The organism is Undibacterium sp. GrIS 1.8 (assembly GCF_040544445.1).
Taxonomy (GTDB): domain Bacteria; phylum Pseudomonadota; class Gammaproteobacteria; order Burkholderiales; family Burkholderiaceae_D; genus Undibacterium.
Genome location: NZ_JBEONQ010000010.1, coordinates 1 through 115343 on the forward strand (window position 1 = coordinate 1; position 115343 = coordinate 115343).

Below are 115343 nucleotides of genomic sequence, written 5' to 3' on the forward strand. Positions count from 1 at the left end.
GACGGTTATAAATCGTTTGTTCGGCAATGCCTAGTGCTGCTGCTAAGGTTTTAGGGGAAAGAAGTGCTTCCATGGGAATGGTTTCGTTGTTAGCAATCACATGACTGCTAAACGTATAGGCACCAGTTACCAGGATTTACTTTGATCTGACGGGCGGCGGAATTTCTGCTGCAAATTTGCTGCACTTGAGTGGGTAAATTCCGGTATAATGCGGTAAGTCAGGGTATGGCATGCCATTGATTTTATTGAATATTTTGGTTTTAAGCCCCTCTAGTTTTGGGCTCACAACCCGAAGGTCGTAGGTTCAAATCCTGCCCCCGCAACCAATCAATTTCAAGTCCTTGACTCTTCAGACTCAAGGACTTTTTTGTTTTCTGCACATTAATTCTCCCTTGGGATGTGTAATCATCCTTAGGACGAGCAACTTAGCTCTCTCCGCCGCGCTATCGTGTCGTATCGTGTTGTCTCCCGCAGTACGATAAAAATGATGGGGATGTTAGACTGCGTTGCCGCTGTACTATCTGATCGTTTTCTGGAAATACCTCCCATGACAAATCCTAGCCTATTCAATACCCTGCCCTTGTCAGCACCATTGCTGGCCAATCTGGAAAGTCTCGGTTATTTAGAGATGACGCCGATCCAGGCAGCGAGCTTGCCCTTGATTCTGGAGCAACGTGACGTGATTGCGCAGGCAAAAACGGGGAGCGGTAAAACGGCGGCGTTCAGTCTGGGCATCCTTGCCAAGCTCAATCCACTCTATTTTGCGGTGCAGGGCTTGGTGATCTGCCCGACGCGTGAACTGGCGGATCAGGTATCGAATGAATTACGTCGCCTGGCGCGCTCGGTAGAAAATATCAAAGTCTTGACCTTGTGTGGTGGTGCGCCGATGCGTCCGCAAATCGCCTCGCTGGAACATGGCGCGCATATCGTGGTGGGAACACCGGGACGGATTCTGGATCATATCGGTCGCGGCAGTATCAATTTAAATACCGTACAGACGCTGGTGCTCGATGAAGCAGATCGTATGGTCGACATGGGATTTTATGAAGATATCTACGGCATTGTTGCGGCGTGTTCACCACGCCGTCAGACGCTATTATTTTCTGCTACTTACCCTGACGACATCCGCAAAGCCAGCGCGCAATTTTTGCGCGATCCAGCAGAAATCAAAGTGGAATCGCAACACACCGGCAGCCATATTGAACAACTGTTTTATCTGGTCACGCCAGAAGAACGCAATGCGGCGGTAGCACGCTTGTTATCGCATTACAAGCCGGTTTCGACGATCGCTTTTTGTAATACTAAGATCCATTGCCGCGAACTGGCAGATGAATTGCAAGCGCAGGGCATCAATGCGCTGGCGCTTTACGGCGACCTGGAGCAGCGCGAGCGTGATGAAATCTTGGTCCGTTTTGCTAATCAAAGTTGTTCAGTACTGGTCGCCACCGACGTTGCAGCACGGGGTCTGGATATCCAGACTCTGGGCGCAGTCATCAATGTTGATGTCTCCAAAGATACTGAAGTCCATATTCATCGCATAGGACGTACAGGTCGTGCTGGCGAAAAAGGTTTAGCGCTCAGTCTGGCAACGCCAAGCGAGAAAAAATGGGTCAAGCTCATCGAAGAATACCAGGGTCAATCAGTGCAATGGCATGAACTGGCTGAACTGGATGCGACCTCCAACACTACCCTGCAAGCACCGATGGTCAGCATCTGCATCATGGGCGGCAAAAAAGACAAACTGCGTCCCGGTGATTTGCTCGGCGCCCTGACCGGCGATGTGGGATTGAGCAAAGAGCAAGTAGGCAAGATCAATGTGTTTGAATTTATGACCTATGTCGCGCTAGACAGACAGATCGCTGAACAGGCTCTGGATAAATTAAGCCGCTGCAATATCAAAGGACGTCAATTCAGGATGCGGGCAATTTACTAATGCGAGCGTGACGCCAGCATAACCATCGATGCGAAGGTAATATCTAAAGAACACTATTTTGTGTTCTTTTTTTATATTCAAATATCATCCAGAGAATATACTCCCCCATTTTTTTATAGAAACAGCCTTATCGTCCAATTATTATATGGACATCTTTAATATACCCATGACAGTATATTCATCACTCCGTTTTCAAGCGTCATCTACATTGCTCAATAACGCAACAGCAACGTGAGCGGCATATCAGCAGCACATCAGCAGAACCCCTCACTTTTCTGCAAGAACCCTAATTTAATTATAAAAAGTATATTTCTATCCTTCATGTGAAGGATGTTAATTCGCTCAAATTCAATCATTATTTAGATGTCGAATTGAATAGAAATTTTAATAATTAATAAAGTTCGAAAAGTCATCTCTATTCAGTCGTCAGCACCGGTTTCTTGCCAGCGGCCACCACTGCTCACGATGCAGAATCATCGCTTGTAAGACATCTATTGACTTAATTTACTTACGATAGAAGGTACTTAAAATGGCACTCGATACAAACCTATTACAACAGGCGATCAGCCAAGCAGGCCTGAGCTGGCGTGTTCTTACGCCACCGGCTGGTCAACTGCCACGCGGACTGGGCTGGGAACCCTCGGACGCAGCTAGCATCCAACGCTCTTCTTTAGTTGCCCAATCGGTCACGCGCCTGCGCTTTCCGACGATGATGAGCGCTTTCTTCCCAACCAATGTGGTCGGCACGCTGAGTGCTCCTGCGGTTGCCAGCGCGCCTGCCGGATCACCCGGCGGTGCACATCCGGCATCCTTTGATTGGCGCGACCGCGGTGTAATTGGTCCGGTAACAGATCAAATGTATTGCGGCTCTTGTGTCTCTTTTGCTACCACGGGCATGACCGCAGCGATGGCAGCGATAGAACACGGGGCATTAAATCTAAATCTGTCGGAAGCAGATCAACATTTTGCCTCATCGCATGGTCCTAATTGTGGCGGCTGGAATAATGATGCTGCACTTGGTCAAATCAAAGGTCGCGGCATTGCGACCGAGGCGACTTTTCCGTACATGTCTGCATTTGACAATCCTCCAAAGCTGGCAAATCCTTCTGACCCCAATAGCTTATGGGCGGCGTACAACCGGGCTGAGGCAGATCGCGCTTTCCGTACCTATTCCATCAGCGATTACAGCGCATGGACTGGTGACTCCCGCAAAACTTACCTGTCTACCGTCGGTCCTATGGTGTGCGGTTTTGCTGTATATGAAGATTTTGATAGCTATGGCGGTGGTGTATATAAACATGTCACTGGCAAATATCGCGGTGGTCATGCCGTCATGGTCGTTGGTTATTCCGATATCGATCAGTGCTGGATTTGCCGTAACTCCTGGGGTACTGGCTTTGGTGGCGCGGCGCATGCTGACGGCACTGGCGGCGGCTTCTTCAAAATGGGCTACGGTCAATGCAATATCGATAGCGAACCCTTCTACGGCTGTCATGGTGTAATCCAACCGGCAACAGTACCGATGGTCACTGGTGTCTCGCGCAGTTTAAACAAACTGGATGTATTTACCCCCGGCACCAACCGCGGCACATATACCGCGGCAATGGAAGGTAGCGAAACCGCTTACCGTGGATGGTGGTCAGTACAAAACGGCGTTACTGCACCAAACACATTTATGCATGCGGTATCACGCAGTGCTGATAAGCTGGATTTATTTTGCATTGGTACAGATCACGGCACTTACACTGCTGCATGGCAACCCGGCAATGCGCATTGGGGTGGCTGGTGGCGTATTCAGGGCGGTGTTGCTGCACCTGGCACATCGATTCATGCAGTCTCACGCTGTCCGGATCAATTGGATGCATTCTGCGTAGGCACCGATGGTCATGTCTACACTGCCGCATGGAATCCAAGCAATACGTCATGGGGTGGCTGGTGGAAAATTGGCGACCTTAAAGTGGCACCGAATACGTCAGTATTTGCGGTCTCACGCAGCGCGAACAAACTGGACATTTTTGCAGTCGGTGCTGATATGGGGATTTATACCGCAGCATGGGAACCCGGCTTTACGTCATGGCATGGCTGGTGGCGTGTGCAAGGCGGCGTGGCAGCGCCAAATACGTCCGTCTACGCGGTCTCTCGCAGCGCAGATAAACTGGATATTTTCTGCGTTGGCACGGATCACGGCGTCTACACCGCAGCATGGGAACCTGGCTTTACTTCATGGCATGGCTGGTGGCGTGTGCAGGGCGGCGTGGCGGCACCAAATACCTCTGTGTTTGGCGTCTCTCGCAGTGCGAATAAGCTCGATATTTTCTGCGTTGGCACGGATCATGGCGTCTATACTGCAGCGTGGGAACCTGGCTTTACTTCGTGGCATGGCTGGTGGCGTGTTGCCAACGGTACTGCAGCGGCAGACACCTCCGTGTTTGCGGTAAGCAAAGGCCCGGATCAATTGGATATTTATGCGATTGGTACCGACCACAATGTCATCAGTTCACATTGGCAGCCAGGACAATCCGCATGGAAACCATGGATGCCCGTTGCAGGCGGCATAGCAGAAGGTGGCTAAGCCAATAGATAAGCAGGAGGCTGACAGTATGAACCCAGAGGCAAATCCAACACAAAACCACACCGCGCAACTTGTGGCCGGTGTGGCCGGTGCGGCGATTTGCCTGCCACTGAGTAACAGCGGCACCACCGGTTTTAACTGGGAACTTGAATTACCATCCGGTGTGACGCGCGTTGCAGATGTCGCAAGCAACGTATTGGGGGATATGCCGAGTAATGCGTCCAAAGGCATTTCTGAGGTGACGGGACAAACCAAACAGCTAGGTGATGGCCCGAACTACCAGTTATACGTGCAAGCGGATGCCGGTAGTTATCTCATTACTGCCAGACTGGTGCGCGCCTGGGATAAAGCGCATCCGATTAGCGTAATGCAGATTCAGTTGGAAGTGAAGTAAGCCTGTTGCAAATCTTGTTAAATTGAATGCGTATTTCAGACAACTGGAATACGCATTTTTTTTGGTAGATCGGAAGAAGATGGCGTTCTGACTGGTGGTGCCGATCCTAATAACAAGATTAATTCCTGCTGACGCGTCGTACCTGTTTTGGCATAGACCGATGATAACTGGCTGCGGATAGTAGAAATTTTTAAACCCAAAATGTCTGCCATTTCAGTCGGCGTACGACTGTCAAATAGTAGCGGCAAAATCTTCGCTTCCGCCGGACTGAGTTTAAAACTGCGCACCATAAAATCTACCGCCGCGCCGGGCTGTTTTTGCTGATCCACCAGCATTAACATCACTGCAGAACGCGCCAGCTTGCTATTGACGGTCGTCTCTTCTACATGGGCGATGGGCAATGCAAATGCTAGCAAGCGATTTTTAAAACCACATAAAGTCAGCGGACCGCCCTCACCTGCAGCGGTCTTTTGTACCAGACCGTCCAACATACCGCCAGCGGGAACGACCTGAGGCAGCGAAGTAAAAAATTGTCGATAATCGGTATCAACAATCATTTCTTTCGCACTGGTATTAAGTCTAAGTATACGTCCAGTAGCATCAAAAAAAATCACGCCAAAATCAAGACCATCTAAACTGCGCTGAAATACCGATAACTGCACTTGGTTGCTACGCCATTGCCAATGCAACTTAAACGCCCGCTGAATATGCGGCGTCAAGCGGCATAAATGTTCGACCTCCGCGTCGGAAAAATCTGCCATATCCGGCGCCCGCAACAAACTAAGAATCGCGGGTGGAGAACCAAGGCTCTCATCACTATTTTTATCCGTCATCACACTCAGTAGCAAATGTTCCACCGGGATACGCAATAAAAACTCTTTATAAAAACGCGTCTGACGTAAATCACGCAAGCTGACTAAGTCGCTACCGCGCCCGGTCATCCTCACACGAAAATCTTCACTTTTAAACGCGGCAGGCGTCCAGGGATCATGCGGCCACCAATAATCAGCATAAGCACGTGACACAGAATCCGATAAGTTATAAGACAGATAGTAGCTATGCGCACACTGCCGCCTGTCTGCAGCGCGCAACATGGCAACGCTGGCACCAAAATACTCAGCCAGAGCCCGCAGCACGTCAGCCCAACGAGCCTCATGCCCGACCGCACGATAAAGCGTCGTCAGTAGTGCATCGTCGTTCGAGCAGGGAACAAGCGTCGTAGACATGCTGAGTCTCTTTTATATTGACGATATAAATATTACAACACCAGATGTAATTTTACAAATCTATTTAGGCCAGAAAATTAGCGGATTTTAGTGACTGGCATCAAGCTTATTTTGATCGTCTGTGTCCGATACTAATGATCAGTCTGAGTCTGAATATTCATATACTCCCCCTATAAAAATAAAAAATAAGGTTATTGTCCATACTTTCATTGGACAATTAAAATATACTAATATGGAGTATATTAATCATTAAGAATTTAAAACCTCTGGCTAGCGACGTGTTTTAAGTAGTCTAGTGTCGTGATAGGCCTAAAACCCGATCTGATCAAAAACAAAACGCCACCACTACAAAAGTAGTGATGGCGCTGAGCATTAAATCAAGCGTATTGCCTTAAAGCATAGACTAATTAATTAGCGTCAAACGTTGGCTGATCTGCAACTGTTAGTAGAAATTTATTGAGCCTGCTTCAACTGCTCCAAAATTGCAGGATTTTCTAATGTAGAAATATCTTGCGTAATTTCTTCGCCTTTTGCCAACACGCGCAGCAAACGACGCATGATTTTTCCTGAACGGGTTTTAGGTAAATTATCGCCGAAGCGGATTTCTTTTGGCTTGGCGATAGGGCCGATTTCTTTGGCAACCCAGTTACGCAACTCAGTCGCAATTTGTTTGGCTTCATCACCAATCGGACGAGTACGTTTTAAGACTACAAAGGCACAAATTGCTTCGCCAGTAGTATCGTCTGGCTTGCCTACGACTGCGGCTTCTGCCACCAGAGGATGTGCGACCAGAGCTGATTCAATCTCCATCGTCCCCATGCGATGTCCGGAGACATTCAGCACATCGTCAATCCGGCCGGTAATCGTAAAATATCCCGTATCTTTATTACGAATCGCACCGTCGCCTGCCAGATACATGGTGCCGCCAAACTCTTCTGGGAAATAACTTTTCTTAAACCGCTCAGGGTCGCCCCAGATGGTACGGATCATCGACGGCCACGGGCGTTTTACTACCAAAATACCGCCCTGCCCGTTCGGCAAATCATGCCCTGTTTCATCTACAATCGCCGCCATAATCCCCGGCAAAGGCAAGGTGCAAGAACCTGGCACCAAGGGTGTTGCACCAGGCAATGGTGACATCATATGGCCACCAGTTTCGGTCTGCCAGAAAGTATCAACGATAGGACATTTTTCATTGCCGATATGCTTGTAATACCACATCCAGGCTTCTGGATTAATTGGCTCACCCACCGATCCCAACAAGCGTAGTGAAGACAAATCATATTGTTTAGGATGGATTTTTTCATCGCCATCGGCTGCTTTAATCAAGGAACGGATCGCTGTCGGCGCGGTATAAAAAATCGTCGTCTTGTGTTTTTGTATGGTGTCCCAAAACCGGCCGGCATTAGGGAAAGTCGGGATACCTTCAAACACGATTTCAGTCGCACCCGCGGCTAATGGACCGTAAGTAATGTAAGTATGGCCAGTGACCCAGCCGATGTCGGCAGTACACCAGAAGACATCGTCCGGCTTTAGATCAAAGGTCCATTTCATCGTCAGGATTGCCCATAGCAAGTAGCCACCGGATGAATGCTGTACACCTTTTGGTTTGCCCGTTGAGCCAGACGTGTAGAGAATAAATAAAGGATGCTCCGCACTAACCCACTCTGGCTCGCACACATCGGATTGAATCGCCACCAGATCATGCATCCACAGATCGCGCCCCTCCACTACCGGCACATTGCCACCAGTGCGTTTGTAGATCACGACATTACGCACCTTCTCGCAACCACCTAAGGATAAAGCCTCATCCACGATTATTTTTAATGGCAAATGTTTGCCGCCGCGCACTTGCTCATCTGCGGTAATGACCAAAACTGCACCCACGTCCACAATCCGCTCTTGCAGCGACTTGGCAGAGAATCCGCCAAACACTACCGAATGCGTCGCACCTATCCGGGCGCAAGCTTGCATGGCAACGACGCCTTCCACCGACATTGGCATATAGATGACAACGCGATCGCCTTTGCTGATGCCGAGCGACCTCAATCCATTGGCAAATTGACAGACCTTTTGATGTAATTCTTTATAGGTCACCTTGGTCACGTCACCATCGTCTGACTCAAAAATCACGGCGACTTTATCGGCGTTACCGTTTTGCAGATTAACGTCTAGGCAGTTATAGGACACATTCAATAACCCGTCTTCAAACCATTTATAAAATGGTGCTTCAGATTCATCTAACACTTTATTGAATGGTGTGTGCCAGTGCAGATTTTCTCGCGCCAATCTGGCCCAAAAACCTTCATAATCCTGCGCAGCTTCTGCACAGAGAACCTGATAGGCATCCATCCCAGAAATAGTGGCATTGGCAGCAAACGCAGCAGGTGGGGGGAAAACGCGGGTTTCGGCTTTGACAGCGTCGAGGTCAGGCATGATTATCTCCAGCTTATTGTAATTAGTTGAGTATCGTTCTGGCTCAGTGTAAATTCAATTTACACTCACTGAGCTTGTTGCTATTGCCATAAATTACCATCAATCAACAGACTCACACATCAATGTCGATTGCAATATCTATTGAGGTGTTAACTAGTTTTATGATCGTAATGGATGCAGTCTCAAGCAGCACATTTGGTATATGAACAAGCAGTAACAGCACGAGACAATTAAGCATAGCAACTCTTTATGAAACAAGCCTTTGCAGCCAATGTTAGCGTAACTACTACAGCCATGACGATAGCCCATACCATAGGCGCAGAGACTTACTGAAGCCTTACGCTCGTACAATTTGCCTGTATCAACACTCACCATCCACGCTGTCGCCGTGTAAAATACGGGCTAATTTAGTTTTTTCCCCACCTGTGATTCTGACTATGTCAACACCTGACGCACCACGTAAACTTTCCCCTATTGCTGGCATCATTTTTTTCAGCCGTTGGTTACAACTGCCGCTGTATTTAGGTTTGATACTCGCACAAGCAGTGTATGTATTTCATTTCTGGGTAGAACTTAGCGACTTAATCGGCGCTGCTTTGGGCAATCAATCTGCGCTTGATCATATTTTGGATGCTGTCAGCGTTACCAATGCGACGCGCCCAACCAAACTTAATGAAACCACAATCATGTTGGTTGTACTTGGCCTGATCGACGTTGTAATGATTTCTAACTTGCTGATTATGGTCATCATCGGCGGATATGAAACCTTTGTCTCGCGTCTTGGCATTGAGGGTCATCGTGACCAACCGGAGTGGCTATCCCATGTCAATGCGACCGTGCTTAAAGTCAAATTGGCGATGGCAATTATTGGTATCTCTTCTATCCATTTGCTGAAAACGTTTATTAACGCCTCGGCCTATGATGCAAAGACATTGATCGCACAAACGGTAATACATATTGCCTTTTTATTGTCAGCACTGGCGATTGCTTACTGCGACAATCTGCTGACCAGAACTCAGAACGAAACGCATAAAAAACTCAGTCATTAAGTATAAAAATGCCTCAGTCATTATTTTCTGTCGTGTACATGGCGATCACCAAGCTGCCATGCGTGCGACACAAATGCGATACCAATAAAACATAATTACGACTTCACATTTTTACCTAACAACACCGATTTTCTTACTTAGCCAAGAGCCATATCATGACAGTCATTAAACAAGACGACCTGATCGAATCCGTTGCCGCTGCTTTGCAATACATCAGCTATTACCATCCTGCCGATTACATTGCCCATCTGGGACGTGCATATGAAGCGGAACAAAGTCCTGCGGCCAAAGATGCCATTGCACAAATCCTGACCAACTCGCGTATGTGCGCGGAAGGCCACCGTCCGATTTGCCAAGATACCGGCATCGTCAACGTATTTATGAAAATTGGTATGGGTGTGCGCCTGGAAGGCTTCACCAGCTCCATCACCGATGCAGTGAATGAAGGTGTACGTCAAGGCTATGCCAATGCAGATAACGTCTTACGCGCATCGATCGTCGCTGATCCGTTGTTCGACCGTAAAAACACCAAAGACAACACCCCTGCTGTAATCCATATGGAACTAGTACCAGGCAATACGATTGATATTCAGGTCGCAGCCAAAGGCGGTGGTTCTGAAAATAAATCCAAATTTGTCATGCTCAATCCGTCCGATTCTCTGATTGACTGGGTGATGAAAACCGTCCCGACCATGGGTGCAGGCTGGTGTCCGCCGGGCATGCTCGGTATCGGTATTGGTGGTACTGCAGAAAAAGCTATGTTGATGGCAAAAGAATCCTTGATGCAAGACATCGACATGTATGAATTAAAGCTGCGTGGCCCACAAAACAAAACGGAAGAACTGCGCATAGAACTCTGCGACAAGATCAATGCTCTGGGCATTGGCGCACAAGGTCTCGGCGGATTGACTACCGTGCTGGACGTCAAGATCAATATGTATCCGACTCACGCAGCATCGAAGCCAGTCGCAATGATCCCTAACTGCGCAGCGACACGCCATGCGCATTTTGTAATGGATGGTTCTGGTCCTGTCTATATGGATCCGCCATCGCTCTCTACCTGGCCAAAAGTACAGTGGACAGCGGATACCGAAAAATCCAAACGCGTTGACCTCAACACCCTGACCAAAGAAGAAGTCGCCTCCTGGACGCCGGGTCAGACATTGCTGCTCAACGGCAAAATGTTAACCGGTCGCGATGCTGCCCATAAGCGGATTCAAGACATGTTGGCCAAAGGCGAGAGCTTGCCAGTCGATTTCACGAACCGCGTCATTTATTACGTTGGTCCGGTCGATCCGGTACGCGACGAGGCCGTTGGCCCCGCAGGTCCTACCACCGCGACACGGATGGACAAATTCACCGACATGATGCTGGAAAAAACAGGCTTGATCTCGATGATCGGTAAAGCAGAGCGTGGCCCGGCCGCAATCGAATCCATCAAAAACCACAAGTCAGCCTATCTGATGGCGGTGGGCGGAGCGGCTTACCTCGTCTCTAAAGCAATCAAAACTGCAACCGTGGTCGGCTTTGCCGATTTGGGCATGGAAGCGATTTATGAGTTTGACGTAGTTGATATGCCAGTGACGGTTGCGGTCGATTCTAACGGTACCTCAGTGCACAACACTGGTCCTAAAGAATGGCAAGCCAAGATTGGCATTATCCCGGTCACAAATTCTTAATCTCGTTAACAAAATACGCCTATGAATGTAAAAATTGACGCAGCCATAGGCGTGTTTGATTCTGGTATCGGCGGTCTGTCGGTACTTCAGCATATCCGTAAAGACCTTCCCAACGAACATCTGATCTACTTCGCCGATTCTGGATTTGCGCCCTATGGCGACAAACCGGAATCGCTGATTGTAGAACGCAGTCTAGCCGCCGCACAGTTCTTGACAGAACAAGGCTGTAAAGCGCTGGTAGTCGCCTGCAATACCGCCACTGCCGCGGCGATTAAAGCATTACGCCACACTTATCCCGATCTGATACTGGTTGGGGTAGAACCAGGCTTAAAGCCTGCTGCACAACAAAGTCAGAACGGCATCGTCGGCGTATTGGCGACACAAGCAACACTGCAAAGTGAAAAGTTCATCGCCCTAAGAGATCAGTTAACGGCAGAAACCGGAACACGCTTTTTTTCACAAGCCTGCGTAGGCTTAGTCAATCAGATTGAAAAAGCCGAACTGCATTCAGCAGAGACCGTCCGCCTGCTGCACCAATACCTAACTCCGTTATTGCAGCAAGGTGCAGATACGATCGTACTTGGCTGTACCCACTACCCGTTTGTCGCTGAGCTGATTTTAAAAATCATTGCTGAATTCAACACCAGTAATCCACAAACTAGCGTGAAATTAATCGATACTGGCAAAGCAGTCAGCAAACAATTAACGCGCTTGTTAGCGAGCAATGTTGAACACGCGACTAGGGCCGTATCAGATTCAAAAGCAGCACCAGATTCGAACTCACACTCCATTATCGACACAGCAAACAAGTTAATTGTCTACACCACAGGCAGCTCAACGACATTGGCATATGCACTTGACCGACTACTTCACATCAAAGAAAAAGACCGAGAAATTATGCATTTATCGGTCTCTTCCAAACTCGCTAACTAGCGAAACTCCTTACGCCAGCAGCGCAGCTACGGCTTTGCCATACTTAATCGTGGTTTCTGCCGGCAGCCAATTACCCGTAGATTCCTGGCGACCTTGTAATACAAAGCGAGGATGTACCTGAGCTAAATTGTCAGCAGCCTGTTTAGACAATTCTCCGATCTTGCCTTTTTTAAGCCGGTTCACCACCAGACTCAATTCGGTCTCTGAAAAATCGCGCAGCATATCGTAGTCACCGTCGCTATCGCCAGCAACAAAGATCGGACCATAGCCCTTCTTCGCGACCAGTTCCCGCTTGATCACTTCGGATTTTCCTGGCCCCCAATTAATCGGCCAATCCTTGCGATAGACATTTTTAAAAATCTCGCCGTCCTTCTCTAAACGTAATCCCAATACGTTCTGACGTTCGACATGAAAACCATATTTGGGCTGAGTCGCAAAGACGGCAACCACGTCTTCCAAAGACGCTGTGCTGACATATACATCAATACCGTGGCTGCGGAACGCGCTCATCAGACTGGCGATCTCGGTCGCCAAACGTATTCCATGAAAATGGCTGGTAGTGATCACACCGGCCTTGCCAGACAAAGCAAGGGGGCTCGTATATTTAGTCTTGGTCAGACTCATGCCAAGGTTAGCGTCGTTGGACGCCTCAGCCAATTTGCTCAGATCGGCGACACTCATATTGGTGAAGAAATAGATAATCCATGGATAACCGACCGCAACTCCGTGGGTATCATTAATTGCCTCATATAAGAAATACAGCTTGGCGCGAAAATCCTGGAACTGTTCTGTCTGGGTAATTTCTTCCAGCGATTTATTGCCGTTCATGAGTTTGAAATTCGCATTCAAAAATGCGTAATCAGCATCCAGATCGCTGCAAATAGATTCTAAATCTACGACATTACCTGCGGCATTTTTATAGTCCGCCATAAATTTTCCGGCGGGGACATTTTGGCGAATAATCGCAGAGAATTCTGTCGGTGTCAGCTTGAAGGACAAGGTGTTGATCTGATACATCAACAAAGCCTCTTCACAATCATTCATGATGCTAGTGTTATCCCAATCAAATACGGCGTAGGGACGGCGTTTGGCAGAGTATTTTTTTGAGGTATTGCCATGTTTAGCAATCAACGCTTCGATCAACTCTCTGTTACGCGGTGACCATTTAGCGCTATCGATACTGACTTCAAAGACTGCACGCAACGGTTTGGTTTGCGCTTCTGCGCTAGCAACCATACCTACACTTGCCGCACCGGCCAAAATACCTTGCAGCAGATGACGGCGTTGAATGGATGGCTTAGCCACTGCTGCTGAAGTATGCTGCGTTATGGACTTAGTGATGTCTGGCGTTACCGATTCAGCGCTCGATTGGTTGACTAATAATTTCGCTAGTTGACTTGGGCGCTTGAGCATGACGGTTCTCCACAGAAAATAAATAGCCCAAGTGTAAGAATGATTTATGACCGGCTTACGACAATCGAAGCTCATTCTCGTACTTGCTCTCTTTCTACGCACCTAAATCTGAGCCGTCCTAGCATCTGTGCAAATCAAAGGAAGTACCTCAGCTTAGCAAGCACAAGCTTAAAGAAATCATATACTCCCCTTTATTTTTCTGATTTATGCCTTATTGTCCAATGATTATATGGACACTCTATATTTACTAGATAGGAGTATATTTAATGACACTCGTAGAATGACTGATCAAATAGTTCTGCGAAGGTAGTGATTGAGTGTGAAACTTTATCGTCATCAAGGACAGATCACTGGATTTTAGCCTGCGCTGGAATGACACATGGGGGAATTTTTAGCTCAATTTAACAAGCTATCCAGCTTATGTTAAACGGCGACCTACCTTGATATCTAATACGACTATTGAGTCAGTATTACTTTGATAGCCAATCAGCAATTTGCTGCATTACCCATCCTGCATCATCCAAAGGCAAATCATGCCCGGCGCTTGGATGCAATCGAATTTCACAATCCCACAATTGCGCTAATGTGCGCGAACATGCAGGATTGACCAAGTCATCACCCAAGCCTGCGAGCAATAAGGTTGGCATTTGTGGCGCGGCATAAGGTGCACGATACGACAGCGCCGCCGATAATTGCCGCAAGATATTTTTACGGCTAATCGGACATTCCTCTGCATAGCTAACCCATCGCTTCAACAATGCCGGAGCTTGCTGCGTGTCAGTTTGCTTGCTGGTAATCCGCATAATCAGTGCCTCGCGCTGCTCGACCGAGCCACGTAGTAAAGCACCAAGTAAAGCAGGATAATTTTGAGGACGCAGGCGATGATAAAACGGATTATGCGGCGCCAGACTGGTGTTGATTAGTACCATCCTCTCGACTTCGCCCGGATACAAACGACTCCATGCCACCGCTGCCATTGCACCGAGCGACAAGGCAACTATTTGATAAGGAGGCGGATAAGCCAATGCCAGCAGTTGTGCGCGCACAGATTCGACCATTGCGTCTACGCTGGTCGCACTGGCTTGCTGATACAAGCGACCATTACCAGGAAAATCTAAAGTCACGATGGCGGCATCGCCAACTACAGATTGAAACGCTTGAGGGAAATCACCCCAATGACGCGCCTCTCGCATCAAGCCGCGTAACAGTACCCAGCTTGTCATCTCGAGGATCGCTTCATGTGCCGCATCATGGCCGATACCAGCGCGCTACAGCACGCTCTTGCACACGGCAACGGGTTGGCCCCTTGGTCAGCCAATGCTCATGCCCACAAGTCGCCCGCATTAAAAAATCCAACCAGACTGTATGGCGACGCAATACCCTTTGCAGGCGATGCTCGGCCACCGGATTAAACATGCCATGCCGCGAAAATAATTGGCGCGGATTTTTCTTCACCCATAACCATGACCCCATTTCCAGAGTAAATGGTAAAAAAGTTTTGGACGGATCTTGCTGCGCCTGCAGATACAGATAATCCCAGATATCACCGTGGGTTTGGTATTGCAGACTTTGCGGCTCAAACAGATAACGGTGATTGGGATAAGTTTGCTGAAACAATTCTTCCAGTGAGAGAATATCGGCGATGTGCTCAATCGGATGCACGCTATGCGCATGCGGAAACCATACCCGGTCACGCAAACCAAAACCCGAATGACAATCAACCGCAATACTAAACTGGCGGCTTAACAATTCATCCTGCACAATTTTGCATAAAGCTTGATTCTCTAGTTCCATCTCCGCGCCAGCAACTCCACGATACCAAGGCAAATGGCGGCTAATACGATGTCCGCCCAACAAAAACGGCACTTTATCTGCCGCCTCCACTGGGGAGTTACGCATCAGATCCACACCCTGCGGATTGCAACGCGTTGCCTGCCACATTCCACCCGGATTAATCAAAGGCATAAACACCAAGCGCACGTCTTGCAACATATGATGCAGACTTTTATCCCACGCCAGCCGCGAGATCAGAACACGCAAAAAACTCAGCAAGACCTGAGTACCAATCCGCTCCAAACCATGAATACCACCGAAAAATCCTATCGCCGGCACACCAGGATCAGGATTACCCAAACAAAGTTTGTAGACAGGAAAACGCTTATGTTTGACACTCACCTCGCAAGCAACAGACGCCTCCAGATGCCCTCGCCCAAGGGTAAGGATGCGTTCCAATTCTTGCATTTCAGGCAGAGCAGGCATGATAGTAGCGGCAGCGATGGCGGTAGAAATAGAATTTGCGATGCTAGTAGACAACTGCAAGGAAAGCAAGGCGAACACAGAAATTGCCACTTTCCAGTGAAAAATACGGACCATCTCTAAAGATGCATAGAGAAGTTTTACTTAATTTATCAATTAGGACTTACGCAAAATTGTCCCGGCAAGGCGTAGCGACGAAGATAGTACTTGAGTACAGCTAGAACCTACAACACAGCCGGGGCGGTTTTGCGTAAGTCCTATCTATAAACTCTTCTTAGTCAATCTCACCTTCAACGGTTGGTAATCAGCTTGTCTCAGTTTTGATCCGGAGCATTTTTAACGCCCTCTTTAAGCTGCTTCGTCATTTTTTTATTTTGATTCTCGAAGTCTTTAACCAGCTTATTACAAATAGTTTTCTTCGCCTCGCACAACACGCCCATCTCGACGTAAAGATCGCCGTTCGACCGATTCTTTAATGTCCGCTTTACTACTGCGGGATAAGCCGGATAAGTTGGTGGAGTGAACGACCAGATCGTCATCCCATCAGCCTCGGTAATGATAGTCCATGCGTCAGGCGTGGTATTGACCGATACATCAGGCTTTGCATTGACCGCCTCCAACGCTGAAGCGACGGTCTTAAATCCGGTGCCAGATACTTTAGACGGAACAGCTTTGGCTGCCGTTTTTTCAGCCTGCGCGAAAGCACTTGAAGCACAAACGGACAAGCTCATCAGCAATGCAGCACGAGCGAATAGTGGGGTCATTCGTTGGGCCATTAGTAGCTCCTTAAAAATAACGGGGATAAGTATGAACAAGCTTTTACATCAAAAAAAGTGTGTCTATATTATCCAGCATCATAATACGAATGTTGACGGACACTCCAATTCCTAACTTGGAAAAATCTTAAACTAACTACGTAAAAAAATTAGCTCATTTAGTTTATGTGGGATAAATAAACTTAGATCACTCATCCACCTGGAGCAATACATCCGTATGATGGTGTCCAGAGATTGCAGAGAAGAGCGACCCACTAAGCTGGATCTGTGTGCCCAGTTTAGGACGTAATTTTTTATATTGCGACTGGTTCAGCACTAACTGAATTTCTTTGACTGAGGCAAATGCTGTTTGCTCGCTGCCGGGAGTAGTCACAGTACAAATCGCATGCGTCAACGTCAGATAAAACCCCGTCTCAGCGGTATCGCCATCTTTAATACTTTCAAAATTAGGTGCGCCGGGAAAGGTCGCACGATGTAGCTTACCAGCAAGTTTGACCTTCACTGGTTCATAAGACAGGCAATCCGTGGCAGCGAAAGCCGGTGTGTTCAGCAATACAGTTATAAAAAGAAATAGCTTTAAAAGTGTTCTCATTGAACAAAACTCCTCGATACATTAGACCAATTAAATAGTTTTCTCACACCCTACAAAAATCGCTTTCATAGGCAGTTGAGTAAACAGGTTTTTGCCATCTGCTCTGCCAGTCTAAATAGACGACCTGAATATAGCTATTTTAAATACAAAATTTTTACAGCGCAGCGATCCGGCATCGCTATACTCTGCAAGATATGATCAAAAGAAATGGTAGCGTCCACCTTGCCAAAACAATTCGATACAAGATCAGATAAGGTCAGAGTGCAGACTGTTAATCGAGCTAGCGCTCTTTTTGCGGTATGTGTCGTCTGGATGTCACTACAATCATCCAATGCTGAAAGCTGTGAGAAAACTGTCCGCTGGGATAACGACAAACCATATTCATCCTTGAACGCAGATGGCGTCCTGGTTGGCTATTATGTAGACACAGTAAAAACTGTACTACAAAGAATGGGATGCACAGCCAAGTTTGTTGAACTACCCTGGGCGCGTGCCTTGGCAGAACTGGAAGCAGGACGGCTAGATATTCTGCCGGGTGCTTTAAAGACCGAGCAACGCGATCGCTTTGCACTCTTTTCAAGAGTCATCAATCGATCTCCCAACGTCTTGTTTGTTGCGAAATCGTCTCTTAAAAAATACCCGTTAAAGAGCCTTGAAGACATCATGGCAACTGACTTTAAGCTTGGCACTCAGATTGACGTTTCTTACGGTAAGCAATTTGCTACGTTATCAAAAAATCCGGCGTTCTTAACCCACTTAAATCCGATTTATAGTCGTACCAATGGTTGGAAGATGTTACAACTCGGACGCATCAATGGACTGATCGCCGATGAAGCAACCGGACTGGTCGAACTACAACAGCTCAATTTAAGTAATGACATCATCAAAAGCGCTATCATCGTTTCTGATGATCCCGCCATGATCGCGTTTAGTAAAAAAACGATCGATACCGCATTTGTCAGCCGCTTCAATGCAGCGTTTGAGAGCATCATAAAGGATGGAGAATATGTGCGGATCAGAGACCGCTATATTCCTTGCAAAACATTGGTACAGACGCTTGGGTGTCAGTAATTTGAGGATTGAATCGTGTATTGCTATCTCTAATACTCTTTTACTGGCCGGGCTATTTAAACGCTAACGGTTGCTTGCTCAAAAACCGTTTGACTGCATCGCGGTGATAGCTGGTGGAACGCGCCAGACCTTGGCCTGTTGCTTCCATTTCTAACATCGTCGTCAAGTTACTTCCTAGTGATGCGTTCATCGCTCGTTTGGTCAGGCTAATAGCTGTTTGTGATCCCTGGGTAAAACTCAGTGCCATTTCATGCGCACGTGCGGCTAATTTTTCTTCTGGCTGAATCTCAAAAACGATGCCCATTTGTTGTGCTTCTTCCGCATTGATTTCTCTGGCAGAAAACGCCAGTTCTTTTGCTCTTTGTAGTCCGACGATACGTGGTAAAGTATAAAAAACGCCGCAATCAGGTATCAGACCTAAACGTAAAAAGGCGAGGCAAAATCGGGCTCTTGGAGTCGCTATAATAAAATCTGCTGCCAGTGCCAGACCAAAACCAGCGCCGTAGGCAGGGCCATCTACCGCCGCAATTACGGGACGATCTAATGTGATTAATTCTTCTAGCCAGAGGTGCAGTTCTGCCATCCGGTCGCGTCCATCTTCTGCCGAGCCACTAGCATCCATCGTGCGGATGTCACCGCCAGAGCAAAATGCGCCCCCTGCTCCGGTAATAATTAAGGACTTGATCTGACGATCATGACAAATATCGGATATGACATCAGCGATCTCGTTTCGCATTACCATATCAAGCGCATTTTTTTGTGCAGGCCGGTTCAAAGTCAGAGTTGCGATTCCGTTATCGACGGTATAAATGATGGCCTGAGTAGCACTAGTAGTACGCTGCATTTAAATCCCCTTTACTTTTCTATATTGACACCAAGCTCCAGCGATAAAACCTTATCCTAATTCAGCATGAATCTGATATTGATCGCGTAGTTCTCGCTTCAGTATTTTTCCAATCGGACTTCGCGGTAAGGCATCCACGATTTCGACTGCAGACAGACGCTGCATTTTCCCGAGCCTGGCATTTGTCCATGACAAAATATCGGATGCTGTGAGTACGCCACTATTTACAACCACAAACGCAATGGGCGTCTCTCCCCATTGATTTGACCGTACGCCTACCACTGCTAGATCGACCACACCTGTATGCTGAGACAAGATTGCCTCAATATCACTTGGATAAATATTGAATCCGCCAGAAATAATCATGTCTTTCTTGCGATCTATCAAGGTTAAGAAACCGTCTTCATCAAACCGGCCTACGTCACCGGTGCGGATAAAACGCGCCCCATTTGCGTCATACCATTCTGCCTCTGTCGTTTTCTCGGGTAATTTGTGATAACCGGACATCATACCCGGAGAGCGTCCGACAATTTCACCTTGTTGTCCTACGGGCAGTGTTTGACCTTGCTCATCAATAATACGAAACTCACTACCGGGGGCTGGCTGTCCTACCGTATGTAATTTTGCACGATGCTGATGCGCCAGTAACATACAAGTGCCACCGCCCTCTGTCATACCATATAACTCAGTCAAGCCGCCAGGCCAGCGATCTAGGACTTCTTTTTTCAGCGCAGCGGAAAACGGCGCGCTGGTTGAAAACTTAAACCGGTAAGACGATAAATCGTACTGATCAAAATCAGGATACGCCATCAAACGCTGATACTGCACTGGCACGAGCATAGTGTGCGTAACACGATGTTGTCGCGCCAAAGACAGATAAGTTTTTACGTCAAACTTTGCCATCAAAATAGTCGTTCCACCCATTGCGACTGTGGCAAAGAAACTGACTAGCGTGGTGTTGGAATAAAGTGGTGTCGATAGTAACGTGACTGCATCTATGCCATAGCCACTAAACTGGCCGCGCTGCACATGCGCCCACCGCATCGCATGAGGTTGAACGATGCCTTTAGGCTTACCTGTAGTGCCAGATGAGTAAATAATATTGAATACGGAATCTGGGCGAATGTCTGGAATTCTAAGGTCACTAACCTGACCAGTTAAAGGCGCGAGCCAGTTGTCCAAAGAATTATTTGTAGCAGAACCGAGAGAAATTACAGGTGTATCGACCTGATCAATTACGGATGCCATATTCGCGATCATATCCCTATCAAGAAAAACGATGCGAGCATCAGCATCAGTAATCATCGACAGTAAACCGTCTGCAGTGTTGGATGGCGCCAATGGCGCAACAGCAACGCCCGCGCGGATAGCACCCAAAAATACGATGACATACTCTAATGAAGTTGCAGCACAAATCGCAACCGCGTCGCCAGCACGTACATCGTCGCGCTGCAAAGATGTTACGACTAAGTCCATCATATGATCCAGCTCTTGATATGTCAGCGTTTGTCCATCCTGAACATATGCCAAATGCTGAGGTCGATGCGCTGCATGTAACTGAATCAGTTCTGAAATTGTCGCAAAATCTTTCTGCAATAGCGTAGCAACTGCACTTTGATACAGATCCATTAGAGGTCTCCCGTTTTTATTATCTGGACTAAAAAACTGTGTAGCTAAGATGGATTGATAAATTACAGTCACTACTACCCTACCAGCTTTTTCAAGGCAGCATTTTTTCAAACTCAGCATCGGTCAATCGACTAAATGTAAAACCCTCCGCCTGCAAAGTAGCGACGATCTTATCTAATTGTCTGATGGTATTAGGATGAATCTCATGCATCAGAATAATACCGCCATCATGGTTACGAACTGATGATAGTACATGCTCTAAAAAGTTTTCTCGGTTTTGCGGGAGAACGCCGCAACTCAGTGCCTCTTTTAAATCTACAACGCCTTTGTGATCAAAAGCCCAGTCACAGGAATCAACATGCCAGCCTACGATTTTATAATCCAGCGATTTGACCAGTTGGTTGGCATCGCACGTTGAATTGCCATAGGGGTAGCGAAAGAATTTTAGTGGCGTCGTTTTGGCGAATAAAGCGGTGCTCTTCTCTACCTCTGTAGTTTGCTCTGCGACAGAGATATCGTGAAAATTGGGATGACTCCATGAATGCACGCCGATCATTGCATGCGTCGATGCTTGCACCAGACTGACTAGATCAGGATGCGCCTGCGCTTTTTCTCCGATCATGAAGAAGCTGCCGGGCACATTGTATTTTTCCAACACAGAAAGTATGTATTTGGTTTGCTCTGGATCAGGGCCATCATCAAACGTCAGCACGACTGTTTTATGTGGAGGCGTAGCGGCGATCTCGGACTCATAACGGCACTGACGATGCAAGGTATCGCTATCGATCGACAGGTGCTCTATCAACTTTTTCAAGCGATGTTTGCGTATTGTTTTAGATTCCTCTGCGACAGAGTGCTCTTGGGCTGTCGGGACGCTTTCTTGTGCTTTCGCTAAAGAACAATTTAAAAAGATCAACGTCACGAAAATACAGAGAATGAAATTACGCATAAAGTTCTTTTATTGGGCGATTCGTGATGCAGGGCAAAACTGCGAGGCAAAAAAATTGGTCAATAAGAGCAACAGACTAGCTCCCGATTGACCATTTTGACTTTCTAAGAAGTATTCAATGTTGGCAGATGACGACCGGGCGCGAACTACACCTCAACATCTCAACATCAATGCGACTCAATTAAAGCGAGGTAAAACCACCTAATTGTGCCAGTTTATGTTCTTGACCATCATGCGTTACCGAAACCAGATCAATCTGGTAAGGCGCATTCAATTCATGACGCAAGCCAGCGCCTTTATTGACAGCGGCCAGATAATCGTCACCTGCTTCTACGGTTTTAGTCGGTTCATCTTTTTCATTTTTGCAGATTAAACGGTAATGCATTTGTAGATTCCCTATCGAGTTTGGTTTTAAAAATATTGGAGGCTAAACGCCTGCTCTAACCATAAGTGTAAACAAAAACCCGCCAATAGCGGGTTTTAAGAACAAGAAATAATATTTTGAAACAATTTATCCGCTATTTCAGTTTCTCATCAGCGCTGACTCATAAAATATACTCACTATAAGTATATTTTTATGTGCAATAATAATATGGGGAATACCTTATATTTATCCACATACTCCCCATTTTTTCACTCAAATAACAGTTTTAGCTGCCAGAATCCCCTGCTCAACCGTCCGATAACGCAAACGCATGCCCAGTTCTGCTTTGATACGCTGATTTAACATGCGACGCGACTCTGACATAAACGATAGCAACATCGGTGTCACCTGTTGCGCCACCTCAGAGCGTGGCAAGCGCGGCGGATGCGGCAAATCAAAAGCGTCTGCGACCAGATCAAAGTAATCAGCCATCTTCATATCGCTGTCGTCGACGGTGTGATAAACACGATTAGAACTTGCACGAAATAAGGCCAGCTTGATCAGCATCGCCAGATCGTCGGCATGGATATGGTTGGTGTACACATCATCCGATGCTTGCAGGGCTGGCGTGCCTTTTTTTAGGCGATCAAGCGGCAGGCGATCTGCTGCATAAATCCCTGGTACCCGCAAAATAGATAAGCTGGATTGGCTGCGCCTGGCCCACTGTCTTAAACACTGCTCTGCCGCTACACGACGACGGGCACGGGCGTTTTGTGGTGCGACTGAACGGGTTTCATCAAACTGTGCACCTTGACAATCGCCATACACGCCGGTCGTACTTACATAAACAAGGCGACTCTTGTCGGGTAAAATGGCGGTCAAATTTCGGGTTCGGATATCAGCTTCACCTTCTGAGCGCGGCGGTGCCAAATGGACAACCATCTGCGCCAGCCCTTTCAGACGTGCCAAGGTATGCGGCTGATCCAGGTTTGCGGTGATCGGAATGGCACCGGCGGCGCGTAATTCGGCCTGTCTTGCAGGCTGACTGGTCACAGCAAAAATACGGAAACGGTCACGCAATAAGGGCAAGAGACGCATACCAACATCGCCGCAGCCAAAAATCAGTAACCGCGGCTTGCCTAGTTGCTTGTGATTCACTGTCATAGATTCATTGCCATAGATTTATCGTTATAGATTCATTATTTAAAATTGCACGCCATGAAATGACCCGCTAAGTTCATCGCATCAAGTTCGCCACACAAAATTCGTTTTTTAATTCACTTTTTTGCTTCATTTTATTTGTCCGGAACTGTATGACTTTTCAAGTAACTGTAAATCCAAGCGGCAGCCAGTTCAGCTGCGATGAAGGCGAAACCATCCTGGCGGCAGCGCTGCGCGCCGGCGTTGGCTTACCCTATGGCTGTAAAAATGGCGCCTGCGGCTCCTGTAAAGGCAAAATCAGCAGCGGTAGTGTAACCCACGGCAACCATCAGCAAAGAGCCTTGTCGGATGCGGAAGAAACGGAAGGCATGTCGTTATTTTGCTGCGCCCGCCCTGATTCTGATGTCATTATCGAAGCACGGGTTATTGCCTCTAGCGGTGACTATCCGCTGAAAAAAATGCCAAGCCGCGTTGCGAAGCTAGAAAAATTATCCGACGATGTGATGTTAATTGCACTGCAATTGCCAGCCAATGAACGCCTGCAATATCGTGCTGGCCAATATATTGAATTTTTGCTGCGCGATGGCAAACGCCGCAGCTACAGCATGGCAAACGCGCCACATCTGGATGAGCAAATCACCTTGCATGTGCGTCATATGCCCGGCGGATTATTTACTGATCAGGTATTTGGCACCTTGAAAGAGCGCGACATTCTGCGCTTTGAAGGTCCGCAAGGCACTTTCTTCCTACGTGAGGATTCAGACAAGCCCATCGTGTTACTGGCTTCTGGCACCGGTTTCGCACCGATCAAAGCGCTGGTCGAACACATGATTTACAGCAAATCCACTCGTCCGGTGACGCTGTACTGGGGTGGCCGTCGTCCACAGGATTTGTACATGAACAGATTGTGCGAGGAATGGGCAAGCACCATCCCTAACTTCACTTATGTACCAGTGGTATCAGACGCCTTGCCAGAAGACAGCTGGACAGGCCGTACCGGCTTTGTGCATCAGGCAGTTATCGCAGATCACACGGACTTGTCTGGCTACCAGGTGTACGCCTGCGGTGCACCGATAGTGGTGGATTCTGCGAAACGCGATTTTGTACAGTTGTGTCAGTTGCCGGAAGATGAATTCTATGCGGATTCGTTCACGTCGGAAGCCGATTTGGCGAGCTGAGGAGAATGCGGAGAAATGTGCTGCCTCATAAGCTGATCTATAAGCTGATCTATAAGCTGATCTATAAGCTGAAAAATATTTTGACGCAGTGCGCAAAACGTCCTACTATCCGTTTTATGAAAAATTTTCCTAACATGTCTTCACCAAATATCGCGCGACGTCGATTCTCGCTCTGCGAGCCTGGGCAGATGTGTTAGTGAACGTGCGCGTCCGATAAAGCGCACCACCAACCAAAGCCACAGGCTCTTACCTGTGGCTTTTTTTTCGATTTATTTTTTTCGCTTTTTCCTTCTCTGTCTTATTTTTTATCTACTCGATCAACGCCCTGCCCTCTACCATCATCAGGAGTTTTAACATGGAATTCAGTCAGTACAACGTCAATGCCCTCATGTACATCACACCGCGCCCGGAGCTGGTTTTTACCGAAGGCAGCGGTATGTGGCTGACGGATCACAAGGGCAAACGTTATCTGGATTATCTGCAAGGCTGGGCGGTTAACTGTCTTGGTCATTCACCACAATGCATACAAGATGCGCTGGTCGCACAATCCAAAAAACTGTTGAATCCATCACCGGCTTTTTACAATGCGCCGATGATAGAACTGGCCACGCTGCTGACGGCAAGCTCATGCTTCGACCGCGTCTTCTTCGCCAACAGCGGCGCAGAAGCAAATGAAGGCGCGATCAAACTGGCGCGCAAATGGGGCAAAAATAATAAAAATGGCGCCTTCGAAATCATCACCTTTGATCATGGCTTCCACGGTCGCACTTTGGCCACGATGTCGGCCTCTGGCAAGCCGGGTTGGGACACCATGTTCGCACCACAAGTCACTGGCTTTCCAAAAGCCGATTTAAACGATATCGCCTCGGTAGAAAAACTCATCACCGACAAAACAGTCGCTGTGATGCTAGAGCCCGTGCAAGGCGAAGGCGGCGTCATCCCTGCCAGCCGCGAGTTTATGCAAGCGTTGCGTGCTTTAACCAAGCAGCACAATATTTTGCTGATCGTTGATGAAGTGCAATCAGGGATGGGGCGTACTGGAAAATTATTCGGCTATCAGTTATCGAATATTGAACCGGACATCATGACCTTGGGTAAAGGTATCGGCGGTGGCGTGCCATTAGCTGCTTTATTATGCCGCGAAGAAGTCGCTTGTTTTGTACCAGGTGATCAAGGCGGCACGTACAACGGCAATCCACTGATGACCGCTGTCGGCGTTGCAGTCATCAAAGAATTATTAGCGCCAGGCTTTATGGAATCGGTCAATGAAAAAGCGGCTTATCTTAGTACAGCGTTGCTCAAATTATCAGAACAGTTTGGCATGCAAGGCGAACGAGGTGAAGGCTTGTTGCGCGCGCTAAAATTGGGTTCTGATATCGGACCAAAAATCGTCGAAATCGCACGCAATATGGAGCCCGTCGGCTTACTGCTAAACTCGCCGCGCCCGGATTTACTACGTTTTATGCCTGCGCTCAATGTCAGCATTGCAGAGTTGGATCAGATGATCGCCATGCTGACCGAAGTGCTGGTTCAGTTGAAAAAATAAGCCGTAAAAAAGATATCCGTAGCGAGTAAAAAAAGAGACTACCAAGGGTTTGATCGGGAGCGTTGAGGGGATAAATTAAGCTAAATTGAACTAGATTTTAGCGATCATTCCCCCTCAATGCTTTTTGTATTTTTACCTGCGAATAAAAATATACTCACCATTAGTATATTTTAATTGTTCATATACTCTCTGGACAATTAAGCATTTTTTTAAAATAAATTGGGGAGTATATTGATATTTAGCTAAATCTAGCTGAATAACTATGATCAACGGAGGCAACGTTGATCCCCCCAAAAAAATTAGAATCATCATAGAAAGCGGACCATGTATCTGCCAACCCACTTCCAGCAAAACGATCCGGCTTTGTTACTAGAAGTCATGCGCCTCTATAACTTTGTCAGTCTGGTCTGCAATGTAGATGGCGTACCGTTTGCCAGCCATGTGCCTGTGCTGGCGGAAGAACATCAGGGACAAATCGTCATCGACGGTCATCTTGCGCTACCAAATCCACAATGGAAAGCCATCGAAGCTGGTACGGCTATGCTAGCGATTTTTCATGGTCCGCACACCTACGTTTCCCCTTCTTTATACCAACCCGGCAATCGGGTACCGACTTGGGATTACATCGCGGTACATGCCACTGGCACTGCGCAGACAATGCATGATACTGATAGCAAATTAGCGGTACTTGGCAAATTAATTCAGCATCACGAACCAGACTTCCAAACTCGCTTTGATGATATGCCTACGGCCGCAAGAGACGGCCTGTTAAAAGGCATCGTCGCATTCCGTATCAAGGTAGAAAAGCTGGAAGGAAAATTTAAACTCGGTCAACACAGAATCAAAGACGAAATCAAAGATGCGAAGCAATCCTTATATCAAACCGGCGACGATAATCAGCAAGATATCGCTGCCTGGATGCAGCGTTTGGGGTATTGGGACCGGGACTGATTTTTTCTCTCGCTAGAAAAATTCTCCTTGGATTCTTTACGCTTTGATGGAGTTTTTTTGCAGCTTATTGGTCTGTGTTTTTGTAAATCTAATTTAAGTAAATTCCTCTAATTATTTCCAAAAAATGTAACGAACTGGCAATCTTGACTACGTATAATGTTTTTCTTTTAGTTAATCGAAAGTCATTATGCAAGAAGTCATCAAGCTGCATTTTTGGAAAATCCTGTTTGCCATCATCGCCCTGACCTGCGGCATGACGAGCACCGCGGCACCAGCAGAAACCAAGACGATTCCGATCGAGAATTTCTTTAAAAATTCTCAGTTTAGCTATGCCCAGCTTGCCCCAGATGGCAAATCGATTGCCATGCTAATGACCAATAAGGAAGACAGGATCGTCTTAGGTGTATTAGAAATCGGTCAGCTACAACCTAGGATCATTGCCGCTTATGACATCAGGGATATCACTAATTTTCATTGGGTAAATAGTGAACGTCTGGTGTACAGCTTAAAGAATACTAAATTAGCTCAGGGTGAAACGTTTTACGGACCTGGTCTATATGCGGTAAATAAAGACGGGACCAAGCGCCTGCATCTGGTCAGCCATACCGAGTCAACTATACGAGTTAAAAAGGCAGATGAACTGCTGCCATGGAATACTTTTTTTCTCGATACGGCTCATAGCAGTAACTCCGCCGATATCTTTGTGATCCAAGGTAATGATATCTATTCTAGTAAAAATGACAGCTATGACTTGTACCGTTTAAATACGGTGACAGGCAATACTGTTTTAATTCCGCGTCCAGAAAAAACCGGAAAAGTAAGTCAATGGCTGATCGATAAAACAGGTGTGCCACGGATTGCCAAAATGATTGATGGGCCAACTGTCCACCTGTTTTACAAAGATGCAAAAACAGAAGAATGGCGTAAATTACTGTCCTATTCATGGGCGACTTCAGCAGGCGTATCGCCACTATTTTTTAGCCCTGACGGCGATCTGTATGTAAAAGCGAATCTAGGCAAAGACACGGCGTCGGTATATCGTTTTGATTTACAGAAAAATCAAGTCGACCCAGAGCCGGTTGTTTCACTTAAGGGCTATGATTTTAACGGTAGCTTTGTGTACAGCGCAAACCAAAAGAAAATCCTGGGAATGCACTACGAGATGAGTATGGCAGGTAGCGTCTGGTTTGATGATGTAATGGTTCAACATCAAAAGAAAATAGATGAATTACTGCCATACACCATCAATCAAATGTCAGTTGCTACGGATGGCACATCGAATACCGTTTTGGTTCATTCATTCTCAGACATCAATCCTGGCATCTGGCAATTATATGATTTTGATACGGATAAATTTACCCGTCTTGGTTACGCCCAGCCAGGCATCAATCCAGATCAGATGTCACCTAAAGAGATGGTGCATTACAAGGCCAGAGATGGCATGGATATTCCGGCATCGCTAACATTGCCTGTCAATAGATCAGGTAAAAATTTACCCTTGATTATGCTAGTGCATGGTGGTCCCTATGTGCGTGGCAACCATTGGGATTGGAGTGCTGATGCGCAGTTTTTAGCCTCGCGTGGCTATGCTGTTTTAGAACCGGATTATCGCGGTAGCACTGGTTATGGATATAAGCACTTCAATGCCGGTATGAAGCAATGGGGCTTAGCAATGCAGGACGATATTGCCGATGGCGCTAAATGGGCAATTGCACAGGGTTATACGGACCCTCAGAGAATTTGTATTGCAGGTGCCAGCTACGGCGGCTATGCAACATTGATGGGATTGATCAAAGATCCCGACTTATATCGTTGTGGTGTGGACTGGGTTGGCGTTACCGATATCAACCTGTTATATGACAGCCATTGGAGCGATGCATCTGACGAGTGGAAATTTTATGGCATGCCGGTTTTGGTTGGCGATCAAATAAAAGATGCTGAGCAGCTGAAAGCAACCTCACCTTTAGAAAACGCAGCCAGTATCAAGCAGCCATTGTTGCTGGCTTACGGCGGCGCTGATCGTCGTGTGCCAATTGCACATGGTACCAAGTTTTATAACGCCGTCAAAAAAACCAACCCGAATGTGGAGTGGGTAGAATATTCAGAAGAAGGTCACGGTTTTTATTTACTCAAAAACAAAGTCGATTTCTGGACTAGAGTAGAAAAATTCCTGGATCAGAATATCGGAAAAAAATAAGCAAAACCGCATGGTCGGGTGGCCAAGATACGCAAGTTGTGCCCGACCAAATTATCCGATCCGCACTCAAGGTGTCAATACAAAATGCATCACCGAGCTGGCTGGCAAACGGTAGCTGAATTTATTTGAAGCGATATTGCTCACGCCAGTCCGGGCGGTGATTGCGGTGCTGGTGCCACTGACACCCCACACTTGTGCTGTCTTGAAACTCGTCGGATTAGTAATCTGAAAACTGCTACTCAAGCTCGTCACCAAACGATTGATGGCGATAATATGCAAGGTATTTGGATCTGCTGCGCTGACTGCTGCATATACTGCGCCATTGGCGTTATTGCTAGAAATCGCCTGTACTGAGATTTCTGGGAAAACCGATTTATTGCCGTCGTAATTACGGAAAATTTTAAATCCCGATGCAATAAATCCTTCCGCATCACCAAAATAAGTCGCCAGATATAAGCCTTGTTTACCAAATATCCCAAGTGCATCTGCTTGTGCAATCGCGCCGCTGATATCGTCCCGTCCACCAAAATCATATTCGGTAATCGCTAATTTAGTATCAGGATAAAAATCAGCAATTGCTTGTTTAAGTTTGGGTACGATTTGCAAACCGCGTCCGTCGGTAAAACCATTACCGGTTTGGGTAATCCAGGTTGGCTCTACATAATTAGCATCCCACAAACTACGCGCTGCTTGTACCCGGTCTATCGGGGTATACGAGGCTTGTGGGTAGTAGTGAAAAGAGAATACATCCAGCAAGCGTTGATTAGCTGTCTGCGATGCCTGCTTCATGCTGGACAGGTAGGCATTTGCTAAAGTCATGCCGTTATAACGGTAACGATCGCCCGTATTGTTGGTCGCAAACGGCTCTACGTTGTAGTTGGCCCAATCGGCTGGCTGATGTGATTGCACCCCGTCCCACACTGCCCATAAGCTGAATAATCCTAAATAACCACTAAGCGCCGGGCCATAGGTTTGTGCTGTTGCATCCATACGTTTAACCGTCGTGGCAAGTGCAATGTTTCGTTGAAAAACATCGCCTACCGTCGTCAAATTAGGATACAGATTGTAGTGCGTACCGCTACCATTATTGACGTCGGCCCAGTGGTGCCAGAGGTCTGGCTCATTATCCAACTCATAGCCTTTGATACCGCGACTATTCGCCGCATTGCCGTATTGCTGGATTAAAAAATTCAATTCTTCGTCGATATACACCACGTTATCTGCAAGACTGGGCGATGTAGATAAAGCGTCGACCGTTGTCGGTTTGTCGTTGACGATATCCAACCAGCGCGCGGTATCGATATTTGAAGGTCCTGCTGCACTTTGCCACAGATCAGATCCCTTGCAAGTCGCAGGTGGATACAAATTGATGATGTCTTTCGGCAGTTTGCCAGCGGCAGGTAACTGCAAAAGTGAATAGGTATTTAATGTCAGCGATTGATCATGGAAGTTAATCAGCCCTGCACCCGGGGTGTAATAGGCTAAGCCTGATGTTTGCGAAGGATCACCTGCTCCGGTCGCTGCACTTACAGCTGCATTGGATGAGTTGCACCAGTCGTCGCCAGAATTAGTGACGCCGTTTTCCCAGTTAAAGCTGGTCATCGAATTACCACCTAAGCGACGTGATGCTAAATTCAAACTTTGTAATGCTGCCAGCCCGCCTTGATTATTCCAGCCTGTTCGATTGGTACCGTCAGCATAAGCGTTATAGCCATAAATCAGCGGACTGATCGACTTTTTCTCTAAGCTGGTATTGATTTTAAAAGTGGCACTTTGTGCGTATAACAAAGGCATTTGCAAAGTCACACTGATGAGTATCAGAGCTTTGATGGCGTTATGTAATCGCATGGCATCCTCATTTCTATCTGACATCCGGGATCAGATTTCCATCACGATGCAAGGCCTTATGCGCTGCAATTAGTTGCCGTATGGAATTTAATTGAAATGATTATGCGCCTGTTTTTTTGAAAAAAACTTGCCGTACGCCAATTATTTACACGTATTTATGAAATTTATTGGCTATTTAGATAAGAAATGATTGGATAGAAAAGAAAATATTACAAATAATGCTGTCTTTATAATCATTTAATTTCTTTTTATACAAAATAAATCTGTTTATCAGTTTTGATGATGAATTATTTTGATATGTGAGACCAAGTGAAGGCCGACAGAAGCTAAGAGCTTACTGATAACGGCTGCAAAGACAGCGTGCTGAACTAAAGACACAGCATGAGTCGCTGGCGAGAATATGTAATATCAATGCATAAAACTCGCTTGAACAACTTCTGAAAAATACATTTTTCACTATCACGAATAAAAAAATGGACGACAAAAAAGTCATCCATTTTCCCTAAATTTTTTTCTATATTCGTCAGTCTTACCAGTTCAAACAAGACTACAAATCTTCATCCGCCGGCGTATCCAAAGCGGCATTTAAACGCACCGGCCACATCTCAGAAAGACGTTGTGTGTCGTCAATCAGCTCCTGAGTTGATCCTTCACTGACCAGATCACGACTGTCCATTTCTTTTTTCCCAAAATCAATACTGGCTAGCAGCATTAACTTATATCCCTCTAGTGTATTTTGAGAAACCCCTTCACCATTTAGATATTTCAGACCTAGATTAAATCGCGCGCTTGCTAATCCTTGTTCTGCGGCTTTGCCATACCAGTACACAGCACGCTTATCGTCATGCGAGACACCGGTTCCATTCGCGTACATCATCCCCAGACGATACTGTGCGTGCGGGTTGCCTTGATAAGCAGCTTTTTTGTAGGATTCCAGCGCTTTATTGAAATCTTGTTTGACACCATCATCAGTGTCATCATTTTCAGAATACAAAATGCCGAGATTAAGATAAGCCGCGGTATAACCTTGCGCCGCAGCTTTTTGATACCAGTACGCGGCAGTTTGTTGATTTTGCGGCAGGCCAAGAGCGTTGCTATACATCAAACCCAGATTGGTCTGTGCACCAGCATGGCCGCGGGCAGCCGCTTGCGCAAACCAGTAAGAAGCTTGCTGATAATTTTGCTCAACGCCTTTACCTTGGAAATAAATAATGCCGAGCTTGGTTTGAGCACGCGGATCACCTTTCTGGGCAGATTGCGACAAGGCGCCGATATCTATGATCTCATCTCCTGAGAACCCATTTTGCAACTTGTCCGTAGCATCATCACCAACGGCTGTGGTGAATGACACCAAGCCCATGAGAAATAAGAGTCCTTTTTTAATTCGCGTCATCTTCGCTTCCCATCAAGTCCAAACTGATCGTACGGGCATCCTTGTGGATGAATTACTTGTACAAATCATGCGCTAAAAGATACTCGGAAGATGTTTCCTAACTATATTAAAAAGTAACGAAATGTAATGACAAGATGGGAAGGAATTAAGTGGCTGAAGAAGTGACTGAAGCGCAGAAAGAAGCGAGGGAAGATGGTAATCAGCGGGGGCTAAGCAGCTTTTAAATATAGAGGAAGTCTCGATAAAAAAGTAGATACTCCCCTCAAAATTAAAAATAACTTCTATGTACTTCAAATTATTATTGGACTATTAAAAATTACTACCGACCAGTATCTACTTTGATATTGAAACAATAAGCTCACTTTTAAGATGCAATCCGATCCGTGCTGACGATTGCTCAGCGGGCATAGTCAGATGATTCATCCATTGAGGATTAATCCAGCGAACAATCACTATTTCAATTTTTATCGGCCGCGACACGCACTGTATTACGCCCTGCCTGTTTAGCCTCATACAACATTGCATCAGCACGCTGAAACCAAGATGCTCCTGTCTCTGAGGGCGTAATTTTTGCGACGCCAATCGAGACTGTAATCGAGAAATTCTCGATCAACGGCGTGACCTCGACCAACGCCCTCAACTCTTCCGCCAATCTGGTTGCAGCCGTCAAATTAGCGCCGACAGCAATCACTACAAACTCTTCACCACCATATCTAAATACTGAATCGGTATTCCTGATTCTAGTGGCAATCAGATTGCATAACTTGACCAATACCTGATCACCGACGATATGACCAAACTGGTCATTTACCTTTTTAAAATGATCCAGATCAAACAACAGTAAACAAGATTCTGGATAGGTCTTCTGGGGATCTGACAGCTTAGCTAAACACCGATCCAGCGAACGACGATTGCCGACGCCAGTCAAAAAATCATGTTCGGCCTGCTGATTTAATTCTTTATGCTGAAGATTAGTACGATAAGAGAAAATCGTAGAAAACAAATTGATGAGAATAATAGTGATGGCAATACTGGATAAATTAAGCAACTCCATTTGTCCATACAAAGCAAACAGCATTGCAATCAGAGATACCGTATTGATCAGCAATGCCTCGTGCGCTTTCAGCATAAAGTAAGCAGCGATCATGGTCGGATAGACCCAATACACTAACGGCGCACCTTTTATAAAAATGACCGCGAGCATACCTGACGAGTAAAAAATCGTGACAAGAATACTAGCCCAGCGTACTCGACCGGTATTCAATACATACAGAAAAACGCACACCATACCAGCCACAATCGCCAGATCTACGGCGGCGAGCACCCAATTATGCTGCAACAGACGGACTATCCCGAACGGGAAAATACTGGGGATGCTAAGAGCACACAACATCAAAAGAATAATTTCTTCTTTTGATCTATTACGTCGTCGTTTGGGCGTATCTAATCCCAAAGGAAGTTGTTCACGTTGTCCTGACATCATCGCTCACTATTAAATAAAAGCGTTTTGCACAAAACCAACCCTGGCAGCGAACTACGATTAATTATCGGCTACTGAATACAGGTCACTTAGTACAGATCACTGCGTCAATATAGTATGAACTGATTATGAATGGATTTTGCAATAGATGCACGATACATACAGCATAGCGCCTGATAACAATGACTTACATTTAAAGGAATCTTGAATTCCACGCGATTCTCTATCATTGTTATGATACGGTAACAATATTCAGCAAGACCGTTACAAACAAGTATTTTTGAATCAGGTTCAAAATACCGCTCTTCTAGGAAGCTTATCTTTATGTCAGTCAGCAAAAGGATGCGTAGCTTCTTTTTATTTTCGTTATTGATGCTATCGACCGGGATTGCGGCGTCGGCGATTTTGTCCAGCGCGTCTAATGTGCAAAATATACCGTTGTTGATTGCTGAAACTCGGGATGAAAACGGTGAGATTGCGTCGATTCGCCCAGAGAATCAAAAAATCCTTGACTATTTTGAGCGTACTTTAGGCATCCACTTTGACATAAAACGCTATCCGCTCTCTCGCCTGGTAGAGAATGTCAAAGCGGGCGAAGGATTGGAGTTTGGCCTGTCCAAAACTTCGGAGCGACTGAGCGAAATGCGTTACTCCATTCCCATCTTCTCCGACTTTATTTGGGTCATTGTGCGCAGTGATTCGGCACTCAAATTCAATTCTGTCGAAGACCTCAAAGGTAAGTCTGTCGGCATCGTCAGAGGAATACGGTTTGGTGACGAGATCGATAGCAAAAGAAATCGCTTGTTCAAAGTAGAAGAAGATCAGCCGCAAACCAGTTCCAGATTAAAAAAATTATTATCCGGCCGTATGGATGTGATGCTATTTAATTCCAGAACTGCCAATCCCAAAGAATTGGAAACTGAACTGAACAACTACCTCCGGGATAAAAATATCCGTATGGCGGAGCAGACGAAATTCAGCATCAAAGTATTAAGCAAACCCTTCTTGATTGATGACATCCACTTCACCAATGGATTGCAAAATGATGGCGATATCATTAACAGGATCAATGCAGCAATTCTCAAGGGACGTAAATCAGGCGAACTACCTGCGCTGTGGAAGCCAGAACATGAGGCTAAGTGATTTAGCTTAGGCTAGTCATCAAAACACTATGAGTTAAAGCCTCAGAAAACTCCTTTCTGGCTCAAAACCAATATACTCCCCATTATTTTTACTAAAAATAGCCTATTGTCCAAACATTATATGGACGATTAAAACATACTGATGGTGAGTATATTCTGTAGCAAGAATAAATCTGATTAAATCCTGCCCGATATCAACACCCAAATAGCAAGTTTAAGCACGAAAAAAAGCTCTTGGTACTGACGTGCACCAAGAGCTTTTTTGGACCAATGCAACTATTAGGACTTACGCAAAATTGTCCCGGCAAGGCGTAGCGACGAAGATAGTACTGTAGTACAGCTAGGAGCTACAACGCAGCCGGGGCGATTTTGCGTAAGTCCTACTGATAACAACTAATTACTTTTTGCGCATCGGCGGCAAATCAGTACAGACGCCTTTGTAGACTTCGGCAGCCATCCCGATAGACTCACCCAAGGTCGGATGCGGATGTATCGTTTTGCCAATATCAACTGCATCTGCGCCCATCTCAATTGCCAATGCGATTTCACCGATCATATCGCCTGCATGCGTGCCAACAATACCGCCACCTACAATGCGTTTGGTTTCTGCATCAAATAACAATTTGGTAAAACCTTCATCACGTCCATTGGCGACTGCGCGGCCAGAGGCTGCCCAAGGGAAATGGCCTTTTTCAAGCTTAATGCCTTTAGCTTTGGCTTCGTCTTCTGTAATGCCGACCCAGGCGATTTCTGGATCGGTGTAGGCAACGGAAGGAATCACGCTCGCATCAAAATAGGCTTTCTCACCAGAGGCGGCTTCTGCTGCAACATGCGCTTCATGTACCGCTTTGTGCGCCAACATAGGCTGACCGACCAGATCGCCAATCGCAAAAATATGCGGCACGTTGGTGCGCATTTGCTTATCCACGTTGATAAAGCCGCGGTCGGTGACGCTAACACCTGCTTTATCGGCAGCGATTTTTTTACCGTTAGGACTGCGGCCAACTGCCACCAACACCAGATCGTAAATTTGTGACGCTGGTGCAGCCACGCCGGCCTCAGCTGCTTCAAAGCTGACTTTAATGCCTTCTGGCAGCGCTTCAACCGCAACGGTTTTAGTTTTCAACATGATATTGTCGAAACGTTTTTCGTTGAACTTTTGCCAGACCTTTACCATGTCGCGGTCTGCACCTTGCATCAGACCGTCCATCATTTCAACGACATCGATACGTGCGCCTAATGTGGAATACACGGTTGCCATTTCTAAACCGATGATACCGCCGCCAATTACCAACATACGTTTAGGCACCTGACGCAATTCCAAAGCGCCGGTGCTATCAACGATACGAGGATCAGCCGGAACAAAGGGTAAGTTCACCACCGACGAACCAGCTGCAATGATGGCTTGTTTGAACTGAACAGTTTTCTTCGATCCATCAGCGGCAGTGACTTCAATATGATTCGGGCTGACGAATTGACCTGTACCTTGTACTACATTGACTTTGCGGGCTTTAGCCATGCCAGACAAACCTGTCGTCATTTTTTTGATGACGCTTTCTTTGTAGCCACGCAATTTATCAATGTCGATCACAGGTTTGGCAAAAGTCACGCCATGCACTGCCATCGAGGCGGTCTCATCAATCACAGCGGCGACGTGCAGCAAGGCTTTGGACGGAATACAACCGACATTCAGGCAAACACCGCCAAGGGCTGCATAGCGTTCTACCAGCACTGTATTCATCCCAAGATCAGCAGAACGGAAAGCGGCTGAATAACCACCGGGACCTGCACCTAAAACCATCATGTCGCATTCCACATCTACTTTACCGGTGTAGCTGGATGCGATTGGTGCGGGGACGGCGGAGACGACAGGAGCGGCGGCGGACGCCACCTGTACAGCAGCTGGTGCCGATACTGATGCTGGCGCGGCCGCAGATGCACTTGCGCTAGACACTTGGCCTGCGGCTTCTACCAGTAATAACAAAGCACCTTCGGCAACTTTGTCACCGACTTTGATTTTAATTTCTTTGACCACGCCAGCGTGGCTGGATGGAATTTCCATACTGGCTTTGTCCGACTCTACCGTGATCAGTGATTGATCAACTTTGATGCTGTCACCAACGTTGACCATCAATTCGATGACTTCTACTTCTTTAAAATCACCAATGTCTGGGACTTTAACTTCTACGATGCTGGACGCCGTTGGTGCTGACGGTGCTGTTGGTGTTACTGGAGCGCTAACAGCGGCTGCAGGGGCAGCTGGAGTGGCAGGAGCGGCTTGGGTTGCAGGTGCTGCGACTTCTGCTGCACCTGCTGCCTCCAACACCAGCAGCACACTTCCTTCCGCTACTTTGTCGCCCACTTTGATTTTTAATTCCTTGATGACACCAGCGTGCGTGGAGGGAATCTCCATACTCGCTTTGTCCGATTCGACCGTAATTAGGGATTGATCGACCTTAATCGTATCGCCCACTTTAACCAGTAATTCGATAATTTCTACTTCTTTAAAATCACCGATATCGGGTACTTTGACCTCAATTGTGCTCATGTATTTTCTCCGCTCACAGCAAGGTTTTACGCAGATCAGCCAAAACATCAGCTAAATACGCGGTGAACTTGGCAGCCATTGCGCCATCAATGACGCGATGATCGTAGGACAGGGATAAAGGCAACATCAAGCGTGGAATAAATTGCTTGCCGTCCCACACTGGTTTAATCGTCGATTTAGACAATCCCAAAATAGCCACTTCCGGTGCGTTGATGATAGGTGTAAATGCCGTACCACCAATCCCGCCCAAAGACGAAATCGTAAAAGTAGCACCTTGCATATCAGCAGGCTTCAGCTTGCCGTCACGCGCTTGTGCAGACAACTCACCCATCTCTACAGCGATTTGCGACAAAGTTTTTTGGTCTGCATTTTTAATCACAGGAACAACTAATCCGTTTGGCGTATCTGCGGCAAAACCGATGTTGTAATACTGTTTGAGTATCAGATTTTCACCCTTTGCATCCAAGGAAGCGTTGAAGGCTTTAAATTTCTTCAAAGCGGCGACACTGGCTTTGATGACAAAGGCCAGCATCGTCAACTTAACGCCAGACTTAACCAAGGCTTCGTTAGACGATTTGCGGAAATCTTCCAGGTCAGTAATGTCAGCTTCATCAAACTGCGTTACGTGCGGGATCATCACCCAGTTGCGATGCAAATTAGGGCCACTAAGTTTTTTGATGCGAGACAAGGGCAACAATTCGGTGCTACCAAATTTGCTGAAATCCAATGACGGCCAAGGCAACAAATCAAGACCGACACCACTGCCATTTTTTGCCGGAGCAGAAACAGCCGATACTGCTGTACTAGCAGCCATAATGCCTTTGACGAAGTTTTGCACGTCCAATTGCGAGATGCGACCCTTAGGGCCGCTACCTTGCACGCGCAAGAGATCAACGCCAAGTTCGCGCGCAAATTTTCGGATTGACGGTGATGCATGTGGTTTGCTGCCATCGGCATTGCTGACAGGAGTTGATGTTGTCGCTGTGCTAGCTGGTACCTCAACTACAGCGGCGGCAACTGCTGCTGGCGCTGGCGGGGGTGTTGATGCAACTGGAGCTACCGGTGCGGTTGCTGCTACTGGCGCAGCTGCCGGAGCAGTTACCGGAGCAAGATCACCAGACGCTTCAACCACAACGAGCAAAGAACCCTCTGCGACTTTGTCGCCGACTTTCACTTTAATTTCTGTCACTACGCCAGCGTGACTGGAGGGAATCTCCATACTAGCTTTGTCTGATTCGACTGTAATTAATGATTGATCAATCTTAATCGTGTCGCCAACCTTGACCATCAATTCAATCACTTCTACTTCTTTGAAATCGCCGATGTCCGGCACTTTGACTTCAATCGCACTCATAGTTTTCGCTCCGCGTAAATTATTTGAAAGAGGCGCATCATTTGCTGAGTGCGCCCTTCTTTGCTCATGCTTGCTTAGGTAAGTAAATTAACCCAGATAACTTACACAGTGACCGGATTAGGTTTGTCTGCGTTGATGCCGTACTTTTCAATAGCCTGGGCAACAACAGAGGCAGACAACACGCCTTCATCGGCCAAAGTTTTGAGTGCAGCGATCACCACGAAATAGCGATTAACCTCAAAGAATTCACGCAATTTTGCACGACTGTCAGAACGACCAAACCCATCCGTACCCAAGACTTTGTAGCTGCGACCTTTTGGAATGAACGCACGCACTTGTTCTGCAAAGGTACGCATGTAATCAGTAGAAACGATTACCGGACCTGTCGTATCTTTTAAGCATTGAGTAATGTGGGCTACACGTGGCTCTGCGGTTGGGTGCAACATATTCCAACGTTCTACATCCTGACCATCACGGGCTAATAAAGTAAAGCTTGGTGCAGACCAGACATCAGCCGCGATACCAAAATCATTTTGCAACAATTCTGCTGCAGCAATCACTTCACGCAAGATTGTGCCGGAGCCCATCAGTTGCACACGGTGCTTGGTCACGCTCTCGGATTTTTGCAACAGGTACAAACCTTTAATGATGCCTTCCTCTTGTCCCTCTTTCAGTCCCGGATGGCTGTAGTTCTCATTCATCAGAGTCAGGTAGTAAAACACGTCTTCCTGATTAGTGACCATACGGCGCAGACCATCATGCATGATGACGGCGACTTCATGTGCGAACGTCGGGTCGTAAGGTACGCAGTTAGGTATTGTCGAAGCTAGTACATGGCTGTGGCCGTCTTCATGCTGCAAACCTTCCCCGTTCAGAGTAGTACGGCCCGCTGTACCACCTAACAAGAAGCCGCGAGCGCGCATATCACCAGCTGCCCAGGCCAGATCGCCAATCCGTTGCAGACCAAACATCGAGTAGTAGGTATAAAACGGAATCATCACGCGGTTGTTGGTCGAATATGAGGTCGCAGCGGCGATCCATGAACTCATACCACCCGCTTCATTAATCCCTTCTTGCAAAATCTGACCAGCTTTATCTTCGCGGTAATACATCACCTGATCTTTATCGACTGGCTCATACAATTGACCAACCTGACTGAAGATACCGATCTGACGGAACAAGCCTTCCATACCAAACGTACGGGACTCATCAACCATAATAGGTACAACACGCGGACCTAAACTGGCATCGCGTAACAAGGCAGTCAAAATACGTACATAAGCAGCAGTAGTAGAAATCTCACGGCCTTCGGCAGTCGGTTCCAGCATCGCTTTAAATGCCGACAACTCAGGGACAATCAATTCTTCATCGGCTTTTTGACGACGTTGTGGCAAATAGCCGCCGAGCGCTTTACGACGGGCTTGCAGGTATTGCATTTCTGGCGTGTCGTCGGCAGGTTTGTAAAAAGGAATACCAGGCAAATCTGCATCAGCGATTGGGAGTTGGAAACGGTCGCGCATTGCTTTAATCGCTTCGTCATCCAGCTTTTTCGTGTTATGCGCGGTGTTACGCGCCTCACCTGATTTACCAAAGCCAAAGCCTTTAATACTCTTTGCCAAGATCACAGTCGGCTGACCTTTGTTATCTTGTGCGACTTTAAATGCGGCATAAATTTTGTGGGGATCATGTCCACCACGAGTCAGACGCCAGATGTCGTCATCTGACATTTTGCTGACCATTTCCAACAATTTTGGATGCTTGCCAAAGAAGTTAGCGCGGACATATGCACCATCTTTGGCTTTGTAATTTTGGTATTCGCCATCGACGGTTTCCATCATGACTTTTTGTAAGATGCCGTCTTTATCTTTAGCGAGCAACTCATCCCAGCCGCTGCCCCAAATCACTTTAACCACATTCCAGCCTGCGCCACGGAAATCTGATTCCAGCTCTTGAATAATCTTGCCGTTACCACGCACCGGGCCATCCAGACGTTGTAAATTACAGTTGACGACGATGACCAGATTGTCCAATTGCTCGCGGCCTGCCATACCAATCGCACCCATGGATTCTGGTTCGTCCATCTCACCATCGCCACAAAACGCCCAGACTTTACGCTTCTCGGTGTCAGCGATACCACGTGCATGCAGATACTTCAGGAAACGTGCCTGATAAATCGCCATCAAGGGACCAAGACCCATCGATACCGTCGGGAATTGCCAAAAATCTGGCATCAGTTTTGGATGCGGATAAGACGACAAACCTTTACCATCCACTTCGCGACGGAAATGGATCAGTTGATCTTCGGTTAAACGGCCTTCTAAAAAAGCACGGGCATAGATACCCGGCGATGAATGACCCTGAATGTACAGCAAATCGCCACCGTGATCTTCGGTTGGCGCGTGCCAAAAATGGTTGAAGCCAATACCCAACATATTCGCCAGTGAGGCAAAACTGGATAGATGACCACCCAGATCACCATCTACGCGATTGGCCTTGACGACCATCGCCATGGCGTTCCAACGCATCATAGAACGCAGACGCTCTTCAATTTCCAGATTGCCCGGGCAATGCTCACCAAGGTGCGCCGGGATCGTGTTGACATAAGCAGTGTTGCTGGAAAACGGAATATGCGCGCCACGGCGACGCGCCAGATCGACCATGCGCTCCATCAGATAATGCGCTCGCTCTGGCCCTTCTTTATCGATCACAGACTCCAGTGCATCAAGCCACTCAGAGGTTTCCATAACATCGGGATCATTGACGGCTTGCGCCAAAACTTGGTCGATCTGGGGTGAAGAAGTTGACATCTGCTGGGTCTCCTGATAGTGCGCTTTCGAAGCGAAGCGCGGTGGCGTATCGACAAATTAGTGCTTGTTTTTAAATCATAATAATTCTTTGCGAAGGTATTTTAACAGCAGTTTTTAATTTTTCAAATAGCGATATTTGATTTCATAATGTGATATTTTGGTTGCGGTGCAATATAATCCTTCTATGAAACTTCTGAATCTGAATTTTCTATGCACTCCGCAAGAAAAATGGAATTTTCGCCAAAAGACCGAGGCGTAACAAACCCAGATTTCCCATCAGACCGCTACCACTCCGTAGTTTGAAGCCGCCACCCAGATGGCATGCGGCGTTTAGGACATCATCATCGCCATATGTGTGCCAACGCTACAGCAACAATTGCACCTCTGCCGAGCCGCCTGGCGGCGGCGTCGCGTCTAGCCAACTCGCCAAAGGCACATTGGTCGCTATTCCAATAGAAAATCTGGATCAAATAGCGGTAAATACCGATTAAGAATAATTTGTCACGATCAGCTATTGAGTTTGCTTATGCGGCTGAAAAAGACAGACCACGACGAGCACTCATCCACTAGAAGAAATAATTTTGCTTACGGAGTGTGGTGGCTGATTAGCCGATTTTGAAATTTACCGAGACTTTGCGTCTGGAGGGAGCAGTATTACTGCTTCACGCGACTGCATTGACATGGATACAGACGGCTAAAAGGATCGTACTTGTGTTGGGGTGAATTATTTTATTTTGCTTTTTTAGCTTTTAAAAATACGGGTCCCCAGATAGGGTGACCGATTTCACTAGGCATCAAATCAAAAGTGGGATCAATCTTAAGTGCACGCTCAAATTGCTGGCGGCAAAGTTGCGTTCTGGAGGTGACACAGTAACTAAACGCCATCGTCTTTAATGCCTCTAGTTGAATAGCCTTGTTATGACCATTCCAGATTTCATTTGCATTACTTAGTCTCTTAATTGCCCCGTTGTAATCACCATCGTTATATAACGCCGCTCCGTCCTTTAAAGCCTGCACATCACCGCCTACAATTGGCACTACGGGAGTTGGTTCTACTGCTGTGGGTACGGGTGGCTGAGCAGGTTTTACTTCTCTGTTTTTTACCGCAGTTTTTTGAGGAGTTGTCAGTTTGGAGACACTTTCGCACCCTATCAATAGCATGCAAGAAAACGCAAGCGTACTTATGCAGAGATATTTAGACAGTTGATGGTTATTCATTGACATTTATTTAGCAGTAAACTCGTGCTCTATGGTAACTGAAGTGGCTGAATTATTTTTGCTAGTGTCCACCTCAGTAACAAAATCGGGGAACCCGGGATTGGTCACTCGAATCTTATGAATGCCTTTAGCCAATTTTAAATTCTTTAATGGTGGGCTGGCACCATTTTGAACGCCGTCTACAAACACCGTACCCCATGGCTTAATCGTTAATTTGACATTGAATTTACTAAGCGCCTTGTCTTGCACTAATGGGGCAGTCGTCTTAGCTAAGGTCTCAGATTGATTGAATTCATTGATGCGTGCCTGAGCTAACTCTGCGTATTTTCCATTCGGAAATTGCTGCAAAAATGTACTCACCGCTTGTTTTGATAAATTTGCATCAGCACTCAATTTATCCCAAGCTAATTTCTCGTGATTAATTTCAGGGAGCTTGTCGGTAACACTATCTTGGGGAATGGCGGATGAAAATTTTATATCGCTAGCGACTGCCGCTGGTTGAGGAGCAGTTGGAGCTGTGAGCGGCAAGGGTTTTGCGATAGAGTTTAATAAGGGTTTTACTGCGCGATGTTGCACAGAAAAATAAATACTAATATCAAGGAAAAAACACAGGCCTAAAGTACCGGCCAATATCTTGGATTTATTTTTTTTAATGATAGTAATTAACCTGGACTCACCGATTCCAGGAACGTCATCGACGCTAGCAGTGGCACTAGCTACGGCATTTTTGTAGGCGACATTTTTAATACTGGCAACTTTAGCAATCTGATCATTCGTTTCGCTTGTAAGATCAACATTGGCGCCCGATTTGCTTAAGCGAGAGGTTCGAGCGGAACCAAACGCGCTAATGCCTAATAAGCGCCGGAACTCGTCCACAGTCTGAGGGCGATCTTGTGGCTGTATAGCCAGCCCCTTATCGACTGCCATGAGAAATTTTGTACTAAAGCCAGGACGATCCTGATTTTGGAGATGGTTCAAAGTATCTTTAACGATGCGTGCTACTGAAATCGGAGGTGGCGTTTTCAGGATCGTAAAATACATTACCGCAGCTAGAGCATAAATATCTGTCCAAGGGCCTTGCTGCAAATCATCCTCATCCGAATACTGCTCAACCGGTGCGTAACCAGGCTTTAAAATAACGGTTAACCCTTGCGTCATATCGCCAATAATCTGGCGCGCAGAACCAAAGTCAAGCAACACAGCATCACCGTTTTTTTGTACGATAATATTATCCGGCGATACGTCACGATGCAGTATTTTGGCTTTATAAAGCGTATCCAATGCCTCCAGGATTTGCTTAAAAATAAATTTAAGCCATGCTTCTGTCACTAACTCTGGGCGCTGGTTTACGATTTCTTTCAACGTAAAGCCATCATAGTGCCGCATCACCATATACGCGGTTTTGTTCTCTTCCCAAAACCGGTACACTTTAACTAAAAACGGATGATCAAACTGCGCTAACAGGCGGGCTTCATTGATAAAGCTTTTTAATCCTGCGTCAAAGGTCTTCTTGTGACGCTCTACCCGCACAACCACACTAGAATCAGCCGCCCGGCTAGCTAATGCGCCTGGCATGTATTCCTTGATTGCGACAGTACGCTGAAGAGAGTGATCAAACGCCAAATAGACAATACCGAACCCACCCTCACCGAGAATACCAGTGATCTCAAAGTCGTTCAGTCGAGTGCCTACAGCCAGGCAATTCTGGACAACAGATTGAAGCGCCTCTGACTTTGCATTAGCGCGTATTTTTTCTATACTCAAGACTTACTCGGAAATAAAAATGTGTTCATTCTAAAATTAATACGCTTATACATTAGCCGCCCTTAGACCACTCTTTTCGAGTCATGTATGCAAATAGCAAAAGCCGAAAAATTATCTCTACTCGTTCTGCTAGCACTGGAAACCCGAATATTCTGTTCGGCTATTAAGTTCATCTGAGATAACCACGCATCGCAACTTTGTGCAGAGGACAGACTTTGCTCCATCTGGTTTTCGTTTACCCATTCCCAAAAACCGTCCGTACACAATAAAAATGCGTCGCCATCCTGCAAGTCAACCGCGTCCATTGTCACTTCGGGAAGACTGTCGCCCTCTGCACCGATAGCGGCAAATAACATGCTACGCTGAGGATGCTGGCGAAGCAAAGCGTAATCGGCGTAACCAGCATCGACCATTCTCTGTGCATAGCTGTGATCTTTTGAAATCGTTTTAATTTTTCCATCACGGAATAGATAAACTCTGGTGTCGCCTAAATGCGCCCATAGTGCACAACGATTACTCCTGTCGATCAAAATAGTAGCCACGGTCGCACTCATATTTTTTTGTTGAATGTTCCCCAGTTTTTTTTGAGCTACTTTCAGCATTGCCCAATCGACATAAGAACGCAAAGCACGTGGACTGAACGATGCTTCCTGCACAAATTTTTCTGTGATGCATTCAGTCACAAGATTGGCAGCAACCTCACCGCCCTCATGACCACCGGTACCATCGGCTAATACAAAACAGGCCAAGTCGTCCTCGAGCGCACTGGCGAGAGCGTCTTGATTAGTTTGTCTATTACCAATCGCCGTAATTTGAGCTATCTCCAGATGCATCTTTACGTCATCTCATAGAAATATTTATTATGCATCTGGCGAGTCGTGTTTTACTCGTTCAACTTCGTTCTCGTAGGCAGCTAAAAATTCTTTACCAAATAAGGACTGAAACTCATCTTTGGATTCTAATGAGATACGATCAAATAGTTCGGAAAAATGATCCCACATCTCAGCTTTACGGCGTGCTGGGTTGAGACTGTCCAAAAAGCTTGGCGCTTTTAAATGTTTTTCAAATCCGGCTGGATGAAGTTTATGCAACAGGCTTTCCATTGCTGCCTTCATTCCTGCGACGACACCTAGCTGGTGGGCGCGCAAATCGAGGAAAGCATCTTCCATTGCCTCCGCTGGCGCCATAAAACCCGGCATTTTTTTCCGCAACATCTGGGTCAATACCGTCTGGCTATCAGGGAAAAACTTTAAGGGATTATTTTTTCGTAAAACCACCATCGTTACTTCGGCATTCACTTCTCGTTTGACTAGCGCCCGCTGAGCAATTAGTCCCATCGTGCCTTGTACGGAAGTTGCAACAAGTTTGCCTAAGATTTCCATCAACTCGGGTGTTAAACCCGAGGACAGATTGAGCGAGGGAAGACCCGCACCATTTAAAAATGCTTGTAGCAAATCAGCACTGTCTGCCACAGGTTTCTGCATATCAGTTGTTGCCGCCGCAGATGCTTGCTTCTGCGTAGGCTGCGACGCGTCTGTCTGGCTCGTCGGTAGCTCTTGCAAGGTGACGACATTTTCTGCTTCTACAGAAGTAGCTTCTGCGCGTAACAAAAATTGCGGTGGTTGAATCAGAGTTTTTGTAGCATTAGCCATTGGATTAATAGTCATTGGCGTTGCTTTGGCGGGCAGTGGCAAACTTACTTTCGTATCTGCTGATTTCGCGAGTTCAGATACATCAGGCAAGGGGTCAGGTAAATTCGCTGGTACTTGTGCCCCCTCTGTAGAGACAACACTCAATATGTACAGGCCAATTTGAATCTGATCACCAGCGTAGATTTTGTGTGCCTGCTCTGCCGCGATTTCTGTTCCATTGATAAGTATCGGATTAGCCAAACTGAGGTTAATCAATTGATGCTGATCTCCATTGCTCCAAACTTTTGCTTGAATTCGGGAGACAAAATGTTTAGGGTCAGGCAAAACCAGAAAATTATCGTCACTACGCCCTACTGTTCCTTGTTCCTCGCCAAAAATAGCGGAAATCGGACTGAGTGGCGCTTCATTATTATAAGAATCGACGGTAATTTTTATCATTGATAGCACTCCAAAAAAACAAAGCTAAGACTCAACTAAAACCCAACTAAGACTCCAGCATCTACAACACCATTATTGTCAAGAGAAGCTGATTTAAATAAGCTAATCTGTCAATTGTGGCCGGACACTGGCTGTACTTTTCCGACAAACTTATTGAGCTAAGCACTTGAGCTTGACCGTCCCCTAGTCAGAAACTATTTCTGACGCGCAACACAAAATCGGCCTCGCTCAATGTATTGCCATAGAGTACGGCAGCTTACCCGATTCTTTTAAAATCAGCGACAAATGCAGCGTAAAGTCTCCGGATTAAATGACGTTTCCTGGAGACAGCGTCTACTTCTTCCCAATCAAGATACTGAAGTTGAGGAAAGATCCTTGCTTGATGCTATAGTTGGCATGCACTTTGATCAAAATGTCATCTATTTATGTGAGGGTTTGATGAGTAAGTCAGTATCAGGTGAACCAGTTCCACCAGAAGTAACGGGAACTTTTCACTATCAAGAATTAATAGAGTCAAGATTAGGAACGCCAATTGCGACAGAGTTATCTAATGCTGATGCCGAAAAATTAGCATCGTCGCCTGGCGCAAAACTAGCAGCCGCCAGAAATGCCTTGGGTTGGTCAGTTCCACAAGTTGCATCACAATTGAAAATGGCTCCCCGCCAAATAATTTCAATTGAGGCGGATGATTACGCATCCCTACCAGAGCCCGCAATTGTGCGGGGCTTTATCCGTGCGTATGCCAAACTACTAAAACTCGATCCTGTCCCTATCATCACTTTAATTAAAATTGATTCTGACGAAAAGAGACAGAAATTATCCACCGATCGCAGAGCATCGATGTCGCGTGTCAGATTGAAAACAGCGAATGAAAAAAAGGGCCGTCCTCTGCTTAAGTTTGTCTTGGGCCTATTAGTACTAGGAATCGTGGCTCTGGTATGGATGGTTTACCGCTAGCAGCAATATACTCCCCATTTTTTTAGGGAAATATATCCTACCGACCAATACTTAATTGGACAATCAAAATATACTGCCTAGGTGTATATTATAAAATCCAATTAAATATTGAACAGTTATACGAAGGTGCGACGCACGACACACTGCACTCTTCGTCATTCAATTTTAGGATAGCATCCCGAACTTTTGTCTTGAATCAGGCAGATCACTATCGCTCGCAAGCTAGTTATCTAAGCTGGGATTATTCCAATGGAGGCGATACGCCCTATTGTTCTCCAGCTACCCAGCGCATAATTTATAATCTTGGCTTGATCTTCTTTTGCAAAGCCCACCATGACAGCCCATATCATCAGCGGAACACAGCTATCTCAACAAATTCGTGCCGAAGTGACCCAACGCGCCGCAGCACTTACAGCGCAAGGCAAACAACCCGGTTTGGCGGTGATTTTGGTGGGTGAAAATCCGGCGTCGCAAGTATATGTACGCAACAAAGTCAAAGCCTGTGAGGACTGCGGCTTTTATTCTGTGCTGGAAAAATACGACGCAGACCTGAGCGAAACCGCCCTGCTCGCGCACATCGCGAGACTGAACAATGACAGCAAGATCAACGGTATTTTGGTGCAGTTACCTTTGCCAGCCCATATTGATGCGAATAAAGTGATTGAAGCGATTGCAGCGGAAAAAGATGTAGACGGATTTCATATCAGTAATGCAGGCCTGCTGATGACGGGGCAACCGCTGTTCCGTCCTTGCACACCTTATGGTGTGATGAAAATGTTGGAATCAATCGACTACCCTATCCGCGGTGCCAATGCCGTGGTGGTAGGTGCATCCAATATTGTCGGTAAACCGCAGGCAATGTTGCTCTTGCAAGCAGGTGCTACTGTCACCATCTGCAATTCTAAGACACGCGATTTAGGCGCCCATACGCGCAACGCCGATATTTTGGTGGTCGCCACTGGCAAACGGAACATCGTGACTGCTGATATGGTCAAACCCGGTGCAGTGGTGTTGGATGTGGGGATGAATCGCGATGACGAAGGCAAATTATGTGGTGACGTTGATTACCTTAATGTCAAAGAGGTCGCTGGCTACATCACTCCAGTCCCTGGCGGTGTTGGCCCGATGACGATTACGATGTTACTGGTCAACACGATAGAAGCTGCAGAACGACTTTAAGAACTCCTCAAGAATTTAAACGAATTTACCAGCTGACTGGAACAACAATGACGCAACAAAATCCCCTGCTTGACTTTAGCGATTTACCACGCTTCGATGCCATCAAACCTGAGCATATAGCGCCAGCGATTGCGGTCTTATTGGAAGAAAATCGTGCCGTCGTCGCACAACTGGAGGCGGCAACAGATCCCGTCACATGGGAAAATTTTGTTGAGCCTTTGGAAAACGCCACCGAAAAACTCGGTCGCGCCTGGGGCATTGTTAGTCACCTTAACGGCGTCGCAGATACACCAGAACTACGTGCTGCGTATAACGAGAATCAGCCCATCATCACGGAGTTTTGGACCGCTCTGGGTCAAAATCTTGCGTTGTTCGACAAGTACAAAGCCTTGCAAGCCAGTCCGGAATTTGCGCACTTTACGCCGGCGCGACAAACTATCGTCAACAACGCTGTGCGCGATTTCCGTCTGGGTGGTGCAGAATTATCGGACGATAAAAAAGTCCGCTATGCAGAAGTACAAGAAAAACATGCCGCTCTCTCTACTAAGTTTTCAGAAAACGTACTAGATGCAACTAATGACTACGGTTTGTTCATCGATAATCTGGATGAGCTAAAAGGTTTGCCAGACGATGTTTTACAAGCGGCAAAATCCGCTGCTGAAAAAGACGGTAAGCCGGGTTATAAATTTACGCTGCATTTCCCGTCCTATTTCCCACTCCTGCAATACGCAGATAATCGTGCCCTGCGCGAAACGATCTACCGCGCCAATGCAACCAAGGCATCTGAGTTAGGCAGCAATCCTGAGTGGGACAACACTGCGATCATCACCGAATTGCTAGCCTTGCGCCAGGAAGAAGCTAATTTGCTGGGCTATCACAATTTTGCTGAAGTATCACTGGTGGCCAAGATGGCGGAAACGCCAGCGCAGGTAAGTCATTTCTTATTAGATCTGGCGAACCGCGCCCGCCCTTTTGCAGAAAAAGATTTGGCAGAGTTGCGCAGTTTTGCTAAAGATCAATTAGGTATCGATGATTTGCAATCCTGGGACACCACTTACGCTTCAGAAAAACTGCGCGAACAACGCTATGCCTTTTCTGAGCAAGAATTAAAACAATATTTCCCTGAGCAGCAAGTCGTCGCCGGCTTGTTCAATGTGATCGAAACCTTGTTTGCAGTAGAAATTCGTCTAGACAGTGCGCCAAGCTGGCATCCTGATGTCAAGTTTTATCGGATAGAAAAAGCTGGCAAACTCGTCGGACAGTTCTACCTCGATTTATATGCACGCAGCGGCAAACGTGGCGGCGCCTGGATGGATGATGCACGTGGCCGACGCCGTACTGCGACCGGTATACAGACGCCAGTTGCTTATCTGACCTGCAATTTTAGCGAACCAGTCACGACTAACGGTGTGACCAAACCTGCCCTGTTCACGCATGATGAAGTGATTACACTGTTCCATGAATTTGGTCATGGGCTGCATCATTTATTGACGCAAGTCGAAGAATTATCCGTATCGGGCATCTCTGGCGTGGAGTGGGATGCGGTCGAATTACCATCTCAGTTTATGGAAAACTTCTGCTGGGAATGGGATGTTCTGCAAGGGATGACAGCCCACGCGGAATCGGGTGAGCCATTGCCGCGTGCGCTGTACGACAAAATGATTGCTGCAAAAAACTTCCAGTCAGGTATGCAGACCTTGCGTCAGGTTGAGTTTTCTTTATTTGATATGCGTCTGCATGATGCCATTGAGTCCGGTCAGAATGTGCAAGCGATTGCAGATGCGGTAAGAGCACAAGTGTCGGTCTTCAATCCACCTGCGTTTAACCGCTTTCAGCATTCTTTCAGCCATATCTTTGCAGGCGGCTATGCAGCGGGTTATTTCAGCTATAAATGGGCAGAGGTCTTGTCTGCCGATGCATATGCCGCATTTGAAGAGGCTAGCATAGCGGAAGGCAGTACACTGTCACGTGTAGTAGGACAACAATTTCAGTCACAAGTATTAGAAGTCGGTGGCTCCCGCCCAGCCCTGGAGTCTTTTAAAGCGTTCCGTGGCAGAGAGCCTGCTATTGACGCGCTATTGCGCCACAGCGGCATGGCTGCCTGACGTTTATAGAGAACACGGAGAATATAATGAAACAGCAAATATCAATACGTACCCGCCTCTTGCTAATCGGCACAGTGGTAGGTGTATTCGCTATGGGCAGCGCCCAGGCGCAGTTGTATAAGTGGGTCGGTGCTGATGGCAAAGTCACTTATAGCGACGTACCGCCGCCACCGTCTGTGAAGCAATTACAAACCAGATCATTTGACAGCGGCGAACCTGCAAGTAATTTGCCGCCTGAGTTAGCAGCCGCGGTAGTAAAAAATCCTGTCATTCTGTACACGAGTTCTGATTGCAGTCCTTGTGATGAGGGACGCACTTTCTTGAAAGCTAACGGTATTCCTTTTAAAGAAAAAACCGTTAATTCGGATGAAGATGCAAAAAAACTCAAGCAAGTTAGTGGCGATAATCAACTACCGTTTTTAATCATTAACAGTAGTAGATTCAAAGGTTTGAATACCACCGAATGGCGTACCGCGCTGAGTAACGCTGGCTACCCAGAAACCAATAAGCTGCCAAAAGATTACAAATACTCAACGGCAGAGGCAGCTGCGCCGGTGCCAGCAACGGCACCTAAAGATGCTAGTAATAATGGAGATAGCGACAAAGTAAGACAAAAAAAACTGCCGCCAGCCAACCCTAATAATGACGGTGGCTTCCGTTTTTAAGCTGAGTTTTTAAGTTTTTTTATTAGCCTTGCTTGCTTAAAAATAAAATAATTAAAAATAAAATAAAAACAAACTTAAAGATCAAAATGATGCGGATTGATTTCCATAGCAATGTACCCGATAAGCTCAACTACGCATGCCGCCTGATCCGTAAGGCCAGAGCGGCAAATTGTAAGGTGGTGGTATTTGATAGCAACCGGGCACAATTAGATGCGCTGAATAGTGCGCTATGGACGTTTTCAGAAATCGACTTTTTACCGCATGTGATGCAGGACGATGCACTGGCGACTCATACACCAGTGATCTTGACGGATGACGACACAGCGATATTTCCGCATCATCAGTTATTGATTAACTTAACGGCAACTACACCCAGCCATTTTGATCAGTTTGAACGCATGATAGAAATCATCGCAACGGACGATGCCGCCACCACCGCAGGACGGGAGCGTTATCGCTTTTATCAGCAACAAGGACATACTTTATCCCACACTAATGCCAATGCGCCTAACGGCGCTGCAAAAGTAAAGTAATTAAGTACAGCAGAGTAAGCTAAGTTATTCCCCACAGCCCTTCATAAGTTATCACGTCAAATGAGCAATCAAATCGATGCCAGTATTCCGGTACTTACCGAAATTATTCAACCCGGCACGCAATTCTCCCCGGCAGTCGCCTCTGGCACTGCGACGATAGCTGCGCCAGTCAACCAGATTACTGGGTCAGACGCAGTATCGAACACAGCACCAACAGCAATGCAACTCAGCGAAGAAGACTGGCAAAAGCTAGAGCAAACCTTAAGAGAAAATGTATTACGTCAGGTGTTATCAAGAGTGGATTTTGTGCTGGAGCATCGTGTACGCGATAGTCTCGCTGATGTATTACAAACCGCCGTCGAGAGCCTGGCAATCGAAATTCGTGGTGGTTTACACAAGACAATGGAAGAAGTAATCACCCGCGCAGTGACACAAGAGATCACTAAAGTCAAAATTACAAAATAAAAAATAATTTTCTATTATTTTTGTTTTATAAACACAATTCAAAAAATTACTTTTAAAAATAAAAACATTTACCCTCTGATTGATTGCATTAATAATCAATAACTTTCTACAATCTCGCTATCGCGAATTCCTCGCAAAACTGTCGCTCTAGGAGATTCTCCCCATGAAAGTTATCGTTCTCGGCTCTGGCATTATCGGCACCTCTTCTGCCTGGTTTCTCAAAAAGCAAGGTCATGATGTTACTGTGATCGAGCGTCAACCCGGTGCGGCACAAGAGACCAGTTTTGCCAACGGCTGCCAGATCTCTGTCTCTCACGCCGAACCTTGGGCGAATCCTTCAGCACCACTCAAAGTCTTAAAATGGTTAGGCAAAGAAGACGCGCCTTTATTGTTCCGTCCACGCGCAGAATGGTTGCAATGGCTCTGGGGCATGAGTTTTTTACGCGAATGTACGCCTGGACGCACAGCAGATAACATCCGCCAGATCGTTGCGATTTCTGAATATAGCCGTCAAACCTTGCAAGCAGTTCGTGCTGAAACAGGCATCGACTACGACTGTCTAACCAAAGGTATTTTGCATTTTTATACCGATAAAAAAGAATTTGATGACTCCTTACCAGCCGCAAAATTGATGCGCGATCTCGGTTGTCAGCGTGATTCAATCGGCGCAGACGAAGTCGTACGCATCGAGCCAGCACTTGCCAGTATCCGGGACAAAATCGTCGGCGGCGATTACACAGAGACCGATGAGTCCGGCGATGTCTATAAATTTACCAGTGGCTTAGCCAAAAAAGCTGCCGAAGCAGGTGTCGATTTCCAATTCAATACTAGCGTCACCCGCTTGCTGACTGAGGGCAGCGGCTCATCGGCTAAAGTTGTCGGCGTCGAAGTCATTGATGCAGAAGGCCGCCATAAAGTCTTGCGCGCGGATTCTTTTGTAATGGCAATGGGCAGCTTCTCGCAGCCATTGTTAAAGCCTTTGGGCGTCAATCTGATGATTTATCCAGGCAAAGGCTATTCCGCTACCTACCAGATCACCAATCCTGACGAAGCACCGACGGTTTCGCTGACTGATGACGGCTATAAATTAGTTGTGTCACGCCTGGGTGACCGTTTGCGCGTTGCCGGCACTTGCGAGGTCAACGGCTATGGACGTGATTTAAATACGGCTCGTTGCGAAGCGATTACCCGCCGCACCCGCGAGTTATTTCCGAACGCCTGCGACTACGAGAACCCAACCTACTGGACTGGTTTGCGTCCGTTGACACCATCCAATGTGCCATACATCGGCAAGACCAAATACAGCAATCTTTACCTCAACACAGGTCATGGCACTTTGGGTTGGACAATGGGTGCCGGATCAGGTCGCGCGATTGCAGATATCGTTTCCGGACACTACCCTGAAGTTGATTTTGCATTCACTGGCATCGCCAGACGCAACCCAGGCAGAATATTATTGCCAGCTTAAACCTGGTAAATAACCGCATAAGCCAGTAAACAAATCTATGCAGCAGAGGCTTCTAGCGCAACATTTAAAGATCCAATCATTCTGAGGCTCCCAGACCATTTTTAGCCTGGAGCCCGCAGAATGATTGGACGATCAAAATTCAATTTTTCAGTATGTTTTGCTATTGATGTTAGTCAATCAAGATCAGTTTTCTGGATAACTACCATCGTCTTTTAGCATAGAAAGATCGCGTACATTCTTCTGTACTGCTACTGCAGCAAACAAACTCAGCAAAAATGCCATCGCGTAAAAACCCTTCTCGCTAGCGGCTAGCGTGGCATTAAATAAACCAACTGCCAACAACAAAATTGCTAGCCCGGTGGATACCCAGCATAAGCCAAAATAGATGCCAGTAACGGGAATGTCCTCCATACGGTCGCGGACGGATTTCTGCAAGGACACGGCAGAAAATAAGCCGTACATGAAGATGGTGAAGTAATAGCCTTTTTCATTCAACTGCATGCTGGCATTCCATAAGCCGACCATGAATGTAATGGCACCGACCAGCAGCGCGAGCCAAGATGCCCCGATGAAAGCATTACTTGGTTTGTGGGTTTGTGGCTTCACTGCATTCTCCTTTGAAATGGGTTTGAGCAGCAATATAGCGTATCGTTTAAGAGCTCACAATGTTTACTGGGGCTTCAACAATGCCACCAATGCAGGGTTGCAGATTGCTGACACTCCTGCATAGTATTAGGTGGAGTTTTATTCTGCTCAAAACAGCGCAGTTGGGCTTTGGCGACTATGCAAGTGTATTGATATTGCCGCCGATAACGGGATTCGCAATGCTTAAGCTTGGCGGAGTGACCGTGCGATTCTCTATTGCTGGAGCGATGGTCAAATCCTTGGTGATGCTATTATTTTCTTTAGAACGACTGGTTTTGGGGAGAGGCGTTTGCTGACTTGCATTGACGCTGTTGACCTGATCAATACGCGCCCTGACCTGACTAATTTTGCTAGACACCGATTGAATTTGCACTTTGCCTTCTATCGTTTTGGACGACGCGCAATTTACACAATCAGATAGCTGTTGCTGATACCTGGCAAGCTGCGCCTGAAGACTGGCAAGCGCCGAAGCGGCATTGCCCGGATTAGCGGCACTACTTCCGCCAATGATTGCAGATGATGTTATCGCCTGTACCATGCTTCACCTTCGTCCTTGCTAATATCAATTGCAACTCGTATTTAGCTAAGTCGAAGGAATAGCGGAAACCTTACATAAAATACAGATTTTGACCGTCCAATAAAAATGCGGCTCCTAGGCCTTTTTTGCCTTGGGAGCCGCATTATTATTGGACGATGAAAAAATGGAAATTTCCAACTACTACTTATTCGCTAACGACAACACATTATCACTGCCGCCCGCGCCGAATACTTGCGCTTTCAGATGCGCTAATTGATCACGTACCTGGGCCGCTTTTTCAAACTCCAGATTTTTGGCGTGATCGAGCATGAGTTTTTCCAAGCGCTTTATTTCTCTGCTAATTTGCTTCTCACTCATGACTTCATAGCGTGCATGCTCTTGTGCAGCTTCTAGCTCTTGCTTGGCTTCTTGTTGGCTGTAGACGCCATCAATTAAATCTTTAATCTGTTTTTTAATGCCGATAGGCGTGATGTTATTCGCCAAATTAAACGCAACTTGTTTAGTGCGCCGACGTTCAGTCTCATCAATGGCGCGACGCATAGATTCAGTAATTTTATCGCCGTATAAAATTGCCATCCCGTTTAAATTACGTGCAGCACGGCCTATGGTTTGAATCAGGCTACGCTCCGACCGCAGGAAGCCTTCCTTGTCGGCATCCAAGATCGCCACCAAAGACACTTCTGGAATATCCAGACCTTCTCGTAAAAGGTTAATGCCGACCAGCACATCGAAGGTACCCAAACGTAGATCACGGATAATTTCTACCCGCTCTACCGTATCAATATCGCTGTGTAAATAACGTACTTTGATGCCATTGTCCGCCAAAAAATCGGTCAATTGCTCGGACATTCGCTTGGTCAATGTCGTGACCAAGACACGCTCATTTTTCTGTACACGAATCGTAATCTCGTTCATCAGATCATCGACTTGCGTTAATGCCGGACGCACTTCAATCAGCGGATCGACCAAGCCTGTAGGTCGTACTACTTGCTCAACAACCTGATCGGCATGCTGCTTTTCATATTCTGCCGGTGTGGCTGACACAAAAATGGTTTGCCGCATTTTGCTCTCAAATTCTGCAAACTTGAGCGGACGATTATCTAGCGCGGACGGCAGCCGGAAACCATAATCAACCAGATTTGTTTTTCGCGCTCTGTCGCCGTTATACATGCCGTTTAACTGTCCGGTCAGTACATGTGACTCATCTAAAAACATGAGCGCGTCTGCGGGTAAATAATCCACCAGTGTCGGCGGTGGATCTCCGGCTTTAGCACCGCTTAAATGGCGTGAATAGTTTTCAATACCTTTAGTAAAACCGATCTCGGACATCATCTCTAAATCAAAACGTGTGCGTTGTTCTATCCGCTGCTCTTCAATCAGCTTATTCTCTTTACGGAAAAATTCTAAGCGTTCACGTAGCTCGATTTTGATGGTTTCTACTGCGCGCAATACGGTCTCGCGCGGGGTCACATAATGCGAACTGGGATAGACAGTAAAGCGTGGAATTTTTTGTTTTACGCGGCCGGTCAGCGGATCAAATAATTGGAGATTTTCGATCTCATCATCAAACATTTCTACCCGTACTGCTAGTTCAGCATGTTCTGCCGGGAAGATATCAATCGTATCGCCACGCACCCGGAATGTACCGCGACCGAAATCAATTTCATTCCTGGTGTATTGCATCTGAATCAGGCGCGCAATCAAATCCCGCTGGCTGACTTTGTCTTTCGCACGCAAGATCAAAATCATCTTGTGATATTCGCTAGGATTACCGATACCGTAAATCGCAGAGACGGTCGCGACGATAATCACGTCGCGCCGCTCCATCAGTGACTTGGTACAAGACAAGCGCATTTGCTCAATATGTTCGTTGATCGCAGAATCTTTTTCGATAAATAAATCACGCTGTGGGACATACGCTTCCGGCTGATAATAATCGTAGTAGCTGACGAAATACTCCACGGCATTACGCGGAAAAAATTCGCGGAACTCGCTGTACAACTGCGCCGCCAGGGTTTTGTTAGGTGCAAAAATAATCGCAGGCCGGCCGCTTTGCGCGATCACATTTGCCATCGTATAAGTTTTGCCAGAACCGGTTACCCCAAGCAAAGTCTGGAAAAACAAACCGTCATTAATCCCTTCCAGCAACTTGGCAATCGCAGCCGGTTGATCGCCCGCCGGAGGAAAAGGCTGAAATAGCTCGAACTGAGAATCCGGAAAAGTGACGAACTTGCCTTCCGGCGGATTATTGGTATTGCTATTATTTTCAGCAGAAATTATCGATGTTACAGGCATGACGCACTTACCTTTGTTAGAATGAGGTGATTGAAATTTCAAGCATGTCCAGATTGTCACCAATTGGCATTATTCCAACCTTTCTGTCAGAAATTTGACAGCTAATTTTTCATATTATCACGATGAACGCACCTGCCTCCGCCTCCCTGTTCTCTGCCATAGAAATGGCACCACGCGACCCTATCCTCGGCATCACAGAGGGCTTTAACGCGGATAAAAATCCCGCTAAAGTCAATCTTGGTGTCGGCGTTTATTACGATGATAATGGCAAAGTGCCATTGTTGGAATGCGTCAAAAAAGCCGAAGCTATTTTGATGGAAAAATTCGCGCCACGCACTTACTTACCGATCGAAGGTTTAGCTGCTTATGATAAAGCAGTACAAGAATTAGTGTTCGGTGCAGACAGTGCCGTTGTTGTAGAAAAGCGTGTCATCACGGCGCAAGCAATTGGTGGCACTGGTGCATTGAAATTGGGTGCCGACTTTTTAAAACGCTTCGCACCGAATTCGCAAGTATGGATCAGTGATCCAAGCTGGGAAAACCATCGCGCCTTGTTTGAATCTGCTGGCTTTGTGGTCAATTCCTACCCTTATTACGACGCAGTGACTAAAGGTGTGAACTTTGCAGGCATGCTGGAGGCACTGAAGGCCATGCCAGCGGGTTCAATCGTATTGCTGCATGCTTGCTGCCACAATCCGACTGGCGCCGATCTGAGCGATGCACAATGGACGGAAGTCATCGCAGTCGTCACCGAGCGCAAACTGGTGCCTTTCCTGGATATGGCTTACCAAGGTTTTGGCGATGGCATAGAAGCCGATGGCAAAGTAGTACGCCGCTTTGCCGAAACTGGATGCGCCCTGTTTGTCTCCAATTCATTCTCTAAATCCTTCTCTTTGTACGGCGAGCGCGTTGGCGCACTGAGTATTGCCGCCTCCAGCGCAGAAGAAGCCGCGCGCATCATGTCTCAATTAAAGCGTGTAATCCGTACTAACTATTCCAATCCACCAACTCACGGCGGCCAAGTGGTTGCGACCGTATTGTCAACACCAGAACTGCGCCAATTGTGGGAAGAAGAACTGGCAGGCATGCGCGTACGCATCCGCGAAATGCGCTCTGCCTTCGTTGCAGAGTTAAAAGCAAAAGCACCAGCGCATAACTTTGACTTTGTGACCCAGCAACGCGGCATGTTTTCTTACTCCGGCTTAACGAAAGAGCAAGTAGAAAAGCTGCGTGATAACAATTCTATCTACGCTGTCGATACCGGTCGTATTTGTGTTGCAGCTTTAAACAAGCGCAATATCGATGTCGTCATTGACGCAATTGCTAAGGTTTTATAGACGTTTCAGGGTAGAAAAATTTTGACAGAACAGGCAAAGACGCATATAATCTTTGTCTCTGTTCCCTGATAGCTCAGTTGGTAGAGCGACGGACTGTTAATCCGCAGGTCCCTGGTTCGAGTCCAGGTCGGGGAGCCACAGAATTCCTAGCATGTTGCAAGTGCAGTAAAAAGTTTAACGAAGATCATCATTTCTTCTATTCCCTGATAGCTCAGTTGGTAGAGCGACGGACTGTTAATCCGCAGGTCCCTGGTTCGAGTCCAGGTCGGGGAGCCAAATAATTAAGGGGTCGCATGCAAATGCGACCCCTTTTGTTTTTCGCTCAAATGTTATTCCGATACATTTGTTGGGAAATAATCGGTCAGTCTCTTTTTAAATCAGGCGTATAAATTGTCCTGGCCAAGCTAATCCAAGTTTCTAAAGAACAAAAGCCCGACATCAATCGGGCTTTCATTTTCAAGCATCCAATACATCAGCAAATCAATCCGCGATCACACCATCATTAAGTAAGCTTTCTACGGCTTAACGAAACGCAAAGTAAAGCGGTCGCTCTCACCAATCTCTTTGTATTTCTGACGATTATTTTCTTTATCGGCGTAGGTTGGCGGCAATGTCCAAACACCTTTAACATAATCCTTTGTATCTTTCGGATTAGCATTAACCTCACTCTTCCCCACCAATTTAAATCCTGCTTGCTGGGCTAATGCGATGACATACTCCTCGGGTAAATAACCGGTATCAATTAATTTTGCATCTAAAGTTTTACCAGCAGCCGCGCGATGATCAACCACACCTAACACACCGCCCGGTTTAAGCACGTCAAACATCGCCTTGAAGGTAAGGACTTCTGTGTGATCCCCGACCCAGTTATGCACGTTTCTAAAGGTCAGCACGTAGTCAGCTGAGTTTGCCGGTCCAAATTGCGGTGCGGCTGGATCAAAATTAATTGTCCTTGCTTTGCTGTAGCGCTCAGGATCTGCAAGAAATTTTTTATTTTGTGCGTCTGCTGTTCTGGTCTGATACGCAGCGCTGCTAGCAGACACTTTAGTGCCGTCAATATTGGCGGCAATGTAATGGCCCTTCTCTTTTAAAAAAGGTGCCAGTATCTCGCCATACCAAGCTGATCCGCCCGGAGTAATTTCGATCACCGTCGCATTAGCTTGAACACCAAAAAATTCCAAGGTCTGTTTTGGGTGGCGATATTGATCTCGCGCGCGATTTTCGTCAGAACGCCAAACACCTTTGATAACGGTGTCTAAGCCGGAATCAACTACGTTAGTTTGTGCGATAACGGGGTTGAGCACGCCGCAAAGCAGAGCACTAACGGTCAGAAATAAACGTGATTTATTGATTAAATGAGATTGAGGGAAGTTCATGAATTATTCCTAGCATTTTTAAATGAGCATTAGCACTGCCTGGCTCCACTTAGGTTCAACAAGGAGATGGGTCAGAGCTATCTATTTGAAACAGTAGATCAAGCATTGCCACAACAATTCTGCGTACATTGAATATATTTTTATGGTGCGTCATTCTTTGCAGGAGAATATACTCATCATAGTATATTTTAACTGTCCATATATTAACTGGACAATAAGCCAATTTAAGAAAATATAATGGGGAGTATATTAAACCCAGATTTTCCATTAGACCGCTACTACTTCGCAAAAAACGCAGACGGCATGCGGTCTTCAGAGGGATAACACCACCGCGATTTGAGTGCGAGTGCTACAGCGACAATTGCACCTTTGGCGAACTACCTGGCGTTGTTCCAATGGAAAATCTGGGTTAAATACAGTTAATATTGGATGCATCTAATCAAACCAAACATCTCTCTTTGCATCACACATCCCGTTAAGTCGGAACAAGCATGCCATATAAAACTAAAGCCAGTGACGATAGAAATTTTAAGATTTCTATCGTCACTGGCTTTCAGAGTTGCGCTAAGGTATTCGATGTATCAACACTAACACCAGCATCAAATCAGCGCTTTAACAAATTGAGCACTGCATGCAGTTCTTCGCGAATCTGTAATAAATTAACCGGGATTACTACTTCCATTTCATTCAGCTCATCTTTGATCGCTGCATGCAAATTCAATTTATTTCTTGCGCCATTGATCGTAAAACCCTGCTCATATAAAAGTTCGCGGATACGGCGTATCAACAAGACTTCGTGATGCTGGTAATAACGGCGATTGCCACGTCGTTTTACCGGTTTTAATTGAGTGAACTCTTGCTCCCAATAACGTAATACATGTGGTTTGACACCACATAATTCACTGACTTCACCGATAGTAAAATAGCGTTTCGCTGGTATCGGCGGCAACACAAAAGCATCGATCTTGATTTCGCTCATAAAGGAATTCAGGCTGCATGTGCAAGGGGTTGACTACCTGCAGCGTCGACCATTCCCTTAAGTTTTTGGCTAGCATGGAATGTCACAACACGACGCGCGGTAATAGGAATTTCTTCACCAGTTTTTGGGTTACGGCCAGGACGTTGGGGCTTATCTCGCAATTGAAAATTACCAAAGCCAGATAACTTCACCGCCTCGCCTCTTTCTAACGCATCACGAATCTCGTCAAAAAAAGTTTCCACCATATCTTTGGCTTCACGTTTATTCAAACCAACTTGTTCAAACAAGAGTTCTGCTAACTCTGCTTTGGTCAAGGTAGGTAAGTCTCTTTCCGCTTGTGAACGTGCTTTTGCTTCACGCATCGCCCGGTTCAAATCTGCATCAAGAACTGATTGCAGTTCGGCGGAAGTTACTTCATTCATTCTTTTTTAATCCTACTTGCTGAAAGTCAAAGCGATCATCTTAAGCAGCTATGCAAAATGAGATCGCGATAATTTTTATTTATTTAGACGCACTGTCAGATACATTGCGGCGGAGTTATCTCAACGTAATCTTGCTGAGAATTTACTTGCAGCTGCAGCCAGTAAAGATGCCATTGCGGCTTCTACTTTATCATCTTGCAGCGTACTTTGAGTATCTTGCAAGCTAAAGCGGAATGCAAGACTTTTCTCGTCAGACTCCAGTCCCTGACCACGATATTCATCAAATAAAACAACGGCTTGCAAGATTTTACATGTTTCGTTTGACTTCGCCTCAGCAAAGAAAACATCGAGTAAATCTTGAGCAAAAATTGTTTGTTTTACTAATAAAGCAAGATCACGAGTGACCGCTTGAAATTTTGAAATTTCTTGATAAATCGGTAGCGTAATGGATTGCAAACTTTGCGTATCTACCTCAAAAACCACTGGTGCTAAAGGTAAATCATATTTTTGCTGCAAACGTGGATGCAACTCGCCAACGATGCCCACCACTTTGCCATCACACTCAATACTAGCAGAGCGCCCTGGGTGCAAAGCTGGATGTTCAACTTTACTAAAGCGCAAAGTTTTAGGTGCAAACAAGGCTTCCAAGTCCGCTTTAATATCAAAGAAATCGACATTGCGTGTTGCCTGACCCCACTGTTCTTCAACTACAGGACCATATGCAAGTGCGGACAGACGCTTCGGCTGATCATAGCCAGCAATCGTCAGAGGACCGTCTGGAATGGCCGCATTGCGCAGATAGATCGCACCAATTTCAAAAATGCGCACACGGTTCATCTTGCGATTTAAATTGTAGCGCGCATTAGCAACCAAACTAGCGATCAAACTGCTGCGCATCGCGCTCATATGACTGGCAATTGGATTAAGTAATTTAATCGGTGCATCATTACCTACAAAATCTTTTTCCCAAGCTTCTTCTACAAAACTATAGTTGACGACTTCTTGGTAATCCATGTCTGCAATTTGACGACGGACTGTAAATAAAGAACGCTGATTTTCTGGTGCGATGCGCATCGCGTTTGCTGCGATGGGAGGTAACGCAGGAATATTTTCAAAACCATAAACCCGGACGACTTCTTCAATCAAGTCTTCTTCGATTTCAATATCAAAACGATAGGATGGTGGCGTTACTAGGAATTCACCCGAGGTCTGCGTAAACGCCAATCCCAAACGGGTAAATATATCGGCGATCTGCGCATCGTTCAATGCAACACCAATCACTTTAACCGCACGCGCTGTACGCAAAAGCACCGCAGGGCGCTTTGGTAAATTAACGATCAGGTCAGTGACCGGGCCGGCTTTGACTTGCGTGCTACCACCACAAATTTCTACGATCAAGGCAGTAATGCGTTCAATATGCTCGACTGTCGTCGCGTAGTCCACGCCGCGCTCAAAGCGATGTGCCGCATCTGTAGAAAAATTATAACGGCGCGCCCTACCCTGTATCGCTTGCGGCCACCAGAATGCTGCTTCCAGATAAATATTCTGCGTGTCGAGCGTTACGGCAGTAGAGTCACCACCCATGATTCCGGCCAAAGATTCAATCTCTTTGTCATCTGCAATGACGCCTATCCATTCATCTACTGCAACGGTATTGCCATTCAATAGTTTTAATGACTCCCCCGTTTTCCCCCAACGTACATCCAGACCACCGTGGATTTTATCCAAATCAAATACATGGGTTGGACGTCCAAGTTCTAACATCACGTAATTAGAAATATCGACTAAGGCAGTAATTGGCCGCTGACCGCTGCGCTCAAGACGCTGCTTCATCCAGTCTGGTGTCGGTGCTTTGGCGTTAACACCGCGAATAACCCGACCACTAAAACGCCCACACAAATCAGGCGCAGATACTTTAACGGGTAAGGTTTCTTGCAGAGTGACTGCTACTGGATGAATTTCAGGCAGCGTTAATACGGTACCAGTTAATGCCGATACCTCGCGCGCAACACCCAATATGGACAGGCAGTCTGCCTTATTCGGGGTCAACTTGATCGTGAATTTAAGATCATTTAATTGATAGTAATCCCGAAAATTTTGTCCAACCGGTGCGTCTATCGGCAAATCCAATAAACCGCCCTGATCGTCTGATAATTTTAATTCACGGGCAGAGCACAACATGCCTTGCGATTCAACACCACGCAATTTACCAACTTTGATCTCAAACGGTTTGCCATCGGCACCCGGCGGCAATACCGCGCCCGCCATTGCGCACGGTACTTTCATACCAACACGGACATTCGGTGCGCCGCAGACGATATTCAGTAGAGTACCAGTGCCAACATCAACCTGACAAACATTGAGGCGATCAGCATCGGGATGCTTGGCAATCTCACGAATTTCTGCCACGACTACATTACTAAAAGGCGGAGCGACAGCTTCTACTTCTTCTACTTCCAATCCAGACATCGTGAGTAAGTGTGACAACTCATCCGAAGTCATCTTCGGATCAACCATAGTGCGTAGCCAGTTTTCAGAAAATTGCATAATTCAGCCGTGTAAATATTCAATCATTAATACGATTTTTTTGCAAAACCGCATAGGAAATTTGATGAGGAGATATAAGTTAAAAATCAAACGATCGTCATCGACTTCAACTTAATTAAACTGCTTCAGGAAGCGCAAATCTCCCTCATAAAATAAGCGCAAATCATTGATGCCATAGCGCAGCATTGCCAGGCGTTCCAAGCCGGAACCAAAAGCAAAACCAATGTATTTTTCTGGATCCATTCCCATATTTCTAATTACAGTTGGATGCACCTGGCCGGAACCAGACACTTCTAACCAGCGACCTTTTAATGGACCACTACCGAAGGCAATATCGATCTCCGCAGATGGCTCAGTAAACGGGAAGTAAGAAGGGCGAAAGCGCACTTGCAAATCATCCGTTTCGAAAAAAGCTTTGACGAAATTCAGATAAACGCCTTTTAAGTCAGCAAAGCTGATGTTTTCATCGATCCATAAACCTTCGACCTGATGAAACATTGGCGAGTGCGTTGCATCACTATCTACGCGATAGGTACGACCAGGAGCGATCACTTTAATTGGCGCTTGATTCATACGTGCATAGCGCACTTGCATTGGACTGGTATGTGTACGCAGCAACAAGGGCTTGCCAGTGTTGTCATTACCGTCAATATAAAAAGTATCTTGCATGGAGCGCGCAGGATGATTCTCCGGGCTGTTCAATGCGGTGAAATTAGTCCAGTCATTTTCGATCTCAGGACCGTCCGCCACATCAAAACCGATAGAGCGGAAAATTTCCTCAACTCGGTGCCAGGTACGCATCACCGGATGAATACCGCCCATACCACGGCCACGCCCGGGCAAACTAACGTCAATCGCCTCGGCATTCAAACGACTCTGCATTTGTGCATTAGATAAGGCATCACGTCTATCTGTGAGCAGCTTTTCAATTTGTTCTTTTACTGCATTGATAATCGCGCCTTGTACTTTGCGCTCATCTGGCGCTAGCTTGCCGAGACTCTTCATTTGCTCAGTAATCTGTCCGGTTTTTCCAAGATAAAGTGCCTTGGCATTTTCCAGTGCAGCAGCGTCTTGGGCGGCAGTAAAATCTGCGCGCGCTTGAGTTACGAGATGATCTAAGGGATTCATGCGGTTATTCCCGAAAGGGAAGTTGAAAATTGAACACTAAAAATAAAACGGGGCACAGGATTCAACCTCTGCCCCGCTCATATTGCGGCATTGCTCAACCAGAAACTAGCGAGCAAACCGCACCTAACAATTACGCTACCAGGTTGGCCTTAACTTGATTAACAATCGCAGCAAATGCTGGCTTGTCAGTCACTGCCATATCGGCCAAAACCTTACGGTCCAGTTCGATAGAAGCTTTTTTCAGACCATTCATGAACACGCTGTATGTCAGACCGTGTTGACGACTAGCAGCATTGATACGCGTAATCCACAAAGCGCGGAATACACGCTTCTTGTTACGACGATCACGGTATGCATATTGACCAGCGCGCATAACTGCTTGCTTAGCAACACGATATACCTTGCTACGGCGACCACGATAGCCCTTGGCTAAATCGAGAACTTTCTTATGACGGGCACGAGCTGTAACCCCACGTTTTACTCTAGGCATAGTAACTCCTTAAATAGTGAGTAGAGGTTAAGCTGTTGGCATCATGCGCATGACTGATGTTACGTCTGCTGCATTAACGTTCGTGATACCGCGCAATTGGCGTTTATTCTTGGTAGTTTTCTTAGTCAAAATATGACGTTTGAATGCGTGACCACATTTAATAGTTCCACCCGGACGCACGCGAAAGCGCTTCTTGGCAGAGCTTTTTGTTTTCATTTTAGGCATAAAACACCTGTCTGTTTAGGACAGTTCCTTTTTAACATGATTGTAGGTGGCAACGATTACGATGCACTTGGATGCCTACTCTCACTTGTTGGAGCATGAAATCGAGTCCATACTCATCGCAAAAATCGCCGATTTCCATCAACGATTTTCGCAAATCTTATTTCTTCTTCTTTGGCGCCAGAATCATAATCATCTGACGACCTTCCATCTTTGGAAACTGCTCAACTTGGCCATACGGTTCCAAATCCAGCTTTAGGCGTTCCAGCATACGCATACCAATCTCTTGGTGAGCCATCTCACGACCACGGAAGCGTAAGGTGATTTTGGTCTTATCTCCATCATCCAAAAATTTCGTCAAATTACGCAATTTGATGTTGTAATCACCATCATCAGTACCAGGACGGAATTTGACTTCCTTCACCAGAATGACTTTTTGCTTTAACTTGGCTTCATGCGCCTTCTTTTGCTCTTGATACTTAAATTTGCCGTAGTCCATCAATCGGCAAACTGGAGGTTGTGCAGTAGGCGCAATCTCCACTAAATCAACATTAGCCTCTTCGGCAAAACGAAAGGCTTCACTTAGTTTAACGATGCCCAGTGGCTCGTTCTCAACGCCAGATAAGCGCACTTCTGGCGCCGTAATTTCACCGTTGATGCGATGTGACTTGTCAGTAGCTATTGCAGTTTCCTTCAAAAATTAAATAATTTGGCTGTGCTCTTTCGCACAACAATCCTGATTAAGACTTCATTAAGATGTCATTTTTAAGACGATCTAAAAAAGCTTCTTGGGACATGACTCCCAAATCCAGATTGCCACGCGTGCGCACAGCCACTGTGTTTGCATCCCGCTCTTTATCACCGATCACGATGATATAAGGTAATTTCTGCATTGAATGCTCACGTATTTTATAGGTTATTTTCTCATTACGCAAATCCGTGTGCACTCTAAACCCTTGTTTCTTCAGGTTTTCTGCGACAGACTTGGTATATTCCGCCTGGGATTCCGAGATATTTAACACTGCAATTTGTACCGGAGCCAGCCATAAAGGCATAGCGCCAGCGTGATTTTCAATCAAAATACCGATAAAACGCTCCATCGAGCCAACAATCGCCCGATGCAACATCACAGGGATTTTCCGGGAATTATCATCTGACACATATTCAGCATCCAAGCGACCCGGCATCGAGAAATCTACTTGCATAGTGCCCACTTGCCATGCGCGCCCCAAACTATCTTTTAAGTGATACTCAATCTTAGGACCATAAAATGCGCCCTCGCCCGGCAATTCTTCCCATGCGACGTCGCATTGACGCAAAGCCGCACGTAAAGCTTCTTCGGCTGTATCCCAAACCTGATCAGAACCAATACGATTATCAGGACGCAAAGCGATCTTGATGAAAATATGCTCAAAGCCGAAGTCTGCATATACCTTCATCGCCTGAGCATGGAAAGCCGCAACTTCAGGCAAAATTTGCTCTTCAGTACAAAAAATATGTCCGTCATCTTGGGTAAAGCCGCGTACTCGCATGATGCCATGCAGAGCACCTGAAGGCTCGTTGCGATGGCACTGACCAAACTCGCCGTAACGCAAAGGCAGCTCACGATAACTGCGCATATTTGCGTTAAATATCTGAACATGTCCAGGACAGTTCATCGGCTTTAATGCGTAGTTCCGGTTTTCAGATTCTGTGGAGAACATATTTTCACGGTAATTCTCCCAATGCCCTGTGCGCTCCCACAAAGTGCGATCCAGAATTTGCGGCGCCTTTACTTCTTGGTAGCCACAGTCTTGATACACCTTGCGCATATATTGCTCAACTTGCTGCCAAATACTCCAACCTTTTGGATGCCAGAAAACCAAACCAGGCGCTTCGTCTTGAAAGTGGAACAAATCTAATGATTTACCTAGCTTACGATGGTCGCGCTTTTCAGCTTCTTCCAGCATATGCAAGTACGCCTCTTGCTCCTCTTTTTTTGCAAATGCAGTTCCGTACACACGTTGCAGCATCTCGTTCTTAGAATCGCCACGCCAGTAGGCGCCAGCCAGCTTCATCAGTTTAAAAACTTTCAGCTTGCCGGTAGAAGGTACGTGCGGACCACGACACAAGTCGGTGAAGTTACCTTCTGTGTAAAGTGATACATCTTGGTCGGCGGGAATCGATTCTATGATTTCTGCTTTATACGCTTCACCAATTGATTTGAAGTAAGCCACTGCCTCGTCGCGTTGCAATACCTTGCGAGTTACTGGCTCATCTTTTTTCGCCAACTCCTGCATTTTCTTTTCGATTGCGGCCATATCATCTGGTGTAAATGGGCGCTTATAAGAGAAGTCATAATAAAAGCCATTTTCGATCACAGGGCCAATAGTGACTTGCGCATCGGGAAACAACTCTTTCACTGCGTATGCCAGCAAATGTGCAGTTGAATGACGTATCACATCAAGACCATCAGCATCTTTGTCAGTCACGATCGCCAAATCAGCATCAGAGGAGATCAGGTAAGAAGTATCTACCAATCTACCATCTACTTTGCCAGCCAAAGCAGCTTTAGCTAAGCCTGCGCCAATACTAGCGGCAACTTGAGCCACAGTAACTGGTGAGTCGAATTGACGCTGCGAACCATCGGGAAGTCGAACTGAAACCATTTTAAGTCTCCATGTCAGCAATATTTGCCGAGTACTTACAACGTTCAAAAGAAATTACAGAAAATACGGACGAAAAAAAACGCGGGCTAGCCGCGTTTTTTTCAATAATTACAAACGAAAAAGACCCTCGACTAACGTCGCTCACAAATTGCTGTGATCGTAGTTCGCGGTGTCATAACCATGATGCCTTTCTCGCTCTTACCTATGTTGCAACACTATGTGCCGCATAATTAAATCTGGTGGGCGGTGCAGAATTCGAATCTGCGACCCCTTGGATGTCGACCAAGTATTCTAACCAGCTGAACTAACCGCCCGAAGAGCCGAGACTATAGCAAACCGCGCCGAAAACGTAAACATCTTTTACTTATTTTTATGGTGCTGTCCGCGCTTGCGAAACACGGCGCGCAATGTTATTCAGTCATTTACGCTGATTTTAAGCAAATAAGCCCGCATCCCGCTACACTGATGAAAGACTTTACTAACCAATATTATTTACAATTCCGAGCACTCATGCCAGAAAAAATTGCCGTCTCTAACAGCGAACATCTACACGCTCACCGTCATGGTGATGCCGAACATCGACATTTTTTTGAAAACCGTAGTCAAAAAATTCTAGCCTGGGCACTGGTGCTGACACTAGGCTTTGCCGGCGTTGAAGTTGGTTTTGGATTTTGGTCTAACTCGCTAGCATTGATATCTGATGCTGGCCACATGGTGACCGATGCAGCCGCATTAGGCCTAGCGTTACTGGCACAAATGATTGCAAAACGACCGCCAACAGCTAAAAATTCATTTGGTTTTGGCCGTGCAGAAGCGCTCGCCGCGTTTGTCAATGGTTTAATCATGTTGGCAGTAGTTTTATGGATTGCTTTTGAAGCAGCCCAACGACTGTCTCACCCCGAAGCAGTGCAAGGCGGCACCGTCATCCTGGTTGCCAGCATTGGCCTAGCGATTAACCTCATCGTTGCATGGGTGTTATCGCATGACAAAGAAAACCTCAACACCAAGGCGGCGCTAGTCCACGTGATGGGCGACTTGCTAGGATCAATTGCAGCGATCGTGTCTGGTGCAGTGATTTACTACACAGGATGGATGCAAATTGATCCGCTGTTATCGATTTTTGTGTCGCTATTGATTTTAAAATCAACGTTTAGTGTGCTGCGTGAGTCGTATCATTTTTTGATGGAAGGCGTCCCGCGCCATATCGACTATATTCAAATCGGTGAAGACTTGGAAACAATTGCAGGCGTTCTGTCGGTACATGACTTGCATGTATGGGAAATGTCGCCCGGTTACCCTGCATTAATAGGGCATCTAGAAATTGATGATCTGACGGCATGGCCACGCATCTTACAAAGCGTAAAAAATATGCTCTTAGAGAAACATAGAATCGATCACATCACCCTACAAGCAGAAGCGCCTGGCATGGCCGAGGATGAGATAGCTGGTGATTATGCTTAATAAAAATTAAAACAAGCTAATCGAGAAATTCCAAAAACTATGCAATCGAAACGCGGAGAAAAATACTCCGACATAAGATTTTTGAAATTCTAAAAATCACTCCCCCCAGTAATAATGCGGCTTGTAGCACAATATTGTGCTACAAGCCGCATTATTACTGAACCTTCACTTTGGCTTTTTAGAAACTCTCATTGATATTTTTAATTCAAAAGCTGCTGAAAAAATCAAACCTCAGAAAATACCGGCTCTTGCGCCATCATTGGCTGCTGCACCTGCACCACGTCATGCCAGCTAATCAGACGTAATTCACCGCTGGCGTCTTCTACCAGGGCCGACAAGCTTTCTACCCAGTCGCCATCATTGCAGTACATCACGCCATCAATATCTCTGATTTCTGGTTTATGGATGTGACCGCAGATCACACCATCCAAACCACGTTTGCGTGCTTCATCGGCTAAGGCATTTTCAAATGAGCTGATATAGCTGACCGCATTTTTGACTTTGAGTTTGAGGTATTGCGATAGTGACCAATACGGTAGACCAGCGCGGGCGCGCCAGTTATTAAAGACTTGGTTGAACTTCAAAATCACGGTGTAAAGACTATCACCGACATACGCTAACCATTTGGCGCAGGCAATCACGCCATCAAAACGGTCGCCGTGCAACACCAGCATACGTTTGCCTTGTGCGGTCACATGTACCAGTTCATCCCTGACTTTGATACCACCAAAATCAAGATCGATGAATTGGCGTATCGATTCATCATGATTGCCAGGGACAAAAATGACATTGGTGCCCTTCTTGGCTTTTTTCAGTACGGTTTGCACTACGTTATTATGGACTTGATCCCAATACCAACGGCGTTTGAGCTGCCAGCCGTCAATGATATCGCCGACCAGATACAAATTCTCTGACTCAGTCGCCTGCAAAAATTCAAGTAGGCGGGCAGCCTGGCAACCAGTAGTTCCTAAATGCAGATCGGATATCCAGATAGTGCGGAAGCGCACCACATCTTTTTTGCTGGTTTTAAACAGTTTCTGATTTAAGAAGTGGTCGCCAGGTTTCATTATGCATTCTCCTCAGTACCGTAATGTTTAGCGTAACGATTATCCAAATTTGACAAAGGCAACATCACAAACAAGTCGGCGCAGTGGAAGTCCGGGTCCCAGGCAGGATCACCACAGACCCAGGCTCCGGCGCGCAAATATCCTTTGAGTAACGGTGGGATACGTGCCTCATGACCAACATCCATCTCATCAATCGGAAATGGCAAATGCGGCGTAACCCGATATTCCAGAGGAGCAAAGTCGTTCTCTTTAAAATTACGGTAAATCGCTGCCGCATTGTGGCCACCATCCGTCAGACTGATACTGGCGCAGCCAATCAGGTAGGTGCAGCGCTCACGACGCATATACGCTGCTAAGCCAGCCCACAGCATCATGATGACTGCACCGCTGCGATAATCAGGGTGAATGCAAGCACGCCCTGCCTCAGCGATGCTGCCGCGAATATTTTGCAAGCGAGATAAATCGAATTCTGTTTCGGAGTAATAGCGGCCGATATGTCTTGCGGCCGTTGGGCCAAGAATACGATAGGTGCCGACGACTTTTAAGGTCTTGGTATCGCGCACAATCAGATGATCGCAATGCTCATCGAACTCGTCTTTATCAAGACCATCGGGGTTGGTTAAGGCAGATAAACCCATTGCCTCGATGAATACTTTATAACGCAGACGCTGGACTTCTTTAATCTCTTTGGCGGTACTCGCCAGACTTAAACTTAATTTAGAAAAACTAGGATTGGCATCAGCAGGTATCGTGAGTAATCTCATATTGTCATCCTCTTCTTCATCCTATTTCAATTAATCTTAGACAATCTCATCTTGGGCATTGTGCTTTTAGACGGACGAAGATTAAATGAGGATTACTTCAACAAGATGACAGTTTGATGTCGCTTTTATGACAAGCAAAAATACAACAGGCTCAGTCCGTTATGGGCTGAGCCTGTTTGGGGTATAGCTGATTAAAGCTGATTAAGTATGGCTAATTAAGCTCGCTACTTATGTCATGACTGGCAGCGATTTTATGATTTTTTAAAAATCACTTTTCTTTCTTAGGACGTCCTGCCTTCAATGGCGCTAAGCCTGCAATCAAAGTTTTGAGGGAAGTGAGATCCGTCTTGTTCAGCAAGACTAGGCCTATGCGTAGCAATTGGCTTTTCTTAACTTCAATCCCTGCACTTAGACAAGCTTTTTTCACATGGCTTAAAACGACATATTCAGATTCTGGCATGGTGAAACTATCACGTACCAGTTTCTCTTTTTTAGCTTTTTCTTTATGCGCAGTCGCTGCACTTAATTTAGCAGCAGGCTTTGTTGCGGCCTTAACTGCTACAGACTTCACTACCGGTTTAGGCGTAGCCGCTTTTGCAATTTTTACGGTGTTTGGCTTAGCTAATACTTTTGTTTTTACCGCTGACTTTGCCACTTTAGTAACTGGCTTCGCTTTTGCTACAGCTACTTTTTTTGCTACAACTTTTTTAGCTACCGCTTTCACTTCTTCCTTTACGACAGGCGCTTTTGGCATCGCTTCCGGGTTGGAAGCCAGCTTCGCTGCTGTAGCAATTTTCTTTGCAGGAACTACAGCAGTTTTAATCACTGGCTTGTCTGCGCTGTCATCTAAAACTGGTTTTTTATTTGCAGTAGTAACCATTAATATCTCCAAAAAATGTAAACATATAAATAATATAAACTATTTATCTCAAACAAACAAATTAAAATTTATCCGGATTTTTAGCTAAACGAATATTCAAATCGAATATTCAGATTGATCAAGCCTAGTGTTTTTACGTGACACTCCTGTGACATGGCATCAAATTAACTATTTTAGTGATGCAGTAATGATCGATATCAATCATCGGATAGTCGTTATAATCCGAGTTTTTTACAGCAGTATTTTTTTACTCTAAGTCTATTATGAAATTTGCACACAACATCACCAAACGAATCAGCTTATTCGCCTTACTCAATCTGGTATTGCTCGCACCCATCCAAGCGGCGACTATGAACGGAGCTGGTTCTTCTGCCGCTGCACCGCTGTATAACACCTGGGCAGAAGCATATGCCAAGAAAAGTGGCGATGTATTGGATTACAAACCAATCGGCTCATCCGGTGGGATTAAGCAAATCAAGGCGAAGGAAGTTGACTTTGGTGCAAGTGATGTTGCACTGAGTCCGGCTGATTTAAAAAAAGATCAACTGATACAGTTCCCCTCCGCGATTTCTGGTGTGGTGCCCATCGTCAATTTGCCAGGGGTCAAATCGGGCGAACTGCGCTTAACCGGTGATGTATTAGCAGCTATTTTCTCTCGTCAAATTGTGAGCTGGAATGATGCGGCAATCACGGCTCTCAATCCAGAAATCAGTCTGCCGAAGAAAAATATTGAAGTCATCGTGCGTCAAGACGGATCAGGAACAACCTACAACTACACTGATTACTTAGGAAAGATGAGCAAGGATTGGCAAACAACGTATGGCAAAAATTTTACGATTAACTGGCATAAAGATGTAACCCAAGTCAAAGGTAGTAGCGGCATCGTTGCGACCCTCAAAAAAACGTCCTACTCGATCAGCTATGTTGATTACAACTATGTACTGCAAGACAAGCTTAGTAGCGTCCAGTTAAAAAATCGTGACGGGAAATTTTTAGCGCCAACGGCAGACAGCTTTGCTGCCGCGCTGAATGCCAGCCAATGGAAATCTAAAGCCATGTTTGATGAAATGCTGACAGACAAACCAGGCGCCAATGCCTGGCCCATCACTATGGGGACATTTGTCATCATGCCGCAAGTAACTAATAATCCAGACAAAACGCTGGCGGCGATTAAGTTCTTTACCTGGGGATTTATGCACGGCGACCGGTTTGTCAATCACGTGGATCTGGTGCGTCTGCCGGATGCGATCCAGGCAAGGGTATTTAAAGAAATGACGACGATCGTTGATGCCAACGGTAAGCAATTACGCTGGATTTTGGAATAAAATTTTTTAAATTAATCAGCCAATTTATCGTAAAAAATAGAGCGTGTTTGCAGGATAAAAAACCGCTCTGTTAAGTATGTAAATAATATACTCCCCATTATTTTTAAGAAATAATGCTCATTATCCAGATAATACCTGGACAACTCATATTTACTACCATCCAGTATATTAATTATAGTCATCCAAGATCATGCGTACATTCAATGCAATCTTGGATCGACTCAACGCAAGATTATTTTATTTTTTAACAGCAGAAGTGACTGAACGAATCTTCACCAAACTGACTGAAAACGCACCACAAATCAATAAAGCACCCGCCAGCCGGACCACATTTTCGGGATTACCACCCAACCAGCTTTGGTAATACAAAGGCAAGGTAAAAATCTGAATGATCATCGGGATCACAATAAACATATTAAAAATCCCCATGTAGACACCTGTACGCTCCGCCGGAATACAGCCAGCCAGCATGACATAGGGATTCCCCATAATGCTTGCCCAGGCCATACCGACACCAATCATCGGAATAAATAATAACGACGGTGTGTGGATCATAGGAATACTTAACATGCCAAGTCCCGCCAAGGTCAGGCAGATTGCATGCGTGATTTTTGGTCCATAGCGGCGGGTAAATGGCACCATCGCAAATGCCGCGACAAATGCGATAAAGTTATAAAAAGCGCCGATCTGCCCATTCAATAAACCTGCATCACGAAAACCCTGCGAGGTCTGATCGCTGGTACCAAAAATAGTCCTGCCTATCGACAACATGATGTACTGCCAATAGCAAAACATCGCGTACCACTGGAATAATTTAACCAGCGCTAACTGGCGCATGGTTAGCGGCATCTCTTTGATCGCCAGACCAACTTCGCGCAGTGTCGCTAACCAGCCACTTGGTTTGCGTTTGATCGCCGCTAACTCGTCAGCGGTCAACGGGATTTCTGGCGTGGTTTTGAGCGTCCATATGATCGATACGATTGAAAATACAGCTCCGATTAAGAACGCAGCAATCACAATATGCGGGATGTGATTGGCATTAACGGCATCTTTATTCATGCCAATCAAGACTAAGATAGAGGGCATTAAATACGCCAGCGTCTGCCCAAGTCCGGTGAATGCGCTCTGGGTTAAAAACCCGATTGAATGTTGGCTCTTATCTAGCTTATCGCTGACAAATGCGCGGTAGGGTTCCATCGTTACATTATTGGCGGCATCCAATATCCATAGCAAACTAGCTGCCATCCACAGCGTTGCGCTAAACGGCATCACCAGCAATCCCAGGCTACATAAAATCGCACCGAATAAAAAATAAGGTGTGCGTCGTCCCCAACGAGTTACTGTGCGATCGCTCATCGCACCAATCAAGGGTTGCACCAACAAGCCCGTAACAGGTCCTGCCAGCCACAGATAAGGCAAACTGGCTTCATCCGCGCCGAGATATTTGTAAATCGGACTCATGCTACTTTGCTGCAAACCAAAACTGAACTGAATACCGAAAAAGCCAAAGTTCATATTAATGATTTGCCAAAACGATAGCTTAGGCTTAGTCAAAATACCTCGAACGCTGCTGATCACGCTGGTCACATTAGTCACGCTGCTCATACGGGTGTTCCTTTACTGAGTTCGTCCTTCAAAGACTCTGCAGCCCACCGCTCTTGCCATTGCCGATAAAAATCAAGGTCCGCCGCGACTGCACCACGCACACCGCAAATTGCGGCGGCAAACTGATGCGCCCTCCGTAAGCTGACATCCAACGACCATCCCTGAACCAGGCCCAATAAATAAATCGAAGAGAACGCATCCCCCCCACCGACGGTGTCCACCACTACGGTATTCAGCGTATTTTTTCCACTATCGAGATAACGACCTTCGCGATCAAAATAAGCATAGCCACGTGCGCCCAAGGTCACGATAACCGCCTGCAAACTAAACAGGCGCATTAAGATCTGTATCGCCTCTTGCCAGTCTGCCGGCTCACTATTGATATTGAGCTGGTGCGCAGAATCCGTTTGCAGGTAGATTTGGTACAAAGTCAGTAATTCATCTTCATTCAACTTAAGTACGTCGGCGCTATGCAAGGACGTATCAATCGTCGACATACTGAACTGCATACTACGTAAATTTAAATCAAGATATTTCAATGCCTTGGTTTGATTAAGCAAGGCATACAAAGCGCTGCGGGAAGTCATACTACGTTGTGCCAAGGTACCGAAATACATGATGCCTGCGTTAGCTTTATTAATAGTTGAAAACGTAGACGATGCTTGCTCAGCGTCGATGTAGTCATACGCCTGATCTGGCAGAATCGTAAAGCGATGCTGCGCTTTATCGCCGCCCTCGTCTTGCTCTACCTTGACCAGTCCAGTCGGATAATCCACATCAGTTTGCAAGCCATCTTGTCGCAGGCTAAACCGCTGCATTTCAGTACGGACTAATTCAGCAGAAGCATCTTGTCCGACGCGCGAAATGAATAAGGGATCGCAAGCAAAATAACCTAATATACGCGCCACATTAAAAGGTGCCCCACCAATAATTTTTTGATGAGGAAATTGATCAATCAATACCTCGCCAAAAATCGTGACTTGCATGCTAATTGGGTTACTCACGATACGACTCCTGCTTCAGTATTTGTTATTGGAGTAAGCCAGACTTGTGACCATGGTTCTAGCTGAAGCTCCAGCAGATTTTGGCTTTCGATAGCGAGTGGAATCTCTTGCTGAGCAGAGGTGGCAAGAAGATTTTTCCAGCGAACGACATGCGAGATCGTCGCAGGTAAATTACTAAATAGCGTTGAGCAATCTAAGCTAATTTTCTTATCAGAAAAATTACCGATAAAAATAAATTGATCACTGTCAGTAGAAAAACTACCTCTTGAAAATACCAGGACTTCTGGCTGACTGAAATGCAATAACTGGCGTGGCTGATTTGCTGCCAGTTGGTTTAACTGGCGACGCAATTTAAGCAAATGACAAAGCCCCGCAAACATTGCACCAGCATCGCTTTGATCGTCGTATCGCGCGGCAAATGCAGCAGCATCCAATACTGGACGATGTAGCCAGCGACTGTCTTGCGCATTAGCAGAGTTCTGACGGTAATCAGAATCATTGGCCAGGGCTAATTCATCACCCATATAAATGACGGGCATACCACCAAAACTCAGTGCCAGACCGTACATTAACAACAGGCGACGCAAGGCAATTTGGGATTGTTCCGGCGTAATAGCCGCGGCATATCCGGCTAATGCAGATGCCATACCAACACTGCCATGAACCGCGCTGGGATCGCTCGCCTGAAAGCTGGCTCCTCTGGCAAAACTATCTCCATCTCCAGCAAAAAATTGCGCTACTTTAGATAGCCGTTGTTGCACATCTGAGGTACATTGACTCGCCTCTGGGCGTAATACATTCCAGCCGATATCATCATGACAGCGCACATACGTCAGCCATGAGGCCTGATCCGGCAACACTGGCGTGCCTAGTATTACCTGTTTGATCAACTCGGTATTTTGCTCCGCCAATGCAACCCAACTAGCTGCCATTAAACTACTGTGATAAGCAATATGGCACTCTTTCACAACGCCATCTGCGCTGCCCAGATACGCGGGTAACTCTGCTGTCGGGACAATCGCTTCCGCCTTTAACAATACGCCAGGCGCAGCAATATCAACAATGCTTCGCAATGCTTGTAGTATCCAATGCGCCTCTGGCTGATTCATACAATTGGTTTGCTCACGTTTCCATAAAAAAGCAGTGGAATCTAATCGGAATACTTCTATCCCACGGTTGGCAAGACGCAATAAGGCAGCAGCCATGTCAGCAAAAACAGAGGGATTACTATAGTTTAAATCCCACTGATAAGGATAAAAAGTGGTCCAAACCCAGGACTGCATTTCCTCGATAAAACTAAAATTACCTGGTGCTACCTGGGGAAAAACTTGTCCTAAAGTCGTTTCAAATTCATCCGGTTTTTGTCGATCCGCATAGTGATAAAAATAATTCTGATAATGCGGATCACCCTGCTTCGCTGCCATCGCCCAAGGATGGTCATCTGCAATATGATTCAAAATAAAATCAGAGCATAAACTGATATTGGCATCACGCAATCGGGTGGTCAGTGCTTGCAAATCTTCCATACTACCTAGACGCGGTTCTATCGCATCAAAATCAGCTACTGCAAAGCCTCCGTCGTTTTCACCTTGGCGGGCTTTTAAAAATGGCAGTAAATGTAAGTAGCGCACACCCATCTCTGTCAGGTGAGGAATCTTATCGGTCACGCCAGCTAAGTCTCCGGCAAACCGGTCAACATAAGTGCAATAGCCCAGCATATCTTGGCTGGCAAACCATCCAGGTGTTGCGCTGCGACTTTGGTCTAATTGGCATAGCGCAGACGAGCGCTGGGCAGCCAATTGACCGACGCTATTCATCAACTGAATAAGCCATGTAGAAAACTGTTCGGCGCTCCCAAGGCGATCTGCATATAAGCTTTGCAATTTATCGATTAGAGCTGGCGCTTGCGTCTCAAAACGTAAACGTATTAAGGCATGCTGCGATGATGGCAACTCAGAGAGCAAAGACGCAAGACTGCGATGTAACAAACTAGAAGGCATTATTTAGCAAGACAAAAAGAAGAAAAAAACTCCCGCAGAAGGAGAACACACAACGGGAGTCAAAGTACTGCTGGACTGGATAAAACACCGTGGAAATCTCCACGGCATTATTTGGACTAATTTGAGACGATCAATTATTTAAAACGAGTATTTCAAAGTAGCGCGGATCGTGCGTCCGTTGATTGAGCGAGCAGCATGACCGTCGCCCTCCACTTCGGTATAGCCGATTGAATTAAACAAATTATTCGCGCTTAAGGAGACTTGTGTACGCTCATTAATTTGGTAATTAACGAAGGCATTGACCACTCTAAATCCTGGCAAATTTAAAGTATTGGCATCATCACCAAATGACTTGGTTGTACCGATCACGCTAGCACCAAATACCGTATCACCGATGGTATAAGTTGGTGCAATCTGATAGATCAAATCAGCCTGACGGCGGGGTGTCTTGCCGATAATCGTTGGATCATTTGCCCCAACTATTTTTGCATTGGTATAAGTCAAGCCGCCAGCCATACGGAATTCATTAATGCGATAACTGGCTTCAACTTCGATACCTTTAGCATCGTAATTATTAGAGGTAAATTTTTGCGTCGTTGCTTCGTAATTAGACTCGGCCGTTTTAGCCTGGAAGAAAGTAACAAAACTGCTAAAGTCACCCGTCTTCCACTTCACACCAGCCTCATTTTGCTTGACGATATTAGTGCTGATCGGTGTCGATCCATCCAGTGGATTGCCAAACATAATGCGATCCGCATTGAAGGCAATACCGTCGCTCGTACGTGCAAATAAAGCGAGGTCTTTTGTCAGACGATAATTGGCACCTAATGAATACGAAGTGTGATTAACGCTGTAATCGATAAACTTAGTATTAGCCGCGCTATACAGTTGATTAACTGCCTGATTATAAGTACCGGAAGCATTCTGTTTATCGTAGCGCAGACCACCATCAATATTCCAATTACCCGATTCCCAACCGAGGTTGAGATACGTCGCATTGGTCTTGTATTGCGCATCGATATAACGGTTACAGCAACCCCCAAAGACATCGGTTCCTGCTGCTAATAGACCGGGCGAACCCGCAATCGTTGCGCTGGAATTTAGCAGCGCTGGCTTGTCGCCGCTGGACTGCATCAGGTATTGATTGAAGTTCCAGGTCACGCCCAGATTTTGGATAGAGGAATACAAACCAGCTGTTGCGGCCAATTTACCGCTACCAAGTTCGAATACTTTGGATACTTTCAGATCATTGACCGTACTACCGACATCATCCAGGGAAGTATTGAATACCGTTGCAGTGAACGCAGCACCGTTATACGCCTTACCCGCATTAGGGCCGGTGGCATAAGTCATACCGGTTTGTACATTACTGTTATCACTTGGGAAAATCGAAATGAAGCGACCAGAATTATTCGACTTCCGAAACTTATCGTCCAGAGTCCAACCCTCGCCAAGCTTGAACGAAGCTTCTGCGCCGAACGCATTATTGACGACATGCAAACCATCGTTCACATTGGTGGAGGTTTTGCTGTTGTTACCGTTCAGTACGATATCGCGGGTCCAGTACGGTGAATAGAAGCTCGCTGTGCGTGGATCAATCCCCGGCAATTCTGAGATGGTGCCGTTAACTGTTTTCACAGGCACAGGCATGTTCATCGGAGTCTTATCATCCAGATGTTTAAAGCTTAAGCGGATGTAACCATTGTCCAGTTCATGCGTAATATTCGCCCTAATCTGGCCGCCATCTTCTGCGGTAACACCAGCAGGACGCGCGCCATCACCGCTGCGATAAAAACCCGCTACAAACATCCGTGTCTTGTCGGAAATCGGTGTACCAAAATCAAAATCGTAACGAGTCTGATCAAAATCCAGACCTTTAGTAATCCCGATACTGCCGCCTTTTTCACGCCCATTTTTAGTAATGAAATTGATAATGCCGCCCGGAGAATTAGTCGCCATCGTTGAGGCAGTACCGCCACGGACAACTTCTAAATGACTGAGCCCGCCATCAGCACGTAAGAACATATCCGGCGTCACAAAAGCGATATCACCAAACTGTAAAATGGGTAATCCATCTTCCTGAAACTGAACATAACGCGCACCACCGGCAGAGATCGGTACACCACGCACGGTCAAGTTAGCATTGCCTTCACCACCAGAGGATTCGGCACGCACACCCGGAATCGCACGCAAAATTTCTGCTGCATTGGTAGGCGCTGATTGGGCGATCTGGTCTGCATCCAGCGTACTGATAGAAACACTGGCCTTCATCTTAGACGTACGTAGCGGTGTACCCGTTACGACTACGCTATTCAGATTGAGAGAATTTTTTTCATTGTCGGCACTTGGCGTTGCCTCTTGCGCCCAAGCAGAGTTCATTTGCAAAACAGCCAGTGATACCAAGCCGGCTATGCGCGTCATTTTGATGCGTGATGATGTCATTTCTGTCTCCGTTTTTTTCGGTTTCGCCAAATTTCTTCAAACACAATGCATGCTTGATTTGGCTCTTTATTTTTGCTTCTCTTTATTTTTACTGCTCTTAACAATCTTATTTTGCGTCGTTTTGCGTATTTATTTTATGCATTCACTTTACGTATTTACTTTACTTCAGCGCACTGTTCTCTTACTAAAACGCTGTGTTTCAACGGACTAAAGAAAATAACAAAAGACCTCCAGCAATCCTCGTAGATTTTTGGAATTCTCCAAAAACACTCGTCAAACATATTCTACAAACATTGCTGAAGATCTTTTGAACCATGGGCGACCAGTAAGTGAATGGATTATCGGTCAAATAAATAATCATTGCAATCGATTGCAATAACGCAGTGCAGCAAAGCACTTATTTAGTGCAATCAAGAAATAGGAATTTGATATTGTTCGCGGTAAATATCTTAACTATTCCCAATTGTCATTAAGCAAAAAACTATCGCCTTTACTATGGTCAAAGCAGAAATTTTCAAGATTAAATCGGAAATTTTCAATGCAAAAAGGATAAGTACCCTGGCCACAATCGCTTGTCACAATTGTGCAACATACTAAAAATGTAAATCGTTTGCTGATGCGGCGCAGCATGAATTTCGAGAGAAATTCTACATCTAGATGATTTAAAAACACAAAAAATCTAAGAATTGCAACCGTTTGCAAATATTTGCAATCAAAGCAGAAAACTGATTGTCATAGAATTCAAGCTAGAAGCCTTAGTCGACCAGATTACAAACTGCTGGTACGAGAAATCAATTGGGTAGGCAACAGTCGCGGACTAACTGCATCGTGTTCGACAATCGACAATAAGGCTTGCACCAGCGCCTGCCCTGCTGCTGCCATAGGTTGTCGCACTGTGGTGAGTGGAGGATGAAAATAACGGGCAAGTTCAATATCGTCATAACCGACTACGGCGACATCTTCTGATACGCGGTATTTTTTATCCCTGAGTGCATTGATTGCCTTCATCGCTAACAAATCACTGCAGGCAAACAAGGCATCAAAGGGGATTTTACGGGAGCACAACTCTTCTACTGCGAGTCGGCCGCCGTCTTCTACAAATGAGGCTTGTACGACCAGATTGGGATCTAAGGGGAGTTGAAAACGGCTCAGCGCGTTGCAATAGCCTTCATAACGCTGCGCCATTTCTGGCAGTTGGGTATCGCCAAAAAATGCGATACGCTTTCTGCCGGACTGAATTAAATGTTCGGTCGCTAAAAAACCGCCGCTGACATTATCGCTACCAACGGTCACATACAATTGTTGTGGCAATTGTGCGCCCCAGACCACAATCGGCACCCGGCGCGCTGCCAGTTGATTAAGCTGATCGTGATGACGCCATTGCCCGATCAAAATCACGCCAAGCACTCTGCCGGTATCATAAATTTGTGCGGCCGAGTCCAGTTGCTCAGCATCCACCCGCGACAGCAACATATCGAAGCCGCGATCGGTCAATGCATCGGCCAGACTACCTAACATGCTTAAGAAAAAAGGGTCCGATAAATGTTGTCGTGTTGTCGTATCGTAAGGCACCACGACTGCTACCGTTTTATTTTGTTTAAGGCGTAAATTTTGTGCGCCGATATTGATGGAATAATTTAATGAGCGTGCTAACTCTTCTATTCTTTTCTTGGTCTCGTCATTGACTAAGGAGCTGCCACTAAGAGCACGTGACACGGTAGAAGTAGAGACGCCTGCCAAGCGGGCGATATCGGCCATTTGCAGTCTTCGCTGCTCTGCGCTGGCAGAGTCTGGTTTGCGGACGGTAGTCATCTGGCTTGGCGTCTTTGTCATGTCATTTCTTTGCTTTACATCGGTAAAAACTATTATAAAACTCAATCGCCATTCTGCGTAGCAAAATGCAAACAAAATCAGCTTCGAGGCTACATACAAGGCACTGTGTGCTGCCGCACTGACTGAACTATCGCCGAGCTTTACGATGCGCTCATCCTGAGCATTCGCTCTATCACCACTATTGCTTGACCTAGATCAAAGCGTAATCGACAGATTTTATCTACCTTTAGCTCTACGGTCAGGTAAGACATCTTGACCTAGATGAAAAGTAACGCGTGCCATATCAGCATGAAAGCAGCGCTAAGCAGCGCGAATCGTCAACACATCAACTAATTAGGAAAATAATGAACAGTACGCATAAAGCCTATCTCATTGGGGGCGGCATTGGCTCTTTGTCAGCCGCCGCCTTTATGATCCGCGACGGCGGCGTGAGCGGTAAGCAAATTACGATTTTTGAAGCGATGCCACTCCTTGGCGGCAGTCTCGATGGCGCGGGCAATCCAGAGCACGGCTACACCTTGCGTGGTGGACGTATGCTAACTACTGACAATTACGAATGTACCTGGGATTTATTCAATAGCATTCCTTCATTGAGCAATCCGGCGCAAAGTGTATTCGATGAAACCGTTGCGTTTAATCTCAAAAACATGCCGCATTCTATGGCACGTCTGGTAGATAAAAATCGCTTCAAAGTGGACGTCACGTCCATGGGATTTAGTATGCAAGACCGGATGGAGCTGCTAAAACTAAGCGAGGCTGATGAAGCCAGCTTGGGGAACAGCGCCATCACTGATTGGTTATCGCCAACATTTTTTGAAACCAAATTCTGGTTTATGTGGGCGACTACGTTTGCCTTCCAACCCTGGCATAGTGCGGTGGAATTTAAGCGTTATCTGCACCGCTTTATGATGGAGTTTTCTCGCATCGAAACCTTAGCTGGTGTAAAGCGCACTGTGTATAACCAGTTTGATTCACTGGTACGTCCGTTGTTAAGCTGGTTGCAAACTCAGGGTGTGAACTTTGTGACTAACTGCACTGTAACGGATATGGATCTCGTCACGCAAAATGACAAAATCGTCGTCACTGCCTTGCATTGCCATCGCGATGGTAAAGATGAAGTGGTTACCGTTGTTGATGGCGATATTGTGTTTTTCCAAAATGCGTCCATGACCGATGCCTCTAGTTATGGCTCCATGAGCGCCGCCCCGGTAAAGCTGACCAAACACGATAGTAAAGGCTGGCGCTTGTGGGAAAAGATCGCCGTAAATCGTCCTGAATTTGGTAACCCTGCCGCCTTTAATTCCAGCATCCCGGAATCGTATTGGGCATCGTTTACGGTCACACTCAAAGACAGTATTTTCTTCGATAAGATGGAACAATTTACTGGTAACCGGGCAGGTACTGGCGGCTTGGTGACGTTTAAAGATTCCAATTGGTTTATGTCGGTAGTGCTTGCACATCAACCGCATTTTGCGGATCAGCCAGAGGGCGTGCAGGTATTTTGGGGTTATGCGCTACACCCAGATCGCATCGGTAATTTTGTAGCCAAACCAATGGCGGAATGCAGCGGAGCAGAGATTTTGCAAGAGTTGTGCGGTCATCTCAATTTTGATCAGGCCAGTTTTGCCAATGCCAATTGCATCCCTTGCCGCATGCCATATATCACCAGCATGTTTATGCCAAGGACAAAAAATGATCGCCCATTGCCAGTACCAGCGAATTCTAAAAATCTTGCCTTCGTCAGCCAGTTTGTAGAGATTGCTGACGATGTTGTCTTCACCGTGGAATATTCGGTACGGGCGGCACAAATGGCTGTGTATGAACTACTTAAAATCGATAGGGAAGTCCCGTCAATTCATCATCATGACGAGTCCATCAAGGTGAAGTTTGATGCGCTGATTAAGGCATTTAAGTAGGAACTAAGTAGGCACTAAGTAGCAGACAATTGGTGATATATCGTAGCAGGTGATAGTATTTTTATGATCAGACAAGAGGATGAATAATAAATACTATCACCTAGTATATTTTAAGTGTCCATATAATCATTGGACACTACGACATTTTTAATAAAAATAATAGGGAGTATATTCAATTCAGGTAGAAATATTGCCCTGAAAGCTTGGAACTGCCGGCGTAAAAATCAGCTGTGCTTCAAAACGGTTCCGTACTAGCGTACGGTCAGCGCAAGAAATCGGCTCTTATGCCTAAGGCGGTTCGCCAGACAATCTTCTGCGAACATATTCGTTTCAGCGATACACTAATCGTCGCTATGGCATCTTGATCAAACTCAACGCATCCTATTTATTTTGTGAAAGTCGCTTATGACCCGCCTCATCGTACTCGGCGCCAGTGGTTTAGTAGGTCAACAAATCTTGGCGCAAGCGCTGGCCAATGAGGGCATCAGTCATATCATCGCGCCCACCCGACGCCCGCTAGCAGATGCCCAACGTCGTCACGCCAAGCTGGAAAATCCGATTATCGATTTTGATCAGCTACCAGCTGATGCCCTATGGTGGAAAGCCGATGCCGTTCTCTGCGCGCTTGGCACCACCATGCGCCAGGCTGGGTCACAAGCTGCGTTTTACCGGGTAGATCATGATTATGTGGTGGATGCAGCGAAATATGCATTTGCTGCCGGTACCACATGCTTTGTACTCAACTCATCCATGGGAGCCAAACTCAATGCCAGTTCATTTTATTTATGCGTCAAAGCAGAAACCGAACGTGATCTGGCGGGATTGGGATTTATATCTCTGATGCTAGTCCGTCCCTCGCTATTGGACGGTGGCGAACGGCCAGAAAAACGCTGGGGGGAATCGTTTGCAATCAGTTTCAGTAAATTACTAGGACCACTCGTCCCAAAACGTCTACGCCCGGTCTCCACAAGCAAAGTGGCAGCAGCCATGATTAGTGCGGCCTTAAAAGCCACGCCCGGCGTGGTAGTGATTGAATCAGAACAATGTCAGTTGCTGTAATTAATCCAGTCCGTCGCAAAACCACCGGGTAAACGCATTGCCAACTGCGTTAACAAACACTATCGATATTGTGAGCTGCAAGAAATGCCGCCGCTCTCAAAATACATCAGTTTGACTTCATTCAAAATATTCACATCAATTGCGCATCACGCTGCAGCAATGCGGAAATGTTGAAATTAAATCAAGTTTATGTTTCAATGGAATGGCTACGTTCGCCGTCTGCACGGCAACTGCCCCCCCTAATTTCCTTTTGACGGAGCACACATGAAGCAAGCTGTATCAACCCTCGTATCAATACTGGCACTCGCGGTACCGCTGGCAACCCATGCTGGTACAACGATTGACCTAAAGAAGATAATCACCGACAGCATCTCAACCCAGAATCAAGCCCCCGCTACCACACCTGCGAGTGGCAACACGGCAAATTCAGGAAAGTCGACCCCGTCCGGCAACGCAGCGGGTAGGAGTAACAGTCCGTCGCGTAATAGCTCGGAAGGACCCGATTCAGCCGAGGTCAGCGCAGTGCTAGCAAAACTTAATTTGCCAGATATTGCTGGCATCAAGATTGGTATGAATATCGATGAAGCGCGCCGTCTTGCACTCAAGGCAAATCCGAATTTCAAGTTCAAAAAGACCGATTTTACCTGGATGAGTTCTAGTTTCAACGGTGTTGAAGCCGATGTGCGAACCACCTCGCCTGACGACTCTTACGGTAGCGGTGAGAAGTTCGTCCTGTTGTACAACGAGGCTGGGACCGTCTTCATGGTATTGCGCGCCTTCACAAACCTGCCGTCAGACAAAGCGATCCCAGTGGCCGTACTGCAGCGCTCTGTCGCAGCGAAATTCGATGCACAAGGAATCGACAACGCAACGCGTCCGGATTTTCTCGGGCTAGCGAAGTGGCGCTACGACATGAACGGCAAACTCAGCATGAACGACAGAGGACCCAATACCGACAGTCCATGCCAGGGGGATTTGATACCCGGCGCCCCCGAAGTGAATGCGATGTTGCTCCATCCTTCGCCCAACTGTGCACTAAATATTATGGTTACGTCGCACTTGGCTCCTAGGTCGGGCTTGGTCAATACCTACTGCGTATCCATGGCAGCCCCATGGCTAGTGCATGATATTGGCGTCGTCAATGCCAAGGCTGCGGGCGCCGAGGCGAAGCGCCGCGCCGAGCAAGATAAAGCCAAGGGCAATGTGCCGCAGTTGTAGTTGGGAACAGTGGGCCATAAAAGATGAGCCAGCGAAGTCCTGCAGAGAAATCGGACATCAGCGCGATTGTTATAGTCGCATTGCGCCATGGCAGGTTGAAAAAAATCTAAGCACTGAGATCAGTTTATGCTCAAAACCGCTGTCTTTGCTAAGGTTTTTCGATCCACTTTGTGCAACTTCGTTGACTCGGGCATCGCTACCAAATGATCAATGCGGCTCCATTCAATTGCCCGCTCGCGCCATGCCGTGTGATGACCTGAGCAAAGTTGAGCCAGACCTAATTGGCTCGTGCTTCGCACCCCTCGGTCGGTTCGCGGCGAATCACCACTTCTTCCACAGCGCCATGGCGGTTACTGGTTGTATGCGACAAGCTGGCGCCAGGCGGGCGCCACGGTCATGCTATGTAATTTGATAAGTTGAAAGAATATATAGCGTTGGCTAGACGGATGTTAGGAAATACGTACTAAACAACGTAATAGAATTTGAAGGTTTGAAAGCAGCATACATTAGAGATTAAATCAGAACAGTGCCAGTTGCCGTAACTAGTCTACGGGAAAATATACGATCTTCCTCTATGCGCGAAGAAAAGTCCGTCGCAGACACCACCGGGCAAACGCGTTTCGAACTGCGTTGACAAATATCTATCGCAGTATTGCGTATCCCTTTGCATCTCTCTTGATATCTTGGCCCAAAGCTACATCTAGTGAATCAACGCGCACGCATTTACGTAATTCCTATTTATATTCTGCTACACACTTCGCTAGCCAAGGGCTGTATGTCTATATCATCACTGCAATTTGCCTGGAAAAATTTCATCAGCTGGATTCGTTTTTTAGTTCTACCCGAGCCAGACTCACTTGATCATTCATTTTCTGTAAAGCAGATCGGGGAATTACATAGCGTCACACTAAATCCCGACGCACATGCGATTGATGACCAAACTTGGAAAGATTTATTGGTACAGCAATACGCAACAGTATTATCAAAAGAAGTCAGTATTTTTGGTCAACAGATACTGTATCAACGCTTGCGTACTGGGCTTGGCGATGAGCAATGTGCAAAGCTGTCTGAGCGACTGCAAACACTGACGCAAAATCCGTCCGTGTTAGACGAGCTGCATGATGTATTCCAAAACCTGCGTAAAGCCGACGCCGAGATTGCAGGCTTATTATTTCGTGATTCAAATCAGATCAGCTTACCTGGCTGGCATCGCTATACTTGGTTAATAGCTGCGACATTTTTTGTATCACTTGGTGCGACATTGCTGCATCCATTCGCCGGGATAACTGCGTCACTTTCGCTGCTAGGACTGTTTGCCATACAGATTCATTATCATTCGGCGATGCATCTCTGGAATCACTCCATGCGCTCACTCAATCAGTTATTGGGCGTATGCAGTGTGCTTGGGAAACGTACAGAAATAGATCTGAAAGAGTTTGCTGATAATAGAGTCCGTGCCGGGAGAATCAACCGGAAATTAACACGACTGCCTAGTATTGATGCCATCATTCCAGGCACCAGAGCGTATATCGACTGGTTAATGATAGCGAATGTCAGGCATTATTTTAAGAGTGTATTGCACGTCTATGCCAATATCGATTTTCTACGCGACTGTTATTTGCGTACATCAAATTTAGAAGCAGACATCGCTTTGGCACGTCATCTGTTAGATCAAAACAATACTTGTTGGGCAGAGCGCCATCAATATAAGCAGCTTGCATTTACTGAGGCAGTACATCCACTGCTACATCAGGCGCGGCCGCTATCAATTGGGCTGGAGTCCAAGGGTGCATTTATTTCCGGCAAAAATGGCATTGGTAAAAGTACCCTGCTACGCACCATAGGAATAAATCTGATCGTCGCCCGTGCATTTGGATTTTGTTATGCCAAGACCGCCAACGTATCAACACGTCCGGTCTATGCAAGTATGCAAAATGAAGATTCTTTATTGGGTGGCGAGAGTCTGTACATCGCAGAACTGCGACGTGCCAAAGAATTACTCACCGCAGCCAATGGGACGCATCAGGGCATTTACATCATTGATGAAATTTTCCGCGGGACCAACCATAGCGAATCAGTTTCTGCCGCCGCAGCGGTATTAAAAACACTAGCGCAAAAAGGTCTGGTAATCGTCTCATCACATAATCTGGTGCTCGCGCCACTGCTAGAAAAATGGCTCAATTCGCTTTACGTAACAGCAACCGATGACAACGCACAGAACTTAATATTGCGCCCTGGAATACTGGCACATACCAACGGTATCGCCTTACTGTCATCGCACGGTTTTGGCGAGCAAATTGAAGATAATGCAGGCAAAGTATTTAACTGGTTAAACAGCTATCTTGCGCGACCAACCGATGACTGTAGCCATGTGCTTGAAATGTAATTACATGAAATCACAGAGTCGGCATTTAAAACTGCACATGATTGACTGAACCGCCATCAACATACCAATTTGCACCTGCGACAAAACTTGCTGCGGGACTGGAAATAAAAGCGACAACTCGCGCAATCTCTTCTGCTGTAGCTAGGCGCCGCATGGGGTTGCGTTTAATAATTTTTTCGAAAGTCTCAGGTTCTTCTCGACTTACGCGATCCCATAATCCACCGTCAAATATGGTGTCCCCGGGAGAGACTGTATTCACCCGAATTGTCGGCAGCAGACGCGTGGCTAGAGATTTCATGTAATGCACCATTGCCGCTTTTGCTGCTCCATAAGGTGCAGAAGTCGGTGCCTCCAGCGAGCCTGCTTTAGAGCCAATGTATGTGATTGCAGCATGAGAAGATTTTTGCAGATATGGAATGACTGCCTCTGTTGTGTTGACCGTCGCCTGAATATCTGTTTGGATACTGGCAGCCCAATCCATACTGATCGCGCTCACGTTCGGAATGAAAATATCAACATGACCGGTCTCAGCCATCCACGTTTTAAAATCGTCGATCTTAGTCACATCAACAACGTAGCCACGAACAGTTCCGGGAAGTTGCTCAACTAAACGAAGTGATCTGTCAATCTGCACCTGACCTCTGGCGCAAAAAGAAACCGTGCAACCTTCACTCGCCAGAGCATGGACAATCGCCGCGCCTATTCCGGCAGAACCACCGGTCACAATGGCATGAAGACCTGATAGCTGAAGATCCAAAAGAACCACCTTTCGTTGCAGAGTCTATTTTTCAGACAAGGAAATCTAGTGCATTTGATAAAAAATCAGAATGAAAATTGCGGCCAATATACCGGTCACGACAACCAACAGATAGCTGATCAATGACAATATGACGCCACCTTTAAATAGAATAGGAGCGTTATCTGTGTTGGTGGCTTTTGGTCCCAGATACCATCCACCCAGCAATAACTGTAAGGCTAAGCCAATAATAAAAGCGAAGTAAACCGGTAAGACTCTGCCAGTGACATTATTTAATATCGTTGTAATCGTACTCAATACAGAAACAATGACGCCGTATATTAATGCATGAGTCCAGCGTAACTGTGTACGTTTATACAAAAAAGCTGCCAGTTTGATGAGCAATGCGAAGATGCATGGCATCAGTAACAATGGCAGAAAAGAGAAGGCAAGTGACATTGTGTTTCCTGATCAATCGATATGATGGTGATATTTAATTTAATCCAGAGGCGCAGTCCGGTAACGATTCACCTCAGACGCACTGACCACACCGGCCTGATTGCCCCAGGCATTGCGCGCATACGACAACACTAACGCGACCTCGCCATCGGTCAGCGTCGGTGCAAATGGGGGCATGCCGTAAGGTCTTGGATTGCCTGCGGTTGTTGCAGGGAAGCCGCCCGATAATATGATGCGGATAGGATTGCCTGCATTACTCATTAAAATTGCAGGATTCGCTTTAAGTGCAGGATAGATTGTCCCTGCGCCTTTGCCTTCTGCGCCGTGGCAATCAATGCAGTGATTTTTATAAATACTGCCGCCCTCTTGCATGATGCGCGCCATCTCTTCTTTGCTTTCGCCACGGTTAGCAATGGCACGGTCCAGTGCATCTGGCTTGGGCTTGCTAGCGGCGGGCAATGCTTGTAAATAATTCGCCATTGCGTGGATATCGTAGTCGTTGAGATATTGCAAACTATTGACAACCACTTCTGCCATCGGGCCGGATGCGTGGGCTTTTTCTGATACGCCTGTGTGGAGTAAGGCACTGACCTGATCGCCCGACCAGTTGCTTAACATAGCGTCATCCGCTGCCCCATCTTTAGCCACTAAGGATGGTGCGTACCAATGGCTGATCGGCATGACTGCCCCACCTAATTCATTCCCCGTATCGCTGGCACCGAGAGCATTGCGACTGGTGTGGCAAGCGCCACAATGTGCCAGACCTTTTACCATATAGGCACCTCGATTCCAGTCAACACTTTGTTTACTGTCACTCTGATATTCGCCCGGACGGAAATATAAAGCGCGCCAGAATGCCAGTAAAGGACGTTGATCATACGGAAAGCGCAAAGCATGCGCCTGATTCTCGCGTTGAATTGCGGGGATCGATTTGAAGTAGGCAAACATCGCGTCGGCATCTTTCCGCATGATCTGGGTGTAATTCGTAAAGGGAAATGCGGGATACAACAAGCGACCATCTTTGGATTTGCCGTTATGCAGCGCATTCCAAAACTGATCGGCGTTCCAGCTACCAATACCGGTAGCGACGTCTGGCGTTAAGTTGGGCGAGATAAAATCACCAAACTCAGAAGAAATTACCCGACCGCCGGCATAGGCCAATCCGCCTCGCGTGGTGTGGCAGCCCATGCAATTCGCTGCGCGCGCAAGATATTCACCTTTAGTAATCTGCGCCGCAATATTGCTGGCGGTTGTTGGCGCAGATGATATCGCCGATGCAGGCTGTTCCGACCGTATAACAACGGTATCACCTAAATAATAGCCATACGCAAATAAGGCAGAAGTACCCGCCACCAATACAACTAACATCGCTAAGAAAATACGCTTCATTTACTTAGCTCCCATTAGCGGTACGCTGCCACAACGCATAGGCAAAGATGCGGTCATGTCTTTTGCTGCGATTGGCAGCGGATCGGCAGGTAGGGCTTGTGACGCCAGCCATGCAGATACCGCGCTTACATCTTGGGGACTTAATTTTTGGGCAATCTGCTCCATACAATCCGGTGCTTGCGCATGTCTGCTACCCGTTTGCCAGGCACCAAGTTGCCCGTTAATATAATCACGCGGTAATCCAAGTAAGCCGGGGATAAAAGGAGCAACACCGGTCATCTTTTCGCCATGACAGGATACACAGGCAGGGATTTTTTTCTGCGTATCACCATGCTGCACCAACTGCCGCCCGCGTTCTATCGATGCAGCCGGAATATCCAATTGCTGCGGTGCTGGATAAGGCGGATGCTGATCGGAGAAAAACGTAGCGATCTCTTGCAGGTAAGCGTCTGACATATTACCCACCATATAAGTCATGACAGGATACGTGCGCTTGCCGTCTTTAAAATTTTTCAACTGATTAAACAGGTATCCCTCCGGCTTGCCTGCAATACGCGGATAGTAGCCATCATTAGCCGCCCTACCCTGTTTGCCGTGACAAGAAGTGCATGCCATGAGCCGCTGGCTTAAGGTATCTGGTACAGCTTGCGCCATAGCAGCTTGGCTGAACAGTAAACATACAACTGAGAGCGTCACTAGCGCTGGCAGCCTTGGTAGCAAGGCGCTTGCCTTCAGTCGCTTTATTAGTAAATCAGATGTGAACAGTGGGAGTGTCATAGAAGAGCTTAGTTTGATTGCACTTGCAAACCTAAATACAAATGCCATTGTTGAGGCAATCAATAGGTTCTCTATTATGACCTCTTCACTAAGCCTCTGGGACGATTTGCCCAATAAGGTGTGGGAATTTCAAATAAAAAAAGACCAAACAATTTTGCCTGGTCTTTTTTATTGCACTTCATCTCATTTGATCAAAACAAATTATTTTGGATGCGATGGATACTTGATCGTCATCTCTTGCAATACATTGTCTGCATGATCAATCTCTTTCATCGCCCACAGCATGTAGCGAATGTCCACATGGATAGCACGCGTAATCGCACTGTCGAAGTACCAGTCTTTGGTAATGGATTCGTAAGTTGAATCAAAATTTAAGCCGATCAGGTCACCATGTTTGTTCATCACAGCAGAGCCAGAATTGCCGCCAGTAGTATCTGCACTGGACAAGAAGTTGACTGGTACGGTACCCAAGACCGCATCACGGAAAACGCCATAACGCTTTGCCTTGATCGCGTCTTGCTCCGCTGGTGGCACATTAAATGGCTCTTTGCCTGTATTTTTTTCTACAATACCTTCTACCGTGGTGAACGGACCTTTGCTAATGCCATCACGTGGTGAATAAGGTGCAACGGTACCAAAGGTCACACGCAAGGTGGAATTGGCATCTGGATACACCGGCTTGCCTTGCGACTTTTTCCAATTGATAAAAGCTTGCATATAACGCGGGATAATGCGTTCTAAATTGCCATCAATTTCTTTGCGGCGGTTTTCCATAATCTGACCCATCGGATAAACCTTACTGGCTAAACGTAAAAATGCATCATCCGATTGAGCCATGCTGTCGGCATCTTTATCCAGCCATGCCAGACGCTGCGCGGTGGTAGTCAATTTGGTCTGAGCGTACAAGGGTGCAATCGCGTCAACCGCTGGCAGCAGCGCATCCAAACCCTGCGGGTGGGTATCGGCTGGCAATTGTGCATAACGCTGCATCGCAGCTTGCCAGCGCGCCTGATCGACGCTGCTGACAAAAGATCGCTCTAAGCCGGAGAGGCGCGCTTTGAGAAAAGGAATATCACGTTCCTGATAGCCAGGCTCACGCTCAGCATCAGGCTTTTTACGCTCTAAGGCCAGGCGATACAAGCTGCGTGCGCTGCGGAACATATCGCTGTGCAGCGCAACGGACATCGCAAACTCTTGCTCACCTAAAGCGATATCAGCAGCAATGGCGGTGTCTAGCTCAGTCAGCAGATTTTTATCATTGGCATTGCTATGAGCGGCAAACCATAACCGGAATTGCGCCTCTTGTACGTCTTTGATGGCGGCAATATCTTTGCGTGCAAAACCATCAATCAGACCTTCCGTTTTTTTCATGCCATTGTTAATACTCTTAACCACACTGGCATAACGTACGCTTGATTCTGGATTGTCTTTTGTCGCCAGCGCGATCGTTGCCAGATCTGCCTGGTTTTCGGCGACACGGCGGGGATAACTGGTGTCACGCGCTGAGCGGATTTCTGTCGGCAATTTGTAGCGGCTGGTGCGACCTGGGTAACCCGCCAACAAAATCGGATCACCGTTTTTTAAACCCTCAGCAGATACTTTTAAAAAGTCTTTGGAATAGTAAGGAATATTCTCTGGTGAAGGGTCAGCAGGACGTCCATCCTTGCCCACATAAGCGCGCATAAACGAGAAATCACCGGTGTGGCGCGGCCATTCAAAATTATCCACGTCACCGCCAAAATTGCCGATCTTATCCGACGGTGCATACACCAGACGCACATCACGTATCATCAATTGGCGTATCCGGTAATACTCCAGACCACGATGAAAACTCGGCACCGAACAGCGATAAGCTTTATCTTGCTCACACTCAGCAATCAGTACCTTGATGCGATTCTGGATTTGCTTATTGCGTTCCAATCCCGATAAATTCGGACTTAAATTACCAGTTACTTTGTCTGTCACGGTCTCTACTTTATCCGTCACATAGATACGTTCACTGGGTCCGGCTGGCAATTCCTCGGCACGAGTTTTCGCTAAAAAACCATCGGCGATTAAATTACGCGTCGCACTGGAATTACGCTGCACGGCACCATAAGCACAGTGATGATTGGTCACGACCAAACCTGCGTCAGACACAAACGAGGCCGAGCAACCAGGCAGCGCCACCATGGCACTCATCGGTAACTTGCTTAAGTTAGCCAACTGCTCGGCAGGGATGGCGATACCGATACGTTTTAGCTCTGCTTTTAATTGTGGTAATTGGTAAGGCTGCCATTGTCCCTCGTCGGCGTGGGCAACCATGCTGGCAGTACCAAGTGCAAACAGAGCTGTTGTCGTCATTGCAAACGTGGTCGCAATGAATTGGATAGTCGAACGTTTATGATTGAACAAGGTAGGTCTCTGCAAATAAGAAATTGAAGGAGTAACGGCAGTTCAGGAGTAAAGATAGTTCCGATGCAAGGCGGCAAGTGTAACAAAATCCCGGAACTGTTTGCCAAGATTTTCTGTGACAACTCCGTGGCATGAGTTGAAGTGAAATGGAAGATGAAAGGTGGGAAGAGAAGAAGAAAGCAAGGTGAGAAAGCGCAATTGCAAATGATGGCACTTAAATGAACAGGCAAAAAAAATCAACGCAACTCGCCGACCATTGAAATACCCCAAAAATACCCCAAAATTAAATGTCTACTATTCAGGCTTTAGGCAATAGCTTGCAGAATCAGACTTAATTCCACTTTTGATTCATTCATTAACATCTGGCATTTATCAGCATCGAGCTGAAGATTTTTCAGTGCAGACGGCATCGCCTCCCAATCGAGTCCGGACAGCGAGTCGTTGACAAAATGTGCGTCCAGAAAATCCGCCGTAGCTACCACATCCGTCAAACTAGGTTTGCTAGTCAATGGCAAATTAATCATACGATGATCCATCACAGCGTCACGGATATCCTGATCCAGATCCCAGTTTTCTAAAATTGCCGCACCGATGCTGGCGTGCCAATGATCGACTAACTCCCACAGCGCGCTATCGGAAACAAACAAGCCTTGATAGTGGCTTGCCCTACTCATAATATAAAACTTGCCGACGTCATGCAGTAAGCCCGCTAACATCGCTTTGTCAGGACTTAATCGCGTCATACGTTTTGCGATGATTGAAGATAAGGCAGCAACGCGCAGACTTCTGGTCCACAAACCATCCATATTTTTGGATAAAACCTCATTCCGCTTTTGGTCGACTAATTGCTTCATCCCGACCGAGATAGCGACATTACGCACAGCGGTAAAGCCTAACAACATAATTGCAGAACGCAGATCAACTATTTTTTTACCTGTGTGATTAGCCATTGCAGAATTGCTTAAACGCAGCATCTGCGCAGACAATACCGGCTCTGCACTGACGATTCTGACTACCACGTCAATCGACATTTCTGGCTGGCTAAGAGCGCGTCGGATTTTCATCGTCGCATTCAACGATGTGGGGAAAATTAATTCGTTGGACGATAACTCGGCAGTCAATCCTGCTATGAACTCAAACTCGATGGATTTTTCTGTCTTCGTCATATAACCGCACCCTGAATAAAATAATCTGGCTGTGACATTACCATGCTTTCAACTCTTTTGGGCGAGCGCAAAAGAGAGCATGACCACCCACAATAAAGCGATTAAACAAGACTAAGTTTGTACTTAATTGACGCCAGAATCGCTACACAAGTTCTGGCTTAGGAATTGACGACAAGTCCGTTTTTAAAGTTCAAACAAGAAATATACTCATATCCAGTATATTTTAATTGTCCATATAAATCTTGGACAATGTGGCATTTTTTAAAAAATAAATGGGGAGTATATTAAAATCTATCTCTCCAGGCTTACCAGCCACAAAAAATAAACTGCCGAGGTGATCGCCATCGGTATGTCAATACCGCAGCAAAAAACCAATTGAGCTTAAGATTTATCCTGCAACAATAATTCTGTAAGTAAAACAGCCTGCACCTTATCGGTCTTCAGCTCGGTATTAAAGCGTTTTTTAAGATTATTTTGCATCGTCGTAAAACCTTCTGGAGTGCGCAAAGCATCTGGCTCGGTAGTAGAAACCGCAACTTGGAATATATCGTTAAGGTTCTTTTTGTTCTCTTGTAACCAATCCAGATCTTCGTTATCTACCTGAATCGTAACTTGCATCCTGGTCACTTGCCCATCGATGTTGACGACCGCTTCAGGCAATGCGGCATAGCTGATTGCGATATCGTTGGTCGGCGCCCGATTGACGTAGGTATAGATCGCCACCGTAATACCGATAAACGCCAGCAAAATGACACTGGCGGCATATTGGGCGAAGTTGTCTTTTTTTCTGACCGTGACCGTTTTTCTTCTGGGCGGATCTGGCGGTGGTGATTTTTTTTGATTGGCACCAACCCGCGCTGCTTTTTGGCTCAGAGGGATCATCGGTGGTGCTTGCAAAGCCGGAGAAACTGGGACACTTGCAACGGTCTTGTCTACTTTGTCATTCTCTTTTGATTCAATCTTAGCCGGATCAAGATTAAAACCCCATTCGTCTAAACTTTCATCGCTGATAGCCGAGGTTTTGATGGGTCCGCCATCCACGGCTTCAAAATCTAGCTTAGCAGTGAGCAGATTTTTTCTTGGATCACTCGTCGCCATGAACTACTCCCTCCTTAATGAATATGCCTTGATACAAATGAATGCCAATCGATTGACGCCAATTGCTATTGTAGTATGGCGCCGCAGTTAATTACCGAACAGAAACAAAAAGAGGACGAAAGACCATCAGGAAGTATCCATATTAATGCCCTGATTTTGCTGCCCTCCCCCAGATAAAATTCATCCCAGACTGCTTAACTTAATTCTGAAATTATAGTTCTGAAATCTTTCCAGAATAAAGAACTTACGCTGATCTGGCTGATGATCTGCACGAGCGTACAGCGCCAAACTGAGCTTATCCCAATGAAAATTGGGCTTGAAATTATGCTTTTTAAGCAACTTCTAGCATGACTTAGCAAAGCTTCGTTACAAACTTAACAGGCGTAACTCATGATCATTCGTTATCATGGCGACTTCCCGAAAAAAACCTATGTTTACAGATAGTTAGAGAAATATTGATGTCTTCACTGAGCAGAAATTCCAGAATCGACAATATCAAAGGTGTTTTGATATTTTTAGTCGTCTTTGGTCATTTAATTGAATTGCATATCGCTGGTGCGCATGTGCTGCACTCGGTGTGGTTGTTTATCTACTCTTTTCACATGCCAATGTTTGCCCTGGTATCCGGCATGTTTTCTAAAGCATCTCTGGACGAAAAACAAAGCAACCAGCTAGTCAAAAATGTAGTGATTCCCCTTGTCGTCTTTGAGATTTTCTACGAAGGTCTGGAGTTACTTTTAAAGGGTAATTTAAGTGTTTATAGCGGACTATTCGCACCTTACTGGATGCTTTGGTATTTGCTGAGCTTGCTGTCATGGCGCTTACTGCTACCCATGTTTTCGCGCTTGCAGTTCCCGGTGATGATCGCCTTGGGCGTCTCTCTGGTTGCCAGCTATTCAGAGAGCACAGGTTATTTTTTAAGCATCTCACGCACCTTAAGCTTCTTCCCATTTTTCTTGTTGGGCTGGAAAATGGGGCCTGGTTTTTTTGATGGTGGTAAAAAGCGCTTAGCATTTGTGAGTGTGCCGGTGGTGGCGATTGCGATCACAGCGTCCTTCTTATTGCGCAGTGATTTTGACTATCGTTGGCTGTATGGCAGTTATTCGCTTAACCGTCTTGGTATGGCAAATGTGACTGGTACTGCGTATCAAATTGCACAATACCTTGTCTCACTTACAGTTGGTATGGCTTGTTTGCATCTGCTATCGCTGAGAAATTGGGGACTGGCACAAATTGGTCAACGTTCTATGTACGTATTTTTGTGGCACGGCCTGGCATTGATTGTGCTGCAGCAAACGGGCATGCTGAATGAGATTTTTAAGCTTGATCATGCACTGGCTCTTGTAATCGCTGTTATCGCCAGTGCCATCATTGTGTGGCTGGCATCGCATCCATGGTGTGAGGCTATGACCCAGAAGCTTCTATTAAAACCAATGTCGTGGTTGTTCATCAAGGCGCAGGGAGTGAGTATGCCCACTCCTCCCAAAACGATGGATGTCAAAGTCTCGACGCTAGAACCTTAAACAAAATAGCTAGCTTCACCGCCATAGCCAGCACCGCCATCATTACCGGTATCAAACCAGACACAAATCAAATAACCAACATACGGTTTGTGCCGTAGGGCATTCTTATTTCACCTGGATATTGCCTGCATCAAACTGGCGCGGATTCTTGCCAGTAATCCCTGCATAAAAGCGCTGGATTTCAGCCATATCAACTGTAATATCCCCAGACAATTCAAACATACGGCCTATGCCGCCGACTTTGCGTTTGAAGTCCAGGTAGCCTAGCGCAATTGGTACACCAGCGCCTTGGGCGATGTAATAAAATCCGGTTTTCCAGTGGCTGACATTGCCACGCGTGCCTTCTGGCGGGACAATCACTGTCAATGACGAGGTGTTTTGGAAAGCCTCAACCGTGCTTTGGACTAAATTGCCAGTGCGCGTGCGATCCACTGGGATACCACCAAGCCAACGCATTACTCCGCCTACAACGGGTGGAAACAAACTGGCTTTACCCATCCAGTAAACATTAAGACGCAGAGCAAAACAAACCAGCAAAGTCACGGGAAAATCCCAATTGCTCGTATGCGGCGCTGCGATCAACACGTATTTGGGCGTGGTCGGTGTAATACCCTCGACCTTCCAGCCGATCAGTCTCAATATCAATAAAGAAACCCAACGCATCAAAGTATTGATGATGGGCGTGTCAAAAATGGTGTGATGCATGTACTAAGTCTTTGATAAAAATAGAATTTACGCCAAATTGCCGCAGCAAGGCGTCGTGACGAATGCGGCATTATAGAGAGAGACATGCTGCTTTAGGGAAATAAAGAGTGCCATCAATCAAGATGGAGGGTGCGTAAGTGAAAGCGCTGTGACCGTTTGCTGCAACAAGTCAGCATCGATTTTTCAGGCGAAGTAAGCGCCGCCAAAATATATACTGCCATTAGTATATTTTAATCGTCCATATAATCACTGGACAATCAGGCATTTTTCCATAAAATAATGGGGAGTATATTAAACCCAGATTTTCCATTAGATCGCTACCACTTCGCAGAAACCCAGACTGCGTGCGGTCTTCAGAGGGATAGCACCACCGCGCTTTGAGTGGGATCGCTACAGCGAGAATTTGCACAAATTGATATTGCGGGGCAATTCATATCAATTCTGCTTTGCGGCTAAATTCTTTTCCGTGGCTGATTTATAGCCGCTTTAAGGCTGATTTACCCATGCAATCACGTCTTGCCATTGCGCTATATCTTTTTCTACTCTGGAGGGTGCAACATCCCACAAAGTCGCGCCGTGTGCTGCCAATTGAATATAGTTTTGGATATCACGTAAATACGCCAGAACAGGTAAGCCTAGTTGTCCGACATAGTGCGCCAATTGATCAGAGGCCCGGCTACGGCCATTGACTCGCATACCTAGCACGGCTAATTGGTAGTTCTTGTCCCGCTTATTGAGTTTTTTCAAAAAATCCTCCGTGGCGAGGATGTCAAAAATAGAAGGTTGCAGAGGGACAATCACCTTGTCCGCCAGTTTTAAGACTGCATCTAATTTGCTACCGCTTAGACCTGCAGGCGTATCCAACACGATATGTGTCGTCCCTTTAGGTGGTTTTGCGATATGACCGTCTTGGATTTCCCAGGCGCTGATCGCTGGCAAATTGGCAGGGCGCAACGACAACCATGTACGTGATGATTGCTGCTTGTCCGCATCGCCCAGCATCACCTTATGTCCTTGCGAGGCAAAGTATCCGGCCAGGTTAGTGGCGAAGGTACTTTTACCAACACCACCTTTAGGATTGACGATAGCGACGACAGGCATAGTGACTCCTCGTAACTGATAATGATGTTGAAGCTTAAGCTAAAACCAACAATAAAAGTGATGCTAAGAATTCAAATTACATAATCGCAACAAACAGTCATTTTATGCAGGTACCAAGAGCGCCATTTGTTGCTGGGTGAGATAACACCATTCGCCCTCTTCCAAACCCAGAGACTGCAATGTTAGTTGTCCGACAGCAGTTCTGCTCAACGCCGCACAATGATTGCCGGCTGCTGCCAGCATGCGCTTGACCTGATGGTACTTGCCTTGCTCCAAGACGATCTCAAGCTGATGAGCAGAAAGCTGGCGGCAGGTTTGCGCTGCCAATGGCGCTGGTTCATCATGTAATTGCACGCCTGCCAATAGCTTTTCTACCAATTCGCTAGTCACAGGTTCCGCCGTGGTTGCAACATACACTTTTGGAATATGTCGTTTAGGCGAAGACTGGGCGTGGATAAATGGGCCATCGTCCGACATCAACAACATACCCGTCGTATCATGGTCCAGGCGGCCTACCGGCTGCACATCGCGCCACGAAAACTGTTCTGGCAAAAGGCTCAATACACCTGGATGGTGGCTAGGTTTGCGTGAACATTCAAAATTAGCGGGCTTGTTGAGAACGATATAAATATGTTCACGATATTCCCACTCTTCATCAAAAATATGAAAAGTCAGACCATCGGTTTCCACGGTCGTTTTATAACTGTCCATCACTTCGCCAGCGATGCTCAGTTCGCCGTCATCGATTAGCTCGCGACAGTATTTTCGGGTGCCAAATCCTTGCGATTGCAGGATTTTATCTAGGGATAATTTACTCATGGGCGGGACTTTAACAGAAGCGAGGGCGTCTGCAAAATTCAGGGTATCAAATTGGTTTTTATTTTTTAAAAACAGTTAAGGGCAAGCTAATGATAAAGATAGTGCCTTGGTCGATGATGCTGTCAACACTGATGTGCCCATCGAGTACGCCAGTCACTAGGTTATACACAATATTGAGCCCTAATCCGCTACCGCCCTGCCCGAGTTTAGTGGTAAAAAACGGGTCAAATATGCGTCCGAGATTGGCGGCCGGTATGCCTTTGCCATTATCGCTGACCACAATTTCCACTCTATCTTCTTCAAACAATTTGGCAGAAATATCCACCACACCGCGGGTGTCACCTTCAAAAGCATGAATAAACGCATTGTTGATCAGGTTGGTCAGGACTTGCCCCAGAGGACCGGGGTAACTATCCAGAATAATTTTAGGCGGTATCGTATACACCACCTCATGCCGGGTCTTGCGTATGGTCGGACCTAGGGTCAGAACAATTTCTGCAATGGTTTCATCCAACACAAACAGACGCCGATTGGCACTGGTCTGATCGACCGCAACTTGTTTAAAACTGACCACCAGTTCGGATGCTTTACCAAGATTACGCATTAAAATGTCTGTGCCGTTGCGCGTATTTTGTAAAAACTCATCCAGAGTGGAGCGCCGCATCCCAGTCTTCATCCCGGCGATGATTTGCTCGGTATGCTGCTGCAAAGTGCTGGCAATGGTCACGCTGGTACCGATAGGCGTATTTAACTCATGCGCGATGCCCGCCACCAGGGAGCCAAGTGCGGCCATTTTTTCGGTGCGCAACAGCTCATGCTGCGCCCGCTGGAGATTCTCAAGCACGATCGTCAACTCGGAGTTGGCGATCTCAAGTGCGTTAGTTCGCTCTGACACCCTGCGCTCTAAACTGCTGTTAAGGGTACGAATTTCGGATTCGTTATGACGTTTTTCAGTGATATCTTCTTGCACCAATACCAGTAAAGACTCTTCACTCAAGCGTATTAACCTACCAGAAATATTACACAGAAGGATTTTTTCCTGATGGCCGCAATGTAGCCATGCCTCGTAATCATGGATCTCGCCATGGTGTTCTACGTTTTGCATTACGGCATCTAAATCTTCTTTATTTCGCCATAGTGCGATCTGTTTTTCTGGGCTATTTAAGATGTCATCATGCGACCAGCCAAATTGTCTGACCCAGGCATCATTGACATCAATCATCGTGAAACTGGTTGTTTTACGAAATACCGTCATAGCAACCGGAGAGGCATGAAAAATCGCGGTGAATTTTTCTTCGGTAAAACGCAAGGCTTGCTCTGCACGCAAACGATCATTTAATTCTTGTTGGAGTATCTCATTTTTCAGATCGCGCTCTGAGAGCAAAGCGCCCAGATCAAGCCGCATTTTGTCCAGGCTATTGGCAAAGCTGCCAATCTCATCCTTGCGATGCCAGATCACCGCTTTGTCCAGTTTGCCACGTGCCAGATCGGCAGTAATATTTTGCAGCGCCTGCAATGGATGTACGATCCTACGCTCAAATAACAGCAGGATAAAACCAAATGAAATTAAAACCTGCGCAAGGATTGCGCCGCCCAACTTCAAGAAATCAATCAGTAAATCGTGATCCAAACGCCCTGTACTCAGTTCAATGATGACCTTACCAATTTGTTTATTATTTAAAAAAATCGGACGCTCTTCATGCATGACTTCACCGATGCGTCGCTCGGCAATTTCGCTGTGGACAAACTGGCTTCGGGATTCATCTTCAACGGTGACTTGCAGAACTGCCGGGTCACGCATGACGGCTTTAACAAATTGGGTAGCAACTTCTTTATCTACATTCCAGACTGGAACCGCCATCGCGCTGGATAGCATGTCCGCGTATTGCGACATTGGGGTACGCACACGTAGATCCAACTCACGCTCGTACCGATCCACTAGCAAAAATCGTCCGACGACCAAGGCTGGCAGTAAGATTCCTAATGCGACGCCTAAAATCAAAATTTGACGAAGTGAAAGTTTTCCCAACATGAGCCTTGTAGAGTTGCTTATAGAGTTGCCAGTTGCCATATACAGTTTTATTTTCGCTGCAAGGAAACGACTGGCATTCACTGAACTTTGCAGATTTCGCCGTTAGCTATTTTTGCAAAAAGAGCCTGATTAACAGACATTCACTCAGATATATGCGTAACGTCTTGAACACCTCAGTCACTTTTTTTACGCCAGAGCTGAATGTTATTTTCAATTAATTTATCCATCACATTCTGCTTGGTCAATTTGATCATTGCCTTTGCAACGCGCCCGCGCATTTCTCCGGTATTACATGGCGATTGGTGCGAGAAAGTTAAAAATAAGCCCTCATTACTAATCGCTGGCGTGACTATTTTTAAGCCGGTGATATTCAGCTTAGCCACGTAGGCGAGACTAGGATCTTCTTCATAAATCAAATAATCCGAGCGCGATAAAGTCAACATTTTCAATGCTGATTCAAGGCTAGCAACGGTAGCTATTTTCAATGATTCTTTAGCATAATGATCAAAATCGTCACCAAAGCTATTATTGATCACCGTGACTCCCTGTTTGCCCTGCAGATCGCTCCACTTCTTATAGTTGAGAGACTTATTTGCTTTTGTCCAGATTACAGAATGCGTTTCACGGAAAGCCGGATAAAAATAATCCATGTAATCCAGTCTGGGTTGAGTGAAAAAAGCTCCCGCAATCAAGTCAATACGACCAAGCTTAGCCTCCTCCTGCACGCGCCCCCAAGTACCAACATACTTGACTTCAATCGGTATGCCTAACTCTTTTGATAATAACTGCATTAAATCGGCATTTGCACCGATTAACCTGCTTTCATCACTGGGGTCACGCCATAAATAAGGAGGATATTCTGGATTGCCTGCTGCAATCAACGCTTTACATGATTCAGCTTGCGCATTTGAACCAGAAAAACAGGCGCAAACCAAGGCGAGAACACTGAACAACTTTAGTCCTGACAGTGGCTGTATTTGCTTGTTGCTTAACATTGAGCATTCCCTTGTTTTTATTGGGATAATGAGCGTCTAGTCTAACGACTGGATTTGGTATTTACAAGAACGATCTAGGCGTAGGGCAATAAAATACTAAGAAGCAACGAAAATGGGCAAGATAGAAAACTGAAATGTAAGGATAGTTTCGCCACTATTTACGATTCCATGATGACCCCAACCAAGACTTGCAAGCAAGCTTAGCCCTCGCTCCTGTCAATAGAGCAAACCTTGTGTGCTTATTAGTATCCACGAAGGCTCTGATTACATTATCGATGAAAATACTCTGCCCATCTCCAGCCTACGCAAATCGCCTCGCTTAATAATCTCTGCAAATTTGCGTAATTCGCTAACAAGAATACTCAAAAAATTAACGGCGGATAATGCTATCGCCACTGTTTCTGACCAGATCACCGCTACCGAATCCTGGATCATGGTCGAAATTAAAAGTGTTTTTATCGCCATTATCATATTGCACGGCGACCGCCCAGACTTTGGACGATTTTGCTTTTTGCTCAATCTTACGACCTGCATAGGCACCGCCAGCTGCACCAGCAACCGTTGCCAGATCGCGCCCGGTGCCATTACCGACCTGGTTACCTAATAGTGCACCGGCGACACCGCCAGCAATTAAGCCCAATGCACTGCCTTCCCCTTCTTTATCACTCACATTGACCGATAGCACACGACCGCAGCCAGCGCAGTTTGCGCCCGACTTGGTTGATACGGTGACTGCCTGCATATTCGATTTTGCGGTAGCCAATGCATTGTTATATTCGGTTTTGGCGTCCCGCAGACATTGCATGCGAGAAGCGGATGTACTCTCTTCTGCGCACAACTTTTTATCATCGGCATATCGGGTTGCAGCTCTTTTAGTATCTTCGGTATATTGCTGCTTAGAACTGATCGTTTGTGCATGAGCACCTATGTTTACACCTGCAAGTAGCATGCACAACACGGGGAAAATTAAGGCGTTTTTTTTCATGTCAGAACTCCCGGATAAATTAAAGAATGGAAAAGCGAAGAACTTCCAGTAATACGGCATCATCAATAACAAGCATGTCAGCTTTGTCGTCGTATAAGCCAGTTCAGGTAAAACACGGCACAGAGCGCCGTCATTTTATATAAAAGGCATGGCATACAATGTGCATACCTTTTTTATGAATTATTTTTATAATTTGTTTTTGTAAGGTATTTTGATGAAACACGAACACAATAGCACTATAGAAGCGCAATGCAAAAAACATGCGCACCGAAAAACATCCCAGCTTTCGTTATAGCAAACCCATGCGTACCCTGCACACAAAAATTCAACACACAGATCATATCGATGGCGAATTAGTTTTACCTTTTCAGATACGCGAAAAAAGTCGCTTTCGCGCTACCCTCACCTCAGGCGAGGATATTGCCTTACTCACGGTGCGTGGTAGCGTCTTGCGCAATGGCGATCTGATCGCTAGCGAAGACGGCTTCGTCGTCAAAATCGTCGCTGCGGCAGAACCGACTTATAAAGTCGTTTGCGATTCGGCCCAGGCTTTGTTGCGCTGTGCGTTCCATTTAGGTAACCGGCACACACAAGCTCAGGTTGGTGATGGTTTTTTACGTATCCGTCACGACAATGTACTTAAAGAGATGTTAGAAGGTTTGGGCGCTCAGGTAGAGGAAGAACTTGCTGCATTTGAGCCAGAAGCCGGTGCCTATGGCGGTGGTCATCATCATGGCGACGACGGTCATCCGAACAATCCACTTGCACCCATCCCGTTGCGACAAAAAATACATCGTCCTTCTGACAAAAACTAACACTGCCAGCTAATGATACAAACCACTGCATTGCTGCATTTGCTGCAACTGGCCAGCCCATCGCTGCCGGTTGGCGCATATAGCTATTCTCAAGGCTTAGAGAGTGCGATTGAACAAGGTCTGGTGAAAAATTCAGCCACTGCCAGACAATGGATATCGCAGCAATTAGTCGAGGTGCTAGCCTGTTTTGAAGCGCCGATTTTGTGGCGACTGCTGCACGCTTTTGAAAAACGCGATCAGGCTTCGATCTGTCTGTGGACCGAACGTTTTTTGGCGGCGCGGGACACCGCAGAATTTCGGGCGGAGACAGTACAAATGGGGTATTCGCTCGGTAAGCTATTAGTGGATTTAAAACTGGACGACAGTAAGGTTGATCCAGCATTGCTGGCTTGTTTGCAAAGTCTGAGCGAAGTCCCCTTCCCCACCGCATTAGCATGTAGCGCGGTTGCGTTGAAAGTACCTGCAGAGGCAGCACTACTCGGCATGTTATTTTCATGGGCAGAAAATCAGGTGCTAGTGTGCGTCAAATCCGTGCCACTGGGACAAGTCGCGGGACAAGCCCTGTTACTCAGTTTGACTGAGGCATTAGAGGCGGCGGCAAACACCGCGCAAACTCTGAACGACGATGAATTATCCAGCTGGGCGCCAGGATTATCTCTGCTATCGATGCAGCATGAAGTGCAATATAGCCGTCTATATCGCTCCTAACGCCAACATCACACTTACCGAATTTAAATTTTTGAGAGTCCATATGAATTCCAATGTCAGTACCCAAATGAATACCCAAATCAGTACGCAAACCGACTCAAAAATAAGTGCACAAGCATCAAATCCATTGCGCGTCGGCATCGGCGGCCCGGTAGGTTCGGGCAAAACGGCACTGTGCGAAATGTTATGTAAAGCGATGCGTGACGACTACGAGATGGCGGTCATCACTAACGACATCTACACCAAAGAAGATATGGAAATCCTGTTACGCGCAGATGCCTTACCGGCAGAACGTTTGATGGGTGTAGAGACCGGCGGCTGTCCACACACAGCGATCCGCGAAGATGCGTCCATCAATCTGGAAGCGATCTCACGAATGTGCGCTGATTTTCCTAACCTAGATTTAATTCTGGTCGAGTCTGGCGGCGATAATTTAGCTGCAACTTTTAGCCCCGAACTATCCGACTTAACGATTTATGTGATCGACGTCGCCGGTGGGGAGAAAATCCCACGCAAGGGCGGACCGGGCATCACCCGCTCCGATTTGTTGATCATTAATAAAACAGACTTGGCGCCGCATGTTGGGGCTAACTTAGACATCATGGCGCAAGACGCCAAACGTATGCGCGGTGATCGTCCGTTTATTTTTACAAATTTAAAAACGGGTGATGGCGTGACGCAAATAATGGAGTTTATTTGCCGGGAAGGTTTGTTGAAAAATTGAATACTTGTGAAGATATTTGATCTACGTAAATAGTAAAACAGCGACTTTTTCAGCAGCCAGAAAAACAAATGAGCCGATGTGGCTCATTTTTTTTTCTCTTGGATTCAGATTACAACTTAGACTGTATTAGTTTACCCAACTTCTCAATCCCTTCATTAATCCGCTCTGGCGATACGGTCACAAAGCTCAAACGCAAGGTATTTGTAGCCGGATTATCTGCATAAAACGGCGCACCAGGAACGAATGCCACATTCTGCGCAATCGCTTCATCCAATAACTGTTTGCTATTGACGTGCGTAGGCAATGTCACCCAGATAAACATGCCGCCCTCTGGACGCGTCCATGTCACGCTGGCTGGAAAATGCTTTGTCATCGCGGCCAGCATCACATCGCATTGACCTGAATAAAAATGACGGATCGTTGGAATGTGTTCGTTCAGGAAGCCATCTTTGATCACTTCATACACTACCATCTGAGTCAACGTAGACGTGTGTAAATCGGCAGCTTGTTTTGCCTGCTCTAATTTACGGATCAACGGCGCAGGACCAACCACATAACCGAGACGAATACCAGGCGTAAGAATTTTTGAGAACGAACCCATGTAGATCACACCATCGGGATTCATCGTCAGCATTTTTGGCAGAGGTTCGCCGCTGTAACATAAATCGCCGTAGGGATTATCTTCAATCAGTGGCAAACCCAGACGTGCGCAGGTGTCGACTAATTCGTAGCGACGTTCAACCGATAAGGTCAGGCCAGTCGGATTCTGGAAGTTAGGCAAGGCATACAATAAACGCGCGCCCTGTCCTTTTGCCGCAACTGACGATGGCAACAAACCGTGTGCATCACCATCGACAGAAACATACTCAGGCTGATACAAAGAAAACGCCTGCAAAGCACCAAGGTAAGTCGGCGTCTCAACCAAAATCTTACTGCCTTTGTCGATCAATACTTTACCCAACAAATCTAAACCTTGTTGTGAGCCAGAAACCATCAATATCTGCTCTGGGGAAATTTTGGTCACATCGTTGGACAAAGAATCCGCGATGAATTGACGCAAAGGCGCATAGCCATCGGTCGGTCCGTATTGCAATGCCGACTTTCCTTGCTTGGATAAAACCAGATCAAACGCTGCCCGCATACGGTCGATTGGAAACGTCTCTGGTGACGGCAAACCACCGGCAAAAGAAATCACTTCTGGACGCATCGTGACTTTAAGAATTTCACGGATTACGGAGCCTTGCAACTGCTCTGCACGCTCAGAAAATTTCCACTGCATCGGGCTAGGATTTTCAAGTTTCATACTGGTCTCATTCACTCTGTATTTTTATGTTGTACTGTTTTTATAATCGGTCAATTGTCTGCATTACTCTAAATTAATCTGAATCACTTCAGGTAATTTTGAGTTGATCCAACTAGGCAATCTCAGCAATCAATTCAATTTCAACGCAAGCGCCCATCGGGATCTGTGCTACGCCGAAAGCTGAACGGGCATGCTTGCCTTGCTCACCAAAAATCTCACCAAATAATTCTGACGCGCCGTTTGTGACTAAATGCTGTTCTGTAAAGTCGCCTGTGGAATTGACTAGACTCATGACTTTTACAATCCGTTTAACGCAATTCAGGTCGCCACCGCAAGCTGCTTGCAGGGTAGCGATCAAATCAATCGCGACTGCACGTGCGGCAGCTTTGCCTTCTTCAGTGCTGATGTTTTTACCTAATTGACCGACCCAGACTTTGCCGTCTTTTTTTGCAATATGACCGGACAAAAACACAGTGTTACCAGTTTGTGCATACATAACATACGCAGCGGCCGGTACTGCGACTGCTGGTAACTCAATATTCAAAGCTTGGAGTTTTTCGTAAAACGACATGGTGATTTCCAAAAAAGTTGTGGCGTATGCCTGACTCGGTGCAATGTAGTGCAAAAAGCAATCTCGGCAATGACTAAACTACCTGGTGAAATTGCTAATGAGAACCGAGGCAAGTGCCTGATTTTATAGAGTGAAGCGGGACAATTGTTTTCACTGACAGACCTCCATTGTAAGCCCCTCATCACCCGATTAACACCCCCAATTACAGACAATCCGCTTGATTTAATTTGGAGGTCTGTCTCTTTTCAACACGACTACCGATGATTCTTCATTGATCTGCCGATTGCCAATAACGCTATCGCTGCCAGCTAATTGGTATTGGGCGAGAATTCCTCGCTTTATCATCACTTATAAGGTCAGCATCCACATCGCCGTCAACGCTAATGCCAATCCCATCACGAGATTAAAATTTCTCAGACGATTGCCGACCAGCAACCAGTTGCGCAAACTTTGCCCCATCCATGCCCAAGCGAGAATACTCAGCGCACTCGGAATGGTAAATCCCAGACTCATCCAAGCCATACGGACAACAAAATCAGCATGCCCTATGGCATAAGTTGAGGTCGCGGCGACCAGCATCATCCATGCTTTGGGGTTGACGATCTGAAACAATGCAGCTTGAGGAAGACTTAAAGGTTTAATCGCGTCGCTGGAAGACAACTGACGGGAAAAACATAACTTAAAAGCCAGGTACAAAAGATAAGCAATCCCTGCCAGTTTCATACCCCAGACTAGATAGGGGCTGGCTTGCAAAATAGCGATGCCGCCCAAACCGACCACCCACATCAGCACCACAAAGCCGATCGGCACACCCGCCACCTGTGGCAAGGCGGCGCGCAGGCCATGATTAACACCAGTGGTCGCAGCGATTGCCACATTAGGGCCAGGCGTAAAAGAAGCGATCCAGGCAAAGGTGGTAAAAGCCAGCACTTCAGCAAATTGAATTTGAGCAAACGGCATCACGGACTTCCTATTCAATAAAATATACTAGAAGGGTGTAATTTTTAATGTCCAATGATTATTTGGACAATAAGGTATATTTATTCACATACTCCCCTATTTTTTACTTTTTTCTTTATGGGTATAAGGCAAATATTTTCAGTATCGTCAGGGGGGCGCTATGCATACCGCTTCATCTGGCAACTCCCCCAATCTCACCGCGGGTCGCAAATTGTTTCGGCCCTGATTGCATCATCAGCGTGCAGGAAGGATGCTACAGGTTCAAGCTGCTTGCTCAAGACCAAGCTTGAACTCTGATGAGTTAAGGGCGTTTGCTCAGGCAGGCTGTTTTCGATAACAACACAAATTTGGATCTCACTAGCCTGACGATCTGCCTCAATTACCACTCGCTTTAGCGGCGGCATCATCAAACTCTGCCCCGTCGATAACCAGTAATCGTAGGCATCATTCTCAATCGTAATCCACACCAAACCGCATTTGATTTGCAAGCACAGTGCCGACTCGGCAGACACAGACAGCAAGCCATTTGGCGGTAGCGTCAGTAATGTATTGGCGGTGAGAATTTTCATAGCATTCCTTGCAGGTTGGTGTAGGAGTTGTGCTATCCTAGCCGCAAAAACCAATACAGTACCAGTACAATAAAAACGATAATTCACGCACTGTTACGGTCTTTTTCCCGATACACCTATCCGATTGGCAGGCATCCTATGATTAACGGTAGCAGGAATAGCGATACAAATGGCAGCACGAGTGGCGACAAGAATCGAGGCACAAATGTGAGCGCAATCGGAAGCACGAATCGAAGCATAATTTCGCGCGATTCTGGCGGTTCTCTGGTCGAGCAAATTGTCCGTAACATTGCTACCCGTATCGACGACAAATTACTACGCACCGGTGCGCGGATGCCGTCGATCCGGCAGTTTGCGGACGAACAGCGCGTATCTCGCTTTACGGTGGTTGAGGCTTACGACCGGCTGGTCGCCAAGGGTTATCTGGAATCACGTCGCGGCTCGGGCTTTTTTGTACGAGAACGTGCCTCGATGATCAACAGCAATAACGCTAATAATGCTGCTGAGGCTTTGCCGTCAGGGCAACAACTCGATGTGGTGTGGCTGGTGCGGAATATGTTCCGCCAATTGCCGCCGCAAAAAATGCCGGGCGCCGGTCTGCTACCACATGACTGGCTGGACGGTGAACTGGTAGCCAACGGCTTGCGAGCGATCAGTCGCCTCAATCAAAACCTGCTTTTACACTACGGTACGCCGCAGGGATTTTTACCACTGCGCCAGCAACTGCAACTGAAATTAGCAGAACTGGAAATCGCCGCAGCACCAGAGCAAATCATCATGACGACCGGTGTTACGCAGGCGCTGGATTTGGTGGCACGCGAATTTACTCGCCCCGGTGACACGATTTTTGTCGATGATCCCGCCTGGTTTTTAATGTTTGCCTCATTTGCGATTTTGGGTGCCAAAGTGATTGGCATACCGCGCTTGCATGACGGTCCCGATGTGATCAAGCTAGCCGAGCTGGCGGCGCTGCATAAGCCCAAGCTCTATATCATTAATTCTGTCATGCATAACCCGACCTCCACGTCCCTGTCGGCGGCCAAGGCGTTTCAGGTATTGAAGACGGCAGAAGAACATGATTTTATGGTTGTGGAAGATGATATTTACTGCGACATGCATCCCGGCACAGCAGTACAAGCTGCGACCCGCATTGCCGCCTTAGACCAATTAAACCGTGTGATTTATCTGGGTGGATTTTCTAAAACTCTAGCTGCCAATCTGCGCGTAGGATTTATCGCTACCTCACATGAATTAGCTGTGCGCTTATCTGACCGCAAGATGTTATCCACGCTGACTACGACAGAGATCGGTGAGCGTGTCGTGTATAAAATTTTATCAGAAGGTCATTACCGCAAACACGTAGACCGCATCCGCGTCAAACTGGATTCTGTACGGGATGACGTGACCAAGCGAGTAGAAAACCTCGGGATGAAAGTTGATTACCGCACACCTGCCGGTATGTTTTTGTGGACTGATACCGGCTGCGACACCAATGTACTGACAGAGAAGGCAATGGAGCAAGGTTTTTTGCTTGCGCCAGGGAGCTTATTTTCCCCCAATCAACTGCCCTCGACCAAGATGCGTATCAACATTGCTGCGATGTCTGATCCTGATGTTTGGGCGTTTTTAGAGAAAGAAATTAAGTAACAGACCCTATTTCGCTGATATCCACCAGGCCTCACCTGCATGTGGCTTGGTCATGCTGAGTGGCTCACCCATTTGAGGTGTGCTGATCGGGACATTACGTGCATCAGCCAAGGCCGTAATGCGGTCAAACGGCTCATGCCAGACATGCAACGACAGATCAAACGTGCCGTTATGAACCGGCAGCAAATGTTTTCCACGTAAGTCCAGATGCGCCTGTAAAGTCTGCTCAGGCTGCATGTGGACATCTGGCCACTGGTGATTGTAGGCGCCGGTTTCTATCATAGTCAGATCGAAGGGACCGAACTTATCGCCGATCTGTTTAAAGCCATCAAAGTAGCCACTATCGCCACTAAAAAACAGGTTTAAATTCTGCTCAGCCTCGTCATTGGTTTCACGGATTACCCAAGACGACCAAAGAGTTTGATTCCCATCGTTGAGGCCGCGACCGGAAAAATGTTGCGCAGGTGTCGCCGTCAATTCGATACCGTCTACTGTAGTACTTTGCCACCAATCCAGTTGTTGAACCTTGTGAGCAGCGATGCCCCATTTAATTAAGGTATCACCAACACCCAGCGGCGTTAAAAAATGTTCGACTTTATCGGCCAGTTGTAACACTGCAGCATAGTCCAGATGATCATAATGATCGTGCGACAAAATCACGCCCTTGATCGGCGGCAGGTCCGCAATACTGATCGGTGGCTGATGGAAACGTTTTGGGCCCATCCACTGGAACGGTGATGCCCGCTCGGAAAATACAGGATCAGTCAGCCAAAACTCACCACGCAGTTTTAGCAATAAAGTGGAATGACCCAGGCGGAATAAAGATTGATCAGGCGCGGCTAGTAACTGTTCACTCGTCAACGTTTGTACAGGGATTTGTCCTGCCGGTATGGTATTGGCTGGTTTATTAAAAAGGAAGGTCAAGGCGATTTGCAATGTTTTGAAAAAGCTGGTCCTTTGTATCTGTACCGGATTTCTATACTTGCCGTCCTCATGCCGCAAATAGCGCATCTTATCTTGAGTATTCTCAGTACCAACAGTGTTTAACCCTGCCTTACTTGAGCTGTTCGCCGGAAATGTGCCAATTGCCATAATCAGATGTCCTGTAAGCAAAATAAAATCGAAAGTACAAACCATTAAATCGAACCGAAATTATCGGCAAAACCCTACGCATACCAAATAATTACACTACACAGTGTAGTTTTAAATTCTTAAAAAGTAAACTACCTAGTGTAAAATAATTTAATTCTCTTTTTGCCACAATTTGACCTCAACGCCACATTACCGCCATGCCAAGTCCAAAACGCCTTACCGACCGCAAGCGCGAAGCGATCTTGCAAGCCGCTATTATCGAATTCCGAACTCACGGTTTTGAAGCCACCAGCATGGATAAAATCGCCGCCAGCGCCGAGGTTTCTAAGCGCACGGTGTATAACCATTTTCCCAGCAAAGATGATCTGTTCGCCGCTATCTTATTACAGCTATGGCAAAACAGCGCCAGCCAGCGCGAGGTGGTTTATCGCACCAACATCCCCTTGCGTGATCAGCTAATCGACTTGATGCAAGAAAAAATGCAGATGCTCAACGATGAGCACTTTATCGCGTTGGCACGTGTCGCTATTGCCGCCACCATCCACGCGCCAGACCGCGCACAAGAGATGGTCGCCAAACTGGGGGAAAAAGAAGAAGGCGTCACAGGCTGGATCAGAGCAGCGCAAGCCGATGGCAAACTCAAACCGGCCGATCCGGCATTTGCAGCCCACTTGCTACAAGGTCAATTAAAAACCTTCGCATTCTGGCCGCAAATCACCATGGGGCAAGCGCCTTTAGATAAGGCTGCTCAAGTGCAAATCGTAGAAGCTGCGGTGGATATGTTTTTGGCTTATTTGGGTCGGTCTTAAAATCTTGCAACAGCGTTGTTTATTAGCTCAGCAGTCAGTACGAGCCGTCCACTCACATCAACGCAACCAAATTGTGTGATAAATTCATGTCTTAGTTTTACTCTGCTTGCCATTTCATTTTTATCGATCACTCAAAGCTATCCGTGCAAGCCACATTCAATACCATGACAAACGCCGCTACTTCCATCTGCGCATCCACAACAGCGCGCCGGTT

The 115343-nt window shown here is 46.5% G+C and carries 95 protein-coding genes and 3 tRNA genes (1 of these 98 running past the window's edge); 36 read left to right on the forward strand and 62 right to left on the reverse strand.

Annotation, left to right across the window (positions count from 1 at the left end):
- The first annotated feature begins 547 nt into the window (after positions 1-547).
- The 3 genes from dbpA (at position 548) to AAKU64_RS06425 (ending at position 4899) form a co-directional block, all read left to right on the forward strand.
- Positions 548-1933: an ATP-dependent RNA helicase DbpA gene (dbpA, locus tag AAKU64_RS06415; protein WP_354333599.1), complete on the forward strand. Its 1386-nt coding sequence runs from the start codon at positions 548-550 to the stop codon at positions 1931-1933.
- A 529-nt stretch (positions 1934-2462) separates the two neighbouring features.
- A complete protein-coding gene (locus AAKU64_RS06420) occupies positions 2463-4505 on the forward strand; it encodes a C1 family peptidase (RefSeq protein ID WP_354333597.1) in 2043 nt (680 codons plus the stop codon).
- A gap of 28 nt (positions 4506-4533) precedes the next feature.
- Positions 4534-4899, forward strand: coding sequence for a hypothetical protein (locus tag AAKU64_RS06425; protein ID WP_354333595.1), 366 nt, complete (start codon positions 4534-4536; stop codon positions 4897-4899).
- Between the two features lie 35 nt (positions 4900-4934).
- Here AAKU64_RS06425 and AAKU64_RS06430 read toward each other — a convergent pair whose 3' ends face one another.
- Positions 4935-6125, reverse strand: coding sequence for a helix-turn-helix transcriptional regulator (locus AAKU64_RS06430; protein ID WP_354361885.1), 1191 nt, complete (start codon positions 6123-6125; stop codon positions 4935-4937).
- 453 nt (positions 6126-6578) lie between these two features.
- Positions 6579-8561, reverse strand: a complete 1983-nt coding sequence (acs, locus tag AAKU64_RS06435) for an acetate--CoA ligase (protein ID WP_354361886.1) — start codon at positions 8559-8561, stop codon at positions 6579-6581.
- 437 nt (positions 8562-8998) lie between these two features.
- Between acs and AAKU64_RS06440 the strand changes: the two genes are divergently transcribed.
- From AAKU64_RS06440 to murI, 3 genes are all read left to right on the forward strand, one after another.
- Positions 8999-9610, forward strand: coding sequence for a TIGR00645 family protein (locus tag AAKU64_RS06440; protein WP_354333590.1), 612 nt, complete (start codon positions 8999-9001; stop codon positions 9608-9610).
- Between the two features lie 155 nt (positions 9611-9765).
- Positions 9766-11289, forward strand: a complete 1524-nt coding sequence (locus tag AAKU64_RS06445; RefSeq protein ID WP_354333588.1) for a fumarate hydratase — start codon at positions 9766-9768, stop codon at positions 11287-11289.
- Between the two features lie 21 nt (positions 11290-11310).
- A complete protein-coding gene (gene murI / locus AAKU64_RS06450; protein ID WP_354333586.1) occupies positions 11311-12222 on the forward strand; it encodes a glutamate racemase in 912 nt (303 codons plus the stop codon).
- A 9-nt stretch (positions 12223-12231) separates the two neighbouring features.
- Here the strand turns inward: murI and AAKU64_RS06455 are convergent, their stop codons facing one another.
- From AAKU64_RS06455 to AAKU64_RS06475, 5 genes are all read right to left on the reverse strand, one after another.
- Positions 12232-13458, reverse strand: coding sequence for a haloacid dehalogenase-like hydrolase (locus AAKU64_RS06455; RefSeq protein WP_503012620.1), 1227 nt, complete (start codon positions 13456-13458; stop codon positions 12232-12234).
- A gap of 647 nt (positions 13459-14105) precedes the next feature.
- Entirely contained in the window at positions 14106-14858 is a 753-nt protein-coding gene (locus AAKU64_RS06460) for an alpha/beta fold hydrolase (RefSeq protein WP_354333582.1), read from the reverse strand.
- A 25-nt stretch (positions 14859-14883) separates the two neighbouring features.
- Positions 14884-15894, reverse strand: coding sequence for a M14 family zinc carboxypeptidase (locus AAKU64_RS06465; RefSeq protein WP_354333601.1), 1011 nt, complete (start codon positions 15892-15894; stop codon positions 14884-14886).
- 311 nt (positions 15895-16205) lie between these two features.
- Entirely contained in the window at positions 16206-16667 is a 462-nt protein-coding gene (locus AAKU64_RS06470) for a hypothetical protein (protein WP_354333580.1), read from the reverse strand.
- A gap of 187 nt (positions 16668-16854) precedes the next feature.
- On the reverse strand, positions 16855-17259 hold the full coding sequence (locus AAKU64_RS06475; protein WP_354333579.1) for a DUF4431 domain-containing protein: 405 nt from the start codon (positions 17257-17259) through the stop codon (positions 16855-16857).
- A gap of 312 nt (positions 17260-17571) precedes the next feature.
- On the opposite strand from AAKU64_RS06475, the gene AAKU64_RS06480 reads away from it, so the two are divergent.
- Positions 17572-18330 (forward strand): substrate-binding periplasmic protein, encoded by a 759-nt coding sequence (locus tag AAKU64_RS06480; protein WP_354361887.1) that lies wholly within the window; start codon positions 17572-17574, stop codon positions 18328-18330.
- Between the two features lie 52 nt (positions 18331-18382).
- On the opposite strand, the gene AAKU64_RS06485 is transcribed toward AAKU64_RS06480, so the two are convergent.
- From AAKU64_RS06485 to AAKU64_RS06505, 5 genes are all read right to left on the reverse strand, one after another.
- Positions 18383-19174, reverse strand: coding sequence for an enoyl-CoA hydratase/isomerase family protein (locus AAKU64_RS06485; protein ID WP_354361888.1), 792 nt, complete (start codon positions 19172-19174; stop codon positions 18383-18385).
- A 51-nt stretch (positions 19175-19225) separates the two neighbouring features.
- Positions 19226-20803, reverse strand: coding sequence for a class I adenylate-forming enzyme family protein (locus AAKU64_RS06490; RefSeq protein WP_354333575.1), 1578 nt, complete (start codon positions 20801-20803; stop codon positions 19226-19228).
- A 91-nt stretch (positions 20804-20894) separates the two neighbouring features.
- Complete coding sequence (locus AAKU64_RS06495) at positions 20895-21752, reverse strand: polysaccharide deacetylase family protein (RefSeq protein ID WP_354361889.1); 858 nt, start codon at positions 21750-21752, stop codon at positions 20895-20897.
- A 181-nt stretch (positions 21753-21933) separates the two neighbouring features.
- Positions 21934-22137, reverse strand: coding sequence for a hypothetical protein (locus tag AAKU64_RS06500; protein ID WP_322119145.1), 204 nt, complete (start codon positions 22135-22137; stop codon positions 21934-21936).
- 252 nt (positions 22138-22389) lie between these two features.
- Positions 22390-23280: a sugar nucleotide-binding protein gene (locus AAKU64_RS06505; RefSeq protein ID WP_354333571.1), complete on the reverse strand. Its 891-nt coding sequence runs from the start codon at positions 23278-23280 to the stop codon at positions 22390-22392.
- Positions 23281-23429: 149 nt separating this feature from the next.
- Between AAKU64_RS06505 and AAKU64_RS06510 the strand changes: the two genes are divergently transcribed.
- From AAKU64_RS06510 to AAKU64_RS06525, 4 genes are all read left to right on the forward strand, one after another.
- Complete coding sequence (locus AAKU64_RS06510; RefSeq protein ID WP_354333569.1) at positions 23430-24455, forward strand: CDP-6-deoxy-delta-3,4-glucoseen reductase; 1026 nt, start codon at positions 23430-23432, stop codon at positions 24453-24455.
- Positions 24456-24810: 355 nt separating this feature from the next.
- Positions 24811-26001: an acetylornithine transaminase gene (locus tag AAKU64_RS06515; protein WP_354333567.1), complete on the forward strand. Its 1191-nt coding sequence runs from the start codon at positions 24811-24813 to the stop codon at positions 25999-26001.
- 324 nt (positions 26002-26325) lie between these two features.
- A complete protein-coding gene (locus AAKU64_RS06520) occupies positions 26326-26952 on the forward strand; it encodes an FMN-binding negative transcriptional regulator (protein WP_354333565.1) in 627 nt (208 codons plus the stop codon).
- Positions 26953-27139: 187 nt separating this feature from the next.
- Positions 27140-29149 (forward strand): alpha/beta hydrolase family protein, encoded by a 2010-nt coding sequence (locus tag AAKU64_RS06525; RefSeq protein ID WP_354333564.1) that lies wholly within the window; start codon positions 27140-27142, stop codon positions 29147-29149.
- 66 nt (positions 29150-29215) lie between these two features.
- Here the strand turns inward: AAKU64_RS06525 and AAKU64_RS06530 are convergent, their stop codons facing one another.
- The 3 genes from AAKU64_RS06530 to AAKU64_RS06540 all read right to left on the reverse strand — a co-directional run bounded on the left by AAKU64_RS06530 (position 29216) and on the right by AAKU64_RS06540 (position 33870).
- On the reverse strand, positions 29216-30997 hold the full coding sequence (locus AAKU64_RS06530) for a glycoside hydrolase family 44 protein (RefSeq protein ID WP_354361890.1): 1782 nt from the start codon (positions 30995-30997) through the stop codon (positions 29216-29218).
- 547 nt (positions 30998-31544) lie between these two features.
- A complete protein-coding gene (locus AAKU64_RS06535; protein WP_354333560.1) occupies positions 31545-32390 on the reverse strand; it encodes a tetratricopeptide repeat protein in 846 nt (281 codons plus the stop codon).
- A gap of 457 nt (positions 32391-32847) precedes the next feature.
- Positions 32848-33870, reverse strand: a complete 1023-nt coding sequence (locus AAKU64_RS06540; protein ID WP_354333558.1) for a GGDEF domain-containing protein — start codon at positions 33868-33870, stop codon at positions 32848-32850.
- 324 nt (positions 33871-34194) lie between these two features.
- On the opposite strand from AAKU64_RS06540, the gene AAKU64_RS06545 reads away from it, so the two are divergent.
- Positions 34195-35013, forward strand: coding sequence for a substrate-binding periplasmic protein (locus tag AAKU64_RS06545; protein ID WP_354361891.1), 819 nt, complete (start codon positions 34195-34197; stop codon positions 35011-35013).
- 396 nt (positions 35014-35409) lie between these two features.
- On the opposite strand, the gene lpdA is transcribed toward AAKU64_RS06545, so the two are convergent.
- From lpdA to aceE, 3 genes are all read right to left on the reverse strand, one after another.
- Positions 35410-37560, reverse strand: a complete 2151-nt coding sequence (lpdA, locus tag AAKU64_RS06550; protein ID WP_354333554.1) for a dihydrolipoyl dehydrogenase — start codon at positions 37558-37560, stop codon at positions 35410-35412.
- A gap of 13 nt (positions 37561-37573) precedes the next feature.
- Complete coding sequence (gene aceF / locus AAKU64_RS06555) at positions 37574-38914, reverse strand: dihydrolipoyllysine-residue acetyltransferase (protein WP_354333552.1); 1341 nt, start codon at positions 38912-38914, stop codon at positions 37574-37576.
- A 101-nt stretch (positions 38915-39015) separates the two neighbouring features.
- Complete coding sequence (aceE, locus tag AAKU64_RS06560; RefSeq protein WP_354361892.1) at positions 39016-41721, reverse strand: pyruvate dehydrogenase (acetyl-transferring), homodimeric type; 2706 nt, start codon at positions 41719-41721, stop codon at positions 39016-39018.
- Positions 41722-42020: 299 nt separating this feature from the next.
- On the opposite strand from aceE, the gene AAKU64_RS06565 reads away from it, so the two are divergent.
- Positions 42021-42212, forward strand: coding sequence for a hypothetical protein (locus tag AAKU64_RS06565; protein WP_354333548.1), 192 nt, complete (start codon positions 42021-42023; stop codon positions 42210-42212).
- A 238-nt stretch (positions 42213-42450) separates the two neighbouring features.
- Here AAKU64_RS06565 and AAKU64_RS06570 read toward each other — a convergent pair whose 3' ends face one another.
- From AAKU64_RS06570 to tagH, 4 genes are all read right to left on the reverse strand, one after another.
- Positions 42451-42939: a TssQ family T6SS-associated lipoprotein gene (locus AAKU64_RS06570; RefSeq protein WP_354333546.1), complete on the reverse strand. Its 489-nt coding sequence runs from the start codon at positions 42937-42939 to the stop codon at positions 42451-42453.
- A gap of 6 nt (positions 42940-42945) precedes the next feature.
- A complete protein-coding gene (locus AAKU64_RS06575; protein WP_354361893.1) occupies positions 42946-44703 on the reverse strand; it encodes a serine/threonine protein kinase in 1758 nt (585 codons plus the stop codon).
- A gap of 62 nt (positions 44704-44765) precedes the next feature.
- Positions 44766-45536 (reverse strand): PP2C family protein-serine/threonine phosphatase, encoded by a 771-nt coding sequence (locus AAKU64_RS06580; protein ID WP_354333543.1) that lies wholly within the window; start codon positions 45534-45536, stop codon positions 44766-44768.
- A 27-nt stretch (positions 45537-45563) separates the two neighbouring features.
- Positions 45564-46793 carry a type VI secretion system-associated FHA domain protein TagH gene (gene tagH / locus AAKU64_RS06585; RefSeq protein WP_354333541.1) on the reverse strand — a complete coding sequence of 410 codons (1230 nt, stop codon included), beginning with the start codon at positions 46791-46793 and terminating at the stop codon, positions 45564-45566.
- A 285-nt stretch (positions 46794-47078) separates the two neighbouring features.
- Between tagH and AAKU64_RS06590 the strand changes: the two genes are divergently transcribed.
- The 7 genes from AAKU64_RS06590 to AAKU64_RS06620 all read left to right on the forward strand — a co-directional run bounded on the left by AAKU64_RS06590 (position 47079) and on the right by AAKU64_RS06620 (position 54165).
- The gene (locus AAKU64_RS06590; protein WP_354333539.1) at positions 47079-47750 is read left to right on the forward strand and encodes a helix-turn-helix domain-containing protein; all 672 of its coding nucleotides are present in this window, start codon (positions 47079-47081) and stop codon (positions 47748-47750) included.
- A gap of 333 nt (positions 47751-48083) precedes the next feature.
- A complete protein-coding gene (folD, locus tag AAKU64_RS06595) occupies positions 48084-48929 on the forward strand; it encodes a bifunctional methylenetetrahydrofolate dehydrogenase/methenyltetrahydrofolate cyclohydrolase FolD (protein WP_354333537.1) in 846 nt (281 codons plus the stop codon).
- Between the two features lie 47 nt (positions 48930-48976).
- On the forward strand, positions 48977-51034 hold the full coding sequence (locus tag AAKU64_RS06600) for a M3 family metallopeptidase (protein WP_354361894.1): 2058 nt from the start codon (positions 48977-48979) through the stop codon (positions 51032-51034).
- Between the two features lie 26 nt (positions 51035-51060).
- Complete coding sequence (locus tag AAKU64_RS06605; protein ID WP_354333533.1) at positions 51061-51699, forward strand: glutaredoxin family protein; 639 nt, start codon at positions 51061-51063, stop codon at positions 51697-51699.
- Between the two features lie 86 nt (positions 51700-51785).
- Entirely contained in the window at positions 51786-52232 is a 447-nt protein-coding gene (locus AAKU64_RS06610; protein ID WP_354333876.1) for a DNA polymerase III subunit chi, read from the forward strand.
- A 60-nt stretch (positions 52233-52292) separates the two neighbouring features.
- Positions 52293-52697, forward strand: a complete 405-nt coding sequence (locus tag AAKU64_RS06615) for a DUF2486 family protein (protein ID WP_354333878.1) — start codon at positions 52293-52295, stop codon at positions 52695-52697.
- A 163-nt stretch (positions 52698-52860) separates the two neighbouring features.
- A complete protein-coding gene (locus tag AAKU64_RS06620; RefSeq protein WP_322119164.1) occupies positions 52861-54165 on the forward strand; it encodes a D-amino acid dehydrogenase in 1305 nt (434 codons plus the stop codon).
- A gap of 183 nt (positions 54166-54348) precedes the next feature.
- Here AAKU64_RS06620 and yiaA read toward each other — a convergent pair whose 3' ends face one another.
- The 3 genes from yiaA to uvrB form a co-directional block, all read right to left on the reverse strand.
- On the reverse strand, positions 54349-54771 hold the full coding sequence (yiaA, locus tag AAKU64_RS06625; RefSeq protein WP_354333880.1) for an inner membrane protein YiaA: 423 nt from the start codon (positions 54769-54771) through the stop codon (positions 54349-54351).
- A gap of 175 nt (positions 54772-54946) precedes the next feature.
- Positions 54947-55348, reverse strand: coding sequence for a FlxA-like family protein (locus AAKU64_RS06630; RefSeq protein ID WP_354333882.1), 402 nt, complete (start codon positions 55346-55348; stop codon positions 54947-54949).
- A gap of 180 nt (positions 55349-55528) precedes the next feature.
- Positions 55529-57643 carry an excinuclease ABC subunit UvrB gene (gene uvrB / locus AAKU64_RS06635; protein ID WP_354361895.1) on the reverse strand — a complete coding sequence of 705 codons (2115 nt, stop codon included), beginning with the start codon at positions 57641-57643 and terminating at the stop codon, positions 55529-55531.
- A 122-nt stretch (positions 57644-57765) separates the two neighbouring features.
- Between uvrB and AAKU64_RS06640 the strand changes: the two genes are divergently transcribed.
- The 3 genes from AAKU64_RS06640 (at position 57766) to AAKU64_RS06650 (ending at position 59256) form a co-directional block, all read left to right on the forward strand.
- Entirely contained in the window at positions 57766-58980 is a 1215-nt protein-coding gene (locus AAKU64_RS06640) for an amino acid aminotransferase (protein ID WP_354333886.1), read from the forward strand.
- Between the two features lie 62 nt (positions 58981-59042).
- Positions 59043-59118 (forward strand) — tRNA-Asn (locus AAKU64_RS06645).
- A 62-nt stretch (positions 59119-59180) separates the two neighbouring features.
- A tRNA-Asn gene (locus AAKU64_RS06650) sits at positions 59181-59256 on the forward strand.
- Positions 59257-59495: 239 nt separating this feature from the next.
- Here the strand turns inward: AAKU64_RS06650 and AAKU64_RS06655 are convergent.
- From AAKU64_RS06655 to AAKU64_RS06700, 10 genes are all read right to left on the reverse strand, one after another.
- Positions 59496-60356 (reverse strand): class I SAM-dependent methyltransferase, encoded by an 861-nt coding sequence (locus AAKU64_RS06655; protein ID WP_354333888.1) that lies wholly within the window; start codon positions 60354-60356, stop codon positions 59496-59498.
- Positions 60357-60960: 604 nt separating this feature from the next.
- Positions 60961-61335 carry a MerR family transcriptional regulator gene (locus AAKU64_RS06660; RefSeq protein WP_354333890.1) on the reverse strand — a complete coding sequence of 125 codons (375 nt, stop codon included), beginning with the start codon at positions 61333-61335 and terminating at the stop codon, positions 60961-60963.
- 8 nt (positions 61336-61343) lie between these two features.
- Positions 61344-61697: an integration host factor subunit alpha gene (locus AAKU64_RS06665; protein ID WP_503012627.1), complete on the reverse strand. Its 354-nt coding sequence runs from the start codon at positions 61695-61697 to the stop codon at positions 61344-61346.
- A gap of 180 nt (positions 61698-61877) precedes the next feature.
- On the reverse strand, positions 61878-64304 hold the full coding sequence (gene pheT, locus AAKU64_RS06670) for a phenylalanine--tRNA ligase subunit beta (protein ID WP_354333892.1): 2427 nt from the start codon (positions 64302-64304) through the stop codon (positions 61878-61880).
- A gap of 111 nt (positions 64305-64415) precedes the next feature.
- The gene (pheS, locus tag AAKU64_RS06675; RefSeq protein ID WP_354333894.1) at positions 64416-65432 is read right to left on the reverse strand and encodes a phenylalanine--tRNA ligase subunit alpha; all 1017 of its coding nucleotides are present in this window, start codon (positions 65430-65432) and stop codon (positions 64416-64418) included.
- Between the two features lie 130 nt (positions 65433-65562).
- Positions 65563-65922: a 50S ribosomal protein L20 gene (rplT, locus tag AAKU64_RS06680; RefSeq protein WP_354333896.1), complete on the reverse strand. Its 360-nt coding sequence runs from the start codon at positions 65920-65922 to the stop codon at positions 65563-65565.
- Between the two features lie 27 nt (positions 65923-65949).
- On the reverse strand, positions 65950-66147 hold the full coding sequence (gene rpmI / locus AAKU64_RS06685; protein WP_322119413.1) for a 50S ribosomal protein L35: 198 nt from the start codon (positions 66145-66147) through the stop codon (positions 65950-65952).
- A 157-nt stretch (positions 66148-66304) separates the two neighbouring features.
- A complete protein-coding gene (gene infC / locus AAKU64_RS06690) occupies positions 66305-66841 on the reverse strand; it encodes a translation initiation factor IF-3 (protein WP_354333898.1) in 537 nt (178 codons plus the stop codon).
- 43 nt (positions 66842-66884) lie between these two features.
- Complete coding sequence (gene thrS / locus AAKU64_RS06695; RefSeq protein ID WP_354333900.1) at positions 66885-68792, reverse strand: threonine--tRNA ligase; 1908 nt, start codon at positions 68790-68792, stop codon at positions 66885-66887.
- A gap of 237 nt (positions 68793-69029) precedes the next feature.
- Positions 69030-69106: transfer RNA gene (locus AAKU64_RS06700), tRNA-Val, on the reverse strand.
- 196 nt (positions 69107-69302) lie between these two features.
- On the opposite strand from AAKU64_RS06700, the gene AAKU64_RS06705 reads away from it, so the two are divergent.
- Entirely contained in the window at positions 69303-70253 is a 951-nt protein-coding gene (locus AAKU64_RS06705; protein ID WP_354333902.1) for a cation diffusion facilitator family transporter, read from the forward strand.
- 224 nt (positions 70254-70477) lie between these two features.
- Here the strand turns inward: AAKU64_RS06705 and AAKU64_RS06710 are convergent, their stop codons facing one another.
- From AAKU64_RS06710 to AAKU64_RS06720, 3 genes are all read right to left on the reverse strand, one after another.
- Positions 70478-71320 (reverse strand): UDP-2,3-diacylglucosamine diphosphatase, encoded by an 843-nt coding sequence (locus AAKU64_RS06710; protein WP_354333904.1) that lies wholly within the window; start codon positions 71318-71320, stop codon positions 70478-70480.
- Positions 71320-72084 carry a GNAT family N-acetyltransferase gene (locus tag AAKU64_RS06715; protein ID WP_354333906.1) on the reverse strand — a complete coding sequence of 255 codons (765 nt, stop codon included), beginning with the start codon at positions 72082-72084 and terminating at the stop codon, positions 71320-71322. Before AAKU64_RS06715 ends, AAKU64_RS06710 begins: the two co-directional genes overlap by 1 nt.
- 268 nt (positions 72085-72352) lie before the next feature.
- The gene (locus AAKU64_RS06720) at positions 72353-72976 is read right to left on the reverse strand and encodes a hypothetical protein (protein ID WP_354333908.1); all 624 of its coding nucleotides are present in this window, start codon (positions 72974-72976) and stop codon (positions 72353-72355) included.
- A gap of 251 nt (positions 72977-73227) precedes the next feature.
- On the opposite strand from AAKU64_RS06720, the gene pstS reads away from it, so the two are divergent.
- Positions 73228-74289 (forward strand): phosphate ABC transporter substrate-binding protein PstS, encoded by a 1062-nt coding sequence (gene pstS, locus AAKU64_RS06725; RefSeq protein WP_354333910.1) that lies wholly within the window; start codon positions 73228-73230, stop codon positions 74287-74289.
- Positions 74290-74526: 237 nt separating this feature from the next.
- On the opposite strand, the gene AAKU64_RS06730 is transcribed toward pstS, so the two are convergent.
- From AAKU64_RS06730 to AAKU64_RS06750, 5 genes are all read right to left on the reverse strand, one after another.
- Positions 74527-75894: an MFS transporter gene (locus tag AAKU64_RS06730; RefSeq protein ID WP_354333911.1), complete on the reverse strand. Its 1368-nt coding sequence runs from the start codon at positions 75892-75894 to the stop codon at positions 74527-74529.
- Entirely contained in the window at positions 75891-76898 is a 1008-nt protein-coding gene (locus AAKU64_RS06735) for a PfkB family carbohydrate kinase (protein WP_354361896.1), read from the reverse strand. The genes AAKU64_RS06730 and AAKU64_RS06735 overlap by 4 nt, the downstream gene beginning before the upstream one ends.
- On the reverse strand, positions 76895-78898 hold the full coding sequence (locus AAKU64_RS06740; protein ID WP_354333915.1) for an alpha-amylase family glycosyl hydrolase: 2004 nt from the start codon (positions 78896-78898) through the stop codon (positions 76895-76897). Before AAKU64_RS06740 ends, AAKU64_RS06735 begins: the two co-directional genes overlap by 4 nt.
- 138 nt (positions 78899-79036) lie before the next feature.
- A complete protein-coding gene (locus AAKU64_RS06745) occupies positions 79037-81340 on the reverse strand; it encodes a TonB-dependent receptor (RefSeq protein ID WP_354333917.1) in 2304 nt (767 codons plus the stop codon).
- Positions 81341-82108: 768 nt separating this feature from the next.
- Complete coding sequence (locus AAKU64_RS06750) at positions 82109-83173, reverse strand: LacI family DNA-binding transcriptional regulator (RefSeq protein ID WP_354333919.1); 1065 nt, start codon at positions 83171-83173, stop codon at positions 82109-82111.
- A 344-nt stretch (positions 83174-83517) separates the two neighbouring features.
- On the opposite strand from AAKU64_RS06750, the gene AAKU64_RS06755 reads away from it, so the two are divergent.
- From AAKU64_RS06755 to AAKU64_RS06770, 4 genes are all read left to right on the forward strand, one after another.
- A complete protein-coding gene (locus AAKU64_RS06755) occupies positions 83518-85089 on the forward strand; it encodes an oleate hydratase (protein WP_354333920.1) in 1572 nt (523 codons plus the stop codon).
- A 405-nt stretch (positions 85090-85494) separates the two neighbouring features.
- Positions 85495-86148 (forward strand): NAD-dependent epimerase/dehydratase family protein, encoded by a 654-nt coding sequence (locus AAKU64_RS06760; RefSeq protein ID WP_354333922.1) that lies wholly within the window; start codon positions 85495-85497, stop codon positions 86146-86148.
- A gap of 264 nt (positions 86149-86412) precedes the next feature.
- A complete protein-coding gene (locus tag AAKU64_RS06765; protein WP_354333924.1) occupies positions 86413-87366 on the forward strand; it encodes a hypothetical protein in 954 nt (317 codons plus the stop codon).
- A 775-nt stretch (positions 87367-88141) separates the two neighbouring features.
- Positions 88142-89752, forward strand: a complete 1611-nt coding sequence (locus tag AAKU64_RS06770; RefSeq protein ID WP_354361897.1) for a MutS-related protein — start codon at positions 88142-88144, stop codon at positions 89750-89752.
- 25 nt (positions 89753-89777) lie between these two features.
- On the opposite strand, the gene AAKU64_RS06775 is transcribed toward AAKU64_RS06770, so the two are convergent.
- From AAKU64_RS06775 to AAKU64_RS06790, 4 genes are read right to left on the reverse strand one after another with little or no spacing between them, the layout of a single operon-like run.
- Positions 89778-90509, reverse strand: coding sequence for an SDR family NAD(P)-dependent oxidoreductase (locus tag AAKU64_RS06775; RefSeq protein WP_354361898.1), 732 nt, complete (start codon positions 90507-90509; stop codon positions 89778-89780).
- Between the two features lie 45 nt (positions 90510-90554).
- Complete coding sequence (locus AAKU64_RS06780; protein ID WP_354333929.1) at positions 90555-90947, reverse strand: hypothetical protein; 393 nt, start codon at positions 90945-90947, stop codon at positions 90555-90557.
- 39 nt (positions 90948-90986) lie between these two features.
- Positions 90987-92336, reverse strand: a complete 1350-nt coding sequence (locus AAKU64_RS06785; protein WP_354333931.1) for a c-type cytochrome — start codon at positions 92334-92336, stop codon at positions 90987-90989.
- On the reverse strand, positions 92337-92951 hold the full coding sequence (locus AAKU64_RS06790) for a c-type cytochrome (RefSeq protein ID WP_354361899.1): 615 nt from the start codon (positions 92949-92951) through the stop codon (positions 92337-92339).
- Between AAKU64_RS06790 and AAKU64_RS06795 the strand changes: the two genes are divergently transcribed.
- Complete coding sequence (locus tag AAKU64_RS06795; RefSeq protein WP_354361900.1) at positions 92950-93372, forward strand: hypothetical protein; 423 nt, start codon at positions 92950-92952, stop codon at positions 93370-93372. The genes AAKU64_RS06790 and AAKU64_RS06795 overlap by 2 nt on opposite strands.
- On the opposite strand, the gene AAKU64_RS06800 is transcribed toward AAKU64_RS06795, so the two are convergent.
- The 3 genes from AAKU64_RS06800 to AAKU64_RS06810 all read right to left on the reverse strand — a co-directional run bounded on the left by AAKU64_RS06800 (position 93315) and on the right by AAKU64_RS06810 (position 97771).
- Positions 93315-95456 (reverse strand): S46 family peptidase, encoded by a 2142-nt coding sequence (locus AAKU64_RS06800; protein WP_354333936.1) that lies wholly within the window; start codon positions 95454-95456, stop codon positions 93315-93317. The genes AAKU64_RS06795 and AAKU64_RS06800 overlap by 58 nt on opposite strands.
- A gap of 356 nt (positions 95457-95812) precedes the next feature.
- Entirely contained in the window at positions 95813-96673 is an 861-nt protein-coding gene (locus AAKU64_RS06805; protein WP_354333938.1) for an HDOD domain-containing protein, read from the reverse strand.
- A 381-nt stretch (positions 96674-97054) separates the two neighbouring features.
- On the reverse strand, positions 97055-97771 hold the full coding sequence (locus AAKU64_RS06810; RefSeq protein WP_354333940.1) for a flagellar basal body-associated FliL family protein: 717 nt from the start codon (positions 97769-97771) through the stop codon (positions 97055-97057).
- A gap of 458 nt (positions 97772-98229) precedes the next feature.
- Between AAKU64_RS06810 and AAKU64_RS06815 the strand changes: the two genes are divergently transcribed.
- The gene (locus tag AAKU64_RS06815; RefSeq protein ID WP_354361901.1) at positions 98230-99294 is read left to right on the forward strand and encodes an acyltransferase family protein; all 1065 of its coding nucleotides are present in this window, start codon (positions 98230-98232) and stop codon (positions 99292-99294) included.
- A gap of 105 nt (positions 99295-99399) precedes the next feature.
- Here AAKU64_RS06815 and AAKU64_RS06820 read toward each other — a convergent pair whose 3' ends face one another.
- The 6 genes from AAKU64_RS06820 to AAKU64_RS06845 all read right to left on the reverse strand — a co-directional run bounded on the left by AAKU64_RS06820 (position 99400) and on the right by AAKU64_RS06845 (position 105931).
- On the reverse strand, positions 99400-99999 hold the full coding sequence (locus AAKU64_RS06820) for a lysophospholipid acyltransferase family protein (protein ID WP_354335184.1): 600 nt from the start codon (positions 99997-99999) through the stop codon (positions 99400-99402).
- A 486-nt stretch (positions 100000-100485) separates the two neighbouring features.
- Complete coding sequence (locus AAKU64_RS06825) at positions 100486-101100, reverse strand: AAA family ATPase (RefSeq protein ID WP_354361902.1); 615 nt, start codon at positions 101098-101100, stop codon at positions 100486-100488.
- 102 nt (positions 101101-101202) lie between these two features.
- Entirely contained in the window at positions 101203-101919 is a 717-nt protein-coding gene (locus AAKU64_RS06830) for a pseudouridine synthase (protein WP_354335180.1), read from the reverse strand.
- 58 nt (positions 101920-101977) lie between these two features.
- A complete protein-coding gene (locus tag AAKU64_RS06835; RefSeq protein ID WP_354361903.1) occupies positions 101978-103951 on the reverse strand; it encodes an ATP-binding protein in 1974 nt (657 codons plus the stop codon).
- Between the two features lie 173 nt (positions 103952-104124).
- Positions 104125-104946, reverse strand: a complete 822-nt coding sequence (locus tag AAKU64_RS06840) for a substrate-binding periplasmic protein (protein ID WP_354335176.1) — start codon at positions 104944-104946, stop codon at positions 104125-104127.
- Between the two features lie 370 nt (positions 104947-105316).
- On the reverse strand, positions 105317-105931 hold the full coding sequence (locus AAKU64_RS06845; RefSeq protein ID WP_354335174.1) for an outer membrane lipoprotein: 615 nt from the start codon (positions 105929-105931) through the stop codon (positions 105317-105319).
- Between the two features lie 302 nt (positions 105932-106233).
- On the opposite strand from AAKU64_RS06845, the gene ureE reads away from it, so the two are divergent.
- The 3 genes from ureE (at position 106234) to ureG (ending at position 108178) form a co-directional block, all read left to right on the forward strand.
- Positions 106234-106746, forward strand: coding sequence for an urease accessory protein UreE (gene ureE, locus AAKU64_RS06850; protein WP_354335194.1), 513 nt, complete (start codon positions 106234-106236; stop codon positions 106744-106746).
- A gap of 15 nt (positions 106747-106761) precedes the next feature.
- Positions 106762-107454 (forward strand): urease accessory protein UreF, encoded by a 693-nt coding sequence (locus tag AAKU64_RS06855; RefSeq protein WP_354335192.1) that lies wholly within the window; start codon positions 106762-106764, stop codon positions 107452-107454.
- A gap of 103 nt (positions 107455-107557) precedes the next feature.
- Positions 107558-108178, forward strand: coding sequence for an urease accessory protein UreG (gene ureG, locus AAKU64_RS06860; protein WP_354361910.1), 621 nt, complete (start codon positions 107558-107560; stop codon positions 108176-108178).
- Between the two features lie 109 nt (positions 108179-108287).
- On the opposite strand, the gene AAKU64_RS06865 is transcribed toward ureG, so the two are convergent.
- The 4 genes from AAKU64_RS06865 to AAKU64_RS06880 all read right to left on the reverse strand — a co-directional run bounded on the left by AAKU64_RS06865 (position 108288) and on the right by AAKU64_RS06880 (position 111581).
- Positions 108288-109481: an aminotransferase-like domain-containing protein gene (locus AAKU64_RS06865; RefSeq protein ID WP_354335173.1), complete on the reverse strand. Its 1194-nt coding sequence runs from the start codon at positions 109479-109481 to the stop codon at positions 108288-108290.
- 112 nt (positions 109482-109593) lie between these two features.
- The gene (locus tag AAKU64_RS06870; RefSeq protein WP_354335171.1) at positions 109594-110052 is read right to left on the reverse strand and encodes a RidA family protein; all 459 of its coding nucleotides are present in this window, start codon (positions 110050-110052) and stop codon (positions 109594-109596) included.
- Between the two features lie 348 nt (positions 110053-110400).
- Positions 110401-111012, reverse strand: coding sequence for a LysE family translocator (locus AAKU64_RS06875; RefSeq protein WP_322118080.1), 612 nt, complete (start codon positions 111010-111012; stop codon positions 110401-110403).
- A 194-nt stretch (positions 111013-111206) separates the two neighbouring features.
- A complete protein-coding gene (locus AAKU64_RS06880; RefSeq protein WP_354335169.1) occupies positions 111207-111581 on the reverse strand; it encodes a DUF2917 domain-containing protein in 375 nt (124 codons plus the stop codon).
- A 138-nt stretch (positions 111582-111719) separates the two neighbouring features.
- Between AAKU64_RS06880 and AAKU64_RS06885 the strand changes: the two genes are divergently transcribed.
- Complete coding sequence (locus AAKU64_RS06885; RefSeq protein ID WP_503012666.1) at positions 111720-113228, forward strand: aminotransferase-like domain-containing protein; 1509 nt, start codon at positions 111720-111722, stop codon at positions 113226-113228.
- Between the two features lie 6 nt (positions 113229-113234).
- On the opposite strand, the gene AAKU64_RS06890 is transcribed toward AAKU64_RS06885, so the two are convergent.
- Positions 113235-114239: an MBL fold metallo-hydrolase gene (locus tag AAKU64_RS06890; RefSeq protein ID WP_354335188.1), complete on the reverse strand. Its 1005-nt coding sequence runs from the start codon at positions 114237-114239 to the stop codon at positions 113235-113237.
- 278 nt (positions 114240-114517) lie between these two features.
- Here AAKU64_RS06890 and AAKU64_RS06895 point away from each other — a divergent pair, with 278 nt between their 5' ends.
- Positions 114518-115129: a TetR/AcrR family transcriptional regulator gene (locus AAKU64_RS06895; protein WP_354335362.1), complete on the forward strand. Its 612-nt coding sequence runs from the start codon at positions 114518-114520 to the stop codon at positions 115127-115129.
- Between the two features lie 127 nt (positions 115130-115256).
- Here the strand turns inward: AAKU64_RS06895 and AAKU64_RS06900 are convergent, their stop codons facing one another.
- Positions 115257-115343, reverse strand: partial view of a hypothetical protein gene (locus AAKU64_RS06900; RefSeq protein ID WP_354335360.1) — the 3' portion only. 45 nt of this gene lie beyond the right edge of the window; the window shows 87 of its 132 coding nt (coding positions 46-132); the start codon falls outside the window, past its right edge; it ends in the stop codon at positions 115257-115259.

Coding starts and splice junctions, on each gene's coding strand:
- dbpA (WP_354333599.1), top strand. CDS start 548: ATGACAAATCCTAGCCTATTCAATACCCTGCCCTTGTCAGCACCATTG.
- AAKU64_RS06420 (WP_354333597.1), top strand. CDS start 2,463: ATGGCACTCGATACAAACCTATTACAACAGGCGATCAGCCAAGCAGGC.
- AAKU64_RS06425 (WP_354333595.1), top strand. CDS start 4,534: ATGAACCCAGAGGCAAATCCAACACAAAACCACACCGCGCAACTTGTG.
- AAKU64_RS06430 (WP_354361885.1), bottom strand. CDS start 6,125: ATGTCTACGACGCTTGTTCCCTGCTCGAACGACGATGCACTACTGACG.
- acs (WP_354361886.1), bottom strand. CDS start 8,561: ATGCCTGACCTCGACGCTGTCAAAGCCGAAACCCGCGTTTTCCCCCCA.
- AAKU64_RS06440 (WP_354333590.1), top strand. CDS start 8,999: ATGTCAACACCTGACGCACCACGTAAACTTTCCCCTATTGCTGGCATC.
- AAKU64_RS06445 (WP_354333588.1), top strand. CDS start 9,766: ATGACAGTCATTAAACAAGACGACCTGATCGAATCCGTTGCCGCTGCT.
- murI (WP_354333586.1), top strand. CDS start 11,311: ATGAATGTAAAAATTGACGCAGCCATAGGCGTGTTTGATTCTGGTATC.
- AAKU64_RS06455 (WP_503012620.1), bottom strand. CDS start 13,458: ATGGTTGCTAGCGCAGAAGCGCAAACCAAACCGTTGCGTGCAGTCTTT.
- AAKU64_RS06460 (WP_354333582.1), bottom strand. CDS start 14,858: ATGACAAGCTGGGTACTGTTACGCGGCTTGATGCGAGAGGCGCGTCAT.
- AAKU64_RS06465 (WP_354333601.1), bottom strand. CDS start 15,894: ATGCCTGCTCTGCCTGAAATGCAAGAATTGGAACGCATCCTTACCCTT.
- AAKU64_RS06470 (WP_354333580.1), bottom strand. CDS start 16,667: ATGGCCCAACGAATGACCCCACTATTCGCTCGTGCTGCATTGCTGATG.
- AAKU64_RS06475 (WP_354333579.1), bottom strand. CDS start 17,259: ATGAGAACACTTTTAAAGCTATTTCTTTTTATAACTGTATTGCTGAAC.
- AAKU64_RS06480 (WP_354361887.1), top strand. CDS start 17,572: ATGTCACTACAATCATCCAATGCTGAAAGCTGTGAGAAAACTGTCCGC.
- AAKU64_RS06485 (WP_354361888.1), bottom strand. CDS start 19,174: ATGCAGCGTACTACTAGTGCTACTCAGGCCATCATTTATACCGTCGAT.
- AAKU64_RS06490 (WP_354333575.1), bottom strand. CDS start 20,803: ATGGATCTGTATCAAAGTGCAGTTGCTACGCTATTGCAGAAAGATTTT.
- AAKU64_RS06495 (WP_354361889.1), bottom strand. CDS start 21,752: ATGCGTAATTTCATTCTCTGTATTTTCGTGACGTTGATCTTTTTAAAT.
- AAKU64_RS06500 (WP_322119145.1), bottom strand. CDS start 22,137: ATGCATTACCGTTTAATCTGCAAAAATGAAAAAGATGAACCGACTAAA.
- AAKU64_RS06505 (WP_354333571.1), bottom strand. CDS start 23,280: ATGACAGTGAATCACAAGCAACTAGGCAAGCCGCGGTTACTGATTTTT.
- AAKU64_RS06510 (WP_354333569.1), top strand. CDS start 23,430: ATGACTTTTCAAGTAACTGTAAATCCAAGCGGCAGCCAGTTCAGCTGC.
- AAKU64_RS06515 (WP_354333567.1), top strand. CDS start 24,811: ATGGAATTCAGTCAGTACAACGTCAATGCCCTCATGTACATCACACCG.
- AAKU64_RS06520 (WP_354333565.1), top strand. CDS start 26,326: ATGTATCTGCCAACCCACTTCCAGCAAAACGATCCGGCTTTGTTACTA.
- AAKU64_RS06525 (WP_354333564.1), top strand. CDS start 27,140: ATGCAAGAAGTCATCAAGCTGCATTTTTGGAAAATCCTGTTTGCCATC.
- AAKU64_RS06530 (WP_354361890.1), bottom strand. CDS start 30,997: ATGCGATTACATAACGCCATCAAAGCTCTGATACTCATCAGTGTGACT.
- AAKU64_RS06535 (WP_354333560.1), bottom strand. CDS start 32,390: ATGACGCGAATTAAAAAAGGACTCTTATTTCTCATGGGCTTGGTGTCA.
- AAKU64_RS06540 (WP_354333558.1), bottom strand. CDS start 33,870: ATGTCAGGACAACGTGAACAACTTCCTTTGGGATTAGATACGCCCAAA.
- AAKU64_RS06545 (WP_354361891.1), top strand. CDS start 34,195: ATGTCAGTCAGCAAAAGGATGCGTAGCTTCTTTTTATTTTCGTTATTG.
- lpdA (WP_354333554.1), bottom strand. CDS start 37,560: ATGAGCACAATTGAGGTCAAAGTACCCGATATCGGTGATTTTAAAGAA.
- aceF (WP_354333552.1), bottom strand. CDS start 38,914: ATGAGTGCGATTGAAGTCAAAGTGCCGGACATCGGCGATTTCAAAGAA.
- aceE (WP_354361892.1), bottom strand. CDS start 41,721: ATGTCAACTTCTTCACCCCAGATCGACCAAGTTTTGGCGCAAGCCGTC.
- AAKU64_RS06570 (WP_354333546.1), bottom strand. CDS start 42,939: ATGAATAACCATCAACTGTCTAAATATCTCTGCATAAGTACGCTTGCG.
- AAKU64_RS06580 (WP_354333543.1), bottom strand. CDS start 45,536: ATGCATCTGGAGATAGCTCAAATTACGGCGATTGGTAATAGACAAACT.
- tagH (WP_354333541.1), bottom strand. CDS start 46,793: ATGATAAAAATTACCGTCGATTCTTATAATAATGAAGCGCCACTCAGT.
- AAKU64_RS06590 (WP_354333539.1), top strand. CDS start 47,079: ATGCAGCGTAAAGTCTCCGGATTAAATGACGTTTCCTGGAGACAGCGT.
- folD (WP_354333537.1), top strand. CDS start 48,084: ATGACAGCCCATATCATCAGCGGAACACAGCTATCTCAACAAATTCGT.
- AAKU64_RS06600 (WP_354361894.1), top strand. CDS start 48,977: ATGACGCAACAAAATCCCCTGCTTGACTTTAGCGATTTACCACGCTTC.
- AAKU64_RS06605 (WP_354333533.1), top strand. CDS start 51,061: ATGAAACAGCAAATATCAATACGTACCCGCCTCTTGCTAATCGGCACA.
- AAKU64_RS06610 (WP_354333876.1), top strand. CDS start 51,786: ATGATGCGGATTGATTTCCATAGCAATGTACCCGATAAGCTCAACTAC.
- AAKU64_RS06615 (WP_354333878.1), top strand. CDS start 52,293: ATGAGCAATCAAATCGATGCCAGTATTCCGGTACTTACCGAAATTATT.
- AAKU64_RS06620 (WP_322119164.1), top strand. CDS start 52,861: ATGAAAGTTATCGTTCTCGGCTCTGGCATTATCGGCACCTCTTCTGCC.
- AAKU64_RS06630 (WP_354333882.1), bottom strand. CDS start 55,348: ATGGTACAGGCGATAACATCATCTGCAATCATTGGCGGAAGTAGTGCC.
- uvrB (WP_354361895.1), bottom strand. CDS start 57,643: ATGCCTGTAACATCGATAATTTCTGCTGAAAATAATAGCAATACCAAT.
- AAKU64_RS06640 (WP_354333886.1), top strand. CDS start 57,766: ATGAACGCACCTGCCTCCGCCTCCCTGTTCTCTGCCATAGAAATGGCA.
- AAKU64_RS06655 (WP_354333888.1), bottom strand. CDS start 60,356: ATGAACTTCCCTCAATCTCATTTAATCAATAAATCACGTTTATTTCTG.
- AAKU64_RS06660 (WP_354333890.1), bottom strand. CDS start 61,335: ATGAGCGAAATCAAGATCGATGCTTTTGTGTTGCCGCCGATACCAGCG.
- AAKU64_RS06665 (WP_503012627.1), bottom strand. CDS start 61,697: ATGCGTGAAGCAAAAGCACGTTCACAAGCGGAAAGAGACTTACCTACC.
- pheT (WP_354333892.1), bottom strand. CDS start 64,304: ATGCAATTTTCTGAAAACTGGCTACGCACTATGGTTGATCCGAAGATG.
- pheS (WP_354333894.1), bottom strand. CDS start 65,432: ATGAATCCCTTAGATCATCTCGTAACTCAAGCGCGCGCAGATTTTACT.
- rplT (WP_354333896.1), bottom strand. CDS start 65,922: ATGCCTAGAGTAAAACGTGGGGTTACAGCTCGTGCCCGTCATAAGAAA.
- rpmI (WP_322119413.1), bottom strand. CDS start 66,147: ATGCCTAAAATGAAAACAAAAAGCTCTGCCAAGAAGCGCTTTCGCGTG.
- thrS (WP_354333900.1), bottom strand. CDS start 68,792: ATGGTTTCAGTTCGACTTCCCGATGGTTCGCAGCGTCAATTCGACTCA.
- AAKU64_RS06705 (WP_354333902.1), top strand. CDS start 69,303: ATGCCAGAAAAAATTGCCGTCTCTAACAGCGAACATCTACACGCTCAC.
- AAKU64_RS06710 (WP_354333904.1), bottom strand. CDS start 71,320: ATGAAACCTGGCGACCACTTCTTAAATCAGAAACTGTTTAAAACCAGC.
- AAKU64_RS06715 (WP_354333906.1), bottom strand. CDS start 72,084: ATGAGATTACTCACGATACCTGCTGATGCCAATCCTAGTTTTTCTAAA.
- pstS (WP_354333910.1), top strand. CDS start 73,228: ATGAAATTTGCACACAACATCACCAAACGAATCAGCTTATTCGCCTTA.
- AAKU64_RS06730 (WP_354333911.1), bottom strand. CDS start 75,894: ATGAGCAGCGTGACTAATGTGACCAGCGTGATCAGCAGCGTTCGAGGT.
- AAKU64_RS06740 (WP_354333915.1), bottom strand. CDS start 78,898: ATGCCTTCTAGTTTGTTACATCGCAGTCTTGCGTCTTTGCTCTCTGAG.
- AAKU64_RS06745 (WP_354333917.1), bottom strand. CDS start 81,340: ATGACATCATCACGCATCAAAATGACGCGCATAGCCGGCTTGGTATCA.
- AAKU64_RS06750 (WP_354333919.1), bottom strand. CDS start 83,173: ATGACAAAGACGCCAAGCCAGATGACTACCGTCCGCAAACCAGACTCT.
- AAKU64_RS06755 (WP_354333920.1), top strand. CDS start 83,518: ATGAACAGTACGCATAAAGCCTATCTCATTGGGGGCGGCATTGGCTCT.
- AAKU64_RS06760 (WP_354333922.1), top strand. CDS start 85,495: ATGACCCGCCTCATCGTACTCGGCGCCAGTGGTTTAGTAGGTCAACAA.
- AAKU64_RS06765 (WP_354333924.1), top strand. CDS start 86,413: ATGAAGCAAGCTGTATCAACCCTCGTATCAATACTGGCACTCGCGGTA.
- AAKU64_RS06770 (WP_354361897.1), top strand. CDS start 88,142: ATGTCTATATCATCACTGCAATTTGCCTGGAAAAATTTCATCAGCTGG.
- AAKU64_RS06780 (WP_354333929.1), bottom strand. CDS start 90,947: ATGTCACTTGCCTTCTCTTTTCTGCCATTGTTACTGATGCCATGCATC.
- AAKU64_RS06785 (WP_354333931.1), bottom strand. CDS start 92,336: ATGAAGCGTATTTTCTTAGCGATGTTAGTTGTATTGGTGGCGGGTACT.
- AAKU64_RS06795 (WP_354361900.1), top strand. CDS start 92,950: ATGAGCCGCTGGCTTAAGGTATCTGGTACAGCTTGCGCCATAGCAGCT.
- AAKU64_RS06790 (WP_354361899.1), bottom strand. CDS start 92,951: ATGGCATGCACTTCTTGTCACGGCAAACAGGGTAGGGCGGCTAATGAT.
- AAKU64_RS06800 (WP_354333936.1), bottom strand. CDS start 95,456: ATGACGACAACAGCTCTGTTTGCACTTGGTACTGCCAGCATGGTTGCC.
- AAKU64_RS06805 (WP_354333938.1), bottom strand. CDS start 96,673: ATGACGAAGACAGAAAAATCCATCGAGTTTGAGTTCATAGCAGGATTG.
- AAKU64_RS06810 (WP_354333940.1), bottom strand. CDS start 97,771: ATGGCGACGAGTGATCCAAGAAAAAATCTGCTCACTGCTAAGCTAGAT.
- AAKU64_RS06815 (WP_354361901.1), top strand. CDS start 98,230: ATGTCTTCACTGAGCAGAAATTCCAGAATCGACAATATCAAAGGTGTT.
- AAKU64_RS06820 (WP_354335184.1), bottom strand. CDS start 99,999: ATGCATCACACCATTTTTGACACGCCCATCATCAATACTTTGATGCGT.
- AAKU64_RS06825 (WP_354361902.1), bottom strand. CDS start 101,100: ATGCCTGTCGTCGCTATCGTCAATCCTAAAGGTGGTGTTGGTAAAAGT.
- AAKU64_RS06830 (WP_354335180.1), bottom strand. CDS start 101,919: ATGAGTAAATTATCCCTAGATAAAATCCTGCAATCGCAAGGATTTGGC.
- AAKU64_RS06835 (WP_354361903.1), bottom strand. CDS start 103,951: ATGTTGGGAAAACTTTCACTTCGTCAAATTTTGATTTTAGGCGTCGCA.
- AAKU64_RS06840 (WP_354335176.1), bottom strand. CDS start 104,946: ATGTTAAGCAACAAGCAAATACAGCCACTGTCAGGACTAAAGTTGTTC.
- AAKU64_RS06845 (WP_354335174.1), bottom strand. CDS start 105,931: ATGAAAAAAAACGCCTTAATTTTCCCCGTGTTGTGCATGCTACTTGCA.
- ureE (WP_354335194.1), top strand. CDS start 106,234: ATGCGTACCCTGCACACAAAAATTCAACACACAGATCATATCGATGGC.
- AAKU64_RS06865 (WP_354335173.1), bottom strand. CDS start 109,481: ATGAAACTTGAAAATCCTAGCCCGATGCAGTGGAAATTTTCTGAGCGT.
- AAKU64_RS06870 (WP_354335171.1), bottom strand. CDS start 110,052: ATGTCGTTTTACGAAAAACTCCAAGCTTTGAATATTGAGTTACCAGCA.
- AAKU64_RS06875 (WP_322118080.1), bottom strand. CDS start 111,012: ATGCCGTTTGCTCAAATTCAATTTGCTGAAGTGCTGGCTTTTACCACC.
- AAKU64_RS06880 (WP_354335169.1), bottom strand. CDS start 111,581: ATGAAAATTCTCACCGCCAATACATTACTGACGCTACCGCCAAATGGC.
- AAKU64_RS06885 (WP_503012666.1), top strand. CDS start 111,720: ATGATTAACGGTAGCAGGAATAGCGATACAAATGGCAGCACGAGTGGC.
- AAKU64_RS06890 (WP_354335188.1), bottom strand. CDS start 114,239: ATGCGCTATTTGCGGCATGAGGACGGCAAGTATAGAAATCCGGTACAG.
- AAKU64_RS06895 (WP_354335362.1), top strand. CDS start 114,518: ATGCCAAGTCCAAAACGCCTTACCGACCGCAAGCGCGAAGCGATCTTG.